Genomic DNA, 112,815 nt, shown 5'->3' on the forward strand with positions numbered 1-112,815 from the left:
CCGGATAGATGAAAGCAAGCCAAACACGCATCAAAAACAGTATTGCAGAAAAGGGGGTAACCATAGATGTAGGAGCGAGGCTTGCCCGCGAAGAACGATGACGCGTAATACCTGAAAAACCGCGGTGCATTCTTCGCGGGCAAGCCTCGCTCCTACAGGTTCTGTGCTTGGCCTTAGCCGCTGCCTTGTTCTGACAGCAACTCAAAACTCTGCTCCTTCACGTCCTGGGAATCCAGACCGATCTGAACCCGGAATTCGCCCGGCTCGGCGGCGTATTCCAATTGGGTGTTGAAGAACTTCAAGTCATTCTCATTAATGCTGAAATGGACTGCTTTCTCCTCTCCGGCCTTGAGCATGATTTTTTGAAAGTTCTTCAGTTCTTTCACCGGACGGCTGACAGATCCCACGACATCGCGAATGTACAACTGAACCACCGTTTCGCCGTCGCGCTGACCAGTGTTCTTCACCAGGACGCTGGCGACGAGGTTGTCGGTCTTGCTCAGGGTAGTCGACGACAGGGCCATATCGGTCAGGCTGAAGTTGGTATAACTCAGCCCATAGCCGAAGGGATAAAGCGGACCGTGGGATTGATCGAAATATTGCGACGTGTAGTTGCGAAGCGCACCCGCTATGTAGGGGCGACCGGTGTTCAAGTGGCTGTAGTAATTGGGTATCTGCCCCACGGAGCGTGGAAAGGTGATGGGTAATTTGCCGGACGGGTTGTAGTCGCCAAACAGCACATCAGCCACGGCGTTGCCTCCTTCCGAGCCGCTGTACCAGGTTTCCAGAATTGCATCGGCCTGTTTGTGCTCCTTGCCAATGGACAGTGGCCGGCCGTTCATCAACACCAGGACCAACGGCTTGCCGGTGGCTTTTAGGGCGGTGATCAATTCACTCTGGCGCCCAGGCAGGTCGAGGCTGGTTCGACTGGCCGCTTCATGAGACATGCTGCGGGGCTCGCCCACTACTGCGATCACGACATCGGCTTGCTGTGCAGCCTTCACCGCTTCATCAATCATTTCTGCCGCCGAACGAGGGTCATTCTCGATTTTGGACACGCCCTGGTATTCCAGGTATTTAACGACCTCCTGATCCTCCTCGAGATTGGCGCCTCGGGCATAGATCAGCGAGCCCTGGGTCATGGCGTTTTTCAGCCCGTCATAAATCGTCACCGATTGCTCGGCCACGCCGCTTGCAGACCAACTACCCATGATGTCGACGGTACTTTTTGCCAACGGGCCTATGAGTGCGATCACGCCCTCTTTTTTCAGCGGCAAGAGGCCGTTTTCATTCTTGAGCAGCACCAATGTCTTGCGTGCCACCTCACGGGCCTGGGCTCTGTGCAGACGGTGTTCGGCATTGTTGTCAGCGGGGTCTTCACTGGCAATGCCGATGCGCCGGTAAGGGTCTTCGAACAGCCCCATGTCGTACTTGGCCCCCAGCACTTCACGCACTGCGTTATCGATATTGCTCTGGGAAATAGCGCCCGACTCAAGCAGCCCCTGTAACTCCGGACCGTAGGAAAAGTCGTTCATGCTCATATCGACGCCGGCCTTGATCGCGAGCCTGGCGGCTTCGCGGTGATTCTTCGCCACACCATGCTGAACCAGATCGTTTATCCCGTTATGGTCGCTGATGACCAGCCCCTTGAAGCCCCATGCCTTGCGCAGCAGGTCTTGCATCAACCAGGCATTGGAAGTGGCTGGCACGCCATTTATCGAGTTAAGCGCGACCATCATTGCCCCCGCGCCCCCCTCGATTGCCGAACGATAAGGCGGCAGGTAATCCTGGTGCATTCTGGCCAGGCCCATGTCGACGCTGTTGTAGTCGCGCCCACCCTCCACAGCCCCATACAACGCAAAATGTTTGGCGCTGGCCATGATGCTGTCGGGTGCATTCGGGCTTGTGCCCTGATAGGCCTGAACCATCGCTTTGGCAATGCGCGAAACCAGATAGGTGTCTTCGCCAAAGCCTTCGGAGGTGCGTCCCCAACGAGGATCCCGGGCGATATCTATCATCGGGGCGAAGGTCAGGTCGATACCGTCCGCACTGGCTTCTTTTGCCGCTATCCGGCCGCTTAGCTCAATAGCGCCAATGTCCCAGCTGGAGGCCAATGCCAGGCCAATGGGGAAAATGGTTCGATGGCCGTGTATCACGTCCCAGCCGAAAAACATGGGGATTTTCAGGCGGCTTTGTTGAGACGCGTCCTGCATGGGGCGGTTTACGAAACGGCTTACAGAGCCGTAGGTACCACCGATTCGCCCGGCGGCGATCTCTTCGCGTATTTTTTCGGGGGTCATCTTTTCATCAATAGCGATCAGCCTCAGTTGGCCGATTTTTTCCTCCAAGGTCATTTGACTTATCAGGTTGCTGACAAAGGCCTCTTTGCTTAACGATGCCATATCAGCCGCGGCGGGCAAGCTTGTAAAACCGATCAGGGCACATAACAGACGTAGTCTTTTCATGATTCCCTTCCCTGCATAACGCTGTGGCGCACTGCGTCATAAACGCCACCTTCCCTGTATTGAAGATCAGAAAGCTGACGTTCAATCATTGCTGCTCACGGGCGTTGAAAGCCTTGAGCGTTCAGGTGCCCGCATAGAAACAGCGTAGTCGCTCTCAAGCGCCTGCCGGAGCGGAAAACAGAATCGATCAAAAAATGAGTTTGATCCGGGATCAAAACAGCTGTACAAAAACACAGTATATTTTGAATCAGCACTCTCGAGCCCGGAGAACACCATGGTCACTCTTGCGATGAAAATCACCCTGGAACGTATCGCCCTCTTTCAGTTCACCCCCGCCCACTGCGCCCAGGCCCGAGCGATGCTGGGCTGGAGCGTTGAAGAATTGTCCGAGGAGTCCGGGGTTTCCATTGACGCCATTCAGCGCTTCGAGGCGGAACGCGATGTGCTCGATGTCACCCGACTGGCGTTGGCGTATTGCTTCGAGTCGCAAGGCCTGGTGTTCTTCCCGGGATTTGCACCGGGCAGAGGGATGAATGTGAGAGGGTCGACACCAGACCCGGTGGGGCGGGCGGATTATGCGATGGTTGAATGAGGTGTCAGCCAATGAATGAAATCGATGGAAGCAACAACTGCCTTCACGAGGCGCCGGGCTATCCCGAGGCGGGTGAGATGCGGGCCAAAGCCGAACATGTCATGAAGATTGGCCTGCTCCTCCAAAACGGTCAGCTGAGCAAGACTGAGGCTGCCCAAAGGCTCGGGCTGTCTCGGGAAGAACTGGACGAATTACTGGGTGGACAGCTTCGCGATTTGACCGTGGCAAAGATCTCGGAATATCCAAACCTGACTAACGTAAATAGATAGGGCAAGGAGCCAGGCCACACACTTTTTTGTAGCAGCTGGCGAAGCCTGCGTTCGGCTGCGCAGCAGTCGTGAATCCAGCTAACGCGGTCTGCCTGACATACCGCAATCTCTGATTTTACGACTGCTGCGCAGCCGAACGCAGGCTTCGCCAGCTGCTACAGATTGCATTCGGCATCACGTGCCGCACCCATGGCAAGCGGCCCGATAGCATCAAGCGTTCTGAGGCGCCGCCTGATCGCTTTCGCCTTCCAATCCAAACCACCACGCACTGCCCCGTTGCGGATACATCACGTTGAATGCTTCGCCCATTTGCGGCGTGGTGATCGACACGTTTCGCTCCCAGGCCAATGCCAAAATACGGTCGAAGGGTTCGTACCAGGCGTGCATCGACAGGTCGAAGGTGCCGTTGTGGATCGGCAGCAACCAGCGCCCTTTGAGGTCGATGTGCGCCTGCAAGGTTTGCTCGGGCTGCATGTGAACATGCGGCCACTCGACGTTGTAGGCGCCGGTTTCCATGAGCGTGAGGTTGAATGGGCCGTACTGTTCGCCGATGCGTTTGAAGCCGTCGAAATAACCGCTGTCGCCACTGAAGAAAATCCGCGTGTCGCCGTCGATCATCACCCACGACGCCCAAAGGGTACTGTTACCGTCGAACAGGCCACGGCCGGAAAAGTGCTGCGAAGGGGTGGCGACGAATTGAAGGCCATCGACCTCGGTGCTCTGCCACCAATCCAGTTGGCGCACTTTGCTGGCATCGATACCCCATTTGATCAGGGTGTCGCCTACACCCAGCGGGGTGAGGAAGTATCGGGCTTTATCCGCCAGTTTGATCACGGCCTGATAATCGAGGTGGTCATAGTGATCGTGGGACAGGATCACCGCTTCAATCGGTGGCAAGTCTTCGAGGCTGATCGGGGGCTGATGGAAACGCTTCGGGCCGGCCCATTGCACGGGTGAGGCGCGCTCGGCGAAGACCGGGTCGGTGATCCAGAATTTATCTTGCAGTTTGAGCAGTACAGTGGAATGACCCAGGCGATAGACGCTGTGGTTGGGCGCAGCGATCAACGCTGCCTGGGTCAGGGTTTGCACCGGGACGGGAGCGGACGGACGGGTGTCGCGCGGCTTGTTGAAGATAAAGTCCCACAAGATGCGCAAGGTTTTGCGAAAGCCTTCGCGCTTCACAGGTACATGATTTCGATATTGCCCTTGCGCCTGTCGTGAAGCTTCAGGCGTTGAGGCGTTATCCGCTGGGGTTAAAGGGGCCATGACTGAATGACTCCAGGAAAACGGCAGTTCGCGATTTTCCCTTTGGGGACGATAGATGGCCAAAGCACGCACGCATCAGCCGCGAGTTCTATTTTTTACCGGGCAGGATTAACAAAACATTACACTGCACAGTGTAGTTTCAAGGTTGCATCAAAGTCGTTCGCAAGTAAACTGCCAAGTGTAGTTCTCAACCTTTTCGTGCCTAAGCGTATTTATGACAGCTCCATATCGCCTCACCGACCGTAAACGCGAAGCCATCATCCAGGCGGCGATTGCCGAATTCCGTGCCAACGGTTTCGATATCACCAGCATGGACAAGATCGCCGCCACCGCTGGCGTGTCGAAGCGCACCGTGTACAACCACTTCCCGAGTAAAGAGGAGCTGTTCGCCGAAATCCTCAATCAGTTGTGGGCGCGGGTAACGGCCGAACAGGAAACCGCCTACCGCCCTGATCTGCCCCTGCGCGACCAGTTGCGTCAGCTGTTGCAGGCGAAATTGCAGATGCTGGCCGATGACAATTTTCTCGACTTGGCGCGAGTGGCGATCGCCGCCACCATCCATTCTCCCGAGCGCGCGCAGAACATGGTCGCCCGGATGGGTGAACGCGAAGAAGGCGTGACTATATGGATTCGGGCCGCTCAGGCCGATGGCCGATTGAAACCGGTCGCCCCCGAATTCGCCGCACAACAGGTCCAGGGATTGCTCAAGTCCTTTGCGTTCTGGCCGCAGATTTCCATGGGCCAGCCAGGCTTGTCGCCCGAGATGCAGCACACCGTTGTGGAGTCGGCGCTAGACATGTTCCTGGCCTGTTATGAGTGCTGAATCGGGTTGCAAAAAATGACAATGTGTACTGTTTTGCCGAAGGCCGGATAGCGCTGGATAGAACGCCGTAATTTGTTTCAGAATGAAACTGGCGTTGGAGGTCATGAAGCCTTCGCAAGGTAAGGAGCCGCCATTGAAGGACGTTTCAGCGTGCGTAATCGCCAATCTATAGTGGGTACCAGGAATCAACAAGCGTCGAGATCACTCATGGAAACCAGCGCCATCCGCATCGCCCTGATCGGCGATCACGACCCAGAGGTCACCGCCCACCAAGCCATTCCTGTCGCCCTCGGCATGGCTGCCGAACACTCAGGCCAAGACATTCAGTTCCAATGGTTGGCCACCGACCGCATCAACGCCGCTACGCCACTGAATGATTTCGATGGTTTCTGGTGCGTGCCCGCCAGCCCATATCGCGACATGGACGGTGCCTTACGGGCGATCCGTTTTGCCCGAGAGCAGCAGCGACCTTTCCTCGGCACTTGCGGCGGTTTTCAGCACGCGGTATTGGAATTTGCCCGCAACGTTCTGGGCTGGAGCGATGCCGAACACGGCGAGACCTCGCCCGAGGCCACGCGAGCGTTACTCACGCCGCTGACCTGTTCGCTGGTGGAAGCCATCGACAGCATTCATTTGGTTGAAGGCTCGTTGATCGCCAAGGCGTACGAAAACGCTGAGATTCGTGAAGGATATCGCTGCCGCTATGGCGTGAATCCTGAGTTTGAACGTGAGCTACTGAAACAACAGTTGCATGCAGTCGGCCATGATTCGGCGGGGGATCTGCGGGCGGTGGAGCTAAAAGATCATCCGTTCTTCGTTGCCACCTTGTTCCAACCGGAACGCGCCGCGCTCCAGGGTACTCTGCCGCCGTTGGTTCGGGCGTTGATCGAGGCGTGTGGTTGAGCAGTAGCAGGTTCCGTGTTTTTTAGATCGCCATCGCGAGCAGGCTCGCTTCCACATTAGTTATCTGTCGATCACAAAACCAATGTGTGAGCGAGCCTGCTCGCGATGGGGAATTTCAACCCCGCACCAAACTCCTCACCGCCGAAATTTCTGGCACTTCCCGCCGATTCATGTACACCCGCAACGGTTCGGTGATGTTGATCCGGTCGTCGATGTTCTGGTCCAGCAGCAACTGGATCAGTTCGCGCTTGAGCGTCATGGTCTGCTCGGGGCCAGAAGCCCAAACGAATTCACTGCTGGGGATGATGCCGTCATCCGCCACGTCCATGCCGAACGAGTCTTCGCTGAAACGAACGATGTACTGGCCGGTCTTGCGATTGAGGCCGACGAAGCCTTTGAGTTGGTCGGCGGCCTGACAAATGAGCTGGGATGTGATGCGCATGATAAACCTCACAAAAGGTCGAAAGACCGGTGATCGATGGTTTACACGCAGGGCAAGCGAACGGGTTTCCCTCTGCCGGGGAAATGGCCGGGGCCAAGGGTACTGCAAAGAACCGCACAAATGCGCTGAAAAAACTCCTTTAAACACGTTTATGTCGGTCTGGCGATAGCGCAAGTGGCGCTCAGTTGTTAAAAGAGACGTCTTTGAAAACCCATCGCAAAAGGACTTCGAGCATGCCTGTCAACTTCACCAAGAGCGCCTTGCTGCTGAGCCTGATGCTCGGCCTCGGCCAGGCACAGGCCACCAACGAGCCAAACCCCACCTCGCTGGCGACCCGTCTGGGCATTCCGCATCCGGCAGTGATCGCCCACCGTGGTGCGTCTTTCGACGCACCGGAATCCACCGCGGCGGCCTATAAACTGGCCCGTGATCTGGGTGCCGACTATCTGGAGCTGGACCTGCAACGCAGCAAGGATGGCGTGCTGTTCGCCCTGCATGACAACAACCTGCAACGCACCACGGATGTCGCCACCAAGTTCCCTGAGCGCAAGGACAGCCTGGCCAACGAGTTCACCATCGCCGAACTCAAAACCCTGGACGCCGGCAGCTGGTTCAACGCCGCTTACCCGGATCGCGCACGCCCGGGCTATGCGGGCCTGAAAATTCTGACCCTGGATGAAATCATCGACATCGCCCAGGGCAACCCGCTGCACAAACCAGGCCTGTACATCGAAACCAAAGAGCCCAAGCAGTTTCCCGGCATCGAGCGCGACCTCAAGGATAAATTGCAGGATCGCGGCTGGCTGAGCCCGGCCGGTTCAAAACTGGCCAAGAGCAATCTGGCGGTCGGTCAGGGCAAAGGTAAAGTGGTGTTGCAAACCTTCGAGAAGAGCAGCCTCGAACTGCTGCAGAAGGAAATGCCCAAAGTGCCGAAAATCCTGCTGTTGTGGGTGGGCGAAGGCAGCATCGAGCCGAAATCCAAAGTGACGTTCGCCGAATCCGGCGACAAGGATAAAGCGACCTACTACGCCAGGCAGGAACCGAAAGACAAAGCCGAATTCCAGCAATGGGTTGACTACGCCAAGGCCCAGGGCGCTATCGGCACAGGCCCTTCAGCCGCACTGACCAAGGGTGGCGATCAGAGCTATTCCGACCTGGTGCAACCGTGGATGAACCAGTACACCCATGATCAGGGCTTGCTGGTGCACGTCTACACTATCGACGACGCTGTGGATTATCAGAAAGTCATGGATGCGGGTGTCGATGGCATCTTCACCAACCGCGCCAGCGAACTGCTGAAGTTCTATAAGCGGCCGGCGGCGGCGAGTGTTGCGCAGTTGTTGCAGAACAACGGGTACTGATCGGCGCCAGGCTCTGCACCGCGTCGTTCCCATCGCGGGCAAGCCACGCTCCCACAAGGTCTTCACAAGACCTGTAGGAGCGAGGCTTGCCCGCGAAGCTTTCAATCTGACGCCACAGGTAATTAAGGGTGAATTAAGTTGCGCTGTTTAATCTGATCCCACTTAAACAGTTCACCCCAAGGAAAGAACTTCATGAAAACGTTAACTGTCCTGTTCACCGCTGCTGCCCTGACCCTCACCGCTGGCCTGGCCCAGGCTGACGTTCGCGTCGACCAGATCCCCGAGTTGGTCAAGAGTGGCAAGATCAAATCCCTGGAAGAACTGAACCAGGCGGCCTTGAAGTTACACCCGGGGGCCACGATTACTGACACCGACCTGGATAACCACTTCAACGGTTACGAATATGAAGTTGAACTGCGTTTGGCTGATGGTACCGAGTGGGACGTGGACCTCGACGCCACGACCGGCAAGGTTCTGAGCAACAAACAAGACAAGTGATTCATCTGCAAGAAGCCGCACGATCTTCGGGTCGTGCGGCTTTTTTGCATTCGGCGTCAGGCCGTTCGCTGAAGCGACGAACGAAGTCGCGAAAATTCACACAAGCCCGCTAGAATCCTTCAAAAATCACAAAAACCATTTGGCACGTTGAAGCAGAGAACCAAGGATATGGGGCAAACAGCGGCAGCAGACATCACCACAATCGGCCGGATCAGTGCGGTGCCGGCGATTCTTCAGGTGATCAGTGAGTTGACCGGCTTGCGGTTCGCGGCAGTAGCCCGGGTCACTGAAGATTCCTGGACAGCCTGCGCGGTGCTTGATCGACTGGATTCAGGTTTGAAGGTGGGCGATAAACTGGACCTGGTGCCTACCCTGTGCAACGAAGTGCGCCAATACCAGCGCTCGGTGATCATCGACAACGCCAGTGAAGATCCGCTCTACCGCGATCAGTACACGCCAAGTAACTGTCCATTTGAAAGCTACATTGCCGTGCCGATTGTGCGCACCGACGGACGTCTTTTCGGCAGCATCTGCGCCCTGGACTCTCATCCTGCGCCACTCAAGTCCAGCACAATCCTGAGCACCATGGAATCGTTCGCCCGAATGCTCGCGCTGCAAATCGAAGCAGAAGAAACCCGGCAACAGACCGAAGCGGCGCTGGTCCAGGAACGCCGAACCGCCGAACTGCGCGAACAGTTCATCGCCGTGCTTGGCCATGACCTGCGCAACCCCTTGTTCGCCATCAGCGCCGGCGCCGAAATGCTCCTGCGCAAACTTTCCGACCCCGCCAATGAGCAGCGCGCCCGACACATCCTCACCAGCGCCCGACGGGCAACCAAACTGGTGGACGATGTGCTGGACTTTGCCCGGGGGTCATTGGGCCGAGGCATCCCGGTGAACATCGAGCCATGCCCAGACCTGAGAGATGCGTTGCGGCACGTGATTTCCGAGATCCAGAGCATTCACCCCAAACGCATCATTCAGTCGTCGATTGGCGACTTGAACAACATCAGTTGCGATCGCGAACGGGTCGCGCAATTGCTATCCAATCTGGTAGCAAACGCCGTTGTCCATGGAGATCCCCACGGCCCGATCGAAGTCAGTGCAAAGGTCAAGGAAGGACACTTTGTGTTGAGCGTGAAGAACCAGGGGCTGATTGCCGAGGATGCGCTACCGCACCTGTTCCAGCCCTACTCGAAGCCAACTGGCGGATCACCGCAGGCCGGGCTCGGGCTAGGGTTGTACATTGCCAGTCAGATTGCGCAGTCTCATGGGGGGCGGCTTGATGTGAAATCAACTCCGTCCGAGGGGACGGAGTTCATGTTTACGCTGGCGTTGGCACAGTAGCCTCAACGCTCTTCGTTAGCGTGGCTGACGGACGATTGGCTGTTAAATACCTCCACCTTGCAACGGAAAGAATCTGAGGTGGAGGTCGTTCCATCCAGATGTTTGATCACGTAGAAAAACTCCCCCGTGCCAGCGATTAGAGCGAGTTTCTCTTTACTCAAAGAAACGTGCACAGGAAAGGAATCACCTTCTCGATAGACGTGAGAGGCAACCTCGATGTTGCCGCACAATACTGTGATTCTTTCGCCTGCTTTAAAATGTTCACGTGCCGGAACGACCACTTTCGGAATCAGCGGGTCTGCCTGGTTAACGTAAAGAACAACAATCTGACCGCCGACAAGTGTCATTGGGCTCAATGTTTCGATCATCGCAACCTCCTTGTGAAAGTACTGGCGGGTCAAATAGGCGCGCCAGGCGTTATGTAGCGCTGCGTGAAAAAACTTGTCTACTGTCAGAAATTACAGGTTGCGGCTGAATCAGGTGACGCAACCGAACGTATTCGATCAACGGTCACCTGAGCATTGCGTATGCCTTAATTTTCAGGCGGACGTCCTGAAAAGCACGCCGGGCATATTGCCCATTTCACTAAGCACTCAACCGCGCCGTCACTTCATTCAATTGCCCCGACAAGCCATGCAGATTGTGGCTGGCCGCTTCGGTGCGCTGCACGTTGTCCAGGTTGGTACTGGCGATGCTGGTGATTTCGGTGAGGTTGCGCGAAATGTCTTCGGCCACTGACGTCTGTTCTTCGGCGGCGGTGGCGATCTGGCGGTTCATGTCACGAATGGCTTCCACGGCATGGGTGATGCGCTCGAGCATGGCGCCGGCCTGGGTCACTTGCTCGACGCTTTCTTCGCTGCGCGACTGGCCGCTTTCTATGGCTTGGGCCGCGTCCATCGCACCGGTTTGCACGGTTTGAATGATCTGGTTGATCTCGATGATCGACGCTGCCGTGCGCTGGGCCAGGCTGCGCACTTCATCGGCGACCACCGCAAAACCACGCCCGGCTTCACCGGCACGGGCCGCTTCGATAGCGGCATTGAGCGCCAGCAGGTTGGTCTGCTCGGCGATGCCGCGAATCACTTCCAGCACTTTACCGATGCGCCCGCTGTCGGCTTCCAGACGACGGATGACCGTGGCGGTGTTAGCGATTTCGCCGCGCATTTGGGTGATGGTGTGAATGGTGCCCTGCATGACTTTTTCGCCCTGCTGGGCGGATTGATCGGCGTCATCGGCCGCCCGTGCCGCGTCCGCTGCGTGGCGCGCGACTTCTTGTGCGGTGGCGGACATTTCGTTCATCGCCGTGGCCACTTGATCGGTGCGATTGAATTGCTCGTTGGTGCCGCTGGCCATGAGGCCGGCAATCGAATTCAGCTCGCCGCTGGCGCTGTCCAGGTCCGTCGCGCTGCGCTGCAAACGGCTGAAGGTTTCGGCGAGGAAATCGCGCAAGGTGTTGGCGGCTCTCGCCAGGTTGCCCAATTCATCCTGACGATGGCTGGCCACGCGCTCGGCGAAGCGCCCTTGGCTGAGTTGTGCCACGTAGTCGATCAGCTTGCGAATCGGTTCCACCAGGTTGCGGTTGACCAGCCACAGACTCAACAGGCCAATCAGCAGGCCCGATACCAGCATCACCACAAGCCCCAACCACACCGTCCGATCGGCGCTGGCGCTGATCAGCTTCGATTGCTCGGTGCCCTGCTTGCGCAACTCACTGACCAACTCGCTCATCTGCTCACTGGCTGCACGGTCCACACCCTTGACCGCGTTGTCGCCGGCTGTCGGGTCGGCACCGGCGGCTACGTAGGCGTCACGGCCCTTCTGATAGGCCACCCCTAGTACACGATGCTCTTCACGCAGGCGTTCGATGCGAGTCTTGAGTTGCGGCTCGATGCCCTTCTGCCCGGCCAGTTCACCGAGGATGCCCTGCACATCGCGCTGGCGGTCCTCGAACTGCTTCCAGTATTTGTCCAGGTTCGCAGGTTCCTTGCCGCGCAGCAGAACGTTTTTCCACTCCTGAACCTGCACCTTGAATTGCAGGTTGGCTTCATCGATCAATTGCGAGGTGTGCAACGGACCTTCAATCAGGTTCGCGTAGTTCTGAACGCCATTGGACAGGAAGTGAAAGCAGGCCAAAGCGATCAGCAACATCGCCAACAGGCTGCCGCTCAACAGGGCGAGGATTTGCGCTCTCAGGGATTTTTGCAAAAACATTCGAGTGGTATCTCATGACAGGGATAAGGCACGCCCAAGTGGCGTGCAAGATGTCCGGACATCCCTGTCAGCGACGCTGGTTCACCACCAGCATCGCAAGATCGACATCAGCGTCATCGGCGGGCCAGAGCCTTTCTTGAGCCCTTCCGACCATCGGTAAGAGGCCGGATTTGCGGCGCCCTCCTGTCACAAAACCTTCAAGGCAGATTGCGATGATGCGGCTCAAGCGAACCAACCTCGCACACTCTGCGCACCAAAAACCGCTCACGCACCACGTCATAACCCCAGTGGTACACGTAGGTGTAGGGCAGGAAAAACAGCAACACGCCGATGTCCAGCAGCAATGCCTGCCACAGGCTGACCTGCAACCACCAGGCAATCAACGGCACACCGAACGCCACCAGGCCGCCTTCGAACAACAGCGCATGCACCCCACGCACCCAAGCGCTACGCACAATCGCCAAGCGCTTGAGCAACCGGTCGAACAGGCCGTTGAAGACCACGTTCCAAGCCAGCGCCAGGGCTGCAATGGCCAGGGTGACCGCACCCATTTCCAGCATGGGTTTGTCCATGATCCAGGCCAGCAGCGGGGTACAGATCAATATCGCCAGCAGTTCGAAACCGATGGCCTGAAAAATTCGTTCAGTGATGGATTTGTTGGCGTTCATGGCCAGGACTCCCCTGAGTGACTGTGGTTGCCATGATCGGGGGTCAGGCCGATACTTCATAACCAATAACCATCGACCAAGGCGATAGTTCATGGCTTCCCACGAAGTGCTGCTGGCGTTTGTCCAGGCGGCGACTCAAGGTTCGTTTTCCGCCGCGGCGCGCAAGCTCGGTCGCAGTCAGTCGACCATCAGCGCCGCGGTGGCCAGCCTGGAAATCGACCTTGATCTCGTCCTCTTCGACCGCAGTAGCCGCAAGCCGAGCCTGACCCCGGCCGGGCATGTCATGTTGCAACGGGCCGAAGAAATTCTGGCCGCCACCAGCCGTCTGGAAATGACCGCCAGCCAACTGTCCCAAGGCGTCGAGCCGAAGCTGACGGTGGCAATATCCGACACCTATCAGTCCGACCGTTTTGAAGCGGCGCTCAGTGCTTTTGAGCAGCGCTATCCCGACCTGGAACTGGAATGCCTGATCGCCGAATGCGATGACTTGGTGGCATTGGTGCAACGGGGTCGAGCGCACGTTGCCTTCGCCGAGAGGCAGGACAGTTACCCACCAGACCTGGTCAGTTCGACGGTGGACGAGCGCACGGAAATCGCTCTGTTCGTGTCCCACGCTCACCCGTTGGCGAAACTGACCGACATCGATCAGGACGTGCTGCAACAGCACCGTGAGCTGCGTCTGGCGACGATCGTCAATCCGTATGAAAGCCGGGCGAAGGGACGTGTCTGGTCGGCACCCAGTTACCTGATGCTGCTGGAAATGGCCCAGGGCGGATTCGGCTGGGCGCCGTTGCCTCGGTGGTTGGTGGGGCGGTTCGGGGCTGGCTCATTGGTGGAACTGAATGGGCGCGGCTGGCCGAAAACGGTGTACGTCGATGCGCTGTGGTCGCGGCTGCACCCGCCGGGGCCGGCGGGGAGTTGGTTGCTTGGCAAGATGTTGGAGTGAAGGTCTTGCGGGCCCCTTCGCGGGCAAGCCTCGCTCCTACAGATTCGGGTCGAATCGCAGAGGTGTGATCAACTCAATCCTGTAGGAGCGAGGCTTGCCCGCGAAGGGGCCCGCAAGATCACATCACTCCAACGCCCGCAGCCGCCCCTCGATAAACCGCCGCTCCGGCACTTGCTGCGTCAATTCCAGCGCCCGCTCATACGCCGCTCGCGCCTCTTCCACCCTCCCCAACTGCCGGTAAAACTCTGCCCGCGCCGAATGCGCCAGGTGGTAATCCAGCAATTCGCCCCGCGCCAGAATCCCTTCGACCAACATCAAACCCGCCAACGGGCCATCGCGTTTGGCCAGCGCCGCCGCGCGGTTGAGTTCGATCACCGGTGACGGCACGGCCCGCAGCAGCACGTCATACAGACCGACAATCTGCGGCCAGTCTGTCTGCGCTGCAGTGGGCGCTTCGGCATGCACCGCCGCAATCGCCGCTTGCAGGCAATAAGGCCCGAAACGCCGCGTTGTCAGCGCCCGCTCCACCAATGCGCAACCTTCGGCAATCAACTCGGCGTTCCACAATGAGCGATCCTGTTCATCCAGCACAATCAGTTCACCGCTCGATGAAGTCCTGGCCAGACGCCGGGACTCATGCAACAGCATCAGTGCCAGCAACCCCATCACCTCCGGTTCGGGGAGCAATTCCATCAACAACCGGCCGAGACGAATCGCTTCACGCGTCAGGTCTTCGCGGGTCAATTCGTTGCCGATGGACGCCGAGTAGCCTTCATTGAACACCAGGTAAATCACCCGCAGCACACTGTCGAGACGTTCGGGCAATTCCGTCAGTGTGGGCACCTGATAAGGGATTTTCGCGTCACGAATCTTCGCCTTGGCCCGCACGATGCGCTGGGCGATAGTGGCGGGCGCCGAGAGAAAAGCCCGGGCGATTTCCTCAGTGGTCAGGTCGCAGACTTCGCGCAGGGTCAACGGCACTTGAGCGTCCGCCGCCAATGCCGGGTGACAACAGGTGAAGATCAGCCGCAAGCGATCGTCTTCCACGTCTTCGTCACTCCAGTCAGCCTGCTCCAGCGCTTGCAGTTGAGCGATCAACATCGGTCGGGACGCATTAAAACGCGCGCGTCGGCGCAACACATCGATGGCCTTGAAGCGCCCGGTGGACACGAGCCAGGTGCGCGGGTTGTCCGGCACACCGTCACGCTGCCAGCGTTCGACCGCGACGAAGAACGCCTCGTGCAGCGCTTCTTCGGCGAGGTCGAAATCGCCGAGCAGACGGATCAAAGTCGCCAGAATCCGCCGCGACTCTTCGCGGTAGACCTGCTCGACTCGCGCCCGTACCGATTCGCCGGGCATCAGTGCGGCGTGCCTTCGGCGGGCTTTCGTTGCTGGGATGGCAGACTCATCAAAACACTCCTGTTGTACCGGTTATTCAAGGATTCAACTGACGAACAGGCCGCACCTCGACACAGCCGACCCGTGCCGCCGGAATATTGCCGGCGACCTGCAGGGCTTCATTGAGGTCCTTGGCATCGATCAAATAGAAGCCAGCCAATTGCTCCTTGGTTTCAGCGAACGGACCATCGGTAATCGACATCTTGCCGTTGCGCATGCGCACGGTGGTCGCGGTCTGTACCGACTCCAGCGCTTCGGCGGCGAGCATCCGCCCACTGCCCTGGATCGACTCGGCGTAGGCCATGCATTCAGCGTCCTTGGGGCTGTCGGGCAGCGAGTGCAACTCGTGCTCGTTGCTGTAGACCAGGCATAAATACTTCATGGGGGCTCTCCATTTCTTGGGGACTGTGCCCTGATCGAACGGATCAACTATGGCTGCAGATGGGTGCTTTGGCGCTGCTTTCCGATAAACAGCCCAACGAATCAGATCGAGCGTCAGGGTTCCAGATTGAACAGGGTCGCGCCGCTCGTCATGTCGAACGGTGCCGACCAATGTTCGTGAACGATCTGCCATAAGCCCGCTTCCTGGCGGTAGCACGCGGTGACGCGCATCCAGCAGGCCTGGGTTTCACCCTTTTCATTGGTGCCGCCGCAATGCGCCAGCCAGTGAGCGAAAGCGATCTCCTGCGACGACACGATGTCGATCTCGTGGAACTCGAAAATGTGCGGGCCAGGGCACATCTCCATGCATTCCTGCCAATGCGCCCGGTAAGCCTCCTTGCCCTTGAATTGCAGGGCCTTGACCGCGTCGAAGGAAACGATGTCATCGGCGTACAGGGCCATGACCTTTTCCACGTCCTTGGCCATGACTGCCTGGCGATAGGTATCGATCAGGCTACGAATCTGGGTCTGAGCATTCATGATGGTTCTCCGTGTTTTTTTTGTTGAAGACACCCTTAGTCGACTGACGATCCGCCAAATCGACAACGGAAATAAAAATAATCCATGGGAGCAAATTCGCTAGAATCCGAAGCTCATTTCCGTTGGAAAAAGGACACTCCAGTGACAGCCCGACTCGTCCCTTACGAAAGCCTGAGCGCCCTGCAGCGTCAACAGGTCGAGGCAATCGAAATCCACGCCGAACAAATCCGGTTCTCCGGCGACATTCATGGTGCATTGCATACTTTGCTGTCCAAGCCTGGCCCTGGGGTCAAAGGCTTCGCGCTGCTGGTTGAGGATGCTCCGGTGGCCTTCCTGCTGCTCAAGCGCCCGCCGGTGCTGCCGGACTGGGCCGACGAACACAGCGCCACTTTGCATGCCCTGCAAGTTGATCGCCGAGCCCAGGGCAAAGGCTATGGCAAAGCCTGCCTGCAAGCCCTGCCCGAGGCGGCGCGCCAGGCCTGGCCGGAAATCAAAGGACTGGAGTTATCGGTGGATGCGGACAATGAATCGGCCATCGCGCTGTATGCCAAATACGGCTTTGTCGACAGCGGCGAAGCGTACAAGGGCCGGATCGGTTATGAACGGCGGATGGGGCTGGTTTTCTGATTCGTAAAGGGATGAACGATGTTGAATTCAATCGAAGCGCTGGAAGCGATCTACGGCCAGCCCCATGACCGCGCGGTGCGCAAGCAGATCCCGTTTCTGAACGAGGACTATCAGGCGATGGTCCGCGCCTCGCCACTGGTGATTATCAGCTCGGTAGGCCCCGACGGCCTGGACGGCTCGCCGCGTGGCGATACGCCGGGTTTCGTGCGGATCGTCGATGAACGCACGCTGGCGATTCCGGATCGACCGGGCAACAACCGCATCGACACGCTGCGCAATGTCGTGCTCGATTCGCGGGTATCGCTGCTGTTCATCATCCCGGGGATCGGCGAGACACTGCGGGTCAACGGCACAGCCCAGATCAGCGCCGAGCCCGAGTTGCTGGAGAGTTTTGCAGTCAATGGTAAACCGGCGCGCACGGTGATGCTGGTGACGGTGCAAGCGGCGTATTTCCACTGCTCGAAAGCGATTGTGCGTTCGGATCTGTGGAACCCGCACAAACACCTCGAACGCTCTGCGCTGCCGACTGCCGGGGCATTTCACAAGCGCCTGAACGATGGACTGTTCGATGCCGAGGCGTATGACCGGGAAGCACCGGTGAGAGTGCGAGATAGTCTTTACTGATACGACGCCCCCAACTTTACTCCTACAACCTCTCGGGCTATGAACTGTAGGAATAATCTTCCAAAGAAAAAACAAAGTTTCTTTCCTGGATTGAATACCTGGAAATCAATCCCTGTAAGACACTTCTGATTTTTTGTATAAGTATTGACGACCTGCGCATATCGACACTAGGGTTCAGTACATGAGTACTATTACTTCTGAGCGGTGAGACGGGCCCAAGTAAAATACTTGCCACTATTCCTTTGGAGTGAAGCCTCTCACAACTTACAAAACCATTGCACAGGGAGTATTAGGCAATGACCGCGCTCATAAAAACTTCGCAATCGAAAATATTTGACAATGAAATCTCCATATTAGATGGAAAAATCTCAATCCCAAAAAAATATCTACGCGAAAGAGTTTTTTTAGAAAGCACAAGCATTCTCGTTATTTCAGGTTCTTTAATCGAGGGGATTGGGACCATTCATTCCGATATCGACTGCATTATTCTATGCGATCAACGACCTAAAGCTAACAACATCAAAAACAGCCAACACGCCTTGGTTACAGATATAAACTACCACTACATCTCCCAAGATGAAGAGGTTCATAACACAACAGATTTTTACGGTAACACCAGCATCCACATTGATGCTGACTATATAACATTTTCCGAGCTGGAAGATATTATTAAGAAGATCGAGAAAGCATTTGATGAGATCACTTATGATCAGCGCTTCCTCTATGGCCCAGTGTTGTCAAACACTGAAAACAACGTCATTCATAGATCATTAATTGGGCATGCATTGGAGAACGAGGAGAAATTCAATCAATTGAAGTCCGAGATACCTCTGGAGAAACACATTTATGTAGCTCATCGTGAAAAACTTCCCGTATTTTATGCATTCCAGGATGTTCAAGGCTGTTGGCAGTCGGGAAACCTTTGGATGGGTTGTGAGATAGCCCGGGATATGATGCTAAAGACAACAATGAGCTTTACCTACTTAACAGGCACAACAAACAAGCACTACAAGTGGGTTTATTCAAACATGTTCAGAGTTAATGGGTTTGATGAAATTAAAAATAGATTCTTTACCTTGTCCAGACAGGGGGCGGTCACAGAGGCTGAATGCCGATCATACATTCAAGAAACGCTGGAATATATGGACCTGGTATTTCTAGCAATCGAAGAACTGCTAAAAAAATACAAAATTTACCCATCAACACAAAAGTCTCTTTCCGCACTGGATAAAGAATTCAACAAACGAAAACAAACAAAACACAAAATATCGATGTGCGAGTACTACTTCAGGAAAAAATATTTTGCTGCGGAAGGAACACCCTCTTTAATCAGCCTACTTAAAGAATGGGATTGAAAGAGCGACTTACAAACAAACACGGGTGATCAAACATGGAAATTACCCGAATAGCTATTCCACTGATACTTTCCAGACTTGGGGAGATGATTGCATCACTACTTTACTTTTCCTTTATTGGACATTTTATAGTTGATTCACTTAGCTATGCCTCACTCGCATGGGCATTAATTTCTTTTATAACAGTAGTAGGTATTGGATTTTTCTCAACATCGCTGGTAAAAATAGCTGGGTCGACTGACTTAAATGCGAACAGCATTGAACTCGATTTAATTATTTCATTTAGACTTGCAATCCTACTTGGCACAATCATTGTTTTTTCTATATACATATTGACCACTGGCGCATCAATACTATTTATAGACAACGGCAACCTAGAAGAACTCAAAGTATTACTAGTACTTTCACTTTCCATTCCAGCCTTATACTTACAGATAGTTATTTTCAATTTTTTCAACGCTATCAAAAAAGCTCAATACGAGTTGATATACACATGGCTATTCAATGCCACTCTTGCTTTAATCTGCATCTTTTTTGCTTCGACGAAATCATACACAAATATAACTCACTTCGTACTCGCATATTCTGGTTTAAGGTGTTTCTTTGCTGGCCTTGCGTTCGTTTTTTTTAATTTAAAAATCCATCAATATATCTCCCAATTTAGGCATTCACGAAACATCCCGGCCACGGCATATGTCAATTACTTTACTAATGGCCTCCCAATGGCACTTTGTTTTGGCGGTGAAAGCTTGCTATTTTTCATTCTATCTTTCATCTCAAAAAGCTTAGACGATACAAGCTTATCCGCGTATCAGGCGTCGCTCCATTTTTTAAGCATCGTATACATGGTCTCAATTGGAGCGGGAAATGCTACTGGAATAGTTGTCGCACGGCACTATACCGCAATGGACTTCAATTCATTGAGCACAGCCTATGCTCAAGGAGTAAAGTTCGGCTTCTTCATACTGACTCCATTTTTGCTAGCTTGTTTTTTCTTAAAGGAAGATATATCAGCAATCTATACGTCCGATGCAACGACGAGGCGAATGATTGAGGGCAATATCCTGACATCAATTCCATTTTTAGTATTTGAATACGTTTATGTTGTGACGCGAATGACGTTAAGAAGTATGGGAGATTTTTGGGTTCCCACGCTATTTACTATATTGCTACTCAATATCCTTGGCTTAATTCTTTCTGTCGGACTACTATCGTTTTATGAACATAGCGTCAACTCCATATTCCTAGCACTAGTGTTTTGTTCGTTTTTTTTGATGTTGTTTCTACTTTGGCGCCTAGGAAGCATTTTATCTGGATAAGGCATTAGATTAGATGCGGTATAAAGCTCGATGTTTAAAGTGAGTTTTCAATCTTGCACATTATCTCGAGGACGCAACTATGAATCACGCAAATCCCGTTCCACCCTCACTAAATCAGCGCACCAAGTCCATAACTATCATTAGCGAGCATCATGGTTGGCGAACATTGAGCGGTGTACAAACCAGCGACTATTACACTTATCGTAACGCCATACTTGATGGCTGCCATCTTCAAAGGGCTTCTTTCGATCTCAGACACCCAGAAGAAATGATCTGTGACTTGAGCAACCTCGAGCCAATTTATAATGGCATGTCCGATGAAAACATCGTGCTTATATGGAACCACTTAAACTTAAGCACAAACAAAATCAAATTAAGAGAGGTACGTAGAATCAAAGGAGATGGGCTATCTCCAGAAATAGCCATTTCTGGCCCATCAAAACCGATCCTTGGCAATTTGAAAAAATCACTTATTAGCGAGGCATTTGCACACCTTCATAATGATAAATTCTCAGTTCTCACGAAAGAAACTAGTCGAGGCATTACCAAGAGCAGATTACTTATAAATACAAATAATGAAACCATGGAATTCCATAATAGATTCTGCGCCTTCTATAGCAAATATATATCCCATGAACATTGGGACAGTAGTTCCATTCTCAACACAAGATTTGTTTACGAGGATCATGCAATTTGGTCCAAACTCGAAAAAATTGCAAAAAATAAACTATTTTTACTATCGGCGGGATTACCGCTTGCCCTTGGCTACTTGGCGGCAACTGGAGATCATAATATTTTCTTTTCTGAAGTGCATCGGCAAAACGACTCTAGCCTTCTGAGTAGAGATGACGCTTTTCAAGATATTTTCCCTACCCCCACCTCATCGGACGGACCGTGGCTGATTATAGATAAAGCCTATACCGGAGGTAGTCTCAGGCAGGCGGCAAATATGATTAGAAAAAAATTTGGTTATGACGTCGAAGTCAAAACTGTAGCGCTATTCCCAAAATCACTCAGCGCCTTCATGAGCGCGGATTACGCTGTTTATGCTGGAAAACTATTTGAAGTCAAGTCTTATGCCCCACGATTAGACAGGGACCATTGGCACATACAATTAATAATGGAATAGTCGATATGAGACCATTATTTAGACGCGAGCACGTTCCCGAGTTAGAAGAATGCCTCTACGAGGCTAGAAAACAATTACGTCGTTATTGGGCGGGAACCCTGGCTTGCCTCCCAGATTCCAACACAAGAAACAACCGTTGGGATAACTCGCAAACCCCGTACGACTTAGATTGCCAGAGAATACTATATGACTGTCTTTCTAAGATAAGCATACGAGTCACGATATATTCTGAAGAGAACACTTCAGCGGTCACATATGGTGATATTGGAGATTTCTACCTGCTTATAGACCCTCTAGATGGAACGCACAACGCAGTTTTAGGATTTCCTGCTTATACATCTAGCGTGGCACTTTACCATGAGGGAGCCTATGTCTTTGGTTGGATTTATGATTTTTCAAGAGATTTAGTATATACCGCCGCATTAGGTGAGGGAGCTTATCTTCAGTCATCGATTATTGTAAAAAGACTTCAGACTCGTAAAGTTAATCGTATGGAAGACATGTGTATTTCTTTCCACCGTCCCAAAGAGGATAGAGAGAAAGTTATAATTGAAAAGCTTATATGGATAGCAAGTAAAGTCCGCGTTTACTCATGTTCCTCATTGGAAATTTGCCTTATTGCTGCAGGAGTTCTTGATGCCTTTATTGATATCGACACACCAGGACATGAGCGTAGTTGCGATATTGCCGCAGCAGAGTTGATTTTGAGAGAAGCAGGAGGTGCGCTATTTGATAGGACAGGACACTCTAGACTTCCCCTACCTCCTTCGCCGGCTTCTCTTTCAGACAACGGAACTTTGATTGCCTTATCCTCCGCAAAACTGATACGACTTTTTCTGTAGTGCAAGATCAACTTAACTGGAGACAAGCAGCATGCTAATCGAAACTGTAAGTCTGAAACTTGAATTATTGTGCAATGGGGTAAGTTTCACCAAGGACTTTCTAGAATATTATCAAGCTCGAACAGATCACATCGAAAAAAGACGACCCTATGGGACAGGTGACAGCATCATTCTTAATTCGAGCACTCGCACGCCGCAAGAAATCATTCTTGACAGGCAGATTATCGCAGCTGCAAATTACAATCCGGACTCAGACTACCGCATAACCTTAGAGCAAGAAACTCCTGTGCTCAAGCATGGAAATAGAACGATGAGAATTACATTTCCAAATAGACCTAGATCTTATGGAAAATATTTGAGCAATGGCGAGCTCTTTGAGAAACATATCACCGCCTATGGAGATTCGACACTCGGAATTTTTTCCCCTGGTCACTGTTATTACTTTAATGATGGAAATGAATGCAAGTTCTGCTCTTTGGGATCAGCAAGAGAAACCCTGTTTGATCACAAAATGCGAATAAAGGGCGATATAGCGGGCGAAGCAGTAACTATGGCCATCAAGGAGGAAAATGGTCGATATAAGAGAGTGCTATTAAACGGTGGCACAATTCCAAACTATGACAAAGGATACTCAATACATTTGGATTTACTGGAACAGGTAAAAAATACAAACCTGCAAAGCAGTTTAGAGTATCACTTAATTTCTATGCCTCCTAAGGACTTTCGTCTTTTTGATCGATTCAAGAAAATTGGCAACAATATGTCAATGAGCCTAGAGGTATTCAACCCGGATTTATTTTCAGAAATTTGCCCAGGGAAAGCTCGTGATTATACCCGCGAACGTTTCTTAGCCGCTTTTGAGGCCGCAGTGGATGTTTTAGGTCGTGGCAACGTATATGCAGGATTTGTCGCCGGCATGGAGCCACTAGAGTCAATTATTGAGGGCATCGAGTATTTTGGAGATATGGGAGTTGTACCTGCTGTTGCTGCATTTCACCCTGACGCCGGCTCGCAATATTATAACAGGCAGCGACCCTCAGTAGATTTCCTAATGAAGCTTGGAAAGAAAATGTCAGAAATATATCGCAAAGAAGGGTTTCAACCATTAATTGAGGGGAGCGGGAGAAACTCGTTAGATACCGAAGCCTATTTGGGAGGATTTTTATGAATTTGCCAACTGCGAGGAAAGCTATATTTATCGCATTTGAAGGCACTGACGGCGCAGGAAAATCTACAGTTGCAAGGGCAACATATGACAAGGTTTTTGAGTCCTATCCCAAATTGAATTATATAGATAAAAATCGACCACCTGTATCATCAGGGCATACGGAGTTTCATATGTCCCGCATACGTGAAATCCTTTGGGATTACCCGGACAATGCCCCTCTGGACCAATTAGGCGACAGGCATTGGATAAGCTTAATTGCCGCGTGGTTTCAAGCCACAGATTATGCCGCCATCAGGCCGTTGATGAAGGCTGGTAATAGTTGCATAGCAGATGGTTGGTACTACAAATACCTGGCACGCTTTTTACTTAAAGAAACATACTTGGCTGAAGAGGCATTAGCGATATTTTCAACAATTAGAAAACCTGATGCCGTCATTTTTTTGGATGTCGACCCAGTTCTTGCAGCGAAAAGAAAAGGATCTTTTCGTCTTAGCGAGAGTGGGGCCTATGATGGCGGTAATGAAGATCGACTTAAAAGTTTCATCGCGTATCAAAATCGAGTTCGATCCAGTTATGAACAATGCGGTTTGGCAAATTGGGTAAGGATCGATACGACCGACCTTAGTGAGGAAGCCGTACTCGATAGAGCGGTGAGTGCAGTAAAAAATATATTCAGCAAAACATAGAGCACAGCAGATGAGGGCTGCAATCTTCAGTGTGCGAAGATCAGCCTTGCCGGTAAGGCAAGGCAGTCTTCGCCTCTTCCGCATACCCCATCACCCCGACCCGCTCACGCTCAAGGAAGTCTTTCACCGCCGACTTCAAGCCCGGGTGGCGCAGGTAATGCCAGGAATGGGTAATCACCGGCTCAAAGCCACGAATCAACTTGTGCTCGCCCTGTGCGCCGGCGTCGAAACGCTGGAAGCCGTTGGCAATCGCGTAATCCATACCTTGATAGAAACAGGTCTCGAAGTGCAGGCGATCAAACTCCGCCAGGCAGCCCCAGTAACGGCCATAGAAGCTGTCGCCACCGACCAGGCTGAAGGCCATGGCCACCGGTCGTGAGCCTTGTTTAGCCAAAACCACACGAATCGATTCCGGCATGCGCTCGGCCAACAGACTGAAAAACTCCCGCGTCAGGTACGGCGCCTGACGACGCACCGCGTAGGTATTGGCGTAGCACGCATACACAAAGTCCCATTGCGCCTGATCCAGTTGCCGTCCTTCCAGCCATTCGAAGTCGATGCCCTGCCCCGCCACTTGCTCACGCTCCTTGCGCATTTGCTTGCGTTTGCGCGAACTGAGAGCGTCGAGGAAGTCCTGAAAATCCCGATAACCGCGGTTCTGCCAATGGTACTGACAGCCAATGCGCTGCAACCAGCCAGGCTGTTGGGCCAATGCCGCGTCGGTGAATGAATCGGTGAAGTTGATATGGGCGCTGGAGAGGCCTTCGATTTCCAGATAACCCGGCAGGCTCTGCAGGAGTTCGAAACCGTCCTCGATCGTCGCCGCCAGCAATCGCGGCCCGCTGACCGGGCTGAACGGCACCGCCGTCAACAGCTTGGGGTAATAGTCGATGCCGGCACGCTCACAGGCTTCGGCCCAGGCATGGTCGAACACGTACTCGCCGTAGGAATGCCATTTTCGGTAACTGGGCAGCGCGGCGATCAGGCGATCGCCTTCAACATGCAACAGATGCTCGGGCTGCCAGCCGGAATGCGGGCCGAGGCTGCCGCTGTCTTCCAGCGCACTCAGAAAGGCATGACGCAGAAACGGCTGAGTTTGCGGTACCAGCGCGTCCCAGGTATGTGGCGCGATTTCGGACAGACTTTCCAGACGTTGCAGCGGCATTGGTATCCCCGAGCATCATTTTCTACAGATGGGAGGAGTATCGCTTATCTGATGCCTGACCCGAAAAAAAACCCCGCCGAAGCGGGGTTAAAACGAGAGGAGCTTTAACGGATGAAGAAAGAGCTCTTACAGCGGTTATTGCGATTTAGAACACGTATTGAGCGCGGACCACGAAGCCGTCACCGCTGTCATCACCCGTACGACGTGCCGGGGTAGTACCGCTGGCTGCAGTGGCATTGGTCACGTTGTCCGTCTTGGCCTTGAGGTAGGCGCCAGTGATTTTCACCGCTTCGTTGGCGTACCAGTTGACGCCCAGGGTGTGCACTTGGGCTTCGGCATCGCCGACATCGCGGGTCAGGCTGGCGGTGGTGATGTTGTCGTCTTCGACGGTCAAGCTGTCGTAACGATAGAACAGCTCCCAAGCGCCGATAGATTTGTTGGCTGGCTTGATCGCATCGAACTTGCCGACTTTATAGCCACGGGCTTCGCCGGTGAGGGTGTAGGCACCCTGAACATAGAAACCATGACCTTTGATGTCTTCACGGCTGCTGTCATCGGCCTTGGTTTTGCGGGCAATGTATTCACCCTGGATCGAGGCCGGGCCCATGGCGAATGCGGCTTCCAGGCCGTAAGCATCGTCACGGTCATAGGAGCCGGCCGGCGACGAGGAACTGCCGCCCAGCACCGGACGGTTGCCGTTGGTGCCAGCATCGTTGCCACCGAGGGTTTCGACGCCACGCATGCCCATGCGGGTGCGATAACGCGAGTCGAACGCCGTGTCCGAGACGTCACGGGAAGCCACGTTCACACCAAAGTGCAGCACGTTACCGGCGTCATGCAATGGCGCGAAAACAAAGCGGCCGTTGGCCTGTTTAATGCTGTTGCCATCAGTGTCGTCGGTGTCTTTGCTAAACACGCCGGCGGAAGCGTAGAACGAATCAGCGAAGGTGCTGGAGGCTTGCAGGCCCAGGCCATTCTGGTGGCTGTTGGCCCAATCGACCATGTCGTACGCCATGTTGCGTTCTGGCGCAGTGACCCATTTGGAGCTGGTGGCTTTTTCCAGGCCGAAGTCCGGGTCGAAACGACCGACTTTGATCGAGACCGGTTTGAAGCCGTTGTAGGCCAGCGACGCTTCGTCGAAGTAACCGTTATCGGAATCACCGCTGTTATGCGAGAAGTCGTAGTTGATGCTGTAGGCCCAATCCGTGTACAGCACACCAGACAACTCCAGGAACCCACGACGGATGTAGGCCGCGTCAGCGGTATCGCCGTTTTTGGTGTAGACGCCATCGAACTGGCTGTAGTCAGCCTGCAAGCGACCGCCGAGTTTGAAGCTGAATTCTTTATCGGTGGTGGCGACTTCAAGGCCGCCCTTGGTTTTGACTACGATATCGGCGCCGTCAGTGGTGACGGTGCCAGCGAAAGCCTGGGCGGTTACTGCCATGGCCAATGCGCTGGCGGCAAAACCGGCGAAGTGCTTACGGATCATCGAAGAGTTCCCCTAATTGGTAGTCTGTAGCTTGGAAACACGCGGGTTTGGCCCCCGCTTGTGTTGGGAGGGAATCTTGGAGACGGGGTATTTCAGCCGGGTTGCTGATAGATAAAGATTTGATGACAGGGGAACTTTTTTACTTCGAATCGAAATAACAAAAAACAGCATCAAGGGATGAGCTGCAAGCCGCAAGCTAGAGCGGCTGAAGGGGTGTGTTACGGGCGGGGAAACTACGGCTTGTTTTTCATTCGTTCGTTGGCGAGTCGTTCAGCCAGTGCATCCAGATCAGGTACAGAAGGTTCAGGCATCAGTTTCAGGGTGGCCTGCATCAACCGCATTTGCCGAATGAACCGTCGGCAATGGCGACAGAACATCAGATGATGGCGCATCATCAGTCGCTCTCGAAAACTCAATTGGCCATCGAGATAATCACTGGAGCGCGCCACTTGTTCCTTGCAGGTCAACATTCGCCGGTTTCCTCAAAATGCTCCACGGTCGCAAAGACCTTCAATCGTGCCCGATGCAGCAGCACACGAGCATTGGAGAGCGAGATCTCCAGAAGATTACAGATCTGCTCCAACTCAAGCCCCTGACGTTCACGCAACAGCAAGACACTGCTCTGCAGTTCCGACAGGCTGAGCAACGTGTGCTCCAGACACTCGCGCAACTCGTTTTCGGTCAACAGCGCCTCTGGCGTGTCCTGATGCCAGGCGAACGGCGCCACCAGCCAATGCCCATCCGTCGATGAAAAACGATCGTCACCGAGGGTGCCGTGAGGCGACGGCAGGTCATCGAGCAGCACTTCCCGGCGGTTTTGCTTGTAGCGGCTCTTGGCCGAATTGGCGGTGATGGTCAGCAGCCAGGTCTTGAGGCTCGAACGCCCCTCGAACCCGCCCAGATTGCGCACCACCGACAGCCAGGCGTCCTGGACCACTTCGTCGGCGTGTCGGTTGCCGACGATGGCATAGGCCACCGCGCGCATGGCGCTCTGATAAGTGCTGACCAGTTCCTTGAAAGCCTTCTGCTCGCCCGCCAGCAGGCGTTCGAGCAATCGGGTGTCGTCAGCTGCAGCCATGCAAACCTCGTTTCAGATCCATCGATGCTCCAGCATCAGACAACATTGTGGCGAGGGGGCTTGCCCCCGTTGGGTGGCGAAGCCGCCCCAAATCTGCGGCCCCGGCTTATCAGTTATACCGAGTGCGCTGGTTTTACGACTGCTTCGCAGCCGAACGGGGGCAAGCCCCCTCGCCACAACAGCCTTCTCACCACAACAGTCCTTCGCCACGACAGCCTTCTCACCACAAGCTCACTCGCCATGTAAGCATCAGCGCTTGCGCAATATCACACTACCGATCGAGTAGCCGGCGCCGAACGAGCTGAGGACCGCCAGCGAACCGCTGACCAGATCGTCCTGGTTTTTGTGAAACGAAATCACCGAACCGGCGGAACTGGTGTTGGCATAGGTGTCGAGAATCACCGGAGCTTCTTCTTCGGTGGCTTCGCGGCCCAGCAGCTTCTTGACGATCAGGTGGTTCATGCTGAGGTTGGCCTGATGCAGCCAGAAGCGCTTCACGTCGCTGACGTTGAGCTGGTTTTCTTCCAGGTGCGTGGCAATCAGCTCGGCGACCATCGGGCAGACATCGCGGAACACCTTGCGGCCTTCCTGCACGAACAGCTTGTCGGGGGCACCGATGCCCTCTTCCGCAGCGCGGTTGAGAAAGCCGAAGTTGTTGCGAATGTTATTGGAGAACTTGGTCAGCAGTTTGGTGCTGACCACGTCGAACTGGTATTGGGATGTCGCCAGATCCGCACGTTCGATGATCACTGCGGTGGCGGCGTCGCCGAAGATGAAGTGGCTGTCGCGGTCGCGGAAATTCAGGTGACCGGTGCAGACTTCCGGGTTCACCATCAGGATCGCCCGGGCCTGGCCCAGTTGCACGCTGTTGGCCGCAGCCTGGATGCCGAAGGTCGCCGAGGAACAGGCGACGTTCATGTCGAAACCGAAACCCTGGATGCCCAGCGCTTCCTGGACTTCGATGGCGATGGCCGGGTAGGCGCGTTGCAGGTTGGAGCAGGCGACGATCACACCATCGATATCAGCGGCGGTCTTGCCGGCACGCTGCAAGGCTTGCTCGGCCGCGCCGATGGCCATCTGGCAAAGCACCGACCACTCGTCGTTGGAACGTTCTGGCAGGCGTGGTGCCATGCGTCGCGGATCGAGAATGCCGTCCTTGTCCATGACAAAGCGGCTTTTGATGCCGGAAGCTTTTTCGATGAACGCTGCGCTGGATTCGGTCAATGCCTGGATTTCGCCACGCGCGATGGCGTCGGCGTTGTCGGCATTGAACAGCGCGACGTAAGCATTGAAAGACTGCACCAGCTCTTCGTTGGAAATGCTGTTGGCCGGGGTGTACAGGCCGGTGCCGCTGATGACGACGTTATGCATGGTCGTTTCTCTAATCCGTTCAGGCAGAAAGCGTTGGCACCGACGTACCAACACACAAAGGGTCTATTCCAGGCTCCGGACGCAAACCTGGCATCGCTTTATTCCGATCCGCCCGGCCCGTGAAGGCTCAAAACCGCGGGACTGGCGTTTATAGGCGCGAAGTTTGCCATAAACGCTGGCTTTTGGCGCCTTTTGCGAGAGCAAACGCATACGTATTGGAGCCGTTGTGGCGAGGGGACTTGCCCCCGTTGGGTGGCGAAGCCGCCCCAAACCTGCAGCCCCGGTGTATCAGATATACCGAGTGCACAGGTTTTACGACTGCTACGCAGCCGAACGGGGGCAAGCCCCCTCGCCACAACAGCATCACGGCTCGACCTGGCTCCATTGCTTGTTCAGGCGCTTGTCGGAGATCGGCACTTTGGTCCCCAATTGCTGCGCGAACAGCGAGACCCGATATTCCTCCAGCCACCAGCGATAGAGCTCCAGCTGCGGATCGCGCTTGCCTTCCTGGGCGTGTTTGTTGGCGCGGGTCTGGTATTGGGACCAGAGTCCGGACAATTCACCGCTCCAGACCCGGTCTTTCTGCACCTGAGCGCCGAGTTTTTCGAAACGTTGCTCGACGGCCTTGAGGTAACGCGGCAGTTCCTTGAGCCACGGCATCGGCGTTTCGCGCACAAACCCCGGATACACCAGATGGCTGAGCTGCTGCTTGATGTCGTTCAAGGCCACGGCTTGCGCCAGGTCGATCTTGCCCTTGAAGCGTTTTTGCAGGCCGTGCCACAGCTTGAGAATCTCCAGCGTCAGCCTGGCCAACCGCTCAGCGTGCTCGGTCCAGCCGCCGCGTTTGCGCTCGGCCAGCGACGCCAGCCCGGCGCCATCGCGTGGCAACGGGTCTTCGCCCTCAAGAATGCAGCTGTCGAGGCTGGCCAGCAGAATGTCTTCCACCAGGCTGTCGACACGCCCCATGTCGCGGTACATCAGGCCCAACTCGGTCAGCCCCGGCAACTTGCTGCGCAGGAACTTCGCCGGTTCCGCCAGTTGCTGCATCAGCAAACGCTGCAACGCCCGGCGATGCTGGAACTCGGCTTCGGCCGGGGTCGAGAATCGACCTTCCTTGACGGTGCCGGCCTCTTCGACCAGCGCCGGATACACCGTCATCGATAGCCCGGCGATTTTCTGCCGGGTTTTCTCGGCCACGGCGGCAAAGACTTTCGGCTCCACCGGTTGTTGGCTCTTCGCACTTTGCGGTACAGCCAACGCAGCCTGGCTGGCCTCGGCAAAGCGTGCGGTCAGCTCGGTCAGGTCACGGCCTTCGCCGAGGAACTTGCCCTGACCGTCGACGATTTCCAGGTTCATCCGCAAATGGCTTTCGACCTGCTGCGAGGCTTCGGCCCAGGCTTCATCGCTGACCCGCGCACCGGTCATGCGCAGCAACTCGCGGCCCAGCGCCTGAGGCAATGAGCCCTCGGCAAATGTGATGCGTTGCAATGCGGCTTTGACGAAGTCCGGCACTGGCACGAAATTCTTGCGCAGCGCCTTGGGCAGATTGCGCACCAGCGCAATGCATTTGGCCTCGATCATCCCTGGCACCAGCCATTCCAGACGTTCCGGCGGCAGCATCGGCAACAGCGGCGCTGGCACGCGCAAGGTCACGCCATCACGCGGATGGTTGGGCTCGAAGTGATAACTGAGGGCCAGTTCCAGATCGCCGATGTGCAGCGTGTCCGGGTAATGCGCGGCAGTGACTTCGCTGGCTTCGCGGGCCAGCACGTCTTCTTCGCGCATGATCAACAGCTGCGGGTCTTTCTGGCTGTTGACCCGGTACCAACTGTCGAAGGTCGCGCTCTGGTGAATCTCTGCCGGCAACCGCGCATCGTAGAAGGCGAACAGGGTTTCTTCGTCCGCCAGAATGTCCCGGCGACGCGCCTTGGCTTCCAGTTCATCCAACTGCTCCAGCAATCGCTGGTTGGCCGTCAGACATTTGGCTCTGGACTGAATCTCGCCACGCACCAGACCTTCGCGAATAAACAATTCACGAGACACCACCGGGTCGATCGGCCCGTAATGCACCGGCCGGCGACCCACCACGATCAGCCCGAACAGGGTGATTTGCTCGAAGGCCACGACCTGTCCGCGCTTCTTCTCCCAGTGGGGTTCGAAGTGGTTTTTCTTGACCAGGTGCCCGGCCAGCGGCTCGATCCAGTCGGCGTCGATCTTGGCGACCATTCGCGCGTAGAGTTTGGTGGTTTCCACCAGTTCGGCGGTCATCAGCCATTGCGGACGCTTCTTGCCCAGGCCCGACGAGGGGTGAATCCAGAAGCGCCGCTGACGGGCACCGAGGTAATCGCCGTCTTCGGTTTTCTGGCCGATCTGGCTGAGCAGGCCGCAGAGCACGGCTTTGTGCAGTTTCGGGTAATCCGCCGGCTCCTTGTTGAGGCTCAACTGCAGGTCGCGGCAGATCAGGCTCAACTGACGATGGGAGTCGCGCCACTCGCGCAGGCGCAGGTAATTGAGGAAATTCTTGCGGCACCAGTTGCGCAGCGGGCTGGCCGTCAGGGCTTGGCGCTGCTCTTCAAAACCACGCCACAGATTGACCAGCCCGGCGAAGTCCGAGTCCACATCTTTCCACTGCGCGTGAGCTTGATCGGCGGCTTGCTGACGTTCCGGCGGACGTTCGCGCGGGTCCTGAATCGACATGGCGCTGGCGACGATCAGCACTTCCTGCAAGCTGCCAAGTTTCGCCGCTTCCAGCAGCATTCGGCCCATGCGCGGGTCCACCGGCAGCCGCGCCAGTTGGCGACCAAGCGGCGTCAACTGACTGTTGCGGTCCACCGCCGAGAGCTCTTGCAGCAGGTTGAAACCGTCGCTGATGGCCTTGCCATCCGGCGGCTCGATAAACGGGAAATCGGTGATCTCGCCGAGGCGCAGATGAAGCATCTGCAGAATGACTGCGGCGAGGTTGGTCCGCAGGATTTCCGGGTCGGTAAATTCCGGGCGACCGATGAAATCTTCTTCGCTGTAGAGGCGGATGCAAATGCCCGGCTCGACCCGCCCGCAACGACCTTTACGCTGGTTGGCGCTGGCCTGGGAAATGGCTTCGACGGGCAGGCGCTGTACCTTGGCGCGGTAGCTGTAGCGGCTGATGCGCGCGGTGCCGCTGTCGATCACGTAACGAATGCCCGGCACCGTCAGCGAGGTTTCGGCGACGTTGGTCGCCAATACCACGCGACGTCCGGGGTGGGACTGGAAGATCCGCTGTTGCTCGGCCGGCGACAGTCGCGCGTACAACGGCAGAATCTCGGTATGTTTGAGCTGAGCCTTGCGCAGCATGTCCGCTGCATCGCGAATCTCGCGCTCGCCGGGCAGGAACACCAGCACATCGCCCGGACTCTTGCGCTCACTGCGTTCGAACGCGGCAATTTCGTCCAGGGCGGCGAGAATGGCCTGATCCACGGTCAGGTCATCCTCGACGCGGTTGCCCTCCTCGTCCTGCTCCAGAGTCAGCGGGCGATACCAGGTTTCTACCGGAAAGGTGCGACCGGACACTTCGACGATTGGCGCATCGTCGAAGTGTTTGGAGAAACGCTCCAGGTCGATGGTGGCCGAGGTGATGATGACTTTCAGGTCCGGACGACGCGGCAGCAGGGTTTTCAGGTAACCGAGCAGGAAGTCGATGTTCAGGCTGCGTTCGTGGGCTTCGTCGACGATGATCGTGTCGTAGCGCTCGAGGTAGCGGTCGTTCTGGGTTTCCGCCAGCAGGATGCCGTCGGTCATCAGTTTGATCAGGGTGTTGGCATCGCTCTGATCCTCGAACCGCACCTGATAGCCGACCAGTGCGCCCAACGGCGTCGCCAATTCTTCAGCGACCCGGCTCGCCACACTGCGGGCGGCGATTCGACGGGGTTGCGTGTGGCCGATCAGGCCGTGCTGGCCACGACCGATTTCCAGGCAGATCTTTGGCAACTGGGTGGTTTTACCCGACCCGGTTTCACCGGCAATGATCAGCACCTGATGCTTGAGCAGCGCTTCCTTGATTTCGTCGCGCTTGGCGGCGATCGGCAGGCTGTCGTCGTAACGAATCACCGGCAGGCTGGCACGCCGTGCCAACACCTGATCGCAAGACGCCTGCGTGCGTGTTACCCACTCGGCGAGTTTGGCCTCGTCAGGTTTCTTGCGCAGCTCCAGCAACTGCCGCCGCAACCGATGGCGGTCGGCGAGCATGGCGTGATCGAGGTTTTTCAGCAGTTTGTCGATTGAAGGCGATTCGTCAGTCATCAGGTACGCAAAAGTCGTCTAGTGGCGCAGGGGGCGGATTGTCGCAGATTTGGCAGCGATTGCGGGTGGTGTGATCGTTCCCACGCTCTGCCTGGGAATGCAGCAAGGGACGCTCTGCGTCCCAAGAGCGAACGCGGAGCGTCCGGGGAGGCATTCCCATGCGGAGCGTGGGAACGATCAGTGTCAGGTGCGGGTTACTCGTTATCGAGGCCTTTGCGCCGATACGGGAACACATCGATCACCTTCCCCGCCCGAATCGCCTCCTGCAAACTCTTCCAGTAATCGGCGTTGTACAACTCGCCATGCAACTGACCGAACAACTTTCTTTGCCCCAAATCGGCGAACAGAAACGGCGGAAACTCTTCAGGAAACACATCCAGTGGCCCGATCGAGTACCAGGGCTCTGACGCCATTTCGTCTTCCGGCGTGCGCGGTTGCGGGATATGGCGGAAGTTGGCTTCGGTCAGGAAACAGATCTCGTCGTAGTCATAAAACACCACCCGACCGTGACGGGTGACGCCAAAATTCTTCAACAACATGTCGCCGGGGAAAATGTTCGCCGCTGCCAGTTGCTTGATCGCCAGACCGTAATCCTCCAGCGCCTCGCGAACCTGCGCCTCGTTGGCGTGTTCCAGATAAAGGTTCAATGGCGTCATCCGGCGTTCGGTCCAGCAGTGGCGAATCAGCACCGTATCGTCCTCCACGGACACGGTGGACGCGGCCACTTCGAGCAACTCTTCAAGGCATGCCGGCTCGAACTTGCTCAAGGGGAAACGGAAGTCGGCGAACTCTTGGGTGTCGGCCATGCGCCCGACCCGGTCGACGCTTTTCACCAGGCGATACTTTTCGATCACCGTGGCGCGGTCGACGTTTTTCGACGGTGAGAAGCGGTCCTTGATGATCTTGAAAACGGTGTTGAAGCCCGGCAGGGTAAACACGCTCATGACCATGCCGCGCACGCCGGGGGCCATGATGAACTGGTCGTCGGTGTTGGCCAGGTGATTGATCAGCGCGCGATAAAACTCGGACTTGCCATGCTTGTAGAAGCCGATCGAAGTGTACAGCTCGGCAATGTGCTTGCCCGGCAGGATGCGTTTGAGAAAGCCGATGAATTCCGCCGGCACTGGCACATCAACCATGAAGTAGGAACGGGTGAAGGAGAAGATGATCGACACCTCCGCCTCGTCGGTGATCAGCGCATCGATCTGGATGCCCCGGCCTTCGCGATGCAGCAGCGGAATCACCAGTGGCCATTGCTCGTCAGGGGTGTAAATGCGCCCCACCAGATAGGCGCCCTTGTTACGGTAAAGCACCGAGGAAAACAGTTCGACGCTCAGCTCCGGGTCCTTGCAGACCCAGTCCGGCAGATTCTCGCGCAATTGCACTTCGAGGCGACGCAGGTCGCCGGCCAGATCGGCATAATCCTCGCTGAAGCGGTAGTCGGCAAAAATGCTCGTGAGCATGCCCGATAACTGCCCATGCGGTTTGTAGGTGCGGGTTTGTGCCGCCCGGGCGCGACGCAGGCTCGGGCGCGTGGTGTGGATGAACATGCAGCCATCGCTGATCAGGTCGTGGCTGAACAGGCCGCAGAAAATCGAGTTGTACCAGGTCTCGGACAACTCATCGTCAAAGCGCAGGTCGATCAGGCTGATGTAAGCGCTTTTGACCAGCGGCCAGTTGCTGACGTCCATCAGCACCTCGGTCGCGAACGCCGCATGCAAGCGCCCGACCGTTTCGCCGACCTTTTCTTCGTAGAGGTTGATCCGCGCCGCCGACGCGACTTGCGTCTCCTGCCATTGAGCCTGCTCGAAACGGGCCCGGGCGCCGTCGGTGATCTGACGGAAATGCTCGCGGTAATCGTCAAAGCCATCGAGGATCATTCGGGCGATGTCGGCGGCTGGCCATTGCTGCGGCATAGGTAAAACCTCGGCGGCTATTCTTGTCGTTGGGGCTGAGCTTAGTGGCCCTGTGTGACGCAACGCAACCATTGCCTTGTGCCCTGACTGGCGCGACACTTGCGCGCCAATCAAGGAAGGAAAGCGCTGTGAACCCCCTCGATATCCTGCGTATGTTGTCGCTTGCCGCCATTTGGGGTGCGAGTTTTCTGTTCATGCGCGTTATAGCCCCCGTGATTGGCACAATCCCCACGGCTTTTTTTCGCGTATCGATTGCCGCCGTCGGGCTGCTGGTGATTCTTGGCCTGATGCGCATCAGCTGGGATTTCAAAGGCAAGTTCAAGACGGTGATGCTGCTGGGGATGATCAATTCCGGGATTCCGGCAACCCTCTATTGCGTGGCGGCCCAGGTGCTGCCGGCCGGTTACTCGGCGATTTTCAACGCCACCACGCCTTTGATGGGGGTGTTGATCGGCGGTCTGTTCTTCCATGAAAAATTCACCGCCGCCAAGTTGAGCGGCGTCTTTCTCGGCCTGTTCGGCGTGGGCATCCTCACCCGTGCCGGGCCGGTGGCGTTCAACCTGGAACTGCTGACAGGCGCACTCGCGTGCCTGATGGCCACCACTTGCTACGGCTTTGCCGGGTTCCTCGCCCGGCGCTGGCTCGACCATGCCGGCGGTCTCGACAGTCGCCTTTCGGCGCTGGGCAGCATGCTCGGCGCGACGTTGTTGCTGCTGCCGCTGTTTGGCTACAGCGTGCTCAGCCAGCCACCGGCGAGCTGGGGCGGCTGGAGTGTCTGGCTGTCGTTGCTGGGGTTGGGTTTGGTCTGCACAGCCTTTGCCTACATTATTTACTTCCGTTTGCTGACGTCGGTTGGCCCGGTGAAATCAATGACCGTGACCTTCATGATCCCGCCGTTCGGCGTGTTGTGGGGGGCGCTGTTGCTGGATGAGCCGCTGTCGATGGCGCACCTTTATGGCGGGGTGTTGATTGCGCTGGCGTTGTGGCTGGTGTTGAAGCCGGCGGTGGCGAAAACCGTTCAAATGGCTGCCAAGTAGTTTGACGGTGTTGCCGATGGCGCCATCGCGGGCAAGCCCGCGATGGCGTCGGCTCAGACGACTACAAAGCTAACTGACTCACCTCCCCATCCACCAACCGCCGAATCCCCAGCGGATTAGCGTTCTGCAACGCCTGGGGCAACAACGCATCCGGATAATTCTGGAAGCACACCGGCCGCAGGAAACGGTCGATCGCCAGCGTCCCAACTGACGTCCCGCGCGAATCGGACGTCGCCGGGTACGGCCCGCCATGCACCATCGCTTCGCAGACTTCGACCCCGGTCGGATAGCCATTGAGCAAAATCCGTCCGACCTTTTCCTGAAGCAACTCAGCCAGCCAGCGGTACTCCAGCAATTCATCCGCCTCGCCAATCAGTGTCGCCGTCAGCTGTCCGTGCAGGCCATGCAGCGCTGCCGTCAACTGTGTCCGATCCTCGACTTCAATGACGATGGTGGTCGGTCCGAAGACCTCTTCCTGAAGCAGTTCATCGCCCTTGAGCAACAGACTGACGTCCGCCTGGAATACCTGCGGTTGAGCTTGATTGCCCTGCTGCGGCTTGCCCGCCAGATGCGTCAGCCCAGGATGCTCGTGCAACTCGACCAGGCCTTTGCTGTAGCTGGCCAGCGCTCCGGTGTTGAGCATGGTTTGCGGCGGTTGCTGGTTCATGCTGGCGCAAAACATTTCCAGAAAGGTGCTGAACTGCGGCGAACGCAGGCCGATCACCAAGCCCGGTTTGGTACAGAACTGCCCGCAACCCAGCGTCACCGAACCCGCCAGTTGCACGCCGATCTGTTCGCCACGCACCGCAAGGGCTTCAGGCAGCAGGAATACCGGGTTGATGCTCGACATCTCGGCAAATACCGGGATCGGCTGCGGCCGGGTCGCAGCCATATGACTCAGTGCATTGCCGCCCTTGAGCGAACCGGTGAAGCCCACGGCTTGAATCGCCGGGTGTTTGACCAGCCATTCACCGACTCCACCGCCATAAATCATGTTGAATACGCCTGCCGGCATTTCGGTTTTTTCCGCAGCGCGGATGATCGCGTCCGCGACCCATTCGGCGGTTGCCATATGTCCGCTGTGAGCCTTGAACACCACCGGGCAACCAGCCGCCAACGCCGAGGCGGTGTCGCCGCCAGCCGTAGAAAATGCCAGCGGGAAATTACTCGCGCCGAACACCGCGACCGGCCCTAAAGCGATGCGGTACTGGCGCAGATCGGGACGTGGCAATGGTTGACGATCCGGCAGCGCCCGATCAATCCGCGCACCGAAGAAGTCACCACGACGCAGGACCTTGGCGAACAGGCGCATCTGGCCGCTGGTGCGTGCGCGCTCGCCTTGAATACGTCCGGCCGGCAATGCGGTTTCACGGCATACCGTGGCGATGAAATCCTCCCCCAGCGCATCGATTTCATCGGCAATGGCGTCAAGGAACCGGGCGCGCTTCTCCGCGCTCAAGTTGCGATACACCGGATAGGCTGCGGCAGCCGCTTTGGCGGCGGCATCCACTTCGGCTTCGGTGGCCTGGAAGAAAGTACCGGGCAACGCGTCACCGGTACTTGCATCCAGACTTTGCAGTTGCAGCGTGCCGTTGGCGCTGCGGCCGCCACCAATGTAGTTGTGTCCAAGCAGGGTTGTCATGACAGATTCCTTGACCGGCAAATCTCACCGGAGATTGAAGGCTTAAAGCGCGCGGACCTGACCGATGGCCAACGGCGGAGCACTTTCACCGATGCCGTTCTCCAGCGGCGCACCAAACTCACCCAGACTGATCTGGAAGCGATCCCCCGGCCGGGTTTTCACTCCGTCGGCAAACGACAACGTGGCGGTGCCGAAGTAATGCACGTGGACATCGCCCGGACGCAAAAACTGGGCGTATTTGAAGTGGTGGAATTCGAGGTTGGCGAGGCTGTGGCACATGTTGTCTTCACCGCTGAGAAACTCTTTTTCCCAGAGCGTTTCGCCGTTGCGGGTGATGCGACTGGTGCCCGCTAGATGCTTGGGTAACTCACCGACTCGCAACTCCGGCCCATAGGCGCAATAGCGCAGTTTCGAATGAGCCAGGTACAGATAATTACGACGTTCCATCACATGGTCGGAGAACTCGTTGCCCAAGGCATAACCGACGCGATACGGCAGGCCGTCGTCGCCGATCACATAGAGCCCGGTCAACTCCGGTTCTTCGCCGGCGTCTTCGGCAAACGCTGGTACCGGGAAATCTGCGCCGGGGCGTACGACAATGCTGCCGTCACCCTTGTAGAACCATTCAGGCTGCGCACCGATTTGCCCGGCTTGCGGTTTACCCCCCTCAAGACCCCACTTGAAAATGCGCATGGTGTCGGTCATGCCGGCTTCGACCGCACCATCCTGCTGGTGCATCTTGTCCCGCGCCGAAGCGCTGCCCAAGTGAGTCAGGCCAGTGCCGCTGATCAGGCAATGGGCCGGGTCTTCGTGGTCCAGCGGCGGCAGCACCCGCCCCTCTTGCAACAGTTGCTGGTAGTCCGGGCCGGGGTCGGAGCCTCGGCTGGTGACTTCATCTTGCAGGCTACGTTTGCCGCGGATCGCCGCCAGCGCCAGTTCGCGAGTGTTACGGGTATCGCGCAGCACTTGGACCTGACCGCCCTCGACGAGGCCGACCTGGCGTTGCCCGGTGATGTTTTCAAATTGAATCAGGCGCATGTCCTGTTCTCCGGAAAATTCTGGATGGCGTCGCCTTTCAGGCGACGCGCCAAGGTCATTCGATAATGTTGAAGTCGCCGAGGTACTCATCGGAGATTTCCAGGCCCAGGCCCGGCTTGTTGTCATCGAGCTGGATGTAGCCTTTGACCGGTTGCGGCTCGCCCTTGAACACGTAGTAGAAGAGTTCATTGCCGACCTCGACGTCGAACACCGGGAAGAATTCAGCCATTGGCGAAGCGGTGGTGGACATGGTCAGGTGATAGTTGTGCATCTGCCCGGCGTGCGGAATCACCGGCACCGACCAGGCTTCGGCCAGGGCGTTGATCTTGCGCGCGGCAGTGATGCCGCCGACGCGATTGGTGTCGTACTGGATCACATCGATGGCGCGGCGTTCCAGCAAGTCCTTAAAGCCGTAGGAAGTGAATTCATGCTCGCCGCCGGAGATCGGCATGATCCCCATTTTTTTCAGCTCGATGTAACCCTCGATATCGTCGGCGATCACCGGTTCTTCGAGCCAGCGCGGTTCGAATTCAGCGAGTTTTGGCAACATGCGACGGGCGTATTCCAGGGTCCAGCCCATGTAGCATTCAAGCATGATGTCGATGTCCGGACCGGCCAGTTCTCGCAGCGCCCGCACTTGCTCGATGTTCTTGCGCATACCCGCCGGGCCGTCTTTCGGACCATAGCCGAAACGCATTTTCAGCGCAGTGAACCCTTGGTTCAGATAGCCCTGGGCTTCTTCGAGGAACAGGTCGAGGTTGTCGTTGGCGTAGAGCTTGGAGGCGTAGGTCCAGATTTTTTCCTTGGTGCGACCGCCGAGCAGTTTGAACACCGGCTTGTTCACGGACTTGCCCATGATGTCCCAGATGGCGATGTCGATCGCCGAGATCGCCGCCATACCGATGCCTTTGCGCCCCCAGGCGTGGCTCTGGCGGTACATTTTCTGCCAGATGTATTCGTTATCGAACGGGTCTTCGCCAATGGCGATCGGTGCCAGGTAGGTGTCGATGATTTCCTTGGCCACACGCGGCGCCAAGGCGCAGTTACCGATGCCAACAAGACCGGTATCGGTCTCGACCTCCACCACCAGCCAGCCATGGAAACGGAACGAACCCATCGCGTCGCCGCGCTCGAACAGGATGTCACTGGCGTTGGTGCAGAAGTGCGCTTGAGGGGGAACGACTTTGCCTTTCCACTCGAAAACGCGGGTACGGATTGCTTTGATTTTCATGAATACAGTTCCTTGCGCTGCCGGCTTTTTGTAGTTGTTGAGTCGCTGCGCAGAGCCGTTCCTGTGGCCGGCTTCGGGCATTCGATGGAGCGACTTTAGCCAGCGCTCGGGGGGAGGGGATAATCACTTATGCGTATCCGACGATAACCTGGGGTGATCGCAAAAAGCGGATATTGAGTGAATGAGGTTATGGGTACACAACAAACAAATGTGGGAGCAGCCTCCCACAGTGACTGGTGGTGTTGATCGATTTTTGATCAATGAAAAACCCTGTGGGAGCGGGCTTGCCCGCGATGGTGGCAGTACAGACACTCTTGCAGTGACTGTCGGGCCGCTATCGCGAGCAGGCTCACTCCCACAGGGGTGCGTTGTGTCAGTAGTTGTTGGCGCCCATCCGGCACGCAATCTCGAACGCCTGGCGGGTCGCCCCGACATTCGCCTTGCCGTACCCCGCAATATCAAACGCGGTGCCATGGGCCGGTGTGGTAATCGGAATCGGCAACCCGCCCTGCACCGTCACCCCACGGGAGAAGCCCATCAACTTGATCGCGATCTGGCCCTGGTCGTGATACATCGTCACCACCGCATCAAAGGCACTGGCATCGCCCTGCACCTTGAGGAAAATCGTGTCGGCAGGGTATGGCCCCTCGGCCGCAATACCCAGCGCCTGAGCCGAACGAACAGCCGGGCCAATGATGTCCAGCTCTTCGCGACCGAACGAGCCGTTGTCACCGTTGTGCGGGTTCAGCCCGCACACGCCGATGCGCGGTTTTGTCAGGCCGTTGCGTTTGAGGGCTGTGTCGATCAGCTGGATCGCTTCGACCACCCGCGTCTGGCTGAGCATGCCAGGCACATCGGCCAGGGCCACGTGGGACGTCACGCGCGAAGTCCAGAGGTTGTCGAGCACGTTGAATTCGCAGAACGGCCCGTGAAAATCCAGCAGCTCGGCGAACCAGTGCAGCTCGTCGCTGTGGGCCATACCGGCCATGTGCATCGAGGTCTTGTTCAACGGCCCGAACAGCACCGCGTCTGTGGTCCCGGCCTCGGTCAGGCGCAGGGCTTTTTCCAGGGTGTCGAGGCTGTAGCGGCCGCCGATGACACTGGCTTCGCTGCGCGGGAACTCGCCAATGGTGTCGCCACGGAAGTCATAGAACAGCGGCGTGTCATCGCGAAAATCCAATTGATCCAGAGATTCGATGCGACGGTAAGGAAACTCTGTCCCGGCGATGCGCATGCCGCGACGCATTTCCGCTTCGTCGGCAATCAGGATCACATTCGCCTGGCTACGCACTTGAGGCTCTGCGAGCAGGCGTGCGATCAGTTCCGGGCCGATGCCGGCCGGGTCACCCAGGACAATGGCAATGGTCGTCTTGTTCATGCTTCACTCCTCAAGGTTTCAGGCCATGTTCGGTCAATGGCGCAAGGTTCACAGCGATAAACCCGCTGCGCGTTGCTGTAGAAAAGCCGTTCCTGATCGGCACATGGCAGATCTGCAACGATGGATTTGAAACCGCTGTAAATGTCGTCGAACGAACCACACAGGCTGTCCACCGGAAAGTTGCTGGCGAACATCGCCCGATCAGTGCCGAACATGGCGATCACTTCACGCACGATCCAGCCGTTGTCTTTGGCGCGCCATGCCTGGCCACACTGCCCAAGGCCGGAAATCTTCACCTGCACGTTCGGCCACTCGGCCAGCCGCGCCATCGCCAGACGCCAACCTGCCAGGCCTTCGGCACTGCGGTCATTGGGCAACCCGGCGTGATTGAGAATCAGCGTGGTACCGGGAAAGTCCCGAGCCAGCCGTTCGGCCTCGTGTAGGTTCCACCACGGGGTCTGCAAATCGAAATGCAGGTCCAGCCCTTCGAGGGCGGCAAAACTGCGCCGCCAGTGTTCGTCGCTCATCAGGCTGCGAACATGGCCAACTTGCGCAGGCGTGGTCGGGCCGCCGGGTTTGTGACGCACGCTGCGTACACACTTGAAACTGGCTTGTTCGGCGAGCACTGCAATGGCGTCCGGGTGATCGAGCCAGGCTTGCGCCACGACCGCGTTCGGGACGCCATATCGGGCGGCCAGCCCCTCGATAAAAAGGGTTTCGCCAATCGGATCTTGAGGGTCCCATTCGGTCTCGACGTACACCGTTTGCACCACGTGATGCTGGCCAGCGTCAGCGAAGTAGTCTTCGGGAAAGTAGCGACGTTTGATTGCGCTGTAATCACCGTAGCGAAAGGGAATGTTGGCTTCGGGCGCCAGCCACGGATGGTCATTAATCGACGGGTCCCAGAAGTGATGATGGGCATCGATGATCGCTCCGCTCCATAACTCACCCATGACGCACCTCGTCGAGACTGATGAATAAAGTTGCCAACACGAACACCGCAGAGCACATCGCAAAGAAACCCAGCACCGGCGCAAAACCACCGGTCATTTGCACAATGATTCCCACCAGGATCGGCACCGCAATACCGCCCGTGCTGCCGGCCATGTTCATCACGCCGCCGATCAGGCCGACCCGCGCCGGTGCCGCCAGCAGCGCCGGGAAGCTCCAGTAGAGGCTGCCCCACATCAAGAAAAACGCGGTCATGGCCAACAACGCCACGGCCGCAAAAGGATTGCTCAGGGTCGGCAGCAGCAGGAACGCACCTAGGGCCACCAGGCCGGAAAACGCCAGCAGACTCTTGACCGCCACACCGCGGCTGATGCCCTTGCGGATCAACCCGTCGCAGAGGAAACCACCGGTCAACGAACCCAACGCGCCGCACACGAAGATCACGAACGTCGCAGCGCCAATGCCCTTGATATCGAAGCCGCGAGCCTGGGCCAGATAACTCGGCCCCCAGGTCAGCAGACCGAAATACACCATCGCCCAGCAGGCACGACCGATCAGCAAACCACTCAGGGATTGTGCGGCAATGCCCAGGCCTTTGACCGGAGTGCGCGCAGCTTCGGCAGCAGGAGTGGCGCGTCCGGCGTTGATTTTCTCCAGTTCCGCCGCATTCACTTGCGGGTGACTGGCCGGGTCATCGCGCAGATACCGCCACGCCAGCCAGGCCAGGACCAGGGTCGCGATGCCAGCGATCGCGAACGCCAGGCGCCACGAGTCCAGCGAAGCAATCAGATAAGCAATGATCAGACCGCCAAGTGCTACGCCCAACGGGCTGCCGCTGTCCATCAGCACCGCGCCGCGACTGCGCTCGCTCGGTGCCAGCCACAGTGAAATCAGCTTGCCGCCCGAAGGGAACAACGGTGCTTCCGCAGCCCCCAGGGCCACCCGTGCAAAGAGCAACGACAAGCCGCCGGTGGCAAATGCGGCCAGTACCTGAAACGTGCCCCACAATCCGGTGGACCAACTGATGAGCCGGTGCGGCCCGAAGCGATCGATCATCCAGCCGCCGGGAATCTGCAGCAGCGCATAGGCCCAGAAAAAGCTGCTGAGAATCAGCCCTTGCATGCTCGGCGACAGGGCAAACTCATGGGCGATGGTCGGCATCGCAATGGACAGCGACACCCGATCGATCAGGTTAACCATGGTTAAGGCAAAAATGATCGCAAAGATCCGCCAGCGCACGTTACTGGCTTTGCTGGTACCGGTCATCGAAGTCGACGCTACCGTTGGCTGGACATCTGCGCCGGGCAGATGCAGGGAAGCACTGGGACGAGCCATGGTGCGTACCTCGTTTTATTATTGTTGTGAATTGCAACTTTGCCGCTTCATGGCGGCGCTGGTGAGCACTATCGAAGGCTCAGTGATAACCGTCTAATCAAAACTTGAAATAAGGCGATAGCCTCGGGTTATGGCATACCCTGCTTTCGGGAGCCTTTCAATACTTGGCGCTAAGGTCGACTTCGGCTCTGCCACCCAGGCTTTAGCGACAAAATGCGCTTTTCACGGTCACGACCTATAACCCCAGGCTATCGGCGTATGTATTGTTTTGACTAGACGCGGGGGCGTCTGCTTCCCACACTCACTCCAGGCTTGCGGCTTTCCCAAGTCACTCATAACAACTACAAAAACGAGGCCCTTCCATGCGAAATGCATTCGTCCGTCGCATATCCCGTCTGTTTCTTGGCTGCACGCTGATCGCTGCCAGCACCCTTCCCGCTCTGGCTCACGCCTGGCAACCGGACAAGAACGTCGAAATCGTCGTCGCCGGTGGTCCCGGTGGCGGTACCGACCAACTTGGGCGTCTGATCCAGTCGATCATCACCACGCACAAGTTTCTCGACGTTAATACCATCGTTCTCAACAAGGGCGGCGGCAATGGTGCCGAAGCGTTTCTCGACCTGAAAATGAATAAGGGCGATCCGGAAAAACTGGTGATCGGCACCAACAACATCTACCTGTTGCCGCTGGTGTCCAAGCTCGGTTACCAATGGCAGGAACTGACTCCGATCGCGGCCGTCGCCGAGGATGACTTCATTCTCTGGAGCTATAAGGGTGCGCCATGGAAGGATGCCAAAGGCTTCTATGAAGCGGCCAAAGCCGACCCGTCGAAACTGCGCATGGGTGGCAGCCAGTCCAAGGATGTCGACCAGACATTGACCCTGCTGCTGAACCAGACCAACAACAGTAAGCTGGTGTACATCCCCTTCAAGAGCGGCAGTGAAGCCGCGACCCAACTGGCCGGCAAACACATCGCCGCCAACGTCAACAACCCCAGCGAAAGCATCAGCCAGTGGCGCGGCGATCAGGTCGAACCGCTCTGCGTGTTCAGTAAGCAACGCATGAGCTACACCGAGAAAGTCGCCGGCGAAAAATCCTGGGCCGACGTTCCGACCTGTCACGAGCAAGGCCTGGGCATCGATCAGTATCGCTTCCCACGCACCGTGTTCATGCCCGGCGAAGTCACCGCCGAACAGCGAGCGTTCTATGTCGAGCTGATGCGCAAAGTCACCGAGACTCCGGAGTTCAAGGCCTACGTCAAGCAGAACGCGCTGGTGCCGACCTTCCTCGAAGGCGAGCCACTGACTGCTTACATCGAGAAAGACACCGCTCGCGTTACGCCGGTGTTCAAAGAAGCCGGCTGGCTGAAAAACTGAGTTGTTTGCGGCCGTTCTCCTACGTACGGCCGTTACCTCTGGAGGTGCTTTCATGTCCCATTCTTCGGATTCACCGGCGCTAGTCGGTACCCGCTGGGTCGAACTCGGCCTGACACTCTTCACCACGCTGATCGGCGCGGTGGTGATGTACGGCAGCGTCGAACAAGGTATCGGCTGGGGCGATTCCGGCCCCGAGCCGGGTTACTTCCCCTTCTACATTGGCCTGTTACTGAGCGCCGCAAGCGTGGGCAACGGTGTGTTGACCCTGGTGCGCTGGCAAGCCCTGAGCCTTTCATTCGTCAGCCGCAGTGCGTTCAAACAGGTGTTATCGGTGTTTATCCCGATTGCGCTGTTCGTCGGCGCCATGCCGTTCACTGGCATCTACGTGGCATCGGCCTGTTTCATCGCCTGGTTCATGTGGCGTGACAAGGTCCGCGTCAAACCGTATGGCAAGTTGGTGATCGGCAGCGTGTCCCTCGGCGCGGTGCTCGCCAGCTACCTGATTTTCGCGCTGTGGTTCAAGGTCCCGCTGGATGCCGGCCCGATGGGCGACTGGATTGCCCTGGCCGGGAGAACCTTCAAATGAGCGAGTTCGATTCTCTGCTGCAAGGCATGAACCTGATCCTGACCCCGGGCCACATCGGCCTGATGGTGATCGGCGTGCTGCTGGGAATTCTGGTCGGCGTATTGCCCGGCCTCGGCGCCCCCAATGGCGTGGCATTGCTGCTGCCGCTGACGTTCACCATGTCGCCGGTGTCGGCCATCATTCTGCTGTCGTGTATGTATTGGGGCGCACTGTTCGGCGGCTCGATCACCTCGATTCTGTTCAACATTCCCGGTGAGCCCTCATCGGTGGCGACGACGTTCGACGGCTACCCGATGGCCCGCGAAGGTCGCGCCGCCGAAGCCCTGACTGCCGCGTTCAGCTCGGCACTGATCGGCGCGTTAGCCGGGGTGTTGTTGCTAACGTTCCTGTCGACAAAGATTGCTGCGTTCGCCATGTCTTTCAGCTCGCCGGAGTTCTTCGCGGTGTACCTGTTGGCGTTCTGCACGTTCATCGGCATGAGCAAGAACCCGCCGCTGAAAACCGTGGTCGCGATGATGATAGGTTTCGCCATGGCGGCGGTCGGCATGGACACCGTGTCCGGTAACCTGCGCCTGACCTTCGACCAGCCAACCCTGATGACCGGCATCAGTTTCGAAGTGGCGGTGATCGGCCTGTTCGGTATCGGCGAAATCCTCTGCACCGTCGAGGAAGGTCTGGTGTTTCGCGGCGAGCATGCGCGCATCACGCCGATGATCATCCTGCGCACCTGGGCCAAGTTGCCGCGCTACTGGTGGACCATCTTGCGTAGCACCTTGGTCGGTTGCTGGATGGGCATCACCCCTGGCGGTCCGACCGCTGCATCGTTCATGAGCTACAGCCTGGCGCGACGTTTCTCGAAAAACCGCGAGAACTTCGGCAAGGGCGAACTCGAAGGCGTGATCGCCCCGGAAACCGCCGATCACGCGGCCGGCACCAGCGCCCTGCTGCCGATGCTGACGCTCGGTATTCCCGGTTCGGCCACCGCCGCCGTGATGCTCGGAGGCTTGATGATCTGGGGCCTGCACCCTGGCCCGACGCTGTTCGTCGAGCAACATGACTTCGTCTGGGGCCTGATCGCCAGCATGTACCTGGGCAACGTCGTCAGCCTGATCGTGGTGCTGGCCACCGTGCCGCTATTCGCTTCGATCCTGCGCATTCCGTTCTCGATCATTGCGCCGATCATTATCATGGTCTGCGCTATCGGTGCGTACTCGGTGCACAACTCGTTCTTCGACGTCGTGCTGATGCTGGGTTTCGGCGCGCTGGGTTATCTGTTCAAGAAACTCGGTTACCCGATCGCGCCGCTAGTGCTGGCGGCGGTGTTGGGGGACAAGGCTGAAGACGCGTTCCGGCAGTCGATGCTGTTCTCCGACGGTCACATCGGGATCTTCTGGTCGAACCCATTGGTGGGTGGCCTGACCACGGCGGCGCTGCTGATGCTGTTCTGGCCGCTGATTTCCAAGGTGCTGCAAACCCTGTTGGGCCTGCGCAAACCCCACGTCGCCAAGCCAAAATCGGTGCTGTGACACAGCAATGCTGGCAACGCCTGACATTTGTTGTCAGGCTTGCCGCAGTCCTTTTTGCGAGCACGGCCCATGACCCGAATTCCTGTTGCCAATGTGATCCATAGTCGACTGCGTCTGCGCCAGCTGCGGCTGATGCTGGCGTTGCAGGAATTCGGCTCGTTGCGCCGCGCTGCCGACCACATCGGCATGACCCAACCCGCGGCGACCAAGATGCTGCACGAAGCCGAGGATTTGCTGGGTGTGGAACTGTTCGAGCGCCTGCCTCGGGGGATGCGCTCTACTCCCTTCGGGGAAACCGTCATCTACTACGCGCGCATGGTGTTTGCCGAACTCAGTGGCATGCGCGAAGAACTGGTGGCGCTCGAGTCCGGCAACCTTGGGCGGGTCGCGGTCGGTGCAATTCCGGCACTGGCCTCGGGACTGTTGACCCGCACCATCGCCACCTTGAAGCAAAGCCATCCACGGTTGTCGATGAGCATTCAGGTCGACACCAGCGACGTGCTGGTGCAAGCGCTTTTGCAGGATCAGCTGGATATTGTATTGGGGCGGATTCCGGCCGGTGCGCGAGCCGAGGAGTTGCTGTTCGACAGCCTTGGCGAAGAGGCCTTGTGCGTGATTGCCGGCGCGCAAAATCCACTGGCGAAGGAGAAGCAGCTGAGCTGGGCAGAATTGCAGAACATGACGTGGGTGCTGCAACAACATCCAAGCCCGATGCGCGCGATCATCAATCAGGTGTTTCACAACGCACGGGTCGACATCCCCAGCAGCATCGTCGAAACCACATCGATCATGACCTTGCTGTCATTGATCCAACAGACTGACATGCTCGGTGTTACACCGGTGTCAGTGGTCGAGGATTATCCCGGCCGTGATCTGTTGGCCGTGTTGCCGATCAAGTTCGAAGCACGGCTGCCACCCTATGGGCTGATCACCCGCCGTCATCGTATTCAGTCGTCGGCGATGCAGGCGTTCATGAATTCGGTGCGGGCCGAACATGCTCTGGCCTAATAAAACAAGGCCCGGAGCGCATGCCCCGGGCCTTGTTTTACTTCAAACAGTTTTACGGAAGACGAACACCAGGCCGACGATGATCAGCCCCATTCCCAGTAGGCTCAACGCCGCCAGTCGGTTGCCGAAAAACAGGTAATCCATCACCGCCGTCACCGCCGGCACCAGGTAAAACAGACTGGTGACATTCACCAGATTGCCTCGTGCAATCAGCCGATACAGCAGCAGCGTCGCCAGCACTGATACCACCAACCCCATCCACAACACCGGCACGATGAACCCTGTGCTGTGTTCGAATTGAAAAGGTTGGAACGGTACGAAGATCCCGCAGAGCAACAACCCCGCCAGATACTGCACCGGCAGTGTGCCGAGAGGATTATCGGTGATGCGTTTCTGCATGATCGAACCGAACGTCATGCTCGCCAGCGCCAACAGACCGAAGAGCATTCCGGCCAACGACATGCCGGCCAGACCGATGCCTTGGTAAACCACCATGATCAACCCGGCCAAGCCTAGCGCCAGACCGAAGATCCGGCTTTTTGATCGGTGCCGCTCCATGATAACTACGGTGAGAATCGGTTGCACGCCCATGATGGTTGCCATCATGCCGGGGGTGACCTTCAGGTCCAGGGCCAGCAGATAGAAAATCTGATAAGCCCCTAGCAACACCACGCCCGTGGCCATCGCATATAACATCGGCTTGCCGCCCTTGGGCAGTTTCAGCTTGAGCAACGGCATCAACAGCACCAGCCCGCACAAGGCAATGGCGAAACGAATCAGCAAAAAGGCGAAGGGTGATGCGTGCGCCAACCCCCATTTGGAGAAGATCGCGCCGCTGCTCCACAGCAAAACGAACAGGCTCGTGGACGCCGCCGCGATTGCAGATTTTTTCGAAAGGACAAACATGAATACCACCTGTAGTCAGGCAAAAAGCCAACTCAGCCGAAGCTGAAGTTCAGTAGTTTTTTCAGGCGCTTTTTCAGATGGGCACGGGAACAGCAGAAAAAAGCTAATCAGCCCGAGAAGCCAACGCCTGGCGGTGATACGACTGCGCACACCGGCGTGCTACTGACAGGTGGGGGGTAATGACTGATCTGCGCAGGCTGCTGATTCCCGCACGGCACGACGCCAGCGTTGACCGCTGAATCGACTACCGCGTTGATGGGGGAAGCTGGCATGGGCTGATCTTTATTGATGGGTGAAAGGGTGGTTCGGGAAACCACCGAGGGCCGACTATAACCAGCGTGTGACATGGATTGCAATGAGTTAACGTCAGAGCCGAAAAACAGGAGCCTGACACGATCCCTGTGGCGAGGGGGCTCGCCCCGTTCGGCTGCGAAGCAGTCGTAAACCAGGCATTGCATTCGTTCTGAAAGAAACGGGATCACTGGTTTTGGGGTCGCTTTGCGACCCAATGGGGGCAAGCCCCCTCGCCACAGGTCACTCAGTCATCGGGCTCAGCCAAACAGCCAATACCCCAACAACGTCAACACCGCGACTGCCAGCACCGGCCGCAGTATGCGGTAGGCCTTGGGGTTACGGCGCTTCCACTGCTTGATCAGACCACTGAATTTGTCGCTGAAATTCTTGCTCCTGGCGTAGGCCTGGTTGATCCCGCCAACGCGTTCATCATCCAGGTTCTGAGGGGCAGTGGCGCGTCCCAGCCAGCCGCTGATCGAGCGGTTGACGCGGGTCATGAGACGGTTGCTCAGCGGTCGTTCGATGTCGCAGAACAGAATGAGTCGAGTTCGTTCGGTTTCATTCTTGACCCAGTGCACGTAGGTTTCATCGAACATCACGTCTTCGCCATCACGCCAGGCGTAGACCTGACCGTCGACGAAGATCCGGCAATCGTCGGAATTCGGCGTCGACAGCCCCAAGTGATAACGCAGGGAACCGCCGAACGGATCACGGTGCGGATTGAGGTGACTGCCACCGGGCAGTAGCGCAAACATGGCGCCTTTGACATTAGGAATACTGCTGACCAACGCCACGGTTTTCGGGCACAGGGCTTCGGCCGATGGCAGTGGTTTGTCGTACCACTTGAGATAGAAACGCTTCCAGCCCTTTTTGAAGAACGAGCCGAAACCAGCGTCGTTGTTCATTTCGGCAGCGCGGATGTAGCCCTCGTCAAACAAATGCATGGCTTCGTCGCGAATAACTTCCCAATTGTCCCTGAGTATATTCAGTTCGGGGAACTTGCTGCGGTCCAGATAGGGTTTGGATGGCACGCTGGAGAACAGATACATCAGGGCGTTATACGGTGCGAACAGGGCCGAATGGTTGACGAATTGACGCAGAACCGGCAAACGCGCCTTGCCACGCAAGTGTACATAGAGCGTGCTGCCGAGAAACAGCAACAACACCGATGCCTTCGCGACAAAGGAAAAGTTCATCTACAACTCCTTGATAGTAGGTAACTTTGCACAACGCCATTTACCCGACGTGGCAGTCGGCCATTATCCACATTACAGGCCTGGGGAAATACCCGCCTTATCCAAGATTCAGTGTTAAGGATTACGCAACAAACACTTGTTAACACAAGGTTCCTGAACGGGGGCTGAACTGAATCACCCCCTGTGACAAGGAGTTGGAGCGAGCGTAAATGTTATTGCTGATTTTCCTGGTCGGTAAACAGATCACTGAACAGCATGCTCGACAAGTAGCGCTCGCCAGAGTCGGGCAGAATCACCACGATGGTCTTGCCCTGCATTTCGGGAGTTTCGGCCAGACGCACAGCCGCTGCCATGGCGGCGCCGCACGAGATACCGCTCAAAATCCCTTCTTCCTGCATCAGGCGCAGGGCCATCGCCTTGGACTCTTCGTCGCTGACCAGTTCGACCCGATCGACCATCGACAGGTCCAGGTTCTTCGGCACAAAACCAGCGCCGATGCCCTGGATTTTGTGAGGGCTCGGTTTGATCTCTTCTCCAGCCATCGCCTGGGTAATGACCGGAGACACCGCCGGCTCCACCGCCACCGAGATTATCGGTTTGTGCTGGGTATGCTTGATATACCGCGAAACCCCGGTAATGGTTCCACCTGTTCCGACCCCCGCCACCAGTACGTCGACTGCACCGTCGGTGTCATTCCAGATTTCCGGCCCGGTGGTTTTTTCGTGGATGGCCGGGTTGGCCGGGTTTTCGAACTGCGCCGGCATGAAGTAGGTCGATGGATCGCTGGCGAGGATTTCGGCGGCTTTCTCGATCGCGCCTTTCATGCCTTTGGCCGGTTCCGTCAACACCAATTCGGCGCCAAGGGCTTTGAGCACCTTGCGCCGCTCGATGCTCATGGACGCAGGCATGGTCAATACCAGTCGGTAACCGCGGGCAGCGGCAACGAACGCCAGGCCGATGCCGGTATTGCCCGAAGTCGGCTCGATGATGGTCATGCCGGGCTTGAGTTTTCCGCTGCTTTCGCCCTCCCAGATCATGTTCGCGCCGATCCGGCACTTGACCGAGTAACCGGGGTTGCGCCCTTCGATCTTGGCCAGGATGGTGACACCGCGCGGGGCGATACGGTTGATCTGAACCAGCGGCGTATTGCCAATGGAATGGGCGTTGTCAGCATAAATACGGCTCATGGCTGGGTCCTTATACAGCGTTGAATTAGCTATCCAAGGTATGCCTGTTACCCGTGGTCGTCCAGTCGGTCGAACGTCCGCCAACCCCCGCAGTCAATCGCTTTATACCGCCAGAGAATTGCCGTCATGAAGCGTCGATACCGTTGGCCTCTGTGGATCCTCGCGGGCCTTGTTGTGCTGCTGGTTGCGCTGCATATCGCGCTCCCCTATCTGGTGCGCGATTACCTCAACGAGAAACTGGCGGACATGGGTGACTACAGCGGTCAGATTACCGATGTAGACCTGGCCCTGTGGCGCGGCGCCTACAAGATCAACGGGCTGAAAATTGTCAAGGTCAATGGCAAGGTCCCCGTGCCTTTCGTTAACGCGCCCTTGATTGACCTCTCCGTCAGCTGGCATTCGCTCTGGTACGACCATGCCGTGGTGGCCGAGGCGCAGTTCGACAAACCCGAAGTGAACTTCGTCGACGGCGGTGCCAACAAGAAGAATTCCCAGACCGGCCAGGGCACCGACTGGCGGGCACAACTGGAAAAACTGCTGCCGATCACCTTGGACGAAGTGCGGATCAACGACGGGCGCATCACCTTTCGCAACTTCAATTCGAAACCGCCCGTGAATATGAATGCCACCCAGGTCAATGCCAGCATCTACAACCTGACCAACGTGGTCGACAACGAGGGCAAACGCGACGCCCGCTTCGAGGGCAAGGCGCTGTTGCTGGGACATGCACCGCTGGAAACCGTGGCCACCTTCGACCCGCTGAGCAATTTCGAAGACTTCGAATTCCGCCTGCGCGCCAGGAACCTCGAGCTTAAACGCATGAACGATTTCGCCTCGGCCTACGGCAAGTTCGACTTCAATGCCGGCCATGGCGACGTGGTCATCGAAGCCGAAGCCAACAAGGGCCAACTCACTGGCTACATCAAGCCGCTATTGCGTAACGTCGATGTGTTCAATTGGCAACAGGATGTGGAGAACAAGAACAAAGGGATATTCCGTTCCATCTGGGAAGCTCTCGTCGGTGGCACCGAGAACGTGCTGAAGAACCAGCCGAAAAACCAGTTCGCCACGCGCGTCCAGCTCAGGGGGAGCGTGCATCAGAAAGATATCAGCGCATTCGAAGCTTTTTTGCAGATTTTGCGTAATGGTTTTATCGAGGCCTTCAATGCCCAGTACGAACGGCCCAAGCCGGATACGGACTAGGATTTACGTGTGACGGTGTAGCGACCGGTGTCCTGCGCCGCCCGCGCCGGGTTTGATTGTTGTTGCAGAAAGTCCCAGCCCAGACAGGCCAGCGCCAATGACCGCGGCACCGCTTCACGACCACTGCTGTAGCGACTGATACTGCGGGCCATTCCACGCTCCAGCCATCGTCACCCATAGCGGCGCCTTCAAAAGCATGCCCCTCCAGCAAGGGTTGCAACCCCGGGTACGAACGCAGATCACGCTAGCGGCCGAGACTGAGTCAAGATGTGACGCCCCATTCAGAGACTGAATAAGCCGTCTGCGTTCACAGTCGACCGGGCAGCGCGTTATAGTCGAGCCTGACCATTTATTGCGCCCCGCCCTGCCTCGCTCAGGTCGGCGTTACCGTTCGAGGATTAGCAGATGAAGTTCGAAGGCACCCAGGCCTACGTCGCCACCGATGACCTGAAGCTGGCGGTCAACGCCGCCATCACCCTGGAGCGGCCACTGCTGGTCAAGGGCGAGCCGGGCACCGGCAAGACCATGCTTGCCGAACAACTGGCCGAGTCTTTCGGCGCCAAGTTGATTACCTGGCACATCAAGTCCACCACCAAAGCGCATCAAGGCCTGTACGAGTACGACGCGGTCAGCCGCCTGCGGGACTCGCAGCTGGGCACGGAAAAGGTCCACGACGTTCGCAACTACTTGAAAAAGGGCAAGCTCTGGGAAGCGTTCGAATCGGAAGAACGAGTGATCTTGCTGATCGATGAAATCGACAAGGCCGACATCGAGTTCCCCAACGACCTGCTGCAAGAACTCGACAAGATGGAGTTCTACGTTTACGAGATCGACGAGACCATCAAGGCCAAGAAACGCCCGATCATCATCATTACTTCCAACAACGAGAAAGAGCTGCCGGACGCCTTCCTGCGCCGCTGCTTCTTTCACTACATCGCCTTCCCGGATCGCGTCACGATGCAGCAGATCGTCGACGTGCATTACCCGGACATCAAGAAAGACCTGGTCAGCGAAGCGCTGGACGTGTTCTTCGACGTGCGCAAGGTGCCGGGCCTGAAGAAGAAGCCATCGACCTCTGAACTGGTGGACTGGCTGAAGCTGCTGATGGCCGACAACATCGGTGAAGCGGTACTGCGCGAACGCGATCCGACCAAGGCCATTCCGCCACTGGCCGGCGCCTTGGTGAAGAACGAACAGGACGTGCAATTGCTTGAGCGTCTGGCGTTCATGAGCCGTCGCGGCACTCGCTAAGCCCCGATAGAAGAGGCGATTGCCATGCTACTCAATCTGTTCAATGAAATGCGCGCCGCCAAGGTGCCGGTCTCGGTACGTGAGCTGCTGGACCTGATCAACGCGCTGAAACAGCGCGTGACTTTCGCCGACATGGACGAGTTTTACTACTTGTCGCGGGCGATCCTGGTGAAGGACGAAAAGCATTTCGACAAATTCGACCGGGCCTTCGGTGCCTATTTCAAAGGTCTGGAAAAACTCGACGATCACCTCCAGGCGTTGATTCCCGAAGACTGGCTGCGCAAGGAATTCGAGCGTTCCCTGACCGATGAAGAGCGGGCCGCGATCCAGTCCCTGGGTGGCCTGGATAAACTCATCGAAGAGTTCAAGAAGCGCCTGGAAGAACAGAAAGAACGCCATGCCGGCGGCAACAAATGGATCGGTACCGGCGGCACCAGCCCATTCGGCTCCGGTGGCTTCAACCCGGAAGGCATTCGGGTCGGCGATGCTGGCAAGCGCCAAGGCAAAGCGGTCAAAGTCTGGGATCAGCGCGAGTACAAGAACCTCGACGATTCGGTCGAACTGGGCACGCGCAATATCAAGGTCGCCCTGCGGCGCCTGCGCAAATTCGCTCGTCAGGGTGCGGCAGAAGAACTGGACATCGACGGCACCATCGACCACACCGCTCGCGATGCCGGGCTGTTGAACATCCAGATGCGTCCGGAGCGCCGCAACACCGTCAAACTGCTGTTGCTGTTCGACATCGGCGGCTCGATGGACGCCCACGTGAAGATCTGCGAAGAACTGTTCTCGGCCTGCAAGACCGAGTTCAAGCATCTGGAGTACTTTTACTTTCACAACTTCATTTATGAATCGGTGTGGAAGAACAACATGCGTCGTACCTCCGAGCGCACCGCCACCCAGGACCTGCTGCACAAGTACGGCGCCGACTACAAGGTGATCTTCATCGGCGACGCCGCCATGGCGCCCTATGAAATCACCCAGGCCGGTGGCAGCGTCGAGCACTGGAATGAAGAAGCCGGGTACGTGTGGATGCAGCGCTTCAAGGAAAAGTACAAGAAGCTCATCTGGATCAACCCATACCCGAAAGACACTTGGGGCTATACCTCGTCGACCAACATCGTGCGGGACTTGATTGATGACCAGATGTATCCGCTGACGTTGCGGGGGTTGGAGGAAGGGATGCGGTTTTTGTCCAAGTAAAGCCTTGCACCTGTGGCGAGGGGGCTTGCCCCCGTTGGGTTGCGAAGCGACCCTGAAACTTGCAATCGCGATGTATCAGACATACCACATGCAATGGTTCTACGACTGCTGCGCAGCCGAACGGGGGCAAGCCCCCTCGCCACAATTAAAACCGTCGCAAATACTCGACCTGTTCCCGATGCGCCACATCCTGCACCACAGGCCTCAACCGCACCTTCGCCCCCGGCAAACACTGCGCCAATCGCGCCAGGGCCAACGGCGTCAACGCCCCCAGGCGTGGATAACCACCAATGGTCTGCCGATCATTGAGCAACACGATCGGCTGCCCGTCCGGCGGCACCTGGACCGCGCCCAGCGGGATGCCTTCGGAGATCATCGGCTTGCCCTGATACTGCAGCGCCGTTCCCAACAGACGAACGCCCATGCGGTCGGCGCGGCTGTCGAGGGTCCAGACGCTGTTGAACGCGTCGAACAAACTCTGCCCGCTGAACTCGCCGATCTGTGCACCGAGCACCAGGTCCAGCGGCGCATTGAGTTGGAAATCGGGCACGTGTTCAGGCGCCAACTCCCGCAGCAGTAGCAGCGAGTTTCCCGAGTAGCTCAACTGCGCCTCTTTGGCCAGCGCCCGCCCCATGCCATCCAGCCCACCGAGTTCCTCACGGACCACCGTTGCACAACTGCCCAACACCTTTGGCGCATCAAATCCGCCCGGGGCCGCCAAATAAGCTCGAGCACCCAGCAGCGGCCGGGTGAATTGCAATCGCTGACCTTGGTTCAGCCTGAAACTGCGCCACGGCGCCAACGCCTCGCCATCCACTTGCGCCCCCAGATCCGCCCCGGCCAATGCCAGCACGCAATCGTCCTGGGCAACGACCGTAAACCCGCCGAGGGTGATTTCGATCACCGACGCGTCCAGCCCATTGCCCAGCAGCCAATTGGCCCACGACATCGACCGCCAATCCGCCGCCCCGCCCTGGGTCACGCCCAGATGCCGCACGCCAAACCGCCCGGCGTCCTGCAACAGGCACAGCGGTGTGCTTGCTTCAATCGTCAGTCGGCTCATGCCAGGGTCTCCAACGGCGTATCGTCACCGCCCAGGTTGATGAACTCGGCATGGCTGACCGCTTCGAAGCGTACCGTGTCGCCCGGTTGCAACAGGCTGTAGCCATCGCGCTCGCGGTCGAACAATTTGGCCGGGGTGCGGCCGATCAGGTTCCAGCCGCCGGGGGATACCAGCGGATAAGCAGCCGTCTGGCGTTCGGCGATGCCGACACTGCCGGCCGCCACTTTTTTACGCGGAGTATTCAGACGCGGTGCAGCCAATATTTCCTCCACCAAGCCCATGAAAGCGAAGCCCGGTGCGAAGCCCAATGCGAACACCTGATACTCGTGTTCACTGTGGCGGCGGATCACCTCTGGCACCGTCAATCCGCTGCGCCGGGACAGCAAGGTCAGTTCCGGCCCGACGCTCAGGTCATACCAGACCGGCAACACATGGCATTTACCTTTGGCCCGAGCGTTGGGCGACAGATCGATCAAGGCCTCAGCAATCAATTCCCGCGCCTGGGCCGGATTCAGCGCCATCAGATCGTAATGCACCATCAGTGTCGTGTAAGACGGCACCAGATCGATCAAATGGTTGCCGAATGCCTCCCGCAAACCCTCGCTGGCGGCGAGCATCCAGGGCATGTTGGCCTCGCTGATTTCATCGAACAGACGCACCATCAGGCAATCCAGCGCCACCACTTCCACCCGTGGTTTCATGACGCGCTCTGCTGATTCAGGGCTTGGCGAATGCGTTGCACGGCAGCCACCGAACTGGCGTTGTCGCCGTGTACGCACAAGGTATTGGCTTGCAAGTGCAAGGCACTGCCATCGCTGGCGGTAAGGGTGTCACCGCGGGCAATGATCAACGCCTGTTCGATGATTTTTTCGGGATCGTGATGCACCGCGCCCGGCAGTTGCCGCGAGACCAGCCTGCCAGCGCTGTCGTAAGCGCGATCGGCAAAGGCTTCGAACCACAGTGTTACGCCGTACTCATCGCCGAGTTGCTGCGCGGCACTGTTGTCGCGGGTCGCCATCAGCATCAATGGCAGCGTCCGGTCGTAGGCCGCCACGGCCTGAATCACCGCGCGTAATTGCGCAGGGTTGGCCATCATGTCGTTGTACATCGCGCCGTGGGGTTTGACGTAACTCACCCGCCCGCCCTGAGCCCGGCAGATGCCGTCGAGGGCGCCGATCTGGTAATGCAACAGATCCTGCAGCTCCTGGGCGGTGTAAGCCATGGACCGGCGACCGAACCCCACCAGATCCTGATAGGCCGGATGAGCACCAATCTGCACGCCGTGGCTCAAGGCCAGGCTGACGGTCTTGCGCATGATGCTCGGGTCGCCGGCATGGAAACCACAGGCAATGTTGGCGCAATCAATGAAGGGCATGACCTCGGCGTCCAGACCCATGGTCCAGTTACCGAAACTCTCGCCGATGTCGCAGTTCAATAGCAGGCGGTTCACGGTGAACACTCCTGTAGGCTTTTATCTTCTTAACTGAAGGACATGTGCCCTTCAGATTATCAGTTACCGGATATTCGCTTATTGAGCGTCGAGTTGCTTGCCACGGGTTTCCGGCAGGCTCAGGGCCGCCAGAATCACTATCCCGTAGGACACCGCCGCAAAGGCGCCGATTCCCACGCTCAGCGGCACCTTCTGGCTGAGCAAGCCGATCAACAACGGGAACAACGCCGCCAATGCCCGACCGATGTTGTAGCTAAAACCCTGGCCAGAACCACGAATCCGTGTCGGAAACAGCTCGGTCAAAAACGCACCCATACCGCTGAAGATCCCCGAAGCAAAGAAGCCTAGCGGGAAACCCAGCCAGAGCATCACGCCGTTGCTGACCGGCAATTGGGTATACAGCAGAACAATGGTGAACGAGCCGACCGCGAACAGGATGAAGTTCTTTTTACGACCGAGGATGTCAGTCAAATACGCGCTGATCACATACCCGACGTAGGACCCGACGATCACCATGGCCAGATAACCGCCCGTGCCCAGTACGCTCAAGCCCCGTTCGTTTTTCAGAAAGGTCGGCAGCCAGGAAGTGATCGCGTAGTAACCGCCGAGGGCGCCGGTGGTCAGGATCGAAGCGCGAATGGTAGTGAACAAGATGCCTGGGGCGAAGATTTCATAGAACTTGGCGGGGTTGCTTGGCTCTTGTTTAGCCTTGGCTTCGCGGTAGATTTCCGGATCCTTGACCAGGCGACGGACGAAAATCACGAAGATCGCCGGTACGATGCCGAGGAGGAACAGAGCGCGCCAGGCATCTTCCGGCGCCAGCACCGAGAACAGCAGCGCATATAGAATCGCCGTCAGTCCCCAACCCAGCGCCCAGCCCGATTGCACCATGCCCACAGCCTTGCCGCGGTCCTTGGCGCGAATCACTTCGCCCATCAACACGGCGCCAGCAGTCCATTCACCGCCGAAACCGAAGCCCATCAACGTACGGCTGATCAACAGTTGCTCGTAATTCTGGGCGAAGCCGCAAAGGAAGGTAAAGAAAGCAAACCATAAAACGGTCAGTTGCAAAGTGCGCACCCGGCCGATGCGGTCAGAGAGAATTCCCGCCACCCACCCCCCGATGGCCGAGGCGATCAGGGTGCTGGTGTGAATCAGCCCGGCCTCGCCGGTGGTGATGCCCCACATGGCAATCAGGGTCGGGACCACGAAACTGAGCATCTGGGTGTCCATGCCGTCCAGGCCATAGCCGATCTTGCAGCTCCAGAAGGTGCGACGCTCCTGCTGACTGATGTTGCGGTACCAGTCGAAAGGTCCCGGGCGAGCGGTGGCTTTGGGAATATCGAGGGTGTCGGGCGCACTCGGCAAGTCTCCGTGCAAATATTATTGGTATTGTTCTGAGCCCCGACGACGCCTATCGTGGGAACCGGATGCGTCGATTTTTGGACGCTTGGCCCTGCTGCGTCCAACTAATAAAAACCCGGCCAAGGCATAAGAAAAAGTTGATCCCATGAACCTGAAGTTTCTCGAGACCTTTGTCTGGGTCGCCCGACTCAAGAGTTTTCGCCTGACGGCAGACAAACTCTTCACCACCCAGGCGTCGATTTCCAGCCGCATTGCCGTGCTCGAAAGTGAGCTGGGGGTGAAGCTGTTCTCGCGGCGTGAGCCTGACGCCCGAAGGCTTGAAAGTGCTCGAATATGCCGAGCAGATGATGGACACGATGCAGGCGCTCAAGCACTCGATCGAGACACGCTCGAGCAAGGTCGGGCGGGTTCGGATCGGTGTCATGGACACCGTTATCCACACTTGGCTCAGCCCCTTGGTGGCGCAAATGATGGATCATTACCCACTGGTGGAAATCGAGCTGGTGGCCGATACCGCGCTCAACCTCTGCGATCAGCTGCAAAAAGGCTTTCTCGACTTGATCCTGCAAACCGACTTGCTGCGCCAGGAGAGCGTGCGCAGCCTGGAACTGGCCAGTCATCCGATGGGCTGGATCGTCGCCAGCAATTCCATCTACAACCGCGACTATTCGGGTGTCGCCGATCTGGCGCGGGAGCGGATCATTACCTATTCGAAAAACTCCCAACCGCACCAGGCGGTGCTTGCCCTGATGCAGGCCAATGGCGTCATGGCGCCGCGGCTCAACTGCGTGAATTCGGTGTCGGCGATTACTCGGTTGCTGCGGGACGGATTTGGCATCGGCGCGTTACCGCCAGTGTTGGTCGCAGAAGAACTGGCGCGGGGAGAATTGACCTTGCTGGCCATCGATCAACGACCGCCGAATTTGCAGGTGGTGGTGTCGTGGCGGGTGGGCGTGGAATGGGTCGAGGAGATTGTGGCGTTGTGTCAGCAAGTCGTGGAGCGCTATGCGCGCAAGTTGGGTGAGAGTTACATCGTGCTGGCTGATTGAACACTACCCGTGTTGATCGTTCCCACGCTCCGCGTGGGAATGCAGCCCGAGACGCTCCGCGTCCCATTCAAAGCCGAACGCAGAGCGTCCATTGAGGCATTCCCACGCAGAGCGTGGGAATGATCAGGCCCGCTCGGCAGCGATCAGTCAGAGCCCCCTCACATCCCGGTCTTCGATCGGCCGGCTCTGGCGCAAACGCTTGCCGCCCAGCACCACCCAGTCGATCAACCGGAACAGGCATTCAATGCCGAACGACAGCAGCAATGCGCCGCTCATGCCCCAGATCATCGCTTCCGGTGTCAGCAGGATCTGGTAGCCGTAACCGTTCCAGGTTTCCTTGCGAATAGCCGGGTCGGCGGCCAGGGCCACTTGCAGGACGCGTATGTACCACGGGCCCTGCATGGCCTGGAATTGCTTGTCCAGGGCCAGTTGACGGGTGAGCAAGGTGCTCAGGCTGTCGGCATCGCTGCGAAAGATCGGGTCTTCGCTGGCACGGTAATGGGCAACCAGCGCCTGCATATCACCTTTGAAAAACTGATTGGCAGTGCCCTGAAAACCGCTCAGACCGGTCTGCGCCTCGATCAGATGCGCCTCGACCCGCTTGGCATAATCACTGATGAATCCAGGCACCTGGACACCGATCAACAGGCCCGCCGCGAACAACACCAGCCGTAGATAACTGAGCAACATGGGGGAGAATCCTTATTCGGTCTTGCCCTGGCTGACGCATTCACCGCGTCGCCAGAGGCTCCATTGGCCCGGTTCGTAGCGGGTCCAGGTTTCGTTTTCGGTCAAGGGTTCGGTGGCGATCACCGTGACCACGTCGTTAGGCGTGGTTTCGGCCTGGAAGTCGACGATCACATCGACGTCCTTCAACCGCGCCGGGCCGAAGGGTGCACGGCGGGTGATTTGCGCCAATTTGCTCGAGCAGTAGCAGAACAGCCAGTCGCCGTCGCTGAGCAGGCAATTGAACACCCCTTTGCTGCGGTATTCGGCGCAAGCGGCGACCAGGTCCGGCAGCAACGCTTCGATGTCTACCGGCTCGGGGAACGCGGTGCGTACCCGGTTGAGCAAATCGCAAAACGCCGCTTCGCTGTCGGTATCGCCAACGGGCCGGTAAAAACTGGCGGTCGGGTTGAAATCGGCCAACTGGCCATTGTGGGCGAAACACCAGTTGCGCCCCCACAACTCGCGCACGAACGGGTGAGTGTTGGACAGGCAGACCTTGCCGACGTTGGCCTGGCGGATGTGCCCGATCACTACTTCGCTTTTGATTGGATAGCGCTGCACCAGGTTCGCCACTTCCGACTCGCTGCTCGCCGCCGGGTCCTGGAACAGCCGCAGGCCACGGCCTTCATAAAAAGCGATGCCCCAGCCGTCACGGTGTGGCCCGGTGCGGCCGCCGCGCTGCATCAGCCCGGTGAAGCTGAACACGATATCGGTCGGGACATTGGCGCTCATGCCCAATAACTCACACATGCTCGGACTCTCGATTCAGTACTGGGGCACGGTTACAGGCGCGGTTCGACTCGCGAACGCTGAGGGTTGCTCGGCACCGGTGGCCGACCGTAACGATCATCGCCGGCACCGCCGAAAGGCCGATCGTCATCAGGCTCGTCGGCCCGTGCGGCAGCTTTGGCGGCAGCCGCCCGTTCCTTGCGAGCGTTGGAGGCGCGCTCGATGGGAAAACGGATGGCCACGAACACCAGGTAAATACCGAAGACAATCATGCCGTACATGAACAGATCGGAAACAGCGCGCCAGGCGTTATTGCCGACCTTGAACAGCAAGTCGAGGGCAGTAATGGCGATGGCCGGTGCGACCTTTTCTTTCACCGGATCGATGATGGTCGGGCTGAACAGCAACACCGCCACCAGCAACCGCAGCGGCTCACGCAGCCAACGCCACATCCAGCGGGTGATGCGCATCCACACCAACAGGCAGCCTAAAGCGGCAAAGGCGTAAAGGCCCCAAGCGATCAGATAGTCGTTCTCGGTCATGGTGTCCATGGCAAGGCTGGCAAAGAGACGCTTATAGTAACGACTTTTCGCACGTCAGGCTTGTCCCAATACCAGTTGGGCAAGACACAGACTCTGTGGGAACGGGCTTTTGTGGCGAGGGGGCTTGCCCCCGTTGGACTGCGCAGCAGTTCCTTTTTTGGGGCCGCTTCGCAGCCCAACGGGGGCAAGCCCCCTCGCCACAGACAAGCCTGCTCACCATAAGCCCGCTCCCACAGGTTGCGAAGCCCTTATTCCGTACATTGTTCGAGAGCCATTCATGCCTTTATCCACCCACGTCACCAGTGCCCCGATTGCCCACAAGGCCGACGGCTCTGACCCGTATGCCTGGCTGCAGGAGCGCGACACCGACGCGGTGCTCGATTACCTGAAAGCTGAAAACCGCTATCAAGAGGCACAAACCGCCGATCAGGCCGGCCTGCGCGAAACCCTGTTCGAAGAGATCAAGGGGCGGATTCTCGAAACCGATCTGTCGCTGCCCTCCCCGTGGGGCCCGTACCTGTATTACACCCGTACCACCGCTGGCGACGAATACGCCCGCCACTACCGCTGCCCGCGTCCGGCCGATGGCAGCCTGCAGATCGACGAAAGCCAGGAACTGCTGCTACTTGATCCGAATGTGCTGGCCAAGGGTGGCTTCTTTTCCCTGGGCGCGTTCAGCATCAGCCCGGACCACCAGCGTCTGGCCTACAGCATCGACTCCAGCGGCGAAGAGGTCTACACGTTGTTCGTGAAGGAATTGTCCAGCGGCCGCGTCAGCGAGCTGGAGTTCCAGAACTGCGACGGCAGCATGACCTGGGCCAACGACAGCCTGACGCTGTTCTTCGGCGAACTCGACGACACCCATCGCCCGCACAAACTGTTGCGCTATCGACTGGATGGCACCGCGGCCGAAGAAGTGTTTCACGAGCCGGACGGCCGATTCTTCCTGCATTGCTATCGTTCAAGTTCCGAACGGCAACTGCTGTTGTCGCTGGGCAGCAAGACCACCAGCGAAGTCTGGGTACTCGACGCTTCGCTGCCGCATCAGGCATTTACCTGCCTGGCGCCGAGGGTCGAAGATCATGAGTACGATGTCGACCACGGCAAACTCGATGGCGAGTGGACGTGGCTGATCCGCACCAACCGCGACGGCATCAACTTCGCCCTCTACCAGGCCGCCGATACCGGCGTCGCGCCGACCGAAGCCGACTGGCAGAACCTGATTCCCCACAGCGACACAGTGATGCTCGACGGCATGAGCCTGAACGCCGAGGCCATGACTCTGAGCCTGCGCGAAGGTGGCCTGCCGATCATCGAAGTGCGCCCACGGGACTTGGTGCCCTATCGCGTGCAATTGCCGGATGCGGCCTACAGCCTGCATGTGCAGAACAGCCTGGAATTTGTCAGCGACAGGATTCGTCTGCGCTACGAAGCCTTGAACCGTCCGGCGCAGATCCGCCAACTGATTCTGAGCAGCGGCGAGCAGAAGGTCCTCAAAGAAACCCCGGTGCTCGGCCCGTTCGACGCCGACGCGTACGTCAGCCAGCGGCTGTGGGCGACGGCACCGGACGGTACGCAAGTGCCGATCAGCCTTGTGGTCAAACGCGAATTTCTGGGTCAGCCGACGCCGCTTTATCTGTATGGCTACGGCGCCTATGGCGAAAGCCTCGACCCGTGGTTCTCCCACGCCCGCCTGAGCTTGCTGGATCGCGGCATGGCGTTTGCCATCGCCCATGTACGCGGTGGCGGTGAACTGGGCGAAGCCTGGTACCGCGCCGGCAAGCAGGAACACAAACACAACACGTTCAGCGATTTCATCGCGTGCGCCGAACACCTGATCGCCAACGGTTTCACCACCCCATCGAAGCTGGCGATCAGTGGTGGCAGCGCCGGTGGTTTGTTGATCGGCGCGGTACTCAATCAACGGCCGGAGCTGTTCGCTGCGGCGATTGCCGAAGTGCCGTTCGTCGACGTGCTCAACACCATGCTCGACCCGGAGCTGCCGCTGACCGTCACGGAATACGACGAGTGGGGCAACCCGCAAGAGCCGGACGTTTATGAGCGGATCAAGGCCTACGCCCCGTACGAAAACGTCACCGCGCAAGCCTATCCGGCAACGCTGGTGATCGCCGGCTACAACGACAGTCGCGTGCAGTACTGGGAAGCGGCCAAGTGGGTGGCGAAACTGCGTGCGACCAAAACAGACAACAATCCCCTGCTGCTCAAGACCGAACTGGGCGCCGGGCATGGCGGCATGAGCGGTCGTTATCAAGGATTACGTGACGTAGCCCTCGAATACGCATTCGTTTTCAAGGTTTTGGGCATCGCCTGAGGAACTTGGCCCGGTGCGCCGGTCTTAACTCCAGACACCGGGCGCGATCCCTTGCAGGAGCGAGGCTTGCCCGCGAAGAGGCCCTGACATTCAACATCAATGTCGGCTGTGATAATGCCTTCGCGGGCAAGCCTCGCTCCTGCAAGGGATCGCGCCCGGAACAGACACAGACACAAGAAAAAGACCGTGACGACATGTCAGAACCGACCTTACTGAACAACGAAATTCGCGACTGGCTGATGGACTGCGGCCTGTTCGATCAACTGTTGCCCGCAGACTTCGTCGCGGCTTCGGGTTACTTCAGCATCAGCACCATTGCCGAAGGCGAAGAGATTTTCCATGAGGGCGATGCCGGCAGTTTCATGTGCATCATCCACACCGGCCAGGTTGCGGTGCAGAAAACCAACAGCGACGGACAACGAGTGACCATGGCCACCTTGCGCAGCGGTCGGGCGTTCGGCGAAATGGCCGTGCTCGACGGCGAACGACGCTCGGCCAGTTGCGTGGCCGCGAGCAATTGCCAGTTGCTCAACCTGGGCAAGGATTCCCTGGAAAAGATGCTCAACGACGCACCCAAAATCGCCGCCAAGATCATCCGCGCCCTCGCCGTTTCCCTTTCCAAACGCTTGCGCATGGCTGATGGGCAACTACTCTCGCAGCAGCTTTAGTGGCCTGTGCCACCCATCGTATTGGTGAAATCGATACTACCCGCCCGGCGGTTTGATTTTTGTCGTGTTCGGCTCAAGGCCCGGCAAGGTCTGGTCCTTGGGTGGATTGGGCATTTCGATCGGCGGCAACAGCGGTGGCCCGCCACTGCCTGAACCGGCCTTGGGCACACTGGTCGGGGTGATCTGCGGATACGGCGTCGGAGTGGCGGTGCCAGGTGAACCGGGCATCGGCGCGGGGCTGGTGGGGATGGTCTGCAGCTCCTGGGCCGGCACTGCAGTTATCGAGAGCGCGGCCAGGGCAATGACCGCTAGAATGGTGCGCTTCATCAATGGCTCCGTTGGCCTTGTGGTCTTTTTGCAGGCTACTCCCTACTGCACGGGTTTGCCTTCCTCCATCTGTCAATTTCTCCTCAAGAGCGCCCCATGAAACGTTTCGTTCTGCTCGACACCACCCCCATCCCTGAAAACGGCGGCGCCCTGTGCCTGTTCGAATACGGCGAGGATTTCGTCATCAAGATCCAGGGCGGTGACGGCGGGCAGTTGATGAACACCCGCATGCACGGCTCCGAAGATGCCCTGGCCGAAATCCCCTGCCGCAAGGTTGCCGGCCGGTCGAATTCGCGCGTGTTGATCGGTGGCCTGGGCATGGGCTTCACCCTCGCCTCGGCGCTCAAGCATTTGGGCAAAACGGCTGAAGTGGTGGTCGCCGAACTGGTGCCCGGCGTGGTGGAGTGGAATCGCGGGCCACTGGGCGAAAAAGCCGGCAACCCGCTGCTTGACCCGCGTACGGTGATCCGTATGGAAGACGTGGCCAAAGTGCTGCAAGCCGAGCCGCAAGGCTTCGATGCGATCATGCTCGACGTCGACAACGGCCCCGAAGGCCTGACCCAGAAAGCCAACAGCTGGCTCTACTCCGCCGGCGGCTTGAGCGCGTGTGCCAAGGCCCTGCGGCCAAAAGGCGTGCTGGCGGTGTGGTCGGCCAGCGCCGACCGGCAGTTTTCCGACAAGCTGAAAAAGGCCGGCTTCAAGGCCGAGGAAGTGCAAGTTTTCGCCCACGGCAACAAGGGCACCCGCCACACCATCTGGATTGCCGAGAAGCTCAAGGGCTGAGCGTGGGCCTGTCATCACTTATTTACTAGGCCGCATTGCGCCTGAAGGGCCGGTCTGCTGTGGCGCAGGGCTGCGTTGCTCGGAGCTCGTTTGGAATGACCAAACCACGCTCCTCGCGCCTTGCCCTGCGTCACAGCAGACCCGGCGCGGCCTAGTAAATAAGTGATGACAGGCCCTACACTCACGTCATAACCGTCATTAGTCTTTTACAAAGGTGAACCCATGAGTTCGTCCCCCCCAACCAACACATCGAAGCTGGACCGCATCCTCGCCGACAACCAGCGCGACAAGGAAATGGGTTATCGCGACAAAGCCCTGAAGATGTACCCGCACGTGTGCGGCCGCTGCGCCCGGGAGTTCTCCGGCAAGCGTCTGAGCGAACTGACCGTGCACCATCGCGACCATAATCACGACAACAACCCTCAGGATGGTTCGAACTGGGAACTGTTGTGCCTGTATTGCCACGACAACGAACACTCGCGGTATACCGATCAGCAGTATTTCGACGAAGGCTCGCTGAGCACGCCGAAGATTGCCAAGGCGACGCACAACCCGTTTGCGGCGTTGGCGGGGTTGATGAAGAAAGAAGACTGAAATCTTCAGTGTCCTGACTGGCCTCATCGCGAGCAGGCTCGCTCCCACAGGGATCTTCTGTTGATCGTTCCCACGCTCTGCGTGGGAATGCATCCCGTGACGCTCTGCGTCACATTCGGAAGCGGAACGCGGAGCGTCCCTGGCGGCATGCCCACGCAGAGCGTGGGAACGATCACTGAACACCCCTCCCCCAATCCCCGTATAATCGCCTTTTTTCCCCGAAGGCACCCCGCTCGTGGCAGACAAACGGTACAGCTGCATTGGTTTGTACAACCCCAAATCACCGGAGAACGTCGGTTCGGTCATGCGCGCCGCCGGTTGCTATGGCGTGGCGTCGGTGTTTTACACTGGCAAACGCTATGAACGCGCTGCCGATTTCGTCACCGACACCAAGAAAGTCCATTACGACATTCCGCTGATCGGCATCGACGACCTGAAGAAAATCCTCCCGCTTGGCTGTGTGCCGGTCGCGGTCGAACTGGTCGACGGTGCCCGCTCGCTGCCGGAATACACGCACCCGGATCGCGCCCTCTACATCTTCGGCCCCGAAGACGGCTCGCTGGACAAGGAAATCCGCGACTGGTGCGAAGACGTGGTCTACATCCCGACCACCGGTTGCATGAACCTGGCAGCCACCGTCAACGTTGTGCTGTACGACCGCATGGCCAAGGGCAACAACACCCGCTCAGGGCCAAAATTCCGCTGAATTGCCGCATATTCAATGGAACAAGCCGCTCGCCCAGGCAGTCAGCTAAATATCTGCAACCCTTCCCTGCCTGGAGACTGATCATGCGCGAGTTCAATCCTGTAGAACGTATCGAAACCACCCCCTTCCAGAGCCGTTCCGAACAAAACGTTCATGGTTGGGAACGTGCCGGCTCCCTGGCGGGTGGTGTGGTCATGCTAAGCAAAGGTCTGCGACGCGGCGGCGTGTTCGGATTGATTGAAATAGCCATTGGCGGCATGGCCCTCGCCCGGGGAATCACCGGGCATTGCTCGGCGAAAAGACTGTTGGAAAAAAACCGTCAGGACATGGAAAACGCCCGCACGCGAATCGAACGCGCCGGGGATGAGCTGAGCCGTATGAAAGCCAATGCCGAAGCGGCGACCAGCACCGCGACCGTGACAGGTAATGATTCGCTGAACTCGCCGAAGGCTGGAGTCTGATCCGGACGTTGCGATAGGCCTCAGGGCCTCTTCGCGGGCAAGCCCGCTCCCACAGGGATTGGCGGTGAGCACACATGTTGTGTACACCGCAGTTCTCTGTGGGAGCGGGCTTGCCCGCGATGGCGGTATGACTGAAGCAACCCACCGTAGCGTAGATCAGGCTGGCCTTGCCGGCGGCCGGGCTCCAGACACCACGGGCCTGCTTGGCGTTTAAACGACGACGCTTAACCCGCACGAAAAATCAGATGGTCTTCCCAATCCTCTTCAGCCACGCTGCCCTCGGCGAGCATGCGCCCGGATTGGGAAATACGTTCTTTATGCACCACCTCGCGATCACCGCACACCAGGTGATGCCAGAGCGGCAAATCCTTGCCTTCGCTGACCAGTCGATAACCGCACGTCGGCGGCAGCCATTTGAACTCATCAGCCTTGCCCGGCGTGAGCTGAATGCAATCGGGCACAAAGTCGCGGCGGTTGGGGTAATCAGTGCACTGGCAGGTTTTGAGATCGAGCAATTTGCAGGCGATACGCGTGTAATAGACGGAGTTGTCGTCTTCGTCCTCGAGTTTTTGCAAGCAGCACAGGCCACAGCCATCGCACAGCGATTCCCATTCCTCTTGATCGAGTTGATCGAGGGTTTTGCGTATCCAGAACGGTTCGACTTTGGCGGCCATGGCTCAAGCATCAACATCAGGTGGTGAAAAGGCCGCCAGTCTAGTGCCAAGGCATCGGCGGGCCAAGCATTGGCGACTATCGGTACAACGGAACTTGTCAGTTACAGCGTCGCCAAGTAGCTTTGCCGTCGCAAGGAGCCATGCTCAAATGCCATTAACGCTCAATCGCGTTGCATTCAGGTGAACTACCCAGGCTCTCGAAAAACCGCATCGCTCAGTTCAACTGCGCCCGCAGGTCTCAGACGCCCCTCACTTTCAAACGTAAAGGAATCTCTTGATGAGTGCTAATCCACGCGTTGCCGACTACGCCATTCACCCTCAGTTCACCGATCGCTGGTCGCCCCGTGCCTTCACCGGCGAAACCATTCCCGTCGAGACCCTGCTGAGCTTTTTCGAAGCGGCTCGCTGGGCACCATCGGCATACAACTCGCAGCCTTGGCGGTTTCTCTATGCGCGCCGCGATACGCCGAATTGGGAGCGCTATCTGGGCCTGCTGAACGAGTTCAACCGCAGCTGGGCGCAGCACGCCTCGGCGCTGGTGATCGTGATCTCGAAAACCACTTTTGCGATACCTGGCGCCACCGAAGAAACACCGGCGCTATGGCACACCTTCGACACGGGCTCGGCCTGGGGCCACCTGGCGCTGCAAGCAAGCATCAGTGGCTGGCACACCCATGGCATGGCCGGTTTCGATCAGGAGCTGACCCGCAAGGAGCTGAATATTCCAGAAGGCTATGCGCTGCACGCGGCGGTGGCGATCGGCAAGCTGGGCGACAAGGCAACACTGGCCGAGTACCTGCAAGCACGCGAAGAACCGAGCCCGCGTCGCCCGTTGAGCGAGTTGGCGGCCGAGGGTGATTTCACCCTCTAAACGCGCCGGACTCGATCGTTCCCACGCGAAGCGTGGGAATGATCAGCTGGGTGAATTCAATACCCGCGATTGAAATCCACTTCCCCACGCAACGCTTCGCCCGCCTGATACGCCCGCAAGTTTTCGACGAACAGCTTCACCATCATGGGTGGCGAAGTCGGTGCCGAACTGTGGCCGGTCAGCAGCAGGCCCCACGCGGTCCAGAACGGATGGCGCTGTGGCAGTGGTTCCTGACGGCAGACGTCAATCACGGCCCCGGCCAGATGCCCTTCCTTCAAGGCTTGCACCAGATCCGCATCGACCACCGCCACGCCGCGCCCGACGTTGATGAACAACCCGGTCGGCTTGAACTGCTTGAACAGTGCGGCGTCGTACAGGTCATGAGTGCTCGGGGTGTTCGGCAGCAGATTGATCACGTAATCCACCTCGCCGACCAGACGCGGCAAGTCGCTCAGCGCGCCGACTTCGACAAACGGCGCCTGCTCGCGGGCTTCGCTGGCGATGCCGTACAACTTGACGCCAAAGGGCACAAGGAACTGCGCCACGGTCTGGCCGATGTCACCGGAGCCGACGATCAACACCTTGCGACCAGCCAGGCTTTGGCCCTGACGACTGTCCCATTTGCGCTCGACCTGGCTGACCAGCCGCGGCAGTACTTCGCGCTCATGGCCGAGCATGTAAGTCAGTACGTATTCGGCCATGACCTGACCGAAAATCCCTACCGCGCGAGTCAGGCGATAGTGCCGTGGCAGGCCGTCGGCCAGCAACGGCGTGATGCCGGCCCAGGTCGACTGCAGCCATGCCGGCATGTGGCCCTGACGCAACAGCGTCGCCAGCAGGTCCGGCTGGCCGAGCCAGACCTGGCACTCGGCGGCCTGACGGGCCAGTTCGGCGGAATCGCCACTGGTCAGTACTTCCAGATCAGGCGCTGCCTGACGCAACAGTTGGGCATACATAGGGTGGTCGTGTTCAGCAATCAGAACGCGCATGGTTCAAACCTTTCAAAAACAGTGCAGACGGCCGCCGACGGAGCATCACTCCATCGCCCTGGCCTTCGCCAAAATCATTCCAGTGTTTCATAAAGGCTCTGAACAGAGCCTGTCTGCCGATTACATCGGGTCGTTGCGTCGCAGCAATTCTTCCGGCAAATGCTCGATGTATTCGTCTTCGGCTGGCGGCATTTGCAGGTGATAGCCCTGCTTCTCGAGGTTTTCCAGCACTACGGTGATGTCTTCGCGCGACAGCTTGCGCTCAGGCGTCAGCACCAGATCGAAAGCGTGATGCGGTTTGCCGAAAGCCGCCATCAGACTTTCCGGAACGCGCTCCAGTGCATCGCTTTTAAGCACATAAAGGTACATCTCGTTTTTCTTCAGGCTTCGATAGATGGAACAAATACGTTTCAAGGCTGTTCTCCGGCGGTGGCCAGGCTGTCGAGCAGCGCCTGGCCCATCAATTCGCGGCGCCAGCCACGCAGCGAATCAGGCAATTGGTAAGGACCATTGGGGAAGCCGCTTTTGAGCAGCGCTTCCAGGGTTTTCTTGCGCAGCATCAGTTCAGGAGCGATGTTCAGTCGCTCGGCTTCGGCCTGGCCGATGGCGCGCAGCTGTTTGACCAGCGTAGCGGCATCTACCGGCAACGGCTCCGGCACTGCTGGCGGCCATTGATCAGGCGACACACTGCCAGAGCGCTTGATCAGATCAAGCAGAAATTCGCCGTCCTGACGCACGGTACGCGGGTGCATGTCTTCGATTTTCGCCAGCGCCCCGAGGTTGTCCGGTTGCGTGCGCGCCAACGGCCACAGGGAATGTTCACGGATGATGCGGTTGCGCGGCAGATCACGGGCGCGGGCTTCGCGCTCGCGCCAGGCACAGAGCTCACGCAATACGGCGAGTTGGGCGCGGGACAGCTTCCAGGCCAGTTTGGCGTCGCGATAGACCTCATACGGGTCGACCTCGCGACGCAGATTGGCCACCAGCTCGGCACCGTCTTCCAGGACCCAGGCGTATTTGTCCTCAGAAAGCTTCGGACGCAGTTGCACGAAAACTTCTGCCAGATGCAAGGCATCTTCGGCGGCGTAGCTGATCTGGGTGTCGGACAGTGGACGTTGCAGCCAGTCGGAACGGGTTTCGCCCTTGGGCAGATCGATGCCGAGCACTTCCTGCACCAGCCGCGAGTAACCCATGGAAAAACCCAGGTTCAGGTAAGCGGCGGCCAGTTGGGTGTCGAACAACGGCGTTGGCAGGCTACCGGTCAGACGCAGCAGCACTTCGAGATCTTCGCTGCACGCATGCAGGACTTTGACCACGGCCGGGTTTTCCAGCAACGCGGCCAGCGGCTGCCAGTTGTCGATGGTCAGCGGGTCAATCAGGTAAGCGCGTACGCCATCGCCAATCTGCAGCAAGCCTGCGATCGGGTAAAAGGTGTCGACCCGCATGAATTCGGTGTCGAGGGCAACGAATGGCAGCTGCTGCCACTCGGCGCAAAACTGACCGAGGCTATCGTTGTCGCGAATCCAGTGAATATCGATGGCCACACGGCTCTCCCTTGAAGAATGGCGCGCAGTATATATCGCCCCCGGGGATTTCCGCGCATCCACTGCACAAGAGCTTTAGCGAAAATACCTGCTGGATCGCAAGAATTGTCTGACAGAAGGAAACTAGCTGGTCTTACGCAGCACGTAGACCCGCATCCGCGCGCAACCCGGCAGGAAGTCCTGATGGCTGAGCAAGCGGAAACCCGCCTGCCTGAACTCGGCCTCGAGTTCGGCCTTGCTCGCCTGCGGCTGGACATAGGCACCTTGCGCAGTCGATCGGCGCAGCGTGAAATGCGCATCGACTCGCGCCGCCACAATTACTGTATCGCGACTGACCCGATGGAACTCACCCAGCATGGCTGACCGATGTTCAGGACTGGCGATATGTTGAAACAATTGCATGCAAAAAATGCAATCTACCGCGTTCGCCGACAAACCGATGGTGAAGGCTGAACTCTGAAAGGTCTTGACCCGTTCCAGCAGGTGCTGCGGATGGTGGGTACGGGCATGATCGAGCATGTCCTGCGACGGATCGGTTGCAAGAATCACCCGATTCGCATGCTCGGCCAGTATCGACCAGAAGCGCCCGACACCGCAGGCAACATCAAGAATCAATCCCGGTTCGCCAGCGACCTGAAGCGCATTACGCACCAGTTGCTCGTCGCGCCAGAACGACAGGCGCCCCGCCAGCCCACGCGGTCGCGACTGAAGGCAGACGCGGGCATGTTCCTGATCGTAGCGCCGGGCGAACTCCAGTTCGATGGCGGATGGGGGCTGCGCGGACATGTGCAAGGGCTCTGGTTGGAGTATCGACTGAGGGCAGGTTACTGACTGGCGCGTGAAAAAAAGGTCGACGGACTCATTTTTTGGCCAGCACTCCGTCAATGACTGCACCACGGCAGCCGACAAACAGGTCCAGCCCCGGGTCGTAAACCTTGCTGTTGACCTCCAGCAAGCCAAGCATCGAATGGAACAGGTTGTCCTGGCTCAAGGGCTTTTCGCGGCTCAACTGCAGGCAATGCGTGTCGACCGAGAACGATTTTTGATAACTGTCGGAGAACCACGCCAGCATCGCTACATGCTTCTGTTGCTCCGGCGCCAGCATGTAAGGCGTGCCATGAAGGAACAGATTGTATTCGCCCAGGGATTCGCCATGGTCCGACAGATAGAGCATGGCGGTATCGACTTTGTCCTGATTACTGCGCAACAGGTCGATCAAGGTCGACAGCACATGGTCGGTGTACACCAATGTGTTGTCGTAGCCATTGACGATACTTTCGCGGCTGCAATTGTTCAGCGCATTGCTTTCACACACCGGCGTAAAGTGCTCGTACTCTTTCGGGTAGCGCTTGAAATATTCCGGGCCATGACTGCCCATCTGGTGCAGTACCAGCACCGTGTCTTTATCCAGGGTGTCGATGAAGTGCTGCAAACCTTGCAGGAGAATTTCGTCGCGGCACTCGCTATAGGCGCACAGCACCGGGTCTTTCAGGTTACTCACGTCATCGACGGTAACCCGATCGCAAGTGCCTTTACAGCCTGACTGATTATCCCGCCAGATCACCTCCAGACCGGCGTGCTTGAGCACGTCCAGCAGCCCTTCCTCATTCTTTGCCTTGCTGGCGTTGTAATCCTTGCGGCCCATGTTGGAAAACATGCAGGGCACCGATACGGCGGTTTCCGTGCCGCAAGAATGCACATCGGTGAAGGCGATCAGGCCGGCTTCCTTATCCAGTTGGGGGGTGGTGTCGCGGTCGTAACCCAGGATGCCAAAGTTCTCGGCCCGGGCACTTTCGCCCACCACCAGGACCGTCAGGGATTTACGGCCGTGGGTCTGCCAGACCGGGTTTTTCCGGGCATCTTCACCGAGTTTGACAAAGGGTTGCCGGGCAGAAACGACTTGCTCGCGCAGATAACCGAGCGAGGCCCCGATGTAGTTGCTGGGTACCACCATCAGGCGCAATTCATGGTGATTGCGAAACAACGACGACAAGCCTTGATAGTTGACCAGGGCAACACCGCCAATCACTGCAACCGATGCGACACTCACCAGCACTTTACTTAATAACTCGCGGTGCCAGCGACGATAGTTGACGGGGATTTTCCACAATAGCCAGGACGGTAATATTCCGAGCGCGACAATATAAACACACAACTTCACGGACACTAAGTCACGCACTTCTGTGGCATTGGTTTCTGCGAAGTTACGAAACATACCGGCGTCGATCAATACACCGTATTGGCTCATGAAATAGGCAACCCCGGCACTGACCAAAAAGATCAGGGTCAACACGGGTTTCATTACCAGTCGAAACGCCAGCCAGGTCAGCACTATGTTGAAGACCGCCAGGATCATTACCCCGAATGCAATACCCAAGGCGATGCCTTGACCCTTTGCCCCGGTGATAACGAACAGGTGACCCCAGAGTTCCGAATTGAACCCAGCCAATAAAAAGACACTGACAATCAACGTCACCCACTCGGGGCGTACGGCTTTTAACTTCAACATGATGGTCGGCTGTTCCTGAAAGAAGTGTCCGCGGCAAATGTGAAAAACTCATTGCCGCGACAACACAAATCTTAAGCAGCCCACTCTCAATTTTTCGTGAAAAAGAAGCCAACGATTAGTTGGCGCATGCCAGGAGACTCAAACGTTCAAAAGACTCACTTCACGCCTGATGCAGATACCAACGCCAGTCCTGCTCGCCGACTTCGCCCATGAACTGCCGGTACTCGGCACGTTTCACCGCCAGGTACACACCAAGAAACTCACTGCCGAATGCCTCCCGCGCCCAGTTCGATGCCTCCAGCGCGCGCAACGTGGTCAACCAGTCGGTGGGCAACAATGCCGTAGCCTGGGCGTACCCGTTGCCTTCCACGGGTGCTCCAGGATCAAGCTGCTCGCGGATGCCGCGATGAATCCCGGCCAGAATCGCCGCCGCCGCCAGGTACGGGTTGGCGTCGGCACCACAGAGGCGGTGCTCGATATGCCGGGAGAATGCCGGCCCGCCGGGCACTCGCAAACTCACGGTGCGATTGTCCACGCCCCAGGTGGCCGCCAGTGGTGCGTAGCTGTTGGTCTGGAAACGACGGTATGAGTTGGCGTTCGGACAGAACAGCAGCAATGAATCGAGCAATGTGCTGAGCATTCCGCCGACCGCTTGTTTGAGCAGTGGCGTGCCGTCCGGGGCTTCGCTGGCGAACAGGTTCTTGCCATCCTTGTCTGCCAGGCTGACATGCATGTGCATGCCGGTGCCGGCCAGATCATCGAAAGGCTTGGCCATGAAACAGGCGGTCATTCCATGCTTGTGGGCCACGCCCTTGACCAGTCGTTTGTAGCGCACCGCTTCGTCCATCGCCTGCAAAGCATCGGTGCGGTGTTCAAGGGTGATTTCCACCTGCCCCGGTGCGTATTCGGAAATCGCCGTGCGCGCCGCAATGCCCTGAAGCTTGCACGCGCTGTAGAGGTCGGCCAGAAATGGCTCGATCTGCTCAAGCTCACGCAAGCCATAAACCTGCGTGGAGCGTGGGCGCCCGCCATCAACATCCCGCGCCGGCTGCGGCCGACCGTTGCTGTCGCGCTGTTGATCCAGCAAATAGAACTCCAGCTCCGCCGCCATCACCGGGTAATAGCCGTCGGCCTGCAAGCCTTCGATGACCTTGGCCAGCAGGTGCCGTGGGTCGGCGATGGTCGCGGGCATGCCCTCTTTTGGATGCATGCTGACCTGCACCGCCGCCGTGGGAATCAATCGCCACGGCATGCGCTGTAGACTGCCGCTGATCGGGTAGGCGCGGCAATCGATATCACCGACGTCCCAGACCAGACCGGAGTTTTCCACGTCATCGCCATTGATGGTCAGGCCCAGAATGGTACTTGGCAGCGGCCGCCCGCTTTCGTACACCGCCAGCAGTTCATCGCGATGCAGCAACTTTCCCCGTGGCACACCGTTGTTGTCGAGGATGAACAGCTCGAACATCTCGATGTCCGGATTGTGTTCCAGGAAGGTCAGCGCTTCTTCTTTCGTGGCGAAGGATGTCGTGGCACAGCTCATGGGAATTCTCGTCTATCCGCGTCAGGCAAACGCACAGCGCGCCGCCAGTTTGATCCCGGCACACGGCGCGGGACCTGTCAGAACAATCAGCGAGACAGGCAGGAATCTGGCGGGCGCGCGTGGCGGCAGTGCCACAGTGCCCAAAAGGCCAGTTCGGAAGGGAGTGCGACCGGACAACCGTCCATAAAGAAGACCGCAGTAAACAGATGAGCAGCAGCGTCACACGGGCGGTTAACTCGTTAAATCGGGATTTGAAGAACCTTGGGTGTGGACAGACTAAACAATCAATTTCCCAAACGCCCTCTATCGCTGTGGGGAATGGGCTTGCCCGAGATGACGGATTTACATTCAGCCAAGTTGTTGACCGGTCTTCCGCTATCAAGCCCGTTCCCACAGGAATTCTGGAGGTAGCGATACCGCTATTTAATTTTTAAATACCGCTCCAGACTTTCTGATTTGCGGCCTCCAGGGCTCGCGCGCCTAATCGGCTCCTGATTTTTGAAGGTCCGATTATGGAAAACGTTCGCACAACCTCCCGCCCTGCCTTCTGGCTGATGTTCAGTATCATGCTTGTCGCCCTGAACCTGCGCCCATCCATGGCCGCTGTCGGTCCTTTGCTATCAGCCATTCGCGGTGATATTGCGCTGAGTTTCAGCCTGGCCTCGCTCCTGACAATGTTGCCAGTCATGGCCATGGGACTGGCGATGTTCTTCGGTATCGGTGTCAGTCAGCGCCTGGGCGAACAACGCACCGTGGTGCTGTCGCTGCTGATCATCGGCCTGGCCACGGTGTCGCGGCTGTTCCTCGATTCTGCAGCGCAATTGATCTTGAGCGCGGTGGTGGCCGGCATCGGCATTGCGTTGATTCAGGCGTTGATGCCCGCGCTGATCAAGTCCCGTTTCAGCGACAACGTTTCCGTGTGCATGGGCCTCTACGTCACCTCAATCATGGGTGGCGCGGCAATCGCGGCGTCGTTTGCGCCGCTGGTGATGACTCGCACTGCAAGTTGGCGAGTGGGTTTGGCGATCTGGGCGGCGCTGGCGCTGGTGGCGCTACTGTGCTGGTGTGTCCAACGCTCGAGAATGCCGACACTGGATACCAGATCATCAGGCAAGGAATCCTTTTTCACCCATTCTCGCGCCTGGTTACTCGCATTCTTCTTCGGCCTCGGCACCGCGTCCTACACCTGTGTGCTGGCGTGGCTGGCGCCGTATTACGTGGAAAAAGGCTGGAGCGAACAACAGGCCGGTTTGTTGCTGGGCTTTTTAACCGCCATGGAAGTGTTGTCAGGGCTACTGGTTCCCGCCATCGCCAACCGCAGCCGCGACCGCAGACTGGTGCTGGTGGTCTTGCTGATATTGATCATGGCCGGTTTTTGCGGGTTGATTCTAAGCCCGCAACACCTGAGTCTGCTTTGGCCTTGCCTGCTCGGACTGGGCATCGGCGGGCTGTTCCCGATGAGCCTGATTGTGTCATTGGATCATCTGGACAACCCCCAGCGCGCCGGCGGATTGACTGCCTTCGTACAAGGCATCGGTTACCTGATTGCTGGCCTCTCGCCGCTGATGGCCGGGATATTTCGCGATCAGTTGGGCAGTTTCGAATGGGCCTGGTGGTCACTGACCGGCGTCATGGCATTGATGATTTTGATGGCCCTGCGCTTCGATCCGCGGCATTACGCCAAGCACATTCACTGACCCGAGACCCTCATCATGAAACCCACAGGTTTTGCTGCGGCCCACGTCGGCATGCTGCTCTGGGCATTGTTGATTGCCGTCTCGTTTTCCGCCGCAGCCCAGGTCAGCCAAGCCATCGATCCAATTCTGCTGACCGGTTTGCGCTTGCTGTTTTGCGCCCTGGTATTTTTGCCCCTGCTGCTGGTAAAGGGTGATACCGCCATGAACATCCAGGGGCTGCTCAGCCATGCGCTGCTCGGCATGTTGCTGGCGCTGTATTTCGGTTCATTGTTCGAAGCACTGCGCTACACCTCGACGGTCACCACCGGGACGATGTTTGCTGTGGTGCCGTTATCGACGCTTCTGTTCGAAGCCTTCCTGATACCCGACAGCAACCTGAAACAACGCGTATTGCCCATGCTGACTGCCGCAGCCGGTGCCGTGCTGCTGGTGTTGAAAGGCGCCGGCCCCGACGAGTTGCCGTCGCTGTATGCGGTGTCGGTGTATGGGATCGGTTGTTTGGCAATGGCGCTCTACTCACCCCTGAGCCAACGGCTCAAGACCAATACTCTCAAGGGGCGCGGACCGGTGGGCATGACTTTCTGGAACATGCTGTTCGGCGCGCTGTTTCTATTGGCAATCTGTGGGCTCAGCGGCGGCTGGCGATCGGCGTCGTTGCTGACTGCGAGCGATCTTTGGTGGTTGTTGTACCTGGCACTGTTCGCCACGCTGGCGACCTTCTGGCTATTGCATCGAGCCATTGGCGTCATCGCCCCTTCCGCGGTCATTTCCTACATTTACCTGAGCACTCTATTCATCACGCTGTTCCACTGGTTCTGGCTACGTGAGTCGCCGCTCGCCCTGGAAATCATCGGCGCATTACTGGTGGGCATCGGCATGTTGGCGCTGCTAACATCCAGTCGCCAGGCGATTCCCGCGCAGCCATCAGCCTTATAAGCCTCTGGCCAGCCATCAAGCGATTGAATTCAAAAGACGTGTTCGTACATTTTCTGCCCCACAACTCATGAAAAATCCTACAAGGCATTCTCTTGGCACCATCGTTCCGCTAGGATCATTCGCACACGTTTGCGCACAGTCAGCGCAAGGAGCACAGTGAGACAGAACGGATGCTGAACAGTAACTTGCTTAGAAAACTCGACATGCAGGACCTCATGGTGTTTGTCGCCGTGTATGAGCAAAGCAGCGTCACCGGCGTGTCGGAAGCGCTCTGCGTCAGCCAGTCCACCGTGAGTTATTGCCTGAAAAAACTGCGCATCAGTTTCGAAGACGAGTTGTTCATCAATACCCGCACGGGGATGCGACCCACCTACAAAGCCAGCACCATGTATACCTACGTGCTGAAAATTCTCGAAAACATCAACCTGTGTCATGCCGGAGCACCGACCTTCGACCCGACCTTGCAAGCGGTCACTTTCAATATCTGCGCGCCGGAATACTTCGAGCAGTTAATCCTGCCGCGTCTGTTGAAGAGCTTCGATTTCGCCAACCTGCCAGTGATGGTCAACATGCACAAGTTCGAAACCGACATTCCGGCCGACGAACTGCGTGACGGTAGCCTCGACCTGGTGGTCTGTTTCGGCCCGAATTTTCATCGCAGCCATACCGATTTCAACTGCAAGAGGCTGCTGGAGGATGACCTGGTCTGCGTCTTCGACAAACGGGCCACGCCACTGGAGCCGCGCTTGAGCCTGCAAGCGTTCACTCAACGCCGGCACGTGTTCCCGACGCCATGGACATCTACTACGAATATGGTCGACGGTTGGCTTGCTCAACAGGCCCACAAACGACAAATAGTCGCGCGCTCCAACAGCTACAGCGCGGCGCTGAAGATGATCACCGGCACCGATTTCATCCTGACCCTGCCCCGACGCATTCAGCAATTGCTGGCCAACGAAGCGATCTTCAATCACTGCGAAGCACCGAACGGCTTGCCGGGCTTCACCCTGGACATGCAGTGGAGTCAAAGCGTCGATCAGGACAGCGCCAACACCTGGCTACGCGAGCAAGTGATCAAAGCCTGCGCCGAGCAGGAAATGGCCTGAAGCTCAGCGGCTGATGGCGGTCTTGGTGTAAGACTCTCGATCGATGTCGAGGATTTCAACACACAGTTGGACCTCAACTTCTGCCGGCCACTCACACACATCCTGCACCACGGCCAGCAGGCTTGCAGATAACTGCTTTTTGGTCTCCGGCGAACGACCGCTCAACAGCGCCAGTTTCACATGCACGAAACCCCGCTCGCCCAGTGCAGTGCCCACCCTGAAAGTCTCGACCTTCACGGCACGCGCCTTGATATCGAACTCAGCGCCAAACAGGCCGGAAGCGACCAACGCGTTGTTGAGTCGCATCAACGCCACATCGGCATTCAATTCGGGCAAGTTGGCGGTGTATTCCATGTGCAAGTGAGGCATAACGGGGCTCCTGAAGATTGATAGGAAAAATGATCCTATCCTGAAAACCCGAAACACTTATACGAGCGTTCAAAAAAAAGAAGCTGCTCTGAGTGAGCAGCTCCACCGCCCGAAACCTATATTTCCCTGACCGGTGTCTGATCATGAGTCCCTTTGATCAAACTGATGGCATGCACGCAATCAGACTTGTTGACGTAAGCCTCTCCACTGGCAATCGTTTCATGATTCCCCGCCCGTAAACGCCAGCGCCATTGCCCCTTGCCGGTTTGTGCGGTGCCACGGGTTTGCCTGTAAATCTCAAAATACATTGATCGCTCCTTGCGACTGCTGATTACGACAGGTCAGTGACCTGCAAAACCAGAGTAGATGAGGAATTTTTGCGGCAGTGTCTTTCAATGTGAGGGGATATTTCGAAGATAACCTCTTGATTCACGAGACAATCAACAAATACAGGAGGTGGTAATTAAAGAGACCCAGTGGAGGTACTTTTCTCGGGAACAGTCATATTTTTCTTACGCAGTTGAGCTGATTTACTGACGCTGAAAACCTGAGGCACATGCAGTGAAAGTGGCCGGCCGAAAAATCCACACAAACGAAAAAGCCCCGTAGCTTATTCAGCTACGGGGCTTTTCTATGTAATGGCGGAGAGATAGGGATTCGAACCCTAGGTAATGTCGCCACTACAACGGATTTCGAATCCGTCCCATTCGGCCACTCTGGCATCTCTCCAACGGCGCGCATCATAACAACACTTTTGCCGGAAGCGAACCCCCTAAGCGAAATTTTTCCGTGCTATCAGATGCTTGCGTCGATTAAAGCGGTACGCCCAGACGATTGGCGACTTCTTCGTAGGCTTCGATGACGTCACCGAGGCCCTGACGGAAGCGGTCCTTGTCCATTTTCTTGCCAGTGGCCTTGTCCCACAGGCGGCAGCCGTCCGGGCTGAACTCGTCGCCCAGAACGATGGTGCCATCGGAGAAAACACCGAATTCGAGTTTGAAGTCGACCAGCAGCAGGCCGGCGTCGTCGAACAGTTTGCTCAGGACTTCGTTGACCTTGAGCGACAGTTCTTTCATACGAACCAGTTGCTCGGCGGTGCCCCAACCGAATGCCACGACGTGAGATTCGTTGATGAACGGGTCGCCCTTGGCGTCGTCCTTCAGGAACAGTTCGAAAGTATAAGGGTTGAGCTTCATGCCTTCTTCGACGCCCAGACGCTTGACCAGGCTGCCGGCGGCGTAGTTACGCACGACGCACTCGACCGGGATCATGTCGAGTTTTTTCACCAGGCATTCGTTGTCGCCCAGCAGTTTGTCGAATTGAGTCGGTACGCCGGCTGCTTCGAGTTTCTGCATGATGAAGGCGTTGAACTTGTTGTTCACCATGCCTTTGCGGTCGAGCTGCTCGATGCGCTTGCCGTCGAACGCCGAAGTGTCGTTGCGAAACAGCAGGATCAAGCGGTCAGCGTCATCGGTCTTGTAAACCGATTTGGCTTTGCCGCGGTAGAGTTCTTCACGTTTTTCCATGATGGGCTCCGCTTGCTAAGTAGGTGGGCTAGGCGATATGTCGCCAGTCGAGCCCTGAATCTTGATCGGCCAGTTGCAGCCAGTCCGGGTCGCACCCGAGGGTGTCGACAAAACATTGCCGGGCCAGCTGCGGCAGGTTGTTCTTGCTGCTCAGATGGGCCAGGACCAGGTGTTGCAGGCCTTGCCAGCCCAACTCGGCCACCAGGAATGCCGCCTGATGGTTGTTCAAATGTCCCAATTCACCGCCCACCCGCTGCTTGAGAAAGTACGGATAGTGACCGCGAGCCAGCATGTCACGGCAATGATTGGACTCGATCATCAATGCATCGAGGTCCCGGTAGCCGTCCAGCACTGTATTGCAATACGAACCCAGGTCGGTCAACAGGCCGAAACGCCGCTGACCATCACTGAAGACATACTGCGTCGGTTCCTGTGCATCATGGGCCACGGCAATGACGCCGATGCTCAGGTTACCGATCTGCAATTGCTCGCCGCCAGCCAGAAAGCCTGCGGGTTCAATCGGTTTGCGCATCCCGCGCAGGGTCCCGCGACTGAGGTAGACAGGCAGATTGTAACGCCGAGACAGCAAACCCACGCCATGCACGTGATCGGCATGTTCGTGGGTCACGAGTATCGCGCTCAACTGCGACGGGTTCACCCCCAGTCGCAGCAGGCGTTTTTCGGTTTCCCGCAGGGAGAAACCACAATCCACCAGTACATACGTGTCGTCGCTGGCTATCAGCGTGCCGTTCCCTTGGCTACCGCTGCCGAGAACGGCAAAACGCATGTGATCAGCCCAGGTTGTCCTGAATCACGCTCAACACTTTGCGCGCCACGTCTGCTGGCGCCACGGTGTTGATGTTTTTCTCGACGGTGACCTGGACGTTCTCACCAACCTTGCTCAGGCGAACCTGATAACGCTCGGCGCGGGCTTCAACTTCTTCCTTGTCCGGCTTGCTGCCGAACAGACCGCTGAAGAACCCTGGCTTCTCGTCCTTTTTCTCGGCTTTTTCGGCGAGGTTGATGTAGTACAGGCCCAGGCTGCGGTTGATGTCTTCAACGCGCCATTCGCCCTGTTCCAGCGCACGACCGACACTCGACCAGGCACGATCCAGATCGGAACCGACGTTGAGCACCGGGTTGCCGCTGCCGTCCTCGGTCAGGCTGACACGGCTTGGCGTATCGAAATCACGGGAAGCCAGCATGGAGACCGAACCGCCCTTCTCCGAGGTGCGGCTCATGCTCGCGAGCATGTCATCGACCAATGCGGCGTCCAGGCCGGTATTGACCGAACGATTGGTGAAATCCACGTTGGCAGTGCTGCCGGCAGGACGCTCGGCGCTGACCACGTAGACTTCACTGGTGTTGCGTTGCACGCCCGGCTCGATACGCACCCGTACGCGGGTTTCGCTGTCGGTGTCGACACCGGCCGCGCTCAGGCGCTTGGCCATGGCTGCGGACAGTTCGTCGGAACGTTGCCAGGTGGTGGTGAACTCGCCGGTTTGCGGGCGTTGCTCGTCCAGACGGAAACCGTTGTCCTGGAAGAACTGCACGGCCACGGGCCAGACTTCAGCCGGTGGATGCTGGGCCATGACCCAGCGCGAATCGCCGCTCTTCTGCAGGGTGTAGTCGCTGGCATCAGCCGCTGCCGACAGCGGCTGTGGGCGAGGCACGATGTATTCGCCCTTGGCGGTGTCATCCGGCACATTGCGCGGGATCGGCAACAGCGGATCCAGACGCTTGGCGGTGCTGACGTCCGGAGGCAGTTGCATCGGTGCAGTCTGTTGCGCTTCCAGGTAGTCGCTACCACGGTCACGGAAATAACCTTCCGGGCCCCAGACCCATCCGCAGCCACTGGTGCTGGAGATAATCAAGGCAAGTGCGGAAAGTCCGGCCAATCGCTTCATGCGTAGTACTTCCTCAATTAAACCAGGACGCCGGACTGGCGCATGGCCTGTCGCAGCGGTTCGTGACAGGCAGCGCTGAGCCAGGTGAGCGGCAGACGGATACCGTCCGGCATCAAGCCCATTTCATGCAGCGCCCATTTCACCGGAATAGGGTTGGATTCGATAAACAGGGTTTTATTGAGTGGCATCAGTTTTTCGTGGATCGCCCGGGCCTTGACGGCATCACCGGCCATGGCTGCGGCGCACAACTCACTCATGGCGCGCGGCGCGACGTTGGCGGTCACCGAAATATTGCCCTTGCCGCCGAGCAGCATCAGCTCGACCGCGGTCGCGTCGTCACCGGAATAAACCAGGAAGTCGCTGCTCACGCCGGCCAGGATGTCCTTGGCACGCTGCAAATCGCCCGTGGCTTCCTTGATGCCGATGATGTTCTTCACGGTCGACAGGCGGATCACCGTCTCGGCCAGCATGTCGCAGGCGGTACGGCCCGGCACGTTGTAGAGAATCTGCGGGATGTCGACGGCTTCGGCGATTGCCTTGAAGTGCTGGTACAGGCCTTCTTGCGTCGGCTTGTTGTAATAAGGGGTTACCAGCAGGCACGCATCGGCGCCGGCGTTCTTCGCGTTGGTGGTCAATTCGATCGCTTCGCGCGTCGAATTGGCGCCCGTACCGGCGATCACCGGAATACGCCCTGCAACCTGGGCAACCACGCGACGAATCACTTCGATGTGCTCGTTCACGTCAAGCGTGGCCGACTCACCTGTAGTGCCGACGGCCACGATGGCGTTGGTGCCCTCTTGCAGGTGGAAGTCTACCAGTTTGCTCAGGCTGTCCCAGTCAAGACGACCTTGTGCATCCATGGGTGTGACCAGTGCCACCATACTGCCCGCAATCATGCAACCGCTCCTGCCGGAAAAAGAGAGCGGTAATGGTACTGGCGCCAAGATGCTTGTACAAGCGAAGTACTGCGCTGCTGCCATTCCCCTTGGCGCTGCTTTTCGCTACCCTTCAGACTTTGATCGGTACTGATAAGCTCGTACGCCGCGTTCCAGCCTCCATTTTCGGCCTCACAAGCCCCGATCCAGCGTTGCCACCCCTCGCTCTCGCCACTCTGGAGCACGTCGCAACCTTCGGCCGGGGTTTCTGAATTCGCATCCGCAGGCTGGTCCCGGTAAAAAAAGCCCATAAAAGTATCGACCGCTCATCGCTTTAGGAATGCTGCATGTCCACCCCCACAGTTCGCGAACAATTCCTTGTCATCAGTGCCCTCGGCGCCAACCCCATGGAGCTGACTAACGTCCTGTGCCGTGCCAGCCATGAAAACCGCTGCGCCGTGGTCACCTCTCGCCTGACCCGCCACGGCGAATGCAGCGCGCTGATCCTCGAGATCTCCGGCAGCTGGGACGCCCTGGCGCGCCTCGAAGGCAGCCTGCCCGTGCTGGCCAAACGGCACGCCTTCACCGTTAACGTGGTCCGCAGCGCTGCCCTGGAGAACCGTCCCCAGGCCCTGCCATACGTTGCCTACGTCAGCTCAGCCTACCGTCCGGACATCATCAACGAGCTGTGCCAGTTCTTCATGGATCACAACGTCGAACTGGAGAACCTGACCTGCGACACCTATCAGGCCCCGCAGACCGGCGGCACCATGCTCAACGCCACGTTCACCGTCACCTTGCCGGCCGGCACCCAGATCAGCTGGTTGCGTGACCAGTTCCTGGATTTCGCCGACGCCATGAACCTGGACGCACTGATCGAGCCGTGGCGCCCACAAAACCCAATGTAAGGAAGCTTTCATGGCCGTAGCCATCGACCAACCGGTTGCCGACTTCGAAGCACTCGCCACCAACGGGCAATCCGTCAGCCTCGCGGGCCTCAAAGGCAAGCAAGTGGTGATTTACTTCTATCCCAAAGACAGCACGCCGGGCTGCACCACCCAGGGTCAGGGTTTCCGTGATCAGCTTGACGCCTTTAAAGCCGCCGATACCGAAGTTTTCGGCGTGTCTCGCGACAGCCTCAAATCCCACGAAAACTTCAAGGCCAAACAGGCGTTCACTTTCGAGCTGATCAGTGACAAGGAAGAAGCGCTGTGCCAGCAGTTCGACGTGATCAAACTGAAAAAGCTCTACGGCAAGGAATACATGGGCGTTGATCGCAGCACATTCCTGATCGACAAGAATGGCGTGCTGCGTCAGGAATGGCGCGGCGTGAAGGTGCCAGGGCATGTGGATGCGGTTCTGGCTGCTGCTCAGGCGCTGAACAAGGCTTGATTCGGCTAGTGCCCGTTCTGACGCCATCGCGAGCAGGCTCGTTCCCACAGGATTTGCGCAAACCTTGGGGGACCGAGCCTGCTCGGGATGAGGCCTTCTGCCCCAACCACATAACCCGCACCGACGATTAAAGCAGCGGCGCCACCACAGGTTCTTTGCGCGGCCAGGCATCCAGCACAGCTTTGAACAGCGTCGCCAGGGGAATCGCAAAGAACACTCCCCAAAAACCCCACAATCCACCGAACAGCAGCACCGCGCAAATGATAGCTACCGGGTGCAGATTGACCGCCTCCGAGAACAGCAGCGGCACCAGCACGTTGCCGTCCAGCGTCTGGATGATCCCGTAGACCGCCATCAAATAGATGAACTGGTCGCTCCAGCCCCACTGAAACAGTGCAATCAGCAGCACTGGCACGGTCACCACCACTGCCCCGACGTAAGGCACCACGACCGAGACACCCACCAGCAATGCCAGCAACGCCGAGTAGTTGAGCCCCAACGTCACGAACGCGATATAGGTCACACCACCGCAAATGAAGATTTCGATGACCTTGCCGCGAATGTAATTGGCGATCTGCCGATTCATTTCCTGGGCAACCCGGGTGATCAGCGCCCGCTCGCGCGGCAGATAACCGCGGACCCACTGGCCGATCATCTCCCGGTCCTTGAGAAAGAAGAACACCAGTATCGGCACCAGCACCAGGTAAATCATGATGTTCACCAACAGTGGCAGGCTCGACAGCGAAAACGTCAGTGCCCATTGGCCGAACTTGCCGATCTCGCCCCGCGCCACTTCGATCGCCTGCAACACCTGTTCATCCGACACCAGATGCGGATAGCGTTCGGGCAGCAGCAACAGCAGCGACTGCCACTTGACGAGCATGCCAGGCAATTCGTTGAACAGCGTGATCAATTGGTGCCAGAGCAGTGGCACCACGACGATGATAAAAACCAGCAACAACCCCATGAATAACGCGAATACCAGCCCCACCGCCGCGCCACCCGGCATGCGCAGGCGTTCGAGCGTCACCACCAGCCCCTGCATCAGATACGCCAGCACCATACCGGCCAGTACGGGCGCGAGCATTCCACCCAGGGTGAGCACCGCGGTAAATGCCAGAAACAGCAGCACCGCCAGCACCACGGCTTCTTCATCCGAGAAGTAGCGCTGAATCCAGTCGCGTAACACCTTGAACATCAATAATCCTTAGAAACGAACGCAACAGGTTTCAGGCTTTTTTCAACCAATAGCGGTAAACGCCCGCCTCATCTTCTTCACGAAGCAGCGTATGACCGGCCAATCGGGCAAAGGTGCGAAAGTCGCGCTGGGAACCTGCATCGGTAGCGATCACCTTGAGTACCGCACCGCTGGCCAATCGGTTGAGCTCCAGTTTGGCCTTGAGCAACGGCAACGGGCAATTCAGACCGCTGGCGTCCAGTTCGACATCGTGGGTTACTGCGTCAGTCATCAAATCACTCCGGGGCGGGGGTTAAGCCGCTTAGAATATCTGGTCCCAAGCGTAGTGTCCGGCTACAGTAAGGTCTTTGTCGACTAAGGCTTTGTGCATGACTTTTTTGCGCCCTACCCTGCTGACGCTCGCTTGCCTGCTCGCCTCACCGGGCTTCGCTGACGACTTGCCGTCACTTGGTGATGCCAGCTCTGCCATCGTCTCGCCGCAACAGGAACACCAATTGGGCCGTGCCTGGCTGGCGCTGTTGCGCAGTCAGGTGTCACAGCTCAACGATCCGCAGCTCAAGGATTATGTCGAATCCAGCGTCTACCGTTTGGTGGAAACCAGCCAGGTCAATGACCGGCGTCTGGAGTTCATCCTGATCAACAGCCCGCAGCTCAACGCTTTCGCCGCCCCGGGCGGAATCGTCGGCGTCAACGGTGGCTTGTTCCTCAATGCCCAGACCGAGGGTGAATATGCTTCGGTCATGGCCCACGAACTGGCTCACTTGTCGCAGCGTCACTTCGCCCGCGGTGTCGAAGCGTCGCAACGCATGCAAGTGCCCATGATGGCTGCGTTGCTGGCTGGCATTGTGATTGCCGCGGCCGGTGCAGGCGATGCAGGGATCGCGGCCATTGCCGGTACCCAGGCAGCGGCGATTCAGGAACAACGACGCTTCTCGCGCCAGAACGAACAAGAGGCCGACCGTATTGGCATCATGAACCTGGAAAGGGCCGGTTACGACCCGCGCTCGATGCCGACCATGTTCGAACGGCTGATGCGCCAGTACCGTTTCGACGCCAAGCCACCAGAATTCCTGCTGACTCACCCGGTCACCGAATCGCGGATCGCCGACACCCGCAACCGCGCCGAACAGGCCAAACCGGGCGGCATCGAAGACAGCATGCGTTACCAACTGATTCGCGCCCGCGTGCAATTGATCTATGAAGAAACTCCAGGCTTGGGTGCCAAGCGCTTTCGGGCCCAACTCGATGAAAATCCGAAAAACGACGTCGCACGCTATGGCTTGGCGATCGCCCAGATCAAGGGCGGTCAACTGAATGAAGCTCGGGAAAACCTCAAGCTGCTGCTGGCCAAATCGCCGAACGAGATCATCTACAACCTGGCGCAGGTCGATCTGGACATCACCAATAATCGCCTGCCCGATGCTCAATCCCGGGTTGACCGGATGCTCACTCAATACCCCGGCAACTACCCGCTGAATCAGGTGCGTGTCGATTTGCTGCTCAAGCAGAATCGAGCGACCGAAGCGGAGAAAGCACTGGAGATCCTGCTCAAGAGCCGACCCTATGATCCGGACGTCTGGTACATGGTGGCCGAGACTCGAGGCCTGTCGGGCAACATCATCGGTCTGCATCAGGCTCGCGCAGAATACTTTGCACTGGTCGGCGACTATCGCCAGGCGATCCAGCAACTGGACTTCGCCAAGCGCAAGGCTGGCAGCAACTTCCCGCTGTCATCGCGCATCGACGCACGCCAACGCGAGTTGATGGAACAGGAACGCATGGTCAAGGACATGATGGGTTGACCTCTTCGGGAACAAAAATCCAGGCATAAAAAAACCGCCTCTTTCGAGGCGGTTTGTTATTCAGCCGACAACCGGTTTATTCAGCCAGTTTGAAGGTGATGAAGCTGGCACGACCTTGACGCAGAACTCGCATCGACACCGAGCGATTCTTCGGCAGCGCCTTGGCAATTTCCGTGAACTCCTTGGAGGAACCGATCGCCTGATTGTTCAGGTGAGTGATCACATCACCCGGTTGCAAGCCGATCAGGGCAGCAGGACCGTCCAGAACTTCCTTGATAACCACGCCACCCTTAAGGTCGAGGGTTTTCTTCTGCTCCTCAGTCAGCTCGGCCACGGAAACACCCAGGCGATTGCTGCTGCGCTCGATGCTGGATTGAGGAAGGGCTTCCAACTCCTTGCCTTCTTCGGGAATAGCGCCGACGGTCAGCTCGACGTTCTTGCGCTTGCCTTCGCGAATGACTTCAAGATTGGCTTTCGAGCCAGCCTTCAGCGCACCCACCAAATGCGGAAGATCGGCGGACATGACGATCGGTTGACCGTTCATGCTGAGGATCACATCGCCCACTTGCAGGCCACCCTTGGCAGCCGGACCGTCATCCTGGATCTGAGCCACCAGCGCACCGGCCGGCTTCTCGAGGCCGAACGATTCGGCCAGATCCTTGTTCACTTCCTGGATCACTACACCCAACCAGCCACGACTGACTTTACCGCCACTTTTAAGCTGATTGGAAACGTCCATCGCCACATCGATAGGGATCGCGAACGACACGCCCATGAAGCCGCCGGAACGGGTATAGATCTGCGAGTTGATGCCGACCACTTCACCGGCCAGGTTGAACAGCGGACCACCGGAGTTGCCCGGGTTGATCGCCACGTCGGTCTGGATGAACGGTACATAGTTTTCGTTTGGCAAGGTACGACCGATGGCGCTGACAATACCTTGGGTGACTGTGTGATCAAAGCCGAATGGCGAACCGATGGCCACGACCCACTGACCGGCTTTCAAGTCTTGCGACTTGCCAAGCTTCAGAACCGGCAGGTCCTTGCCTTCGATTTTCAGCAAAGCGACATCGGAGCGCGGATCGGTACCGATCAGCTTGGCCTTCAACTCACTGCGATCGGCCAGACGCACGAGAATCTCGTCGGCATCGGCAATCACATGGTTGTTGGTCAAAATGTAGCCATCGGGCGAAATGATAAAGCCTGAGCCCAGCGACTGCGCTTCACGCTGACGGTCACCGCGCGGGGACCGTGGCTGTTGCGGCATGCCCCGCTCGAAGAACTCTCGCAGCATCGGCGGCAAGCCTTCAAGGTCGGGCATTTGCTCGCTGGAGATCCGGCGATCGGGCAGCTTCTGGGTGGTACTGATATTCACCACCGCGGGCGAGGCCTGCTCGACCAGCTGCGTGAAATCGGGCAACTCGACCGCTGCTTGTGCGGCGACCGCCTGACCGAGTACTAGCACGGTGGCAACGATGGAAAGATAAGACTTCAAGCGTGGTATCGACATACGGCTCCCGTTACGACGAGCATGGTTAAGCGATATGGAGCAAGGAACACCGGAAACGATACGCCGGTATTTTTGTTCCGGGAACAACAAACAAGGCCAGAGCCGAGGGGTTCTGACCTATAAAAAATTTTCGGAATATTTGCAAATGAAAATGCTCGGCAAAACATTTCGAGACATTAATGGCGCAGTAGCCATTACCGATTCCCGCTCCAAACCAGCCCAGATAGGCGAGCACGGCTGACTCAGCTTACTGCTTGCTGGTAGCCGCGGCATCGTTGCGCATGGACAGCGCAATCCGTTCGGCGGTGCCAATCGGTATTTCACCGACAACGGTCACCATCATCTCACCTTGCGGTGTAGTCAATCGCCGGGAGACAGCAACGGTTGGCCCCAGCTGGGTGCGCGTATCTGTGACTGTTGCGCCATTCAATGGCTCAAGGAATACCGAGAAACGGGCCAGACCGTCGTCGAACATCAGGCTGTTGACCTGGGCTTTGGTCGCCGGGTCCTTGTGCGAGGTACTGCTGACCAGCTCGAAACCTGGTGGCAACCAGTCCGAATGCCAGACCTGTGCAGTTTTGACGGCGGAAGCCTTGTCACTATCGAAAGTAACAGGTTTGCAATCAGCACCTGCCTGCATATCGCTGTCGGCAGGCATCTGCGTAGTGTCCAGCCGGGTGAACTGGAACCGCTCGAGCAGTTGCCCTTTGTCATTGAGCAGCAATGACTTCAATGGCAAACCGGTTTCCTTGTCCAGATGCAGCTCAAAACCGTAACGATGCTGATCGCGAGGCTTTAACGACACGATCACCGCCGCACGCCCGGCCACACGCGACTTGCCAATAACGGCAAGGTCATACCAATTCTTTAGCTTTTGTGGATCGAGTGCCCGAGCGGTGGAGTTGGGTGTGTCCCCCAGCCCTGCTATCAGGGTGCCGCTCACGCATTGAGTATGCCCATCAATGCGCACGACTTCCTGTGCGGAGCCGTCGAGCTGGAGTAAACGCTCGCGGACCTTGCCATCCTGGACACGATGCCAGATGTTATGGGTAGAAAAACTACCGTTACGCTCGTAGACGAAAGTACCTTGGAAGCTCTGCGTTTGCTCCGCCTGTCCCAGACGCTTCAGCCAGTCCTGGGCTTCATCGGCGTGGGCTGGAACAACAAACCAGCCGCTGAGCAGAAGCGTAAGTAGAGGTATGGGGCGCATGATCCTCCTTAACGGTTTTCCAGGCTTGCTGCACGAGCGTAAGGCAGAGCGCTCTCGGTACCTTTCAATGCTGCTTGTTGAGCATGTTGGCGCAAATAACCTGGCAGACGCTGATCCTGCCAGCCTGGCTGACCTTGCAATACGCCGTTGGCCATAGGGCCAGTGGCTTGCGAACTCTCATTGTAGCCTGCCAATACAGCGGGACCCTTGACCTGTGGAGCGGTCAGAGCCGGTTGACTGGATTGCTGGGCCAATTCGACACCGGCGATCTCATCCTGGTTATACAGACGAACACCTGCCAGCACGGCAACAGTCACAGAAGCAGCGACTGCCAGACGACCCAGACTGCGCCATGGACCGCGAGAGGCTTTTGCCGGTACGGCTTCGTCAGCCAGTGCAGCAGAGACTGCCGCAGCGATGTCCAGACGAGGAAGCAACAAATCCTTGTGCATAACTGCCCGAGCGATCTGGTAACGAGCCCAGGTATCGCGGGTTTCAACATCGTCGAAGGCGTTCAACACCCGACGCAATTCCAATTCGTCCGCTTCGTTATCCATCACTGCGGACAGCGATTCCTGCAGGGCTTCACGACTCATGGCGTTCCTCTCTTGGCTGTCGCCGCTGTCTCAGTTTTCCTGCAACAACGGCTGCAGGGCTTTATCGATGGCCTCCCGGGCGCGGAAAATCCGGGAGCGCACGGTACCCACCGGACACTGCATGACGCTGGCAATGTCCTCGTAACTCAGACCATCGAATTCACGTAAAGTTAACGCCGTACGCAAATCTTCTGGCAGTTGCTGAATGGTTCGATGGACGGTGCCTTCGATCTCATCCCGCAGCAATGCACGTTCTGGCGACTCGAGATCCTTGAGGCCATGATCGCCGTCGTAGAACTCTGCATCCTCGGAACTGACATCGCTATCCGGCGGCCGGCGGCCGCGTGAAACCAGATAGTTTTTCGCCGTGTTGATGGCGATGCGGTAAAGCCACGTATAAAACGCGCTGTCTCCGCGAAAATTGCCAAGTGCACGGTATGCCTTGATAAAGGCTTCTTGTGCGACATCCTGGGCTTCATGGGTGTCGTGCACGAAACGCACGATCAACCCGAGAATTTTGTGCTGGTATTTCAGCACTAGCAGATCGAAAGCTCGCTTGTCGCCGCGTTGAACGCGCTCGACCAGCTGCTGATCCTCTTCCTGGGTTAGCATGAACACTCCTCGATAAGCTCGAAGGAGGCTTGCATTACTGAACAACCAGACTTGCAAACATAGACTCGGGCTTTTCGCAAAAGTTCTCCCCCCTCCAAGCAAGTTTCCTGCGGGCTCTGATTTGGCACGCACGAAAAGCGCAGCGCGGGATAGCCCGGCTGCGCGAATAATCTTGTCATCGGATTCATGAGCAAGGACCCAATCGCAAGTCCTGCACCGAAGCCGACGCTGTCCCTTGTTTCAGGCAACCGTCTATTGATCTTGGGCCTTTGGCAAAAGTTCCATATTTATAGCTGCCCGAAACCGACATTGTGCAACCCTGAAGAGAAAAAGACTGTTAAATCCGCGATACAGTCGTGTTGTCGCCGAAGCCTTCGAAAAACTTCCGACGAAGCGTCCAGCGTTTTCCGTCACAGTAGTTTCACAATGCCATGCTGGCACGGCTATTGTGCCGCTCCCCCCCTCTATATACTAGTGGGCTGTGTGGCTGTCTTGACTCGCCGATCCAGCTGTCTTGCGCCAACCCCGACCCGGTTCGCTTTGAGCGGAATCCTGAAATGAGCCAACAGTTTCAACACGATGTTCTGGTAATTGGCAGCGGTGCTGCCGGCTTGAGCCTTGCGCTGACCTTGCCCGGTCATTTGCGCATCGCCGTATTGAGCAAAGGCGACCTCGCCAACGGTTCAACCTTCTGGGCCCAGGGTGGTGTCGCTGCTGTTCTGGATGACACTGATACTGTCGAGTCCCATGTCGATGACACCCTCAACGCCGGCGGTGGCCTGTGCCATGAAGATGCCGTGCGCTTTACGGTCGAGCACAGCAGGGAGGCGATTCAATGGCTAATCGACCAAGGCGTGCCTTTTACCCGCGATGAACAGTCCGGCACCGAAGACGGGGGTTTCGAATTTCACCTGACCCGCGAAGGCGGTCACAGCCATCGGCGCATCATCCACGCGGCCGATGCAACGGGCGCAGCGATTTTCAGAACCCTGCTCGATCAGGCCAAGCAGCGTCCCAACATCGAACTGCTGGAACAGCGGGTCGCGGTCGACCTGATCACCGAAAAGCGCCTGGGACTTGAAGGCGACCGTTGCCTCGGTGCCTATGTGCTCAACCGCGGCACCGGTGAAGTCGACACTTACGGCGCACGCTTTGTGATCCTTGCTTCGGGTGGCGCGGCAAAAGTCTACCTTTATACCAGCAACCCCGACGGCGCTTGCGGTGACGGCATCGCCATGGCCTGGCGTTCGGGCTGTCGAGTGGCGAACCTGGAATTCAACCAGTTCCACCCCACCTGCCTTTATCACCCGCAAGCCAAGAGCTTCCTGATCACCGAAGCCCTGCGCGGCGAAGGCGGGCATCTCAAGCTGCCCAATGGTGAACGCTTCATGCAGCGTTTCGACCCACGGGCCGAGCTGGCGCCACGGGACATCGTCGCCCGCGCCATCGACCATGAGATGAAGCGCCTGGGTATCGACTGCGTCTATCTGGATATCAGCCACAAGCCAGAAGACTTCATCAAGACGCACTTCCCGACGGTCTATGAACGCTGCCTGGAATTCTCCATCGACATCACCAGACAACCGATTCCGGTGGTACCGGCGGCGCACTACACCTGCGGCGGCGTGATGGTCGATCAGCGGGGGCGCACCGATGTGCCGGGCCTGTATGCGATTGGCGAAACCAGCTTCACCGGCCTGCATGGCGCCAACCGCATGGCCAGCAACTCGCTGCTGGAGTGTTTCGTCTACGCTCGTTCCGCGGCGGCGGACATTCTCGAGCAGTTGCCAGATGTATCAATTCCAACCGCCCTGCCCGTGTGGGATGCGAGCCAGGTCACCGATTCGGACGAAGACGTGATCATTGCGCACAACTGGGATGAACTGCGGCGATTCATGTGGGACTACGTCGGCATCGTGCGCACCAACAAGCGCCTGCAACGGGCTCAGCACCGGGTGCAACTGTTGCTGGACGAAATCGACGAGTTCTACAGTAACTATAAGGTCAGCCGGGATTTGATCGAGCTGCGCAACCTGGCTCAGGTAGCCGACCTGATGATCCGGTCAGCCATGGAGCGCAAGGAAAGTCGGGGCCTGCATTACACCCTCGACTATCCGAACATGTTGCCGGTCGCCCTGGACACTATTCTGGTGCCGCCCACCTACGCCGACTGAACTTGAGCCGAACCCGCAGGCGCCGGTGCATATCCGCCGCCTGCGAATCGCGCGGCACACAGATCGCCCTGATCCGTCGCTCATCGCGCAGACGAAAACGCAGCACCACAATCAATGGCAACGCCAGACTGTCCGGCCGCAGCTGCACGGGCTGCCAACCTGCCGCCTGATTCCACAACTGCCAACCATCGGCATCGCGACGCAAGCCGCGAAACGCCTGTGGGTGTGTCAGCAAAATCTGTCGCGGCAATGCCCAGACGCCATGAGCCAGACAGCAAAAAGTGCCGAGCAAACTGGCCCAGACCGGTATGGAAAGCAGAAACAACGAACCCAGCGCGAACAGCTGGGCCAGAAGATACGCCGCCAGCAACTGCCGTGAGGCATGCCAGCGGCATTCGAACACATTACTTGGGCTGGACACGATCCAGAATCATGCGAACCATGCGCTGAAGCTCCGGATCGTCCGATTCGGCACGCTCCATGAACCAGCCGAACATGTCCTGATCTTCGCATTCAAGCAGCCTGACGTAGCATGCGCGATCAACCTCGTTGAGGTGCGGGTAAACCTCTTTCACAAACGGCACCAGCAACACGTCAAGCTCAAGCATGCCACGGCGGCTGTGCCAGTAGAGGCGATTCAGTTCAACATCTTCGACCATGGAGCGCTCCTCAAATAGGCGGCAAGTATACAGCCCCGGGCCCGCTCGAACAGTCAGCTTTGGTCGCCCCCACCGATCCTTTGTGAACTACCCATTTCATGGGCGTCCCCTTATGATGTCCCTCGGACTCTTTACCCTGCGATGACCCATGGCCGATTCTGCTTTTTTCTGCACCCTGTCTCACGAAGGCGTTCTCGCGGTACGCGGCGCGGATGCCGGCAAATTCCTGCAAGGCCAATTGACTTGCAACCTTAATTACCTGAGTGACAGCCAGGCCAGCCTTGGCGCGCGCTGCACGCAGAAAGGCCGGATGCAGTCGAGCTTCCGCATCCTGCTCGAAGGCGACGGTGTGCTCATGGCGATGGCCAGCGAACTGCTGGAGCCGCAACTGGCGGACCTGAAAAAGTACGCGGTGTTCTCCAAATCGAAACTGACTGATGAAAGCGCCCATTGGGTTCGCTTCGGCCTTGAGCATGGCGATGCGGCACTGACCAGCCTGGGCCTGGAGCTACCGGCGCAAACCGACAGCGTCGTGCGCAATGACGGCCTGATCGCCCTTCGCGTCTCGCCGGATCGCGCTGAACTCTGGGTTCGCGCCGATCAGGCCGACGTCATCAAGGGCAAGCTGTCCGCTCTGTTGGCCGAAGGCGAATTGAACCAATGGTTGCTGGGCCAGATCCGTGCCGGCATCGGCCAGGTCATGCCGAGCACCCGCGAACTGTTCATTCCGCAGATGCTCAATCTGCAAGCCGTCGGTGGCGTGAGCTTCAAGAAAGGTTGCTACACCGGCCAGGAAATCGTCGCGCGCATGCAATACCTGGGCAAGCTCAAGCGTCGGTTGTATCGCCTGCAACTGGAGGCCGGCGAATTACCGCAGCCGGGTACCCCACTGTTTTCCCCGACCCACGGCAGTTCGATCGGTGAAGTGGTACTGGCCGCCCGCGCCGGACAAAGCATTGAACTCCTTGCCGTGCTGCAAGCCGAAGCTGCAGAAGATGGCAACCTGCACCTTGGCGCACTCGAAGGTCCGGGCCTGCATCTGCTCGACCTGCCTTATCAACTGGATCGCGATCGCGAAATCCAGCGTTAATAGCAGCACTTGTCGCAATACCTAGAGAAAAGAAATGAGCGAGCTGGCGGATAAGGTCCAACAGGATTTGGTTGAGGCCATCGATAACGATGACCTGGTTCTGCCAACGTTACCGGAAGTGGCCCTGCAGATTCGCAAGGCCGCCGAAGACCCGGAAATCAGTGTCAGCACACTGAGCAAAGTGATTGGCCGCGATACCGCGCTGTCGGCGCGCCTGATCAAAGTGGTCAATAGCCCGTTGCTGCGCGCGACCCAGGAAGTGACTGATTTGCACACGGCCATCACCCGGCTGGGCGTCAATTACAGCAGCAACCTGGCCATCGGCCTGGTGATGGAACAGATCTTCAATGCCCGTTCCGAAGTGGTGGAACAGAAAATGCGCGAGGTCTGGCGCAAGAGCCTGGAGATCGCCGGCGTCAGCTATGCGCTGTGCCGCAATTACACACAGCTCAAGCCCGATCAGGCGGCGCTCGGCGGGCTCGTGCATCAGATTGGTGTACTGCCGATTCTGACCTATGCCGAAGATCATTATGAATTGCTGTCTGACCCGGTCAGCCTCAACCACGTGATCGATCGAATTCACCCGCTACTGGGCGATAAATTGCTCAGGGTCTGGGAGTTTCCGGAAATGCTGGTGCAATTGCCGGGGTTGTATCTGGATTTCAAACGGCAATCGGAGCGGGTCGACTATGTTGATCTGGTGCAAGTGGCCAGCCTGTATTGCCGCAAGGACACCGATCATCCGATGGCCCGTATCGACCCCTTCAGCGTACCGGCCTTCAAGAAGCTGGGAATCGATCCGGAGAACGAGGCGATGTGCAAGCCTCTGGAAGAATCGCGGTCGATGTTTTACTGATTCTGTGGCGAGGGGGCTTGCCCCCGTTCGGCTGCGCAGCAGTCGTAAAACCTGTTATGTATGATCTACCAGACGGAATGCTGGGGACCGCTTTGCGCTCCAACGGGGGCAAGCCCCCTCGCCACAGGGCTGTGTTCACTCTCCGGCAATAAAACTAACCCGCACCTTCAGCCCCGCTTGCTCGCCATCGTGCAAGCTGATCTGCGCCAGGTGGGCGCGGCAGATCTCCCCGACGATGGCCAAGCCCAGTCCCGATCCGGCCACCTGCTCATTACGCCGATAAAAACGCTCGAACACCCGATCCCGCTCCTCAAGGGGAATTCCCGGGCCATCGTCCTCGACCTCGAGCACCGCCGGTGCCATGACCCGCAAGATCACATTGCCGCCCGGTGGCGTGTGAGCCAGTGCGTTGTCCACCAGATTGCTCAACAATTCGTTCAACAGCGTCGGCTCGCCACGCAGCCACACCGGTTCGTCTGCTTCCAGTGCCAGCGCCACGCCACGCGCATGGGCCAGCGGCGCCATGGCCATGCCCAGTTCACGGGCCAACTGACTGAGGTCGAGCAACTGCGCACCGCCCTCGGCGATTGCCCGGGCGCCATTCTCGACCCGGGCCAGCGAAAGCAATTGATTGGCCAGGTGAGTCAGGCGATCAGTGCCTTGGGCGGCGGTTTCCAGGGTGTCGCGCCAGGTGTCGGGTTCGTTCGAGCGCAAGCCCAGTTCGAGCCGTGCCTTGAGCGCCGCCAACGGAGTACGCAATTCATGGGCGGCATCGGCGATGAACTGCGCCTGACGCTCGAACTGTCCGCGCAAACGCTCGGTAAAGTGATTGAGCGCACGCACCAGCGGCCAGAGCTCGTGCTGCACTTCCACCAACGGCAAGGGTCGCAAGTCATCGGGCTGACGCTCTTCCACCGCCGTGCGCAAGCGCTCCAGCGGACGCAACGCCGCACTGACCGCAAACCAGACCATCAGCAATGCACCGATCGCCAGCATACCCAACCGCAACAAGGTGTCGGCCATCAGGCTACGAGCCATGCGGACCCGCGCTTCATCGGTTTCCGCCACGCGAATTTCCGCCATGCCGTTCATGTTCGGCTCGCTGACCGCTTTGAGCAGGCTGACCACTCGCACGTTCTGCCCTTGATAAGTGGCGTTATAGAAACGCGCCAGCGCCGGATAATCATCGGTGCGAGGCGTTCCCGGCGGCGGCGGTGGCAGGTTTTCGTAGCCCGAGATCAGCTTCTGGTTGATGTCATTGACCAGGTAGAAAATCCGCCCGGCGCTGTCGTAGGCAAATGTATCGAGGGCCACGTAAGGCACGTTGGCGCTGAGGCTGCCATCGCGCTGGGACAGGCCCGCGGCAATGGTCCGCGCCGAGGCCAGCAAGGTCCGGTCATAAGCAGTGTCGGCGGCTTCGCGACCGTTCCAGTACGCGCTCAAACCACTGGCGAGCATCAACACCACCAACAACAGCGCGAGGTTCCACAGCAACCGCCAGCGCAGGCTGCTGAGCTTATGCATCGCGGCTTTCCAGCAAGTAGCCAAGGCCCCGGAACGTCACGATGGCTACCGGCTGCCCATCGAGTTTCTTGCGTAAGCGGTGAACATAGATTTCGATGGCATCGGGACTGGCTTCCTCGTCCAGACCAAACACCTGGGCGGCCAGTTGTTCCTTGCTCATCACCCGACCGGGACGGGCGATCAGGGCTTCCAGCACCGCCTGCTCACGAGAGGTCAGGGTCAGCAATTCTTCGCCGAGGGTAAAGCGCCGGGTGTCCAGGTCATAGGCCAGCACGCCACAACGCTGCTGACGTTCACCGCCGAGCACACTGCGACGCAGCAAGGCTTTGACCCGTGCTTCGAGTTCCGTCAGCTCGAAGGGTTTGGCCAGGTAATCGTCAGCCCCAAGGTTCAGGCCATGAACCCGATCCTTGACGTCGCTGCGAGCGGTCAGCATCAGCACCGGCAGGTTCTTGCCCCGGGCCCGAAGGCGCGCCAGCACTTCGAAGCCATCCATGCGCGGCAGGCCGACATCGAGGATCGCCACCGCGTACTCCTCGCTGCTCAAGGCCAGGTCGGCCGCCACACCGTCGTGCAACACATCCACGGTCAGCCCGGTGCTCTTGAGCGCCTGAGCGACACTGTCGGCAAGCTGCAGATGGTCTTCAACGAGCAGGACACGCATGGATCTTTACCTCATTCAGGGATGGTCAACGCCCATTCTTTGGCGCGGAGTTTACAGCCGCATCCGTCGCTGTGAAGCCCGAAAACCGTGAAAGTCAGCTGAAAGGTTAGCGAAAGGTTGGCCGGTTAAAGTCCAGCCACGGACAGTTTCGACTGCCGTCGCTGTACGAAAAACGCCCCGAAGCGTTTTCGCCAATAAGAACAATAAACGGAGTACGTCACCATGCTGTCCATGCAGCTTCAGGCTCGCCCGCCTGCCCGTTTTTCCCGTCTCAGCCACACCGCCCTCGCCAGTGCCGCCGCCCTCGCCGGCTTTTCGCCGTTGAGCCAGGCTGCCTTCTTCGAAGACAGTACGGCAACCTTCGAAACCCGCAACATGTATTTCAACCGCGACTTTCGCGACGGCACCAGCGCCCAGCAATCCAAGCGGGACGAATGGGCCCAGGGGTTCATGCTCAATCTACAATCGGGTTACACCGACGGCACCGTGGGGTTCGGTGTCGATGCGCTGGGCATGCTGGGGGTGAAACTCGATTCAAGTCCGGATCGCACCGGCACCGGCCTGTTGCCGACCCATGACGACGGGCGCGCGGCGGATGAATATTCCAAGCTCGGCCTGACCGGCAAAATGAAAATCTCCGCCACGGAACTGAAAATCGGCAGCCTGATTCCGGAATTGCCGATTCTCAAAGCCAACGACGGGCGCATTCTGCCGCAGACCTTCGAAGGCGGTCTGCTGACCTCCAAAGAAATCAAGAACCTGACCTTCACCGGCGGGCGCCTGGAGAAAGCCAAGGACCGCGACAGCACCGACTTCGAGGACATCGCCCTCAACAACAAAAACAGCCGTTTCGCCGGCACCGTGGCCGGCAAGCACTTTGATTTTGGCGGCGTGGATTACAAGTTCACCGACAAGATCACCGGCAGCTACCACTTCGCCCAACTCGATGAAGTCTATAACCAGCATTTCCTTGGCGTGGTCGCCTCGCAACCGTTCGGCCCCGGCACGTTCGGCACCGATCTGCGATTGGCCGTCAGTGACGACGAGGGTGCTGCACGGGGCGGCAAGATCGACAACCAATCCCTGAACGGGCTGGTGAGCTATGCCTTGAGCGGGCATAAATTCAGCGCCGGTTATCAGCACATGTCCGGTGACAGTGCCTTCCCCTACGTCGACGGCAGCGATCCTTACCTGGTCAACTTCGTGCAGATCAATGACTTTGCCGGTGCCGAAGAACGCTCCTGGCAGGCACGTTACGACTATGACTTCGCCAAACTCGGCATTCCCGGCCTGAGCTTCATGAGCCGTTACCTGAGCGGCGACAACATCAAGCTCAAGAACGGCGACGAAGGCAAAGAGTGGGAACGCAACACCGAGATCAAATACGTCGTACAAAGCGGCACCCTCAAAGATGTCGCTGTGCGCCTGCGCAATGCCACCTACCGCTCCAATTATTCCGCTCGCGATGCCGATGAAGTGCGTCTGCTGGTGAGCTATAGCGTTGCCCTTTGGTAATTCAGTACGTCCATAACAAAAACTCCAAGGAGACTCGAATGAATCTGTCATTGCGTAAAGTTGCTCTGGCCGCTGGCGTCATGTTGTTCGCCGGCCAATTGATGGCCGAACCCAAACGCCCGGAATGCATCGCCCCGGCCTCGCCAGGCGGCGGTTTCGACTTGACCTGCAAACTGGCGCAGAGCGCGCTGGTGAATGAAAAACTGCTGACCAAACCGATGCGCGTGACCTACATGCCCGGCGGTGTCGGCGCGGTGGCGTACAACGCGGTGGTCGCTCAGCGTCCGGCCGATGCCGGCACGCTGGTGGCGTGGTCCAGCGGTTCGTTGCTGAATCTGGCGCAAGGCAAGTTCGGTCGTTTCGATGAAACCAACGTTCGCTGGCTGGCCGCTGTTGGTACCAGCTATGGCGCCATTGCGGTGAAAAGCGATTCGCCTTACAAGACCCTGGACGATCTGGTTCAGGCACTGAAGAAAGATCCGAGCAAAGTGGTGATCGGTTCCGGCGGCACCGTCGGCAGCCAGGACTGGATGCAGACGGCATTGATCGCCAAGGCAGCCGGAATCAACCCGCGCGACTTGCGTTATGTCGCCCTCGAAGGCGGTGGTGAAATCGCCACCGCCCTGCTGGGCGGCCACATCCAGGTCGGCAGCACCGACATCTCCGACTCCATGCCACATATCCAGAGCGGCGACATGCGTCTACTGGCGGTGTTCTCCGAGAAGCGTCTGGACGAGCCGGAAATGAAAGACATTCCGACCGCTAAAGAGCAAGGCTACGACATCGTCTGGCCAGTGGTTCGCGGCTTCTACCTCGGGCCAAAAGTCAGCGACGAAGACTACGCCTGGTGGAAAAACGCCTTCGACAAACTGCTGGCGTCCGAGGATTTCGCCAAATTGCGCGATCAGCGTGAACTGTTCCCGTTCGCCATGACCGGCCCGGAGCTGGACACCTACGTGAAGAAGCAGGTCGCGGACTACAAAGTGCTGGCCAAAGAGTTCGGCCTGATCCAGTGATCGCCTCTGTCTAGCGGCCACGGCCCCGGTTCTCGGGGTCGTGGCCCAGGAGTTCCTCATGCTCATACAACGCATTTTCGCTTCAGTGCTGTTGCTGGCCTGCATCGCTCTGGCCCTGATGGCGTGGCCGTATCAGGCGGCTTTTTCCTACGAACCGGTCGGGCCTCGGGCCTTCCCGCTGCTGATGCTCGGCCTGATGGGCCTGGCTTTGCTGTACATGGTATTTCGACCGACGCCGATCGTGCACAGCGACGATGACCCGAAACTGGACCGCGAAACCCTGATCAAAATCGGCATCTGCGTGCTGCTGCTGCTGGTGTTCGCCGGGACCTTCGAACCTCTTGGCTTCATCGTCGCCAGCATTCTGATCGGCGTCCCGATGGCACGTCTGTATGGCGGCCGCTGGCTGCCTAGCACGGTGATCATCAGCCTGATGGCCATCGGTCTTTATCTGCTGTTCGACAAGTTGATGGACGTGCCACTGCCGCTGGGCGTGCTCGACGTTCTGGAGAACTGATATGGATACTCTTGGCTATTTGGGTCAGGGCTTTGGCGTCGCGCTGAGCCCGTACAACCTGGTGACCGCGCTGTGCGGCACCCTGATCGGCACCGTCGTCGGGCTGTTGCCCGGATTGGGGCCGATCAATGGCGTGGCGTTGCTGATTCCAATCGCATTCGCCCTCGGTCTGCCACCGGAGTCGGCGTTGATCCTGCTGGCGGCAGTGTACCTGGGTTGCGAATACGGCGGCCGGATCAGCTCGATCCTGCTGAATATTCCGGGCGAAGCCTCCACCGTAATGACCACCCTCGACGGTTACCCGATGGCCCGCAAAGGCCTGGCCGGTGTAGCGCTGTCGCTGTCGGCGTGGAGTTCGTTCATCGGCGCGCTCATCGCGACCTGCGGCATGGTGCTGTTTGCCCCGCTGCTGGCGAAATGGGCGATTGCCTTTGGGCCGGCGGAGTATTTCGTGCTGATGGTGTTTGCGATTGTCTGTCTCGGCGGCATGGCCGGCGACCGACCACTCAAGACCTTCATTGCGGCGCTGATCGGTCTGTTTCTGTCCTGCGTCGGGATCGACGCCAACAGCGGCGTATACCGTTTCACCGGGGACAATATTCACCTGACGGACGGTATTCAGTTTGTCGTGCTGGTATTGGGCCTGTTCTCCATCAGCGAAATACTCCTGCTGCTGGAAAAAACCCACCGCGGCCAGGAAGCGGTGAAAGCCACCGGGCGCATGATGTTCAACTTCAAGGAAGCTTCGGCGGTGTTCCTGGTAAACATCCGTTGCGGTTTGCTGGGCTTCATCATGGGCGTATTGCCGGGTGCCGGCGCGACATTGGCCAGCGCTGTGGCCTACATGACGGAGAAACGTATCGCCGGCGCCAAAGGCACGTTCGGACAAGGTGACATGCGCGGCCTCGCGGCGCCGGAAACCGCCATTGGTGGCGCCGCCTGCGGTGCTCTGGTGCCGATGCTGACCCTCGGCGTTCCGGGTTCGGGTACGACGGCGGTGATGATCGGCGCACTATCGCTATACAACATCACCCCTGGCCCGCTGTTGTTCCAGCAGCAACCGGACATCGTCTGGGGCCTGATCGCGTCGTTGTTCATCGCCAACGTGATGCTGGTGATCCTCAACATTCCGATGATCCGCATCTTTACCCGCATCCTCGCTGTGCCTAACTGGGCGCTGGTGCCGGTGATCGCGATCATCACCGGGATCGGTGTGTATGCGGTGCATGCGACAACGTTCGACTTGTTCCTGATGATCGGCATCGGCATCTTCGGCTACATCCTGCGCAAGCTAGACTTCCCGTTGTCGCCCGTGCTGCTGGGCTTCATCCTCGGTGGCCTGATGGAACAAAACCTGCGTCGCGCCCTGTCGATTTCCAATGGTGCGCTGGAAATCCTCTGGTCGAGCCCGATCACATTCGGTTGCTGGGTGTTGACTGCAATCATGCTGCTGATGCCGCTGCTGCGGATCTGGCGCAAACGTGCGGTTGCCCGGCACGCTATCGCCGATGTCTGATCGCTCCCCGTTCAAAAGCTGGTGGGGAACACCGCTGGTCGGTCTGCTGGGCGGCTACCTCGCCAGTCAGATCGGCTGGCCACTGCCGTGGATGGTCGGCTCGTTGCTGGCAATTATCCTGGTGCGTTGCCTGACGCCCTGGCAATTGGCGGAAATCCCGGGCGGGCGCAAATGCGGCCAATGGGTTGTCGGCATCGGCATCGGCCTGCACTTCACTCCGGTGGTGATGGAGCAGGTGCTGAGCCACTTTGGTCTGATCTTCTTCGGTGCTTTGGTCACCAGCCTGTCCGCCGTGGTCGGGGTCTGGTTGATGCGGCGTACCGGGGAAGATCGCGCCACTGCATTCTTTTCCAGCATGCCCGGCGGCTCCGGGGAGATGGTCAACCTTGGCGCTCGCAATGGTGCAGTACTCAGCCGTGTTGCGGCTGGGCAGAGTTTGCGGGTGTTGGTGGTGGTGTTGTGTGTGCCGGCGGCCTTCAAGTATTTGATGGGCGATGGTGCGCCGATCGCCCATGCCGGCAGCGTCGACTGGCGCTGGCTGGCCATTCTGTTCCCGGCGGGCGCCCTTGCCGCCTGGATCTGGGAGCGGCTGCGCCAGCCCAATCCCTGGCTGTTCGGACCGTTGCTGGTGAGTGCTACGGTGAGCATTGGCTGGGACTTGCACATCGGTCTGCCCAACGGCGGCAGTCAGATCGGCCAGTGGCTGATCGGCAGCGGGCTGGGATGTCACTTCAATCGGCAGTTCTTCCGGCGGGCACCGTCGTTCATGGGCCGAACCTTGCTTGGCACAGTGTTGACCATGTTGATCGCGACCCTGGCGGCATTGGGGTTGAGCGCGCTGACCCATCTGGATCTGCGTTCGCTGACCTTGGGCATGATGCCCGGCGGGATCGCCGAAATGAGCCTGACGGCGGAGACCTTGCAATTGTCGGTGCCGTTGGTGACGGCCATGCAGGTGATGCGGTTGTTATTTGTACTGTTTCTGGCGGAGCCATTGTTTCGGTATTGGAACCGGGAGCCGGACTCTCCCTGATAGAGCCCTGTGGCGAGGGGGCTTGCCCCCGTTCGGCTGCGAAGCAGTCGCAAAATCTGAGAATTCGGTGTTTTTAGGGCCGCTGCGCGACCCAACGGGGGCAAGCCCCCTCGCCACAAATGCCCGCGAAGCTTTTTAGACCGACGGCAATCGCCACTCGATCGGCGTCTCGCCGTTCTGCTCCAGAAACTTGTTCGCCCGGCTGAAGTGCCCACAACCAAGGAAGCCGCGATAGGCGGATAACGGCGAAGGGTGGACCGAGGTCAGCACCAGGTGTTTGGTGGCGTCGATGAGTTTCTGCTTGCTCTGGGCATGTGCGCCCCACAGCAGGAACACCAAATGTGGCTGATGCTCGCTGACCACTTCAATAATCCGGTCGGTAAAATGCTGCCAGCCCTTGCCCGCATGGGCGTTGGCATTGGCGCGCTCCACGGTCATGGTGGTGTTGAGCATCAACACGCCCTGCTCTGCCCAACTCTGCAGATAGCCATGGTTGGGGATGTCGATGTTCAGGTCGCGCTTCAATTCTTTATAGATATTCACCAACGATGGCGGTGCCGGCACGCCAGGTTGCACCGAGAAGCACAACCCGTGGGCCTGACCCGGGCCGTGATAAGGGTCCTGTCCGAGGATGACCACTTTGACCTTGTCCAGCGGCGTGGAATTGAGCGCGTTGAAAATCATTGGTCCGGGTGGATAGATCTCTTTGCCCGCCGCGCGCTCCTGTTGCAGGAATGTGCGCAACTCTGCCATGTAAGGCTGGTCGAATTCGGCACGCAGAGCCTCCTTCCAGCTCGGTTCGAGTTTGATACGGTCGTCAGCAGTCATGGTTACATCCGGCAAAAACAATGGGGCGAACCCTAGGAAACCCTGTCTCCCTTGTCAATTGATCCGATACAGATCCGGCACTTTCCTCTAGAGCGATCATACTAAACGCTCAATTTACCGATCGAGGTCACGATGAATCTGCACTTCGAAGAACTCACCGGCACCGACGGCGCACGCATCGGCATCGCCAGCCTGGATGCCGAAAAATCCCTCAATGCCCTCTCCTTGCCGATGATCAACGCCCTGCGCGATCAACTGGACGCCTGGGCCAAGGAGCCCCAGATCGTTTGCGTACTGCTGCGCGGCAATGGCGCCAAGGCTTTTTGCGCCGGCGGCGAAGTACGCAGCCTGGTGGAAGCATGTCGCGCCCATCCCGGCGAAGTGCCGCCTTTGGCCGCACATTTCTTTGCGGCAGAATATCGCCTCGACTTCAACCTGCACACCTACCCGAAACCGCTGATCTGCTGGGGTCATGGTTATGTGTTGGGCGGTGGCATGGGGTTGTTGCAAGGGGCGAGCATTCGAATCGTCACGCCGAGCAGCCGGTTGGCGATGCCGGAAATCAGCATCGGCCTGTACCCGGACGTCGGCGCCAGTTGGTTTCTGTCGCGGTTGCCTGGCAAGCTCGGATTATTTCTCGGCCTGACCGGTGCCCAGCTGAACGGTCGCGATGCGATCGATCTGGACCTCGCCGACCGCTTTCTGCGCGATGATCAACAACATGAGCTACTCGAAGGTTTGCTGCAACTGAACTGGCAGGAACAGACAGCCATGCAGCTCAACAGCTTGCTCAAGGCCTTGCAGCAGGAAGCGATCACACAACTGCCCCAAGCGCAGTGGCTGCCTCGACGCGAGCTGATCGACGAACTATTGGATGTCAGCGACGTTCGTTGCGCCTGGAAGGCCATTTGTGCGCTGCGCGATCATGCCGACCCGCTGCTCGGTCGTGCCGCCAGAACCATGGCTGAAGGCTCACCCTTGACCGCTCATCTGGTGTGGGAACAGATTGTTCGCGCCCGGCATCTATCGTTGGCTCAAGTCTTTCAGATGGAATACACCATGAGCCTCAATTGCTGCCGTCATCCGGAGTTCAGCGAAGGTGTGCGGGCGCGGTTGATCGACAAGGACCAGAAACCTCACTGGCACTGGCCAGACATCAATACTGTGCCGGAGGCGGCGGTGGAGGCGCATTTCCATAAGGTCTGGGAAGGACGGCATCCTCTGGCGGATTTATCGGAATACTAAAATTCAGGCACAAAAAAAGCGGCGCTTCATGCGCCGCTTTTTTATTGGATGTTTACCAGCGATGGCCTCGGCCATCGTGATCGCCACCACGGTGATCGCTTCTATGGCCCCTATCGCCACGATGATCTGACCTGCTGTGGCCTCGATAGCCATCACCCCGACCGCTGCGGTGACGGCCATCCCAGCCCCTGCGGTCATGACGGTCCCATCCACGATTCTGATAGACCCGGTAGTCTGCACGCGGTGCGGGCTGGTAATAGCGCGGTGCCGGTTGATAAACCCGCGGCTGGTGGTAATAACGCGGGGATGGCTGGTAATACCGTGCAGGCGGTGAGTAATACCTGCGCGGTGCGGTGTAGTAACGGCTGTCGGAGTAATAAGACCCGCCACCGGAATAATACGGCGCTGGGGACGTGTAGACCTCGGAACGGTAATAGCCCGACCCTCCATCGGAATAGGGCACGCATGCACCAAGAGACAATCCCGATAAAACAATCAGCAGAATTTGGCGGAGCTTTTTTTGACAGAGCATGGCGGCCTCCTGGACCGCGGGTGAGCCATACCAGCGACGCTGGCAGGCGACAGTCAATGGTTCGGCGACTGTCGAAATATCAGACAGTGAATTCGGAATCTGGTGCGCTTCTGCAACACGTTGAAACAAGTAGCCGATGAAAGGTTTTTCATCTTTCCCACCAGAAAAACGGCGCGCCCGGGAAGCCGGACGCGCCGTGGTATTCGTGAGCTGATCAGCGATGCCCGCGATGATATCCGCCGCGATGGTGATGACGGGGACCACTGAAATAATAGTAACGATAGCCCCCGTAAAAACGCGGGCCGCCATAGTAGTAAGGCGAGTAGTAGTAATAGCCGGGGTAGTAATAGGGGGCCGGATAGATATCGGCGCCACCGGCATAGTAGTAACAACCGGACAGGCCCAGACCAAAAAATGCACTCAGCAATATTTGGCGGAGCTTTTTTTGACAGAGCATTGAGGCCTCCTGAAAGACCTGCAAAAGCAGTCGACTGACATCCGTTTTGACCTTTAAACCGGTACCGAGTGCCAGACGGTTCCGGCCTTCGGATCAGCGGCCAGCTGCAGCCGGCTTGCGCATGGCTGCTTGCCGGCCGATCATGCGCAGCTTCGGGCCAGATAAACCGGCCGTAATCGAATGCCCTTCATGAACAAACCTGACCTCTGCCCGGCTTGCGGCGCCTCCAATGACTGCAGCCTGGCTGACCCGCGAACCGTCGATCGTGCCTGCTGGTGCTACGGCGTCAGCATCGATCCGGCGGTGCTCCAGGCATTGCCCAGCGAATTGCGCGACAAGTCCTGCCTGTGCCCGGCCTGCGCTCAGGTCGAGATGCAGTTGCAAGCAGTCGCCTGGCCGATCGCCTAAGATGCGCGCCCCTTTTCCCTCGATCACTCGTCATGCGCGTTGACCGCTTCCTCAGCAATCTGCCCCGCTTCAACCGTAAGCAGGTACGCCTGTTGCTGGTGGAAAAACGCGTCAGGATCGACGGCACTATCGTTTGCGACCCCCACGCCGAAGTACTCGAGTTCAGCCGCGTGGAAGTCGACGACGAAGTGCTGCAAGTCGGCAAGCCGGCCCGCTACTTCATGCTGCACAAACCACCCGGCTGCGTCAGTGCCACCCGCGACCCGCAACACCCGACCGTGCTCGACCTGATCGACGAACCGGACAAGGAAGACTTGCACATCGCCGGTCGCCTGGACTTCAACACCACCGGCCTGATGCTGATCACCAACGATGGCAGCTGGTCCCGACGCCTGACCCAACCGCAGACCAAACTGCCCAAGGTCTACTATGTCGAAACGGAGCAGGACATCACTGCCGAATACGCGATCACCTTCGCCAAAGGGCTGTATTTCGCCTTCGAAAACCTCACCACACAACCCGCCGAACTGGTTGTACTCGGGCCAAAATCCGCGCGCCTGAGCATCGTCGAGGGCCGCTATCATCAGGTTAAACGGATGTTCGGCCACTTCGATAACAAGGTGATACGCCTGCACCGCGAACGCATGGGGTCGCTGGTGCTCGACGCTACGTTGAAGCCCGGCGAATACCGGCCGCTGAGCAGCGATGAGATCCGAATGATCTAAGCAGGCGACCGCTCAGCAGAAGCCGCTGAAAATTTTACGAAAGATACTTGCGCGATGACGTGACCCCTGCTTGAATCAGGACGTCGGCGCGAAATGTGACCGACGAGTCACCAAAACTACTCTAAGAAACTTTTTGCCGGTAGAGAACCTCAGGTTCCGCCTTCCCCCGGCAAACTGCCCGCTTATAACAATACCCGTCGACCAGCGTGCAATGGATCGACATGGGCCTTCAAAAATTCCAGGCGTATGCCTACCTGTCACAAAGCTCGTGCAATCTGATTTGCGCGCATACCCGCTTGCCAGGAGTCTTATGTCATGAGGCCAGAAATCGCTGTGCTGGATATACAAGGTCAGTATCGGGTTTACACGGAGTTCTATCGCGCAGACGCCGCAGAGAAGACCATTATTCTGGTCAACGGATCGATGTCCACGACTGCGTCGTTTGCACAGACCGTGAAAAACCTTTATCCGCAGTTCAATGTGGTGTGCTACGACCAGCCCTATGCGGGCAAGTCCAAGGCTCACAACCTGCATGAAAAAATGCTGACCAAGGAAATCGAAGGGCAGATCCTCCTGGAGCTGATCGACCATTTCGCCGCCGAACACGTGCTGTCGTTTTCCTTTGGTGGCGCCGCCACGCTCGTCGCCCTCGCCCATCGGCCGCGGCGCATCGAGAAGGCTGTGATCAGCTCGTTCTCGCCGGTGATCAACGGGCACATGCGCGACTACCTGGAGCGCGGTGTCGATTACCTCGGCAGCCGTGACGGTAATCGTGTCGGCCATTTGGTGAACAGCACCATCGGCAAACACTTGCCTTCGCTGTTCAAGCGTTTCAACCACCGTCACGTCAGTTCGTTGGCCGAACATGAATACGGGCAAATGCACTTTCACATCAGCGACGTGCTCAATAGCGATCGCAACTGCTATCTGAACACGGCAAAGAAAATCAATGTGCCGGTGCTGTTCATGAACGGCGAATGGGATGAGTACACCGCCGCTGACGATGCCAGGCTGTTCGCCGGCCATGTGCAGCACAGCACCTTCACCACCCTTCAGGCCACCGGCCACTTTCTGGACATGGAACACAAAACTGCCTGCCAAGACAGCCGTAACGCACTACTGGGCTTCTTGAAACCGGCGCAACACGAAAGCCGACCGCGTTACCGCTACGTCCAGGACCACCATGCATTGGCAATCTGAAACAGAGTCATCGCGAGCAAGCCCAGCCCTGTAGGAGCGAGGCTTGCCCGCGAATGACCGCAATGCGGTCTCTGCTTTCGTTTCCCCCGTGTTCCCCGTGTTAAAGCCATCGCGTGCAAAGAAAAACTTCATTTTCACGCCCACATCTGGTACAAAGTCAGCCGCTCTGAGCGGGTGTCGTATAATGGCATTACTCCAGCTTCCCAAGCTGATAACGAGGGTTCGATTCCCTTCACCCGCTCCAATCGAATTTTTGTCTCACGTCAGTTTTTGACGGGGGATGCAGGTAAAGAAAACCGGCCTTGATGGCCGGTTTTTTTGTGTCTGGGGTTTGGTGGAATCGGGCTCTGAGACGTCCCCCAATATCCGCTGATCGATGAGTAAGTGCGCTCGGGACATTAGCGACTACCCTGAAGTCTGTTAGCGTTTTTTTCGAAAACCCCGGATTTATTATCAGATTTCATCAAGCGTTAACATTTTCATAGGGTTTGGGATTCCTCTACGAATAGCTGACAGGAGAACGCCTGGATGTGGCGCTGCAATGCCGAACTCGTCGGCGCACGACAAGCCCAATGCCGCCATCCAAGCCTTGACGCCACCATCCCAACATGCTAGCGAATGCTATACTTCCTACGAATTGCATCAAGCGTGCAACGTTCCCCACGTGCACAGACATCGACTGCAAATCTCGGTTAAAGGCTGCAGGACAAAGGAGGTCTGCAGCCGACACGAGATGGGAGGTGTGGCATGAATCGGCACTATTACATCAGTGAAAATCTCGATGATCTCGAGGCCGTTGAAAATGAACTGGAAGCCAACGGCATCAATACCGAACAAATTCATGTGCTCAGTGAACAAGTTGCCGAGGTTGAAGAACATCACCTCCACGAGGTCAACTCGTTAATGAAACAGGACGCTGTTCACTCTGGCGAGATTGGTGCGCTGATCGGCTTGCCGCTCGCGGCGCTGGTCCTGGGCGGCGCCTATTGGCTGGGTTGGACTGAATCCGCCGCAGGCTGGGTACCTTTTATCTTCCTGGCCATTGTCATATTTGGCTTCTGCATCTGGGAAGGCGGCTTTTTTGGTTTCCAGGTGCCGAATGCTCATTTCCGCAATTTCAAACAGATGGTAGAAGAGGGAAAACATATCTTCTTCGTGGATGTTGAACCGGATCAGGAACCGGTATTGAACCGGGTCATCGAACATCATCCAGCGCTGACGATTGCCGGCACGGGAACGGCAGCCCCCCACTGGACAGTGGCCTGGCAGCACAAATGGCATCAGTTCAAGCGAGTGATATCCGGTTAGCCCGAAAGATTCAAGGCCAACCGGAAGCTGCCTATTGGCCGAAGGAAATGACCCGGCTGAGGAACACATAATCTGCTTCGGAGGCCATCAGTCCGACGAGCACCAGCAAACTCAACGGTGGCACCAATATGGCGTAGACCATGGCCAACCGTTCCCAAGCCATGTGCATGAAAATGGAGACAATCAAACCTGCCTTCAACAACATGAAAATGATAATCAGGGACCACCGCAGGTAACCCTGAAAGTGAAAATAGTCGACGAGATACGACAGCGTGCTGAGGACAAACAACAGCCCCCAGATCTTAAGATACAAACTGATTGGATGTTGCTGACCCTGAGCATGTGCCATCACCAAGTGCTCCTCTACCATAAATAGAAGAAA

General features: G+C 57.8%; 112 protein-coding genes, 2 tRNA genes and 2 pseudogenes (1 of these 116 only partly in view). 52 read left to right on the forward strand and 64 right to left on the reverse strand.

Annotated features, from left to right (window positions below; translation table 11 throughout):
- Positions 1–173: 173 nt before the first annotated feature.
- Positions 174–2,465, reverse strand: coding sequence for a beta-glucosidase BglX (gene bglX / locus BZL43_RS02770; protein ID WP_095630885.1), 2,292 nt, complete (start codon positions 2,463–2,465; stop codon positions 174–176).
- A gap of 274 nt (positions 2,466–2,739) precedes the next feature.
- Here bglX and BZL43_RS02775 point away from each other — a divergent pair, with 274 nt between their 5' ends.
- On the forward strand, positions 2,740–3,057 hold the full coding sequence (locus BZL43_RS02775; protein WP_095630886.1) for a helix-turn-helix transcriptional regulator: 318 nt from the start codon (positions 2,740–2,742) through the stop codon (positions 3,055–3,057).
- 11 nt (positions 3,058–3,068) lie between these two features.
- Positions 3,069–3,326, forward strand: a complete 258-nt coding sequence (locus tag BZL43_RS02780) for an XRE family transcriptional regulator (protein WP_095630887.1) — start codon at positions 3,069–3,071, stop codon at positions 3,324–3,326.
- A 210-nt stretch (positions 3,327–3,536) separates the two neighbouring features.
- On the opposite strand, the gene BZL43_RS02785 is transcribed toward BZL43_RS02780, so the two are convergent.
- Positions 3,537–4,592: an MBL fold metallo-hydrolase gene (locus tag BZL43_RS02785; protein ID WP_095630888.1), complete on the reverse strand. Its 1,056-nt coding sequence runs from the start codon at positions 4,590–4,592 to the stop codon at positions 3,537–3,539.
- Positions 4,593–4,806: 214 nt separating this feature from the next.
- On the opposite strand from BZL43_RS02785, the gene BZL43_RS02790 reads away from it, so the two are divergent.
- Positions 4,807–5,415: a TetR/AcrR family transcriptional regulator gene (locus BZL43_RS02790; protein ID WP_095630889.1), complete on the forward strand. Its 609-nt coding sequence runs from the start codon at positions 4,807–4,809 to the stop codon at positions 5,413–5,415.
- Positions 5,416–5,622: 207 nt separating this feature from the next.
- Positions 5,623–6,318, forward strand: coding sequence for a CTP synthase (locus tag BZL43_RS02795; protein ID WP_095630890.1), 696 nt, complete (start codon positions 5,623–5,625; stop codon positions 6,316–6,318).
- A 115-nt stretch (positions 6,319–6,433) separates the two neighbouring features.
- Here the strand turns inward: BZL43_RS02795 and BZL43_RS02800 are convergent, their stop codons facing one another.
- Positions 6,434–6,760 (reverse strand): DUF2025 family protein, encoded by a 327-nt coding sequence (locus BZL43_RS02800; protein ID WP_095630891.1) that lies wholly within the window; start codon positions 6,758–6,760, stop codon positions 6,434–6,436.
- A gap of 233 nt (positions 6,761–6,993) precedes the next feature.
- Here BZL43_RS02800 and BZL43_RS02805 point away from each other — a divergent pair, with 233 nt between their 5' ends.
- The 3 genes from BZL43_RS02805 to BZL43_RS02815 all read left to right on the forward strand — a co-directional run bounded on the left by BZL43_RS02805 (position 6,994) and on the right by BZL43_RS02815 (position 9,966).
- Positions 6,994–8,121, forward strand: a complete 1,128-nt coding sequence (locus BZL43_RS02805) for a glycerophosphodiester phosphodiesterase (protein WP_095630892.1) — start codon at positions 6,994–6,996, stop codon at positions 8,119–8,121.
- A 192-nt stretch (positions 8,122–8,313) separates the two neighbouring features.
- On the forward strand, positions 8,314–8,619 hold the full coding sequence (locus tag BZL43_RS02810; RefSeq protein ID WP_095630893.1) for a PepSY domain-containing protein: 306 nt from the start codon (positions 8,314–8,316) through the stop codon (positions 8,617–8,619).
- A 168-nt stretch (positions 8,620–8,787) separates the two neighbouring features.
- Entirely contained in the window at positions 8,788–9,966 is a 1,179-nt protein-coding gene (locus BZL43_RS02815; RefSeq protein WP_095630894.1) for a GAF domain-containing sensor histidine kinase, read from the forward strand.
- Between the two features lie 2 nt (positions 9,967–9,968).
- Here the strand turns inward: BZL43_RS02815 and BZL43_RS02820 are convergent, their stop codons facing one another.
- From BZL43_RS02820 to BZL43_RS02830, 4 genes are all read right to left on the reverse strand, one after another.
- Positions 9,969–10,334: a hypothetical protein gene (locus BZL43_RS02820; protein WP_095630895.1), complete on the reverse strand. Its 366-nt coding sequence runs from the start codon at positions 10,332–10,334 to the stop codon at positions 9,969–9,971.
- A 217-nt stretch (positions 10,335–10,551) separates the two neighbouring features.
- Positions 10,552–12,177: a methyl-accepting chemotaxis protein gene (locus tag BZL43_RS02825; protein ID WP_095630896.1), complete on the reverse strand. Its 1,626-nt coding sequence runs from the start codon at positions 12,175–12,177 to the stop codon at positions 10,552–10,554.
- A gap of 67 nt (positions 12,178–12,244) precedes the next feature.
- Positions 12,245–12,403, reverse strand: coding sequence for a hypothetical protein (locus BZL43_RS28215; protein ID WP_168185056.1), 159 nt, complete (start codon positions 12,401–12,403; stop codon positions 12,245–12,247).
- Positions 12,375–12,845 carry a multidrug/biocide efflux PACE transporter gene (locus BZL43_RS02830; protein ID WP_095630897.1) on the reverse strand — a complete coding sequence of 157 codons (471 nt, stop codon included), beginning with the start codon at positions 12,843–12,845 and terminating at the stop codon, positions 12,375–12,377. Before BZL43_RS02830 ends, BZL43_RS28215 begins: the two co-directional genes overlap by 29 nt.
- Positions 12,846–12,936: 91 nt before the next feature.
- Here BZL43_RS02830 and BZL43_RS02835 point away from each other — a divergent pair, with 91 nt between their 5' ends.
- Entirely contained in the window at positions 12,937–13,791 is an 855-nt protein-coding gene (locus tag BZL43_RS02835; RefSeq protein WP_095630898.1) for a LysR family transcriptional regulator, read from the forward strand.
- A gap of 123 nt (positions 13,792–13,914) precedes the next feature.
- Here BZL43_RS02835 and BZL43_RS02840 read toward each other — a convergent pair whose 3' ends face one another.
- The 3 genes from BZL43_RS02840 to BZL43_RS02850 form a co-directional block, all read right to left on the reverse strand.
- Positions 13,915–15,150 carry an RNA polymerase sigma factor gene (locus BZL43_RS02840; protein WP_095630899.1) on the reverse strand — a complete coding sequence of 412 codons (1,236 nt, stop codon included), beginning with the start codon at positions 15,148–15,150 and terminating at the stop codon, positions 13,915–13,917.
- Positions 15,151–15,226: 76 nt separating this feature from the next.
- Positions 15,227–15,571 carry a YciI family protein gene (locus BZL43_RS02845; protein ID WP_095630900.1) on the reverse strand — a complete coding sequence of 115 codons (345 nt, stop codon included), beginning with the start codon at positions 15,569–15,571 and terminating at the stop codon, positions 15,227–15,229.
- Between the two features lie 113 nt (positions 15,572–15,684).
- Entirely contained in the window at positions 15,685–16,110 is a 426-nt protein-coding gene (locus BZL43_RS02850) for an SgcJ/EcaC family oxidoreductase (RefSeq protein ID WP_095630901.1), read from the reverse strand.
- A gap of 141 nt (positions 16,111–16,251) precedes the next feature.
- Here BZL43_RS02850 and BZL43_RS02855 point away from each other — a divergent pair, with 141 nt between their 5' ends.
- The 8 genes from BZL43_RS02855 to BZL43_RS02890 all read left to right on the forward strand — a co-directional run bounded on the left by BZL43_RS02855 (position 16,252) and on the right by BZL43_RS02890 (position 23,860).
- On the forward strand, positions 16,252–16,737 hold the full coding sequence (locus BZL43_RS02855; RefSeq protein ID WP_095630902.1) for a GNAT family N-acetyltransferase: 486 nt from the start codon (positions 16,252–16,254) through the stop codon (positions 16,735–16,737).
- Between the two features lie 18 nt (positions 16,738–16,755).
- Positions 16,756–17,361 (forward strand): pyridoxamine 5'-phosphate oxidase family protein, encoded by a 606-nt coding sequence (locus BZL43_RS02860; RefSeq protein WP_095630903.1) that lies wholly within the window; start codon positions 16,756–16,758, stop codon positions 17,359–17,361.
- A gap of 296 nt (positions 17,362–17,657) precedes the next feature.
- On the forward strand, positions 17,658–18,716 hold the full coding sequence (locus BZL43_RS02865) for a hypothetical protein (RefSeq protein ID WP_095630904.1): 1,059 nt from the start codon (positions 17,658–17,660) through the stop codon (positions 18,714–18,716).
- 35 nt (positions 18,717–18,751) lie between these two features.
- Complete coding sequence (locus BZL43_RS02870) at positions 18,752–20,035, forward strand: MATE family efflux transporter (protein ID WP_095630905.1); 1,284 nt, start codon at positions 18,752–18,754, stop codon at positions 20,033–20,035.
- Positions 20,036–20,114: 79 nt separating this feature from the next.
- On the forward strand, positions 20,115–21,164 hold the full coding sequence (locus BZL43_RS02875) for a hypothetical protein (RefSeq protein ID WP_095630906.1): 1,050 nt from the start codon (positions 20,115–20,117) through the stop codon (positions 21,162–21,164).
- A 5-nt stretch (positions 21,165–21,169) separates the two neighbouring features.
- Positions 21,170–22,006 (forward strand): inositol monophosphatase family protein, encoded by an 837-nt coding sequence (locus BZL43_RS02880; protein WP_095630907.1) that lies wholly within the window; start codon positions 21,170–21,172, stop codon positions 22,004–22,006.
- Positions 22,007–22,037: 31 nt separating this feature from the next.
- Positions 22,038–23,174 (forward strand): radical SAM protein, encoded by a 1,137-nt coding sequence (locus tag BZL43_RS02885; protein WP_095630908.1) that lies wholly within the window; start codon positions 22,038–22,040, stop codon positions 23,172–23,174.
- Positions 23,171–23,860, forward strand: a complete 690-nt coding sequence (locus BZL43_RS02890) for a thymidylate kinase (protein WP_095630909.1) — start codon at positions 23,171–23,173, stop codon at positions 23,858–23,860. The genes BZL43_RS02885 and BZL43_RS02890 overlap by 4 nt, the downstream gene beginning before the upstream one ends.
- Before the next feature lie 40 nt (positions 23,861–23,900).
- On the opposite strand, the gene BZL43_RS02895 is transcribed toward BZL43_RS02890, so the two are convergent.
- The 7 genes from BZL43_RS02895 to aceK all read right to left on the reverse strand — a co-directional run bounded on the left by BZL43_RS02895 (position 23,901) and on the right by aceK (position 35,154).
- Positions 23,901–25,025 (reverse strand): GNAT family N-acetyltransferase, encoded by a 1,125-nt coding sequence (locus BZL43_RS02895; protein ID WP_095630910.1) that lies wholly within the window; start codon positions 25,023–25,025, stop codon positions 23,901–23,903.
- A 145-nt stretch (positions 25,026–25,170) separates the two neighbouring features.
- Positions 25,171–26,514, reverse strand: a complete 1,344-nt coding sequence (locus BZL43_RS02900) for an OprO/OprP family phosphate-selective porin (protein WP_095630911.1) — start codon at positions 26,512–26,514, stop codon at positions 25,171–25,173.
- A gap of 233 nt (positions 26,515–26,747) precedes the next feature.
- Positions 26,748–26,984, reverse strand: coding sequence for an anti-sigma factor (locus BZL43_RS02905; RefSeq protein WP_095630912.1), 237 nt, complete (start codon positions 26,982–26,984; stop codon positions 26,748–26,750).
- Positions 26,978–27,592, reverse strand: a complete 615-nt coding sequence (locus BZL43_RS02910; RefSeq protein WP_095630913.1) for an RNA polymerase sigma factor — start codon at positions 27,590–27,592, stop codon at positions 26,978–26,980. The genes BZL43_RS02905 and BZL43_RS02910 overlap by 7 nt, the downstream gene beginning before the upstream one ends.
- A gap of 249 nt (positions 27,593–27,841) precedes the next feature.
- Positions 27,842–28,963, reverse strand: a complete 1,122-nt coding sequence (locus BZL43_RS02915) for a beta-ketoacyl-ACP synthase III (RefSeq protein WP_095630914.1) — start codon at positions 28,961–28,963, stop codon at positions 27,842–27,844.
- A gap of 363 nt (positions 28,964–29,326) precedes the next feature.
- On the reverse strand, positions 29,327–33,238 hold the full coding sequence (hrpA, locus tag BZL43_RS02920; protein WP_095630915.1) for an ATP-dependent RNA helicase HrpA: 3,912 nt from the start codon (positions 33,236–33,238) through the stop codon (positions 29,327–29,329).
- 194 nt (positions 33,239–33,432) lie between these two features.
- Positions 33,433–35,154: a bifunctional isocitrate dehydrogenase kinase/phosphatase gene (gene aceK, locus BZL43_RS02930; protein ID WP_095630917.1), complete on the reverse strand. Its 1,722-nt coding sequence runs from the start codon at positions 35,152–35,154 to the stop codon at positions 33,433–33,435.
- Between the two features lie 128 nt (positions 35,155–35,282).
- On the opposite strand from aceK, the gene BZL43_RS02935 reads away from it, so the two are divergent.
- Positions 35,283–36,191 carry a DMT family transporter gene (locus tag BZL43_RS02935; protein WP_095630918.1) on the forward strand — a complete coding sequence of 303 codons (909 nt, stop codon included), beginning with the start codon at positions 35,283–35,285 and terminating at the stop codon, positions 36,189–36,191.
- A 61-nt stretch (positions 36,192–36,252) separates the two neighbouring features.
- Here BZL43_RS02935 and BZL43_RS02940 read toward each other — a convergent pair whose 3' ends face one another.
- The 6 genes from BZL43_RS02940 to BZL43_RS02965 form a co-directional block, all read right to left on the reverse strand.
- The gene (locus tag BZL43_RS02940; RefSeq protein WP_095630919.1) at positions 36,253–37,833 is read right to left on the reverse strand and encodes an aldehyde dehydrogenase (NADP(+)); all 1,581 of its coding nucleotides are present in this window, start codon (positions 37,831–37,833) and stop codon (positions 36,253–36,255) included.
- Between the two features lie 42 nt (positions 37,834–37,875).
- Positions 37,876–38,871: an AraD1 family protein gene (gene araD1 / locus BZL43_RS02945; RefSeq protein WP_095630920.1), complete on the reverse strand. Its 996-nt coding sequence runs from the start codon at positions 38,869–38,871 to the stop codon at positions 37,876–37,878.
- Between the two features lie 55 nt (positions 38,872–38,926).
- A complete protein-coding gene (locus tag BZL43_RS02950; protein ID WP_095630921.1) occupies positions 38,927–40,102 on the reverse strand; it encodes an L-rhamnonate dehydratase in 1,176 nt (391 codons plus the stop codon).
- Between the two features lie 373 nt (positions 40,103–40,475).
- Positions 40,476–41,480: a 4-hydroxythreonine-4-phosphate dehydrogenase PdxA gene (locus BZL43_RS02955; RefSeq protein ID WP_095630922.1), complete on the reverse strand. Its 1,005-nt coding sequence runs from the start codon at positions 41,478–41,480 to the stop codon at positions 40,476–40,478.
- Positions 41,477–42,433, reverse strand: coding sequence for an amidohydrolase (locus tag BZL43_RS02960; RefSeq protein ID WP_095630923.1), 957 nt, complete (start codon positions 42,431–42,433; stop codon positions 41,477–41,479). Before BZL43_RS02960 ends, BZL43_RS02955 begins: the two co-directional genes overlap by 4 nt.
- Entirely contained in the window at positions 42,426–43,697 is a 1,272-nt protein-coding gene (locus BZL43_RS02965) for an MFS transporter (RefSeq protein WP_168185058.1), read from the reverse strand. Before BZL43_RS02965 ends, BZL43_RS02960 begins: the two co-directional genes overlap by 8 nt.
- Positions 43,698–44,128: 431 nt before the next feature.
- On the opposite strand from BZL43_RS02965, the gene BZL43_RS02970 reads away from it, so the two are divergent.
- The 4 genes from BZL43_RS02970 to BZL43_RS02985 all read left to right on the forward strand — a co-directional run bounded on the left by BZL43_RS02970 (position 44,129) and on the right by BZL43_RS02985 (position 48,262).
- Positions 44,129–45,142 (forward strand): tripartite tricarboxylate transporter substrate binding protein, encoded by a 1,014-nt coding sequence (locus BZL43_RS02970; protein ID WP_095630925.1) that lies wholly within the window; start codon positions 44,129–44,131, stop codon positions 45,140–45,142.
- Positions 45,143–45,194: 52 nt separating this feature from the next.
- Positions 45,195–45,728 (forward strand): tripartite tricarboxylate transporter TctB family protein, encoded by a 534-nt coding sequence (locus BZL43_RS02975; protein ID WP_095630926.1) that lies wholly within the window; start codon positions 45,195–45,197, stop codon positions 45,726–45,728.
- Positions 45,725–47,254, forward strand: a complete 1,530-nt coding sequence (locus BZL43_RS02980) for a tripartite tricarboxylate transporter permease (protein WP_095630927.1) — start codon at positions 45,725–45,727, stop codon at positions 47,252–47,254. The genes BZL43_RS02975 and BZL43_RS02980 overlap by 4 nt, the downstream gene beginning before the upstream one ends.
- A 69-nt stretch (positions 47,255–47,323) precedes the next feature.
- Positions 47,324–48,262 carry a LysR family transcriptional regulator gene (locus tag BZL43_RS02985; protein ID WP_095630928.1) on the forward strand — a complete coding sequence of 313 codons (939 nt, stop codon included), beginning with the start codon at positions 47,324–47,326 and terminating at the stop codon, positions 48,260–48,262.
- Positions 48,263–48,304: 42 nt separating this feature from the next.
- Here BZL43_RS02985 and BZL43_RS02990 read toward each other — a convergent pair whose 3' ends face one another.
- From BZL43_RS02990 to cysK, 3 genes are all read right to left on the reverse strand, one after another.
- Positions 48,305–49,168, reverse strand: coding sequence for a DMT family transporter (locus tag BZL43_RS02990; RefSeq protein WP_095630929.1), 864 nt, complete (start codon positions 49,166–49,168; stop codon positions 48,305–48,307).
- 551 nt (positions 49,169–49,719) lie between these two features.
- Positions 49,720–50,658, reverse strand: a complete 939-nt coding sequence (locus BZL43_RS02995) for an aspartyl/asparaginyl beta-hydroxylase domain-containing protein (protein ID WP_095630930.1) — start codon at positions 50,656–50,658, stop codon at positions 49,720–49,722.
- Between the two features lie 212 nt (positions 50,659–50,870).
- Entirely contained in the window at positions 50,871–51,845 is a 975-nt protein-coding gene (gene cysK / locus BZL43_RS03000; RefSeq protein ID WP_095630931.1) for a cysteine synthase A, read from the reverse strand.
- A gap of 126 nt (positions 51,846–51,971) precedes the next feature.
- On the opposite strand from cysK, the gene BZL43_RS03005 reads away from it, so the two are divergent.
- Positions 51,972–53,048 (forward strand): DUF748 domain-containing protein, encoded by a 1,077-nt coding sequence (locus BZL43_RS03005; RefSeq protein ID WP_095630932.1) that lies wholly within the window; start codon positions 51,972–51,974, stop codon positions 53,046–53,048.
- Here the strand turns inward: BZL43_RS03005 and BZL43_RS03010 are convergent.
- Positions 53,045–53,292 (reverse strand): annotated as a pseudogene (locus BZL43_RS03010) (hypothetical protein); the annotation flags it as partial. The gene BZL43_RS03005 and the pseudogene BZL43_RS03010 sit on opposite strands and share 4 nt — an antisense overlap.
- A gap of 161 nt (positions 53,293–53,453) precedes the next feature.
- On the opposite strand from BZL43_RS03010, the gene BZL43_RS03015 reads away from it, so the two are divergent.
- Together BZL43_RS03015 and BZL43_RS03020 are read left to right on the forward strand one after the other, a co-directional pair.
- A complete protein-coding gene (locus BZL43_RS03015; RefSeq protein ID WP_095630933.1) occupies positions 53,454–54,299 on the forward strand; it encodes a MoxR family ATPase in 846 nt (281 codons plus the stop codon).
- Between the two features lie 24 nt (positions 54,300–54,323).
- Entirely contained in the window at positions 54,324–55,502 is a 1,179-nt protein-coding gene (locus BZL43_RS03020; RefSeq protein ID WP_008067571.1) for a VWA domain-containing protein, read from the forward strand.
- 145 nt (positions 55,503–55,647) lie between these two features.
- On the opposite strand, the gene BZL43_RS03025 is transcribed toward BZL43_RS03020, so the two are convergent.
- The 4 genes from BZL43_RS03025 to BZL43_RS03040 all read right to left on the reverse strand — a co-directional run bounded on the left by BZL43_RS03025 (position 55,648) and on the right by BZL43_RS03040 (position 59,356).
- A complete protein-coding gene (locus BZL43_RS03025) occupies positions 55,648–56,565 on the reverse strand; it encodes a biotin-dependent carboxyltransferase family protein (RefSeq protein WP_095630934.1) in 918 nt (305 codons plus the stop codon).
- Positions 56,562–57,266, reverse strand: coding sequence for a 5-oxoprolinase subunit PxpB (gene pxpB / locus BZL43_RS03030; RefSeq protein ID WP_095630935.1), 705 nt, complete (start codon positions 57,264–57,266; stop codon positions 56,562–56,564). Before pxpB ends, BZL43_RS03025 begins: the two co-directional genes overlap by 4 nt.
- Positions 57,263–58,015 (reverse strand): 5-oxoprolinase subunit PxpA, encoded by a 753-nt coding sequence (locus tag BZL43_RS03035; protein WP_095630936.1) that lies wholly within the window; start codon positions 58,013–58,015, stop codon positions 57,263–57,265. The genes pxpB and BZL43_RS03035 overlap by 4 nt, the downstream gene beginning before the upstream one ends.
- Before the next feature lie 78 nt (positions 58,016–58,093).
- A complete protein-coding gene (locus BZL43_RS03040; RefSeq protein ID WP_168185059.1) occupies positions 58,094–59,356 on the reverse strand; it encodes an MFS transporter in 1,263 nt (420 codons plus the stop codon).
- 169 nt (positions 59,357–59,525) lie between these two features.
- On the opposite strand from BZL43_RS03040, the pseudogene BZL43_RS03045 reads away from it, so the two are divergent.
- Positions 59,526–60,429 (forward strand): annotated as a pseudogene (locus BZL43_RS03045) (LysR family transcriptional regulator).
- A 147-nt stretch (positions 60,430–60,576) separates the two neighbouring features.
- Here BZL43_RS03045 and BZL43_RS03050 read toward each other — a convergent pair.
- From BZL43_RS03050 to BZL43_RS03060, 3 genes are read right to left on the reverse strand one after another with little or no spacing between them, the layout of a single operon-like run.
- Positions 60,577–61,119, reverse strand: coding sequence for a DUF2937 family protein (locus BZL43_RS03050; protein ID WP_095630938.1), 543 nt, complete (start codon positions 61,117–61,119; stop codon positions 60,577–60,579).
- A 12-nt stretch (positions 61,120–61,131) separates the two neighbouring features.
- On the reverse strand, positions 61,132–61,908 hold the full coding sequence (locus BZL43_RS03055) for a class II glutamine amidotransferase (protein ID WP_095630939.1): 777 nt from the start codon (positions 61,906–61,908) through the stop codon (positions 61,132–61,134).
- A gap of 32 nt (positions 61,909–61,940) precedes the next feature.
- Positions 61,941–62,438 carry an MFS transporter gene (locus BZL43_RS03060; RefSeq protein ID WP_095630940.1) on the reverse strand — a complete coding sequence of 166 codons (498 nt, stop codon included), beginning with the start codon at positions 62,436–62,438 and terminating at the stop codon, positions 61,941–61,943.
- Positions 62,439–62,706: 268 nt separating this feature from the next.
- On the opposite strand from BZL43_RS03060, the gene BZL43_RS03065 reads away from it, so the two are divergent.
- Both BZL43_RS03065 and BZL43_RS03070 read left to right on the forward strand, forming a co-directional pair.
- Positions 62,707–64,761 (forward strand): S9 family peptidase, encoded by a 2,055-nt coding sequence (locus BZL43_RS03065; RefSeq protein ID WP_095630941.1) that lies wholly within the window; start codon positions 62,707–62,709, stop codon positions 64,759–64,761.
- 194 nt (positions 64,762–64,955) lie between these two features.
- Positions 64,956–65,429 carry a cyclic nucleotide-binding domain-containing protein gene (locus tag BZL43_RS03070; protein WP_095630942.1) on the forward strand — a complete coding sequence of 158 codons (474 nt, stop codon included), beginning with the start codon at positions 64,956–64,958 and terminating at the stop codon, positions 65,427–65,429.
- A 36-nt stretch (positions 65,430–65,465) separates the two neighbouring features.
- Here BZL43_RS03070 and BZL43_RS03075 read toward each other — a convergent pair whose 3' ends face one another.
- Positions 65,466–65,756 carry a hypothetical protein gene (locus BZL43_RS03075; protein WP_095630943.1) on the reverse strand — a complete coding sequence of 97 codons (291 nt, stop codon included), beginning with the start codon at positions 65,754–65,756 and terminating at the stop codon, positions 65,466–65,468.
- A gap of 96 nt (positions 65,757–65,852) precedes the next feature.
- Between BZL43_RS03075 and BZL43_RS03080 the strand changes: the two genes are divergently transcribed.
- The 4 genes from BZL43_RS03080 (at position 65,853) to BZL43_RS03095 (ending at position 68,300) form a co-directional block, all read left to right on the forward strand.
- Complete coding sequence (locus BZL43_RS03080; protein ID WP_095630944.1) at positions 65,853–66,539, forward strand: spermidine synthase; 687 nt, start codon at positions 65,853–65,855, stop codon at positions 66,537–66,539.
- A 222-nt stretch (positions 66,540–66,761) separates the two neighbouring features.
- Positions 66,762–67,133, forward strand: coding sequence for a YajD family HNH nuclease (locus BZL43_RS03085; RefSeq protein ID WP_095630945.1), 372 nt, complete (start codon positions 66,762–66,764; stop codon positions 67,131–67,133).
- 235 nt (positions 67,134–67,368) lie between these two features.
- A complete protein-coding gene (locus BZL43_RS03090; RefSeq protein ID WP_007942196.1) occupies positions 67,369–67,839 on the forward strand; it encodes an RNA methyltransferase in 471 nt (156 codons plus the stop codon).
- Positions 67,840–67,922: 83 nt separating this feature from the next.
- Positions 67,923–68,300, forward strand: coding sequence for a DUF2892 domain-containing protein (locus BZL43_RS03095; protein ID WP_095630946.1), 378 nt, complete (start codon positions 67,923–67,925; stop codon positions 68,298–68,300).
- A 224-nt stretch (positions 68,301–68,524) separates the two neighbouring features.
- Here the strand turns inward: BZL43_RS03095 and BZL43_RS03100 are convergent, their stop codons facing one another.
- Positions 68,525–68,974, reverse strand: coding sequence for a YcgN family cysteine cluster protein (locus tag BZL43_RS03100; RefSeq protein ID WP_095630947.1), 450 nt, complete (start codon positions 68,972–68,974; stop codon positions 68,525–68,527).
- 277 nt (positions 68,975–69,251) lie between these two features.
- Here BZL43_RS03100 and BZL43_RS03105 point away from each other — a divergent pair, with 277 nt between their 5' ends.
- Entirely contained in the window at positions 69,252–69,845 is a 594-nt protein-coding gene (locus BZL43_RS03105) for a nitroreductase family protein (protein WP_095630948.1), read from the forward strand.
- Between the two features lie 56 nt (positions 69,846–69,901).
- Here the strand turns inward: BZL43_RS03105 and BZL43_RS03110 are convergent, their stop codons facing one another.
- The 6 genes from BZL43_RS03110 to BZL43_RS03135 form a co-directional block, all read right to left on the reverse strand.
- Positions 69,902–70,834, reverse strand: a complete 933-nt coding sequence (locus tag BZL43_RS03110) for a D-2-hydroxyacid dehydrogenase (RefSeq protein ID WP_095630949.1) — start codon at positions 70,832–70,834, stop codon at positions 69,902–69,904.
- A 120-nt stretch (positions 70,835–70,954) separates the two neighbouring features.
- Positions 70,955–71,248, reverse strand: coding sequence for a YcgL domain-containing protein (locus BZL43_RS03115; protein ID WP_007898694.1), 294 nt, complete (start codon positions 71,246–71,248; stop codon positions 70,955–70,957).
- Positions 71,245–72,378: a ribonuclease D gene (gene rnd, locus BZL43_RS03120; protein WP_095630950.1), complete on the reverse strand. Its 1,134-nt coding sequence runs from the start codon at positions 72,376–72,378 to the stop codon at positions 71,245–71,247. The genes BZL43_RS03115 and rnd overlap by 4 nt, the downstream gene beginning before the upstream one ends.
- Positions 72,379–72,501: 123 nt before the next feature.
- On the reverse strand, positions 72,502–73,164 hold the full coding sequence (locus BZL43_RS03125) for a class I SAM-dependent methyltransferase (RefSeq protein WP_095630951.1): 663 nt from the start codon (positions 73,162–73,164) through the stop codon (positions 72,502–72,504).
- A gap of 73 nt (positions 73,165–73,237) precedes the next feature.
- Positions 73,238–74,887, reverse strand: coding sequence for a phosphoethanolamine transferase (locus BZL43_RS03130; RefSeq protein WP_095630952.1), 1,650 nt, complete (start codon positions 74,885–74,887; stop codon positions 73,238–73,240).
- 160 nt (positions 74,888–75,047) lie between these two features.
- A complete protein-coding gene (locus BZL43_RS03135) occupies positions 75,048–76,430 on the reverse strand; it encodes a glutamine synthetase family protein (protein ID WP_095630953.1) in 1,383 nt (460 codons plus the stop codon).
- Positions 76,431–76,942: 512 nt separating this feature from the next.
- Between BZL43_RS03135 and BZL43_RS03140 the strand changes: the two genes are divergently transcribed.
- The 3 genes from BZL43_RS03140 (at position 76,943) to BZL43_RS03150 (ending at position 80,169) form a co-directional block, all read left to right on the forward strand.
- Complete coding sequence (locus tag BZL43_RS03140) at positions 76,943–78,127, forward strand: cyanate transporter (RefSeq protein ID WP_095630954.1); 1,185 nt, start codon at positions 76,943–76,945, stop codon at positions 78,125–78,127.
- Between the two features lie 15 nt (positions 78,128–78,142).
- Complete coding sequence (locus BZL43_RS03145; RefSeq protein ID WP_095630955.1) at positions 78,143–79,063, forward strand: DMT family transporter; 921 nt, start codon at positions 78,143–78,145, stop codon at positions 79,061–79,063.
- A gap of 170 nt (positions 79,064–79,233) precedes the next feature.
- Positions 79,234–80,169 (forward strand): LysR family transcriptional regulator, encoded by a 936-nt coding sequence (locus tag BZL43_RS03150; protein WP_095630956.1) that lies wholly within the window; start codon positions 79,234–79,236, stop codon positions 80,167–80,169.
- A 3-nt stretch (positions 80,170–80,172) separates the two neighbouring features.
- Here the strand turns inward: BZL43_RS03150 and BZL43_RS03155 are convergent, their stop codons facing one another.
- From BZL43_RS03155 to dapA, 7 genes are all read right to left on the reverse strand, one after another.
- Positions 80,173–80,538 (reverse strand): 5-carboxymethyl-2-hydroxymuconate Delta-isomerase, encoded by a 366-nt coding sequence (locus BZL43_RS03155; protein ID WP_095630957.1) that lies wholly within the window; start codon positions 80,536–80,538, stop codon positions 80,173–80,175.
- A 116-nt stretch (positions 80,539–80,654) separates the two neighbouring features.
- Entirely contained in the window at positions 80,655–80,846 is a 192-nt protein-coding gene (locus BZL43_RS03160) for a DUF1508 domain-containing protein (protein ID WP_095630958.1), read from the reverse strand.
- A gap of 331 nt (positions 80,847–81,177) precedes the next feature.
- A tRNA-Ser gene (locus BZL43_RS03165) sits at positions 81,178–81,267 on the reverse strand.
- A gap of 83 nt (positions 81,268–81,350) precedes the next feature.
- Positions 81,351–82,064: a phosphoribosylaminoimidazolesuccinocarboxamide synthase gene (gene purC / locus BZL43_RS03170; protein WP_095630959.1), complete on the reverse strand. Its 714-nt coding sequence runs from the start codon at positions 82,062–82,064 to the stop codon at positions 81,351–81,353.
- A gap of 28 nt (positions 82,065–82,092) precedes the next feature.
- Complete coding sequence (locus BZL43_RS03175) at positions 82,093–82,851, reverse strand: MBL fold metallo-hydrolase (protein WP_038979338.1); 759 nt, start codon at positions 82,849–82,851, stop codon at positions 82,093–82,095.
- A gap of 4 nt (positions 82,852–82,855) precedes the next feature.
- Positions 82,856–83,971: an outer membrane protein assembly factor BamC gene (bamC, locus tag BZL43_RS03180; RefSeq protein ID WP_095630960.1), complete on the reverse strand. Its 1,116-nt coding sequence runs from the start codon at positions 83,969–83,971 to the stop codon at positions 82,856–82,858.
- A 17-nt stretch (positions 83,972–83,988) separates the two neighbouring features.
- Positions 83,989–84,867 (reverse strand): 4-hydroxy-tetrahydrodipicolinate synthase, encoded by an 879-nt coding sequence (gene dapA / locus BZL43_RS03185; protein ID WP_048394063.1) that lies wholly within the window; start codon positions 84,865–84,867, stop codon positions 83,989–83,991.
- 326 nt (positions 84,868–85,193) lie between these two features.
- On the opposite strand from dapA, the gene BZL43_RS03195 reads away from it, so the two are divergent.
- Positions 85,194–85,754, forward strand: a complete 561-nt coding sequence (locus BZL43_RS03195) for a glycine cleavage system protein R (protein WP_007898662.1) — start codon at positions 85,194–85,196, stop codon at positions 85,752–85,754.
- Positions 85,755–85,764: 10 nt separating this feature from the next.
- Positions 85,765–86,238 carry a peroxiredoxin gene (locus BZL43_RS03200; protein ID WP_095630961.1) on the forward strand — a complete coding sequence of 158 codons (474 nt, stop codon included), beginning with the start codon at positions 85,765–85,767 and terminating at the stop codon, positions 86,236–86,238.
- Positions 86,239–86,365: 127 nt separating this feature from the next.
- Here BZL43_RS03200 and BZL43_RS03205 read toward each other — a convergent pair whose 3' ends face one another.
- On the reverse strand, positions 86,366–87,436 hold the full coding sequence (locus BZL43_RS03205) for an AI-2E family transporter (RefSeq protein WP_095630962.1): 1,071 nt from the start codon (positions 87,434–87,436) through the stop codon (positions 86,366–86,368).
- 31 nt (positions 87,437–87,467) lie between these two features.
- A complete protein-coding gene (locus BZL43_RS03210; protein WP_095630963.1) occupies positions 87,468–87,707 on the reverse strand; it encodes a sulfurtransferase TusA family protein in 240 nt (79 codons plus the stop codon).
- A gap of 97 nt (positions 87,708–87,804) precedes the next feature.
- Here BZL43_RS03210 and BZL43_RS03215 point away from each other — a divergent pair, with 97 nt between their 5' ends.
- Complete coding sequence (locus tag BZL43_RS03215; protein ID WP_095630964.1) at positions 87,805–89,238, forward strand: M48 family metalloprotease; 1,434 nt, start codon at positions 87,805–87,807, stop codon at positions 89,236–89,238.
- A gap of 76 nt (positions 89,239–89,314) precedes the next feature.
- Here BZL43_RS03215 and BZL43_RS03220 read toward each other — a convergent pair whose 3' ends face one another.
- The 4 genes from BZL43_RS03220 to rpoE form a co-directional block, all read right to left on the reverse strand.
- Positions 89,315–90,748 carry a DegQ family serine endoprotease gene (locus tag BZL43_RS03220; protein ID WP_095630965.1) on the reverse strand — a complete coding sequence of 478 codons (1,434 nt, stop codon included), beginning with the start codon at positions 90,746–90,748 and terminating at the stop codon, positions 89,315–89,317.
- A 247-nt stretch (positions 90,749–90,995) separates the two neighbouring features.
- Positions 90,996–91,958: a MucB/RseB C-terminal domain-containing protein gene (locus tag BZL43_RS03230; RefSeq protein WP_095630967.1), complete on the reverse strand. Its 963-nt coding sequence runs from the start codon at positions 91,956–91,958 to the stop codon at positions 90,996–90,998.
- Positions 91,959–91,966: 8 nt separating this feature from the next.
- A complete protein-coding gene (locus tag BZL43_RS03235) occupies positions 91,967–92,554 on the reverse strand; it encodes a sigma-E factor negative regulatory protein (protein ID WP_095630968.1) in 588 nt (195 codons plus the stop codon).
- A gap of 30 nt (positions 92,555–92,584) precedes the next feature.
- Positions 92,585–93,166 carry an RNA polymerase sigma factor RpoE gene (rpoE, locus tag BZL43_RS03240; protein WP_003172477.1) on the reverse strand — a complete coding sequence of 194 codons (582 nt, stop codon included), beginning with the start codon at positions 93,164–93,166 and terminating at the stop codon, positions 92,585–92,587.
- 557 nt (positions 93,167–93,723) lie between these two features.
- Here rpoE and nadB point away from each other — a divergent pair.
- Entirely contained in the window at positions 93,724–95,340 is a 1,617-nt protein-coding gene (gene nadB, locus BZL43_RS03245; protein ID WP_095630969.1) for an L-aspartate oxidase, read from the forward strand.
- Here nadB and BZL43_RS03250 read toward each other — a convergent pair.
- Positions 95,309–95,761 carry a protein YgfX gene (locus tag BZL43_RS03250; RefSeq protein WP_095630970.1) on the reverse strand — a complete coding sequence of 151 codons (453 nt, stop codon included), beginning with the start codon at positions 95,759–95,761 and terminating at the stop codon, positions 95,309–95,311. The genes nadB and BZL43_RS03250 overlap by 32 nt on opposite strands.
- Positions 95,745–95,999 (reverse strand): succinate dehydrogenase assembly factor 2, encoded by a 255-nt coding sequence (locus tag BZL43_RS03255; RefSeq protein ID WP_095630971.1) that lies wholly within the window; start codon positions 95,997–95,999, stop codon positions 95,745–95,747. Before BZL43_RS03255 ends, BZL43_RS03250 begins: the two co-directional genes overlap by 17 nt.
- A 148-nt stretch (positions 96,000–96,147) precedes the next feature.
- On the opposite strand from BZL43_RS03255, the gene BZL43_RS03260 reads away from it, so the two are divergent.
- Entirely contained in the window at positions 96,148–97,089 is a 942-nt protein-coding gene (locus BZL43_RS03260) for a folate-binding protein YgfZ (protein WP_095630972.1), read from the forward strand.
- A 34-nt stretch (positions 97,090–97,123) separates the two neighbouring features.
- Complete coding sequence (locus tag BZL43_RS03265; RefSeq protein WP_095630973.1) at positions 97,124–97,945, forward strand: HDOD domain-containing protein; 822 nt, start codon at positions 97,124–97,126, stop codon at positions 97,943–97,945.
- A gap of 135 nt (positions 97,946–98,080) precedes the next feature.
- Here the strand turns inward: BZL43_RS03265 and BZL43_RS03270 are convergent, their stop codons facing one another.
- Together BZL43_RS03270 and BZL43_RS03275 are read right to left on the reverse strand one after the other, a co-directional pair.
- Positions 98,081–99,469: a sensor histidine kinase gene (locus BZL43_RS03270; RefSeq protein ID WP_095630974.1), complete on the reverse strand. Its 1,389-nt coding sequence runs from the start codon at positions 99,467–99,469 to the stop codon at positions 98,081–98,083.
- Positions 99,462–100,133, reverse strand: coding sequence for a response regulator (locus BZL43_RS03275; RefSeq protein WP_095630975.1), 672 nt, complete (start codon positions 100,131–100,133; stop codon positions 99,462–99,464). The genes BZL43_RS03270 and BZL43_RS03275 overlap by 8 nt, the downstream gene beginning before the upstream one ends.
- A 222-nt stretch (positions 100,134–100,355) precedes the next feature.
- On the opposite strand from BZL43_RS03275, the gene BZL43_RS03280 reads away from it, so the two are divergent.
- Genes BZL43_RS03280 through BZL43_RS03300 form a run of 5 tightly spaced genes read left to right on the forward strand, consistent with a single transcriptional unit; the run spans position 100,356 to position 105,730 of the window.
- On the forward strand, positions 100,356–101,648 hold the full coding sequence (locus BZL43_RS03280; RefSeq protein ID WP_095630976.1) for an OprD family porin: 1,293 nt from the start codon (positions 100,356–100,358) through the stop codon (positions 101,646–101,648).
- Positions 101,649–101,686: 38 nt separating this feature from the next.
- The gene (locus BZL43_RS03285; RefSeq protein ID WP_095630977.1) at positions 101,687–102,664 is read left to right on the forward strand and encodes a tripartite tricarboxylate transporter substrate binding protein; all 978 of its coding nucleotides are present in this window, start codon (positions 101,687–101,689) and stop codon (positions 102,662–102,664) included.
- A gap of 58 nt (positions 102,665–102,722) precedes the next feature.
- Positions 102,723–103,181 carry a tripartite tricarboxylate transporter TctB family protein gene (locus BZL43_RS03290; protein WP_095630978.1) on the forward strand — a complete coding sequence of 153 codons (459 nt, stop codon included), beginning with the start codon at positions 102,723–102,725 and terminating at the stop codon, positions 103,179–103,181.
- 1 nt (position 103,182) lies between these two features.
- Positions 103,183–104,697 (forward strand): tripartite tricarboxylate transporter permease, encoded by a 1,515-nt coding sequence (locus BZL43_RS03295; protein WP_095630979.1) that lies wholly within the window; start codon positions 103,183–103,185, stop codon positions 104,695–104,697.
- Positions 104,690–105,730 (forward strand): AbrB family transcriptional regulator, encoded by a 1,041-nt coding sequence (locus BZL43_RS03300; protein ID WP_095630980.1) that lies wholly within the window; start codon positions 104,690–104,692, stop codon positions 105,728–105,730. The genes BZL43_RS03295 and BZL43_RS03300 overlap by 8 nt, the downstream gene beginning before the upstream one ends.
- Positions 105,731–105,865: 135 nt before the next feature.
- Here BZL43_RS03300 and ung read toward each other — a convergent pair whose 3' ends face one another.
- Positions 105,866–106,558, reverse strand: a complete 693-nt coding sequence (ung, locus tag BZL43_RS03310; RefSeq protein ID WP_095630982.1) for a uracil-DNA glycosylase — start codon at positions 106,556–106,558, stop codon at positions 105,866–105,868.
- A 132-nt stretch (positions 106,559–106,690) separates the two neighbouring features.
- Between ung and BZL43_RS03315 the strand changes: the two genes are divergently transcribed.
- The gene (locus BZL43_RS03315; protein WP_095630983.1) at positions 106,691–107,803 is read left to right on the forward strand and encodes an enoyl-CoA hydratase/isomerase family protein; all 1,113 of its coding nucleotides are present in this window, start codon (positions 106,691–106,693) and stop codon (positions 107,801–107,803) included.
- 52 nt (positions 107,804–107,855) lie between these two features.
- Here BZL43_RS03315 and BZL43_RS28450 read toward each other — a convergent pair whose 3' ends face one another.
- A complete protein-coding gene (locus BZL43_RS28450) occupies positions 107,856–108,335 on the reverse strand; it encodes a hypothetical protein (protein ID WP_095630984.1) in 480 nt (159 codons plus the stop codon).
- Between the two features lie 214 nt (positions 108,336–108,549).
- Positions 108,550–108,792 carry a hypothetical protein gene (locus BZL43_RS03325; protein ID WP_095630985.1) on the reverse strand — a complete coding sequence of 81 codons (243 nt, stop codon included), beginning with the start codon at positions 108,790–108,792 and terminating at the stop codon, positions 108,550–108,552.
- A 189-nt stretch (positions 108,793–108,981) separates the two neighbouring features.
- Between BZL43_RS03325 and BZL43_RS03330 the strand changes: the two genes are divergently transcribed.
- The 5 genes from BZL43_RS03330 to BZL43_RS03350 all read left to right on the forward strand — a co-directional run bounded on the left by BZL43_RS03330 (position 108,982) and on the right by BZL43_RS03350 (position 112,433).
- Positions 108,982–109,200 carry a cysteine-rich CWC family protein gene (locus tag BZL43_RS03330; RefSeq protein ID WP_095630986.1) on the forward strand — a complete coding sequence of 73 codons (219 nt, stop codon included), beginning with the start codon at positions 108,982–108,984 and terminating at the stop codon, positions 109,198–109,200.
- Between the two features lie 32 nt (positions 109,201–109,232).
- Positions 109,233–109,925, forward strand: a complete 693-nt coding sequence (locus BZL43_RS03335; protein ID WP_095630987.1) for a pseudouridine synthase — start codon at positions 109,233–109,235, stop codon at positions 109,923–109,925.
- A 315-nt stretch (positions 109,926–110,240) separates the two neighbouring features.
- Positions 110,241–111,125, forward strand: a complete 885-nt coding sequence (locus BZL43_RS03340; RefSeq protein WP_095630988.1) for an alpha/beta fold hydrolase — start codon at positions 110,241–110,243, stop codon at positions 111,123–111,125.
- A 170-nt stretch (positions 111,126–111,295) separates the two neighbouring features.
- Positions 111,296–111,369 (forward strand) — tRNA-Gly (locus BZL43_RS03345).
- Between the two features lie 503 nt (positions 111,370–111,872).
- Positions 111,873–112,433: a hypothetical protein gene (locus BZL43_RS03350; RefSeq protein WP_095630989.1), complete on the forward strand. Its 561-nt coding sequence runs from the start codon at positions 111,873–111,875 to the stop codon at positions 112,431–112,433.
- Between the two features lie 31 nt (positions 112,434–112,464).
- Here BZL43_RS03350 and BZL43_RS03355 read toward each other — a convergent pair whose 3' ends face one another.
- Together BZL43_RS03355 and BZL43_RS03360 are read right to left on the reverse strand one after the other, a co-directional pair.
- A complete protein-coding gene (locus BZL43_RS03355; protein WP_095630990.1) occupies positions 112,465–112,782 on the reverse strand; it encodes a cytochrome C oxidase subunit IV family protein in 318 nt (105 codons plus the stop codon).
- 14 nt (positions 112,783–112,796) lie between these two features.
- Positions 112,797–112,815 carry the 3' end of a heme-copper oxidase subunit III family protein gene (locus BZL43_RS03360; protein WP_095630991.1) on the reverse strand. It continues 692 nt past the right edge of the window, so only the last 19 of its 711 coding nucleotides appear in the window; its start codon lies off the right edge, out of view — the gene reads right to left on this strand; it ends in the stop codon at positions 112,797–112,799.

The sequence above is a fragment of the Pseudomonas sp. PICF141 genome (genome assembly GCF_002286815.1).
In the GTDB taxonomy this organism is placed as follows: domain Bacteria; phylum Pseudomonadota; class Gammaproteobacteria; order Pseudomonadales; family Pseudomonadaceae; genus Aquipseudomonas.

Bases quoted from the DNA above. Each gene is read 5' to 3' on its own strand.
- BZL43_RS03205 (WP_095630962.1), bottom strand. From the start codon at position 87,436: ATGTTCAAGGTGTTACGCGACTGGATTCAGCGCTACTTCTCGGATGAA.
- BZL43_RS03325 (WP_095630985.1), bottom strand. From the start codon at position 108,792: ATGCTCTGTCAAAAAAAGCTCCGCCAAATATTGCTGAGTGCATTTTTT.
- BZL43_RS02865 (WP_095630904.1), top strand. From the start codon at position 17,658: ATGACCGCGCTCATAAAAACTTCGCAATCGAAAATATTTGACAATGAA.
- BZL43_RS03265 (WP_095630973.1), top strand. From the start codon at position 97,124: ATGAGCGAGCTGGCGGATAAGGTCCAACAGGATTTGGTTGAGGCCATC.
- BZL43_RS03175 (WP_038979338.1), bottom strand. From the start codon at position 82,851: ATGCGTTTTGCCGTTCTCGGCAGCGGTAGCCAAGGGAACGGCACGCTG.
- BZL43_RS03020 (WP_008067571.1), top strand. From the start codon at position 54,324: ATGCTACTCAATCTGTTCAATGAAATGCGCGCCGCCAAGGTGCCGGTC.
- BZL43_RS03260 (WP_095630972.1), top strand. From the start codon at position 96,148: ATGGCCGATTCTGCTTTTTTCTGCACCCTGTCTCACGAAGGCGTTCTC.
- BZL43_RS02845 (WP_095630900.1), bottom strand. From the start codon at position 15,571: ATGAAGTATTTATGCCTGGTCTACAGCAACGAGCACGAGTTGCACTCG.
- BZL43_RS03110 (WP_095630949.1), bottom strand. From the start codon at position 70,834: ATGCGCGTTCTGATTGCTGAACACGACCACCCTATGTATGCCCAACTG.
- BZL43_RS02875 (WP_095630906.1), top strand. From the start codon at position 20,115: ATGAATCACGCAAATCCCGTTCCACCCTCACTAAATCAGCGCACCAAG.
- BZL43_RS03255 (WP_095630971.1), bottom strand. From the start codon at position 95,999: ATGGTCGAAGATGTTGAACTGAATCGCCTCTACTGGCACAGCCGCCGT.
- BZL43_RS03235 (WP_095630968.1), bottom strand. From the start codon at position 92,554: ATGAGTCGTGAAGCCCTGCAGGAATCGCTGTCCGCAGTGATGGATAAC.
- BZL43_RS02910 (WP_095630913.1), bottom strand. From the start codon at position 27,592: ATGGCTGCAGCTGACGACACCCGATTGCTCGAACGCCTGCTGGCGGGC.
- BZL43_RS03130 (WP_095630952.1), bottom strand. From the start codon at position 74,887: ATGTTGAAGTTAAAAGCCGTACGCCCCGAGTGGGTGACGTTGATTGTC.
- BZL43_RS02985 (WP_095630928.1), top strand. From the start codon at position 47,324: ATGACCCGAATTCCTGTTGCCAATGTGATCCATAGTCGACTGCGTCTG.
- ung (WP_095630982.1), bottom strand. From the start codon at position 106,558: ATGACTGCTGACGACCGTATCAAACTCGAACCGAGCTGGAAGGAGGCT.
- nadB (WP_095630969.1), top strand. From the start codon at position 93,724: ATGAGCCAACAGTTTCAACACGATGTTCTGGTAATTGGCAGCGGTGCT.
- BZL43_RS03050 (WP_095630938.1), bottom strand. From the start codon at position 61,119: ATGTTGCTCAGTTATCTACGGCTGGTGTTGTTCGCGGCGGGCCTGTTG.
- BZL43_RS02990 (WP_095630929.1), bottom strand. From the start codon at position 49,168: ATGTTTGTCCTTTCGAAAAAATCTGCAATCGCGGCGGCGTCCACGAGC.
- BZL43_RS02850 (WP_095630901.1), bottom strand. From the start codon at position 16,110: ATGAATGCTCAGACCCAGATTCGTAGCCTGATCGATACCTATCGCCAG.
- BZL43_RS03220 (WP_095630965.1), bottom strand. From the start codon at position 90,748: ATGTCGATACCACGCTTGAAGTCTTATCTTTCCATCGTTGCCACCGTG.
- BZL43_RS02785 (WP_095630888.1), bottom strand. From the start codon at position 4,592: ATGGCCCCTTTAACCCCAGCGGATAACGCCTCAACGCCTGAAGCTTCA.
- BZL43_RS03055 (WP_095630939.1), bottom strand. From the start codon at position 61,908: ATGTGTGAGTTATTGGGCATGAGCGCCAATGTCCCGACCGATATCGTG.
- BZL43_RS03300 (WP_095630980.1), top strand. From the start codon at position 104,690: ATGTCTGATCGCTCCCCGTTCAAAAGCTGGTGGGGAACACCGCTGGTC.
- bamC (WP_095630960.1), bottom strand. From the start codon at position 83,971: ATGAAGCGATTGGCCGGACTTTCCGCACTTGCCTTGATTATCTCCAGC.
- BZL43_RS03150 (WP_095630956.1), top strand. From the start codon at position 79,234: ATGCTGAACAGTAACTTGCTTAGAAAACTCGACATGCAGGACCTCATG.
- BZL43_RS03160 (WP_095630958.1), bottom strand. From the start codon at position 80,846: ATGTATTTTGAGATTTACAGGCAAACCCGTGGCACCGCACAAACCGGC.
- BZL43_RS02790 (WP_095630889.1), top strand. From the start codon at position 4,807: ATGACAGCTCCATATCGCCTCACCGACCGTAAACGCGAAGCCATCATC.
- BZL43_RS03290 (WP_095630978.1), top strand. From the start codon at position 102,723: ATGCTCATACAACGCATTTTCGCTTCAGTGCTGTTGCTGGCCTGCATC.
- BZL43_RS02955 (WP_095630922.1), bottom strand. From the start codon at position 41,480: ATGAACAAGACGACCATTGCCATTGTCCTGGGTGACCCGGCCGGCATC.
- cysK (WP_095630931.1), bottom strand. From the start codon at position 51,845: ATGAGCCGTATTTATGCTGACAACGCCCATTCCATTGGCAATACGCCG.
- BZL43_RS03315 (WP_095630983.1), top strand. From the start codon at position 106,691: ATGAATCTGCACTTCGAAGAACTCACCGGCACCGACGGCGCACGCATC.
- BZL43_RS03060 (WP_095630940.1), bottom strand. From the start codon at position 62,438: ATGGACACCATGACCGAGAACGACTATCTGATCGCTTGGGGCCTTTAC.
- BZL43_RS03015 (WP_095630933.1), top strand. From the start codon at position 53,454: ATGAAGTTCGAAGGCACCCAGGCCTACGTCGCCACCGATGACCTGAAG.
- BZL43_RS03295 (WP_095630979.1), top strand. From the start codon at position 103,183: ATGGATACTCTTGGCTATTTGGGTCAGGGCTTTGGCGTCGCGCTGAGC.
- aceK (WP_095630917.1), bottom strand. From the start codon at position 35,154: ATGCCGCAGCAATGGCCAGCCGCCGACATCGCCCGAATGATCCTCGAT.
- rpoE (WP_003172477.1), bottom strand. From the start codon at position 93,166: ATGCTAACCCAGGAAGAGGATCAGCAGCTGGTCGAGCGCGTTCAACGC.
- BZL43_RS02960 (WP_095630923.1), bottom strand. From the start codon at position 42,433: ATGGGTGAGTTATGGAGCGGAGCGATCATCGATGCCCATCATCACTTC.
- BZL43_RS03140 (WP_095630954.1), top strand. From the start codon at position 76,943: ATGGAAAACGTTCGCACAACCTCCCGCCCTGCCTTCTGGCTGATGTTC.
- pxpB (WP_095630935.1), bottom strand. From the start codon at position 57,266: ATGAAACCACGGGTGGAAGTGGTGGCGCTGGATTGCCTGATGGTGCGT.
- BZL43_RS02995 (WP_095630930.1), bottom strand. From the start codon at position 50,658: ATGAACTTTTCCTTTGTCGCGAAGGCATCGGTGTTGTTGCTGTTTCTC.
- BZL43_RS02795 (WP_095630890.1), top strand. From the start codon at position 5,623: ATGGAAACCAGCGCCATCCGCATCGCCCTGATCGGCGATCACGACCCA.
- BZL43_RS03350 (WP_095630989.1), top strand. From the start codon at position 111,873: ATGAATCGGCACTATTACATCAGTGAAAATCTCGATGATCTCGAGGCC.
- BZL43_RS03200 (WP_095630961.1), top strand. From the start codon at position 85,765: ATGGCCGTAGCCATCGACCAACCGGTTGCCGACTTCGAAGCACTCGCC.
- purC (WP_095630959.1), bottom strand. From the start codon at position 82,064: ATGGAAAAACGTGAAGAACTCTACCGCGGCAAAGCCAAATCGGTTTAC.
- BZL43_RS03280 (WP_095630976.1), top strand. From the start codon at position 100,356: ATGCTGTCCATGCAGCTTCAGGCTCGCCCGCCTGCCCGTTTTTCCCGT.
- BZL43_RS02805 (WP_095630892.1), top strand. From the start codon at position 6,994: ATGCCTGTCAACTTCACCAAGAGCGCCTTGCTGCTGAGCCTGATGCTC.
- BZL43_RS02950 (WP_095630921.1), bottom strand. From the start codon at position 40,102: ATGAAAATCAAAGCAATCCGTACCCGCGTTTTCGAGTGGAAAGGCAAA.
- BZL43_RS02885 (WP_095630908.1), top strand. From the start codon at position 22,038: ATGCTAATCGAAACTGTAAGTCTGAAACTTGAATTATTGTGCAATGGG.
- BZL43_RS03095 (WP_095630946.1), top strand. From the start codon at position 67,923: ATGCGCGAGTTCAATCCTGTAGAACGTATCGAAACCACCCCCTTCCAG.
- BZL43_RS03070 (WP_095630942.1), top strand. From the start codon at position 64,956: ATGTCAGAACCGACCTTACTGAACAACGAAATTCGCGACTGGCTGATG.
- BZL43_RS03005 (WP_095630932.1), top strand. From the start codon at position 51,972: ATGAAGCGTCGATACCGTTGGCCTCTGTGGATCCTCGCGGGCCTTGTT.
- BZL43_RS02880 (WP_095630907.1), top strand. From the start codon at position 21,170: ATGAGACCATTATTTAGACGCGAGCACGTTCCCGAGTTAGAAGAATGC.
- BZL43_RS03285 (WP_095630977.1), top strand. From the start codon at position 101,687: ATGAATCTGTCATTGCGTAAAGTTGCTCTGGCCGCTGGCGTCATGTTG.
- BZL43_RS02870 (WP_095630905.1), top strand. From the start codon at position 18,752: ATGGAAATTACCCGAATAGCTATTCCACTGATACTTTCCAGACTTGGG.
- BZL43_RS03100 (WP_095630947.1), bottom strand. From the start codon at position 68,974: ATGGCCGCCAAAGTCGAACCGTTCTGGATACGCAAAACCCTCGATCAA.
- BZL43_RS03210 (WP_095630963.1), bottom strand. From the start codon at position 87,707: ATGACTGACGCAGTAACCCACGATGTCGAACTGGACGCCAGCGGTCTG.
- BZL43_RS02900 (WP_095630911.1), bottom strand. From the start codon at position 26,514: ATGATCCGTAAGCACTTCGCCGGTTTTGCCGCCAGCGCATTGGCCATG.
- BZL43_RS03355 (WP_095630990.1), bottom strand. From the start codon at position 112,782: ATGGCACATGCTCAGGGTCAGCAACATCCAATCAGTTTGTATCTTAAG.
- BZL43_RS02775 (WP_095630886.1), top strand. From the start codon at position 2,740: ATGGTCACTCTTGCGATGAAAATCACCCTGGAACGTATCGCCCTCTTT.
- BZL43_RS03085 (WP_095630945.1), top strand. From the start codon at position 66,762: ATGAGTTCGTCCCCCCCAACCAACACATCGAAGCTGGACCGCATCCTC.
- BZL43_RS02895 (WP_095630910.1), bottom strand. From the start codon at position 25,025: ATGCCGCTGCAACGTCTGGAAAGTCTGTCCGAAATCGCGCCACATACC.
- BZL43_RS03025 (WP_095630934.1), bottom strand. From the start codon at position 56,565: ATGAGCCGACTGACGATTGAAGCAAGCACACCGCTGTGCCTGTTGCAG.
- BZL43_RS03075 (WP_095630943.1), bottom strand. From the start codon at position 65,756: ATGAAGCGCACCATTCTAGCGGTCATTGCCCTGGCCGCGCTCTCGATA.
- BZL43_RS03065 (WP_095630941.1), top strand. From the start codon at position 62,707: ATGCCTTTATCCACCCACGTCACCAGTGCCCCGATTGCCCACAAGGCC.
- BZL43_RS03155 (WP_095630957.1), bottom strand. From the start codon at position 80,538: ATGCCTCACTTGCACATGGAATACACCGCCAACTTGCCCGAATTGAAT.
- BZL43_RS02970 (WP_095630925.1), top strand. From the start codon at position 44,129: ATGCGAAATGCATTCGTCCGTCGCATATCCCGTCTGTTTCTTGGCTGC.
- BZL43_RS03125 (WP_095630951.1), bottom strand. From the start codon at position 73,164: ATGTCCGCGCAGCCCCCATCCGCCATCGAACTGGAGTTCGCCCGGCGC.
- BZL43_RS02980 (WP_095630927.1), top strand. From the start codon at position 45,725: ATGAGCGAGTTCGATTCTCTGCTGCAAGGCATGAACCTGATCCTGACC.
- BZL43_RS03195 (WP_007898662.1), top strand. From the start codon at position 85,194: ATGTCCACCCCCACAGTTCGCGAACAATTCCTTGTCATCAGTGCCCTC.
- BZL43_RS02975 (WP_095630926.1), top strand. From the start codon at position 45,195: ATGTCCCATTCTTCGGATTCACCGGCGCTAGTCGGTACCCGCTGGGTC.
- BZL43_RS03340 (WP_095630988.1), top strand. From the start codon at position 110,241: ATGAGGCCAGAAATCGCTGTGCTGGATATACAAGGTCAGTATCGGGTT.
- BZL43_RS03275 (WP_095630975.1), bottom strand. From the start codon at position 100,133: ATGCGTGTCCTGCTCGTTGAAGACCATCTGCAGCTTGCCGACAGTGTC.
- BZL43_RS03105 (WP_095630948.1), top strand. From the start codon at position 69,252: ATGAGTGCTAATCCACGCGTTGCCGACTACGCCATTCACCCTCAGTTC.
- BZL43_RS02890 (WP_095630909.1), top strand. From the start codon at position 23,171: ATGAATTTGCCAACTGCGAGGAAAGCTATATTTATCGCATTTGAAGGC.
- BZL43_RS02905 (WP_095630912.1), bottom strand. From the start codon at position 26,984: ATGTTGACCTGCAAGGAACAAGTGGCGCGCTCCAGTGATTATCTCGAT.
- BZL43_RS02860 (WP_095630903.1), top strand. From the start codon at position 16,756: ATGTTGAATTCAATCGAAGCGCTGGAAGCGATCTACGGCCAGCCCCAT.
- BZL43_RS03145 (WP_095630955.1), top strand. From the start codon at position 78,143: ATGAAACCCACAGGTTTTGCTGCGGCCCACGTCGGCATGCTGCTCTGG.
- BZL43_RS03135 (WP_095630953.1), bottom strand. From the start codon at position 76,430: ATGAGCTGTGCCACGACATCCTTCGCCACGAAAGAAGAAGCGCTGACC.
- BZL43_RS03270 (WP_095630974.1), bottom strand. From the start codon at position 99,469: ATGCATAAGCTCAGCAGCCTGCGCTGGCGGTTGCTGTGGAACCTCGCG.
- BZL43_RS02840 (WP_095630899.1), bottom strand. From the start codon at position 15,150: ATGCCCGGCGAATCGGTACGGGCGCGAGTCGAGCAGGTCTACCGCGAA.
- BZL43_RS02940 (WP_095630919.1), bottom strand. From the start codon at position 37,833: ATGACAACCCTGCTTGGACACAACTACATTGGTGGCGGCCGCAGCGCC.
- BZL43_RS03080 (WP_095630944.1), top strand. From the start codon at position 65,853: ATGAAACGTTTCGTTCTGCTCGACACCACCCCCATCCCTGAAAACGGC.
- BZL43_RS02800 (WP_095630891.1), bottom strand. From the start codon at position 6,760: ATGCGCATCACATCCCAGCTCATTTGTCAGGCCGCCGACCAACTCAAA.
- hrpA (WP_095630915.1), bottom strand. From the start codon at position 33,238: ATGACTGACGAATCGCCTTCAATCGACAAACTGCTGAAAAACCTCGAT.
- BZL43_RS02810 (WP_095630893.1), top strand. From the start codon at position 8,314: ATGAAAACGTTAACTGTCCTGTTCACCGCTGCTGCCCTGACCCTCACC.
- BZL43_RS02820 (WP_095630895.1), bottom strand. From the start codon at position 10,334: ATGATCGAAACATTGAGCCCAATGACACTTGTCGGCGGTCAGATTGTT.
- BZL43_RS02780 (WP_095630887.1), top strand. From the start codon at position 3,069: ATGAATGAAATCGATGGAAGCAACAACTGCCTTCACGAGGCGCCGGGC.
- araD1 (WP_095630920.1), bottom strand. From the start codon at position 38,871: ATGCGCCTGATTCAATTTGAAAACATCACCGGGCAACGCCAGGTCGGC.
- BZL43_RS03335 (WP_095630987.1), top strand. From the start codon at position 109,233: ATGCGCGTTGACCGCTTCCTCAGCAATCTGCCCCGCTTCAACCGTAAG.
- BZL43_RS02915 (WP_095630914.1), bottom strand. From the start codon at position 28,963: ATGCATAACGTCGTCATCAGCGGCACCGGCCTGTACACCCCGGCCAAC.
- BZL43_RS02965 (WP_168185058.1), bottom strand. From the start codon at position 43,697: ATGACCGGTACCAGCAAAGCCAGTAACGTGCGCTGGCGGATCTTTGCG.
- BZL43_RS02825 (WP_095630896.1), bottom strand. From the start codon at position 12,177: ATGTTTTTGCAAAAATCCCTGAGAGCGCAAATCCTCGCCCTGTTGAGC.
- BZL43_RS02835 (WP_095630898.1), top strand. From the start codon at position 12,937: ATGGCTTCCCACGAAGTGCTGCTGGCGTTTGTCCAGGCGGCGACTCAA.
- BZL43_RS03330 (WP_095630986.1), top strand. From the start codon at position 108,982: ATGAACAAACCTGACCTCTGCCCGGCTTGCGGCGCCTCCAATGACTGC.
- dapA (WP_048394063.1), bottom strand. From the start codon at position 84,867: ATGATTGCGGGCAGTATGGTGGCACTGGTCACACCCATGGATGCACAA.
- BZL43_RS02815 (WP_095630894.1), top strand. From the start codon at position 8,788: ATGGGGCAAACAGCGGCAGCAGACATCACCACAATCGGCCGGATCAGT.
- BZL43_RS03215 (WP_095630964.1), top strand. From the start codon at position 87,805: ATGACTTTTTTGCGCCCTACCCTGCTGACGCTCGCTTGCCTGCTCGCC.
- bglX (WP_095630885.1), bottom strand. From the start codon at position 2,465: ATGAAAAGACTACGTCTGTTATGTGCCCTGATCGGTTTTACAAGCTTG.
- BZL43_RS03230 (WP_095630967.1), bottom strand. From the start codon at position 91,958: ATGCGCCCCATACCTCTACTTACGCTTCTGCTCAGCGGCTGGTTTGTT.
- BZL43_RS28450 (WP_095630984.1), bottom strand. From the start codon at position 108,335: ATGCTCTGTCAAAAAAAGCTCCGCCAAATTCTGCTGATTGTTTTATCG.
- BZL43_RS02830 (WP_095630897.1), bottom strand. From the start codon at position 12,845: ATGAACGCCAACAAATCCATCACTGAACGAATTTTTCAGGCCATCGGT.